At 47.1% G+C, this 115343-nt stretch carries 96 protein-coding genes and 1 pseudogene (1 of these 97 running past the window's edge); 49 read left to right on the forward strand and 48 right to left on the reverse strand.

The genetic code is table 11. The features are described 5' to 3' along the window. The first annotated feature begins 64 nt into the window (after positions 1-64). Complete coding sequence (locus V7Q13_RS04865; protein WP_333799555.1) at positions 65-334, forward strand: hypothetical protein; 270 nt, start codon at positions 65-67, stop codon at positions 332-334. A gap of 109 nt (positions 335-443) precedes the next feature. Then, on the forward strand, positions 444-1481 hold the full coding sequence (locus tag V7Q13_RS04870) for an AlbA family DNA-binding domain-containing protein (protein WP_333799556.1): 1038 nt from the start codon (positions 444-446) through the stop codon (positions 1479-1481). Between the two features lie 158 nt (positions 1482-1639). On the opposite strand, the gene V7Q13_RS04875 is transcribed toward V7Q13_RS04870, so the two are convergent. Further along, positions 1640-1855, reverse strand: a complete 216-nt coding sequence (locus V7Q13_RS04875; protein WP_333799557.1) for a hypothetical protein — start codon at positions 1853-1855, stop codon at positions 1640-1642. 119 nt (positions 1856-1974) lie between these two features. Here V7Q13_RS04875 and V7Q13_RS04880 point away from each other — a divergent pair, with 119 nt between their 5' ends. From V7Q13_RS04880 to V7Q13_RS04910, 7 genes are all read left to right on the forward strand, one after another. Then, positions 1975-2304: a cupin domain-containing protein gene (locus V7Q13_RS04880; RefSeq protein WP_333799558.1), complete on the forward strand. Its 330-nt coding sequence runs from the start codon at positions 1975-1977 to the stop codon at positions 2302-2304. Positions 2305-2590: 286 nt separating this feature from the next. After that, on the forward strand, positions 2591-2971 hold the full coding sequence (locus V7Q13_RS04885; RefSeq protein ID WP_333799559.1) for a GreA/GreB family elongation factor: 381 nt from the start codon (positions 2591-2593) through the stop codon (positions 2969-2971). Between the two features lie 224 nt (positions 2972-3195). Then, positions 3196-4164 (forward strand): hypothetical protein, encoded by a 969-nt coding sequence (locus tag V7Q13_RS04890; protein WP_333799560.1) that lies wholly within the window; start codon positions 3196-3198, stop codon positions 4162-4164. A 132-nt stretch (positions 4165-4296) separates the two neighbouring features. Beyond that, positions 4297-4716: a hypothetical protein gene (locus V7Q13_RS04895; protein WP_333799561.1), complete on the forward strand. Its 420-nt coding sequence runs from the start codon at positions 4297-4299 to the stop codon at positions 4714-4716. A 51-nt stretch (positions 4717-4767) separates the two neighbouring features. Continuing rightward, positions 4768-5601 (forward strand): hypothetical protein, encoded by an 834-nt coding sequence (locus tag V7Q13_RS04900; protein WP_333799562.1) that lies wholly within the window; start codon positions 4768-4770, stop codon positions 5599-5601. A gap of 276 nt (positions 5602-5877) precedes the next feature. Further along, positions 5878-6033 carry a hypothetical protein gene (locus tag V7Q13_RS04905; RefSeq protein WP_333799563.1) on the forward strand — a complete coding sequence of 52 codons (156 nt, stop codon included), beginning with the start codon at positions 5878-5880 and terminating at the stop codon, positions 6031-6033. Between the two features lie 66 nt (positions 6034-6099). Further along, on the forward strand, positions 6100-6717 hold the full coding sequence (locus V7Q13_RS04910) for a class I SAM-dependent methyltransferase (RefSeq protein WP_333799564.1): 618 nt from the start codon (positions 6100-6102) through the stop codon (positions 6715-6717). A gap of 73 nt (positions 6718-6790) precedes the next feature. Here V7Q13_RS04910 and V7Q13_RS04915 read toward each other — a convergent pair whose 3' ends face one another. Continuing rightward, positions 6791-7621 (reverse strand): universal stress protein, encoded by an 831-nt coding sequence (locus V7Q13_RS04915; RefSeq protein WP_333799565.1) that lies wholly within the window; start codon positions 7619-7621, stop codon positions 6791-6793. 189 nt (positions 7622-7810) lie between these two features. Here V7Q13_RS04915 and V7Q13_RS04920 point away from each other — a divergent pair, with 189 nt between their 5' ends. The 5 genes from V7Q13_RS04920 to V7Q13_RS04940 all read left to right on the forward strand — a co-directional run bounded on the left by V7Q13_RS04920 (position 7811) and on the right by V7Q13_RS04940 (position 12241). Beyond that, complete coding sequence (locus tag V7Q13_RS04920; RefSeq protein WP_333799566.1) at positions 7811-8809, forward strand: AAA family ATPase; 999 nt, start codon at positions 7811-7813, stop codon at positions 8807-8809. An 82-nt stretch (positions 8810-8891) separates the two neighbouring features. Next, the gene (locus tag V7Q13_RS04925) at positions 8892-9776 is read left to right on the forward strand and encodes a DUF58 domain-containing protein (RefSeq protein ID WP_333799567.1); all 885 of its coding nucleotides are present in this window, start codon (positions 8892-8894) and stop codon (positions 9774-9776) included. A gap of 67 nt (positions 9777-9843) precedes the next feature. Continuing rightward, entirely contained in the window at positions 9844-10629 is a 786-nt protein-coding gene (locus V7Q13_RS04930; RefSeq protein ID WP_333799568.1) for a hypothetical protein, read from the forward strand. After that, positions 10626-11630, forward strand: coding sequence for a vWA domain-containing protein (locus V7Q13_RS04935; RefSeq protein ID WP_333799569.1), 1005 nt, complete (start codon positions 10626-10628; stop codon positions 11628-11630). Before V7Q13_RS04930 ends, V7Q13_RS04935 begins: the two co-directional genes overlap by 4 nt. 56 nt (positions 11631-11686) lie before the next feature. Then, positions 11687-12241, forward strand: coding sequence for a GNAT family N-acetyltransferase (locus V7Q13_RS04940; RefSeq protein WP_333799570.1), 555 nt, complete (start codon positions 11687-11689; stop codon positions 12239-12241). A 96-nt stretch (positions 12242-12337) separates the two neighbouring features. Here V7Q13_RS04940 and V7Q13_RS04945 read toward each other — a convergent pair whose 3' ends face one another. Beyond that, a complete protein-coding gene (locus V7Q13_RS04945) occupies positions 12338-14653 on the reverse strand; it encodes a hypothetical protein (RefSeq protein WP_333799571.1) in 2316 nt (771 codons plus the stop codon). Positions 14654-14730: 77 nt separating this feature from the next. Here V7Q13_RS04945 and rsgA point away from each other — a divergent pair, with 77 nt between their 5' ends. Beyond that, entirely contained in the window at positions 14731-15747 is a 1017-nt protein-coding gene (gene rsgA, locus V7Q13_RS04950) for a ribosome small subunit-dependent GTPase A (RefSeq protein ID WP_333799572.1), read from the forward strand. A 17-nt stretch (positions 15748-15764) separates the two neighbouring features. On the opposite strand, the gene V7Q13_RS04955 is transcribed toward rsgA, so the two are convergent. Together V7Q13_RS04955 and V7Q13_RS04960 are read right to left on the reverse strand one after the other, a co-directional pair. Beyond that, positions 15765-15989, reverse strand: a complete 225-nt coding sequence (locus V7Q13_RS04955) for a helix-turn-helix domain-containing protein (RefSeq protein WP_333799573.1) — start codon at positions 15987-15989, stop codon at positions 15765-15767. A 3-nt stretch (positions 15990-15992) separates the two neighbouring features. After that, positions 15993-16541 (reverse strand): DUF2975 domain-containing protein, encoded by a 549-nt coding sequence (locus tag V7Q13_RS04960; RefSeq protein WP_333799574.1) that lies wholly within the window; start codon positions 16539-16541, stop codon positions 15993-15995. Positions 16542-16801: 260 nt separating this feature from the next. Between V7Q13_RS04960 and V7Q13_RS04965 the strand changes: the two genes are divergently transcribed. From V7Q13_RS04965 to V7Q13_RS05035, 15 genes are all read left to right on the forward strand, one after another. Further along, positions 16802-17569, forward strand: coding sequence for a ferredoxin--NADP reductase (locus V7Q13_RS04965; protein ID WP_333799575.1), 768 nt, complete (start codon positions 16802-16804; stop codon positions 17567-17569). 6 nt (positions 17570-17575) lie between these two features. Then, complete coding sequence (locus V7Q13_RS04970; protein WP_333799576.1) at positions 17576-17944, forward strand: hypothetical protein; 369 nt, start codon at positions 17576-17578, stop codon at positions 17942-17944. Positions 17945-18111: 167 nt separating this feature from the next. Continuing rightward, positions 18112-18462, forward strand: coding sequence for an NADH-quinone oxidoreductase subunit A (locus V7Q13_RS04975; RefSeq protein ID WP_333799577.1), 351 nt, complete (start codon positions 18112-18114; stop codon positions 18460-18462). Further along, the gene (locus V7Q13_RS04980) at positions 18443-19141 is read left to right on the forward strand and encodes an NADH-quinone oxidoreductase subunit B (RefSeq protein WP_333799578.1); all 699 of its coding nucleotides are present in this window, start codon (positions 18443-18445) and stop codon (positions 19139-19141) included. The genes V7Q13_RS04975 and V7Q13_RS04980 overlap by 20 nt, the downstream gene beginning before the upstream one ends. Positions 19142-19229: 88 nt before the next feature. After that, on the forward strand, positions 19230-19685 hold the full coding sequence (locus tag V7Q13_RS04985; RefSeq protein ID WP_333799579.1) for an NADH-quinone oxidoreductase subunit C: 456 nt from the start codon (positions 19230-19232) through the stop codon (positions 19683-19685). A gap of 10 nt (positions 19686-19695) precedes the next feature. Continuing rightward, on the forward strand, positions 19696-20823 hold the full coding sequence (locus V7Q13_RS04990; RefSeq protein ID WP_333799580.1) for an NADH-quinone oxidoreductase subunit D: 1128 nt from the start codon (positions 19696-19698) through the stop codon (positions 20821-20823). Between the two features lie 147 nt (positions 20824-20970). Further along, complete coding sequence (gene nuoH, locus V7Q13_RS04995; RefSeq protein WP_333799581.1) at positions 20971-22047, forward strand: NADH-quinone oxidoreductase subunit NuoH; 1077 nt, start codon at positions 20971-20973, stop codon at positions 22045-22047. Between the two features lie 102 nt (positions 22048-22149). Further along, positions 22150-22629, forward strand: coding sequence for a 4Fe-4S binding protein (locus tag V7Q13_RS05000; RefSeq protein ID WP_157479669.1), 480 nt, complete (start codon positions 22150-22152; stop codon positions 22627-22629). 27 nt (positions 22630-22656) lie between these two features. After that, positions 22657-23163, forward strand: coding sequence for an NADH-quinone oxidoreductase subunit J family protein (locus tag V7Q13_RS05005; RefSeq protein ID WP_333799582.1), 507 nt, complete (start codon positions 22657-22659; stop codon positions 23161-23163). A gap of 118 nt (positions 23164-23281) precedes the next feature. Beyond that, entirely contained in the window at positions 23282-23590 is a 309-nt protein-coding gene (gene nuoK, locus V7Q13_RS05010) for an NADH-quinone oxidoreductase subunit NuoK (RefSeq protein ID WP_333799583.1), read from the forward strand. Between the two features lie 18 nt (positions 23591-23608). Continuing rightward, positions 23609-25540: an NADH-quinone oxidoreductase subunit L gene (gene nuoL / locus V7Q13_RS05015; RefSeq protein ID WP_333799584.1), complete on the forward strand. Its 1932-nt coding sequence runs from the start codon at positions 23609-23611 to the stop codon at positions 25538-25540. Between the two features lie 12 nt (positions 25541-25552). Next, complete coding sequence (locus V7Q13_RS05020; RefSeq protein WP_333799585.1) at positions 25553-27043, forward strand: complex I subunit 4 family protein; 1491 nt, start codon at positions 25553-25555, stop codon at positions 27041-27043. A 50-nt stretch (positions 27044-27093) separates the two neighbouring features. Next, on the forward strand, positions 27094-28500 hold the full coding sequence (locus V7Q13_RS05025; RefSeq protein WP_333799586.1) for an NADH-quinone oxidoreductase subunit N: 1407 nt from the start codon (positions 27094-27096) through the stop codon (positions 28498-28500). 136 nt (positions 28501-28636) lie between these two features. Then, positions 28637-29035 carry a hypothetical protein gene (locus V7Q13_RS05030; RefSeq protein WP_157479674.1) on the forward strand — a complete coding sequence of 133 codons (399 nt, stop codon included), beginning with the start codon at positions 28637-28639 and terminating at the stop codon, positions 29033-29035. A gap of 41 nt (positions 29036-29076) precedes the next feature. Next, entirely contained in the window at positions 29077-29655 is a 579-nt protein-coding gene (locus tag V7Q13_RS05035; protein ID WP_333799587.1) for a Tll0287-like domain-containing protein, read from the forward strand. Here the strand turns inward: V7Q13_RS05035 and V7Q13_RS05040 are convergent. The 4 genes from V7Q13_RS05040 to V7Q13_RS05055 all read right to left on the reverse strand — a co-directional run bounded on the left by V7Q13_RS05040 (position 29652) and on the right by V7Q13_RS05055 (position 38577). Then, positions 29652-32147 (reverse strand): glycoside hydrolase family 95 protein, encoded by a 2496-nt coding sequence (locus V7Q13_RS05040; RefSeq protein ID WP_333799588.1) that lies wholly within the window; start codon positions 32145-32147, stop codon positions 29652-29654. The genes V7Q13_RS05035 and V7Q13_RS05040 overlap by 4 nt on opposite strands. A gap of 127 nt (positions 32148-32274) precedes the next feature. Next, positions 32275-33264: a dihydroorotate dehydrogenase-like protein gene (locus V7Q13_RS05045; RefSeq protein WP_333799589.1), complete on the reverse strand. Its 990-nt coding sequence runs from the start codon at positions 33262-33264 to the stop codon at positions 32275-32277. A 91-nt stretch (positions 33265-33355) separates the two neighbouring features. Then, a complete protein-coding gene (gene nifJ / locus V7Q13_RS05050) occupies positions 33356-36931 on the reverse strand; it encodes a pyruvate:ferredoxin (flavodoxin) oxidoreductase (RefSeq protein ID WP_333799590.1) in 3576 nt (1191 codons plus the stop codon). Between the two features lie 2 nt (positions 36932-36933). Further along, positions 36934-38577, reverse strand: coding sequence for an NAD(P)-binding protein (locus V7Q13_RS05055; RefSeq protein WP_333799591.1), 1644 nt, complete (start codon positions 38575-38577; stop codon positions 36934-36936). A 291-nt stretch (positions 38578-38868) separates the two neighbouring features. Between V7Q13_RS05055 and V7Q13_RS05060 the strand changes: the two genes are divergently transcribed. Further along, positions 38869-39963 carry a hypothetical protein gene (locus tag V7Q13_RS05060; protein WP_333799592.1) on the forward strand — a complete coding sequence of 365 codons (1095 nt, stop codon included), beginning with the start codon at positions 38869-38871 and terminating at the stop codon, positions 39961-39963. A 120-nt stretch (positions 39964-40083) separates the two neighbouring features. Here the strand turns inward: V7Q13_RS05060 and V7Q13_RS05065 are convergent, their stop codons facing one another. Then, positions 40084-41532, reverse strand: coding sequence for a glycine--tRNA ligase (locus tag V7Q13_RS05065; RefSeq protein WP_333799593.1), 1449 nt, complete (start codon positions 41530-41532; stop codon positions 40084-40086). Positions 41533-42160: 628 nt separating this feature from the next. Between V7Q13_RS05065 and V7Q13_RS05070 the strand changes: the two genes are divergently transcribed. Next, on the forward strand, positions 42161-42898 hold the full coding sequence (locus tag V7Q13_RS05070; protein ID WP_333799594.1) for a hypothetical protein: 738 nt from the start codon (positions 42161-42163) through the stop codon (positions 42896-42898). A gap of 182 nt (positions 42899-43080) precedes the next feature. Here V7Q13_RS05070 and V7Q13_RS05075 read toward each other — a convergent pair whose 3' ends face one another. From V7Q13_RS05075 to dtd, 3 genes are all read right to left on the reverse strand, one after another. Continuing rightward, entirely contained in the window at positions 43081-44211 is a 1131-nt protein-coding gene (locus V7Q13_RS05075) for an acyltransferase family protein (RefSeq protein WP_333799595.1), read from the reverse strand. Positions 44212-44246: 35 nt separating this feature from the next. Then, positions 44247-44573: a nucleotide pyrophosphohydrolase gene (locus tag V7Q13_RS05080; RefSeq protein ID WP_157479683.1), complete on the reverse strand. Its 327-nt coding sequence runs from the start codon at positions 44571-44573 to the stop codon at positions 44247-44249. A gap of 217 nt (positions 44574-44790) precedes the next feature. Beyond that, on the reverse strand, positions 44791-45243 hold the full coding sequence (gene dtd / locus V7Q13_RS05085; protein ID WP_333799596.1) for a D-aminoacyl-tRNA deacylase: 453 nt from the start codon (positions 45241-45243) through the stop codon (positions 44791-44793). Positions 45244-45311: 68 nt separating this feature from the next. Between dtd and yihA the strand changes: the two genes are divergently transcribed. Then, the gene (gene yihA / locus V7Q13_RS05090) at positions 45312-45941 is read left to right on the forward strand and encodes a ribosome biogenesis GTP-binding protein YihA/YsxC (RefSeq protein WP_333799597.1); all 630 of its coding nucleotides are present in this window, start codon (positions 45312-45314) and stop codon (positions 45939-45941) included. A gap of 146 nt (positions 45942-46087) precedes the next feature. Here the strand turns inward: yihA and V7Q13_RS05095 are convergent, their stop codons facing one another. The 6 genes and pseudogenes from V7Q13_RS05095 to V7Q13_RS05120 form a co-directional block, all read right to left on the reverse strand. Continuing rightward, complete coding sequence (locus V7Q13_RS05095; protein ID WP_157479685.1) at positions 46088-46561, reverse strand: ribonuclease H-like YkuK family protein; 474 nt, start codon at positions 46559-46561, stop codon at positions 46088-46090. A 103-nt stretch (positions 46562-46664) separates the two neighbouring features. Beyond that, entirely contained in the window at positions 46665-47033 is a 369-nt protein-coding gene (locus V7Q13_RS05100) for a CoA-binding protein (RefSeq protein ID WP_333799598.1), read from the reverse strand. Between the two features lie 30 nt (positions 47034-47063). After that, positions 47064-47801: pseudogene (locus V7Q13_RS05105) on the reverse strand (DCC1-like thiol-disulfide oxidoreductase family protein); the annotation flags it as partial. 66 nt (positions 47802-47867) lie between these two features. Continuing rightward, positions 47868-48239: a hypothetical protein gene (locus V7Q13_RS05110; RefSeq protein ID WP_333799599.1), complete on the reverse strand. Its 372-nt coding sequence runs from the start codon at positions 48237-48239 to the stop codon at positions 47868-47870. A gap of 80 nt (positions 48240-48319) precedes the next feature. Continuing rightward, positions 48320-48826 (reverse strand): GbsR/MarR family transcriptional regulator, encoded by a 507-nt coding sequence (locus tag V7Q13_RS05115; protein ID WP_333799600.1) that lies wholly within the window; start codon positions 48824-48826, stop codon positions 48320-48322. A gap of 190 nt (positions 48827-49016) precedes the next feature. Continuing rightward, positions 49017-54077, reverse strand: a complete 5061-nt coding sequence (locus V7Q13_RS05120; protein WP_333799601.1) for an SdrD B-like domain-containing protein — start codon at positions 54075-54077, stop codon at positions 49017-49019. 503 nt (positions 54078-54580) lie between these two features. Between V7Q13_RS05120 and V7Q13_RS05125 the strand changes: the two genes are divergently transcribed. The 3 genes from V7Q13_RS05125 to V7Q13_RS05135 all read left to right on the forward strand — a co-directional run bounded on the left by V7Q13_RS05125 (position 54581) and on the right by V7Q13_RS05135 (position 60006). Then, complete coding sequence (locus V7Q13_RS05125) at positions 54581-57235, forward strand: PQQ-dependent sugar dehydrogenase (protein ID WP_333799602.1); 2655 nt, start codon at positions 54581-54583, stop codon at positions 57233-57235. A 110-nt stretch (positions 57236-57345) separates the two neighbouring features. After that, positions 57346-58776 (forward strand): DUF1800 domain-containing protein, encoded by a 1431-nt coding sequence (locus V7Q13_RS05130; RefSeq protein WP_333799603.1) that lies wholly within the window; start codon positions 57346-57348, stop codon positions 58774-58776. A 27-nt stretch (positions 58777-58803) separates the two neighbouring features. Continuing rightward, a complete protein-coding gene (locus V7Q13_RS05135) occupies positions 58804-60006 on the forward strand; it encodes a DUF1501 domain-containing protein (protein WP_333799604.1) in 1203 nt (400 codons plus the stop codon). A gap of 343 nt (positions 60007-60349) precedes the next feature. On the opposite strand, the gene V7Q13_RS05140 is transcribed toward V7Q13_RS05135, so the two are convergent. From V7Q13_RS05140 to mscL, 3 genes are all read right to left on the reverse strand, one after another. Further along, positions 60350-61150, reverse strand: coding sequence for a segregation and condensation protein A (locus V7Q13_RS05140; protein WP_333799605.1), 801 nt, complete (start codon positions 61148-61150; stop codon positions 60350-60352). 122 nt (positions 61151-61272) lie between these two features. Beyond that, the gene (locus tag V7Q13_RS05145; protein ID WP_333799606.1) at positions 61273-62235 is read right to left on the reverse strand and encodes a DUF3078 domain-containing protein; all 963 of its coding nucleotides are present in this window, start codon (positions 62233-62235) and stop codon (positions 61273-61275) included. Between the two features lie 94 nt (positions 62236-62329). Next, positions 62330-62701, reverse strand: a complete 372-nt coding sequence (mscL, locus tag V7Q13_RS05150; protein ID WP_333799607.1) for a large conductance mechanosensitive channel protein MscL — start codon at positions 62699-62701, stop codon at positions 62330-62332. A gap of 114 nt (positions 62702-62815) precedes the next feature. Between mscL and V7Q13_RS05155 the strand changes: the two genes are divergently transcribed. After that, positions 62816-63766 (forward strand): DMT family transporter, encoded by a 951-nt coding sequence (locus V7Q13_RS05155; RefSeq protein ID WP_333799608.1) that lies wholly within the window; start codon positions 62816-62818, stop codon positions 63764-63766. 59 nt (positions 63767-63825) lie between these two features. On the opposite strand, the gene frr is transcribed toward V7Q13_RS05155, so the two are convergent. Both frr and V7Q13_RS05165 read right to left on the reverse strand, forming a co-directional pair. Then, complete coding sequence (frr, locus tag V7Q13_RS05160; RefSeq protein ID WP_333799609.1) at positions 63826-64389, reverse strand: ribosome recycling factor; 564 nt, start codon at positions 64387-64389, stop codon at positions 63826-63828. Positions 64390-64478: 89 nt separating this feature from the next. Further along, positions 64479-65594 (reverse strand): MraY family glycosyltransferase, encoded by a 1116-nt coding sequence (locus tag V7Q13_RS05165; RefSeq protein ID WP_333799610.1) that lies wholly within the window; start codon positions 65592-65594, stop codon positions 64479-64481. 229 nt (positions 65595-65823) lie between these two features. On the opposite strand from V7Q13_RS05165, the gene V7Q13_RS05170 reads away from it, so the two are divergent. Then, on the forward strand, positions 65824-66666 hold the full coding sequence (locus V7Q13_RS05170) for a transketolase (protein WP_333799611.1): 843 nt from the start codon (positions 65824-65826) through the stop codon (positions 66664-66666). Positions 66667-66769: 103 nt separating this feature from the next. Here the strand turns inward: V7Q13_RS05170 and V7Q13_RS05175 are convergent, their stop codons facing one another. From V7Q13_RS05175 to rbfA, 3 genes are read right to left on the reverse strand one after another with little or no spacing between them, the layout of a single operon-like run. After that, positions 66770-67228 (reverse strand): DUF1905 domain-containing protein, encoded by a 459-nt coding sequence (locus V7Q13_RS05175; RefSeq protein WP_333799612.1) that lies wholly within the window; start codon positions 67226-67228, stop codon positions 66770-66772. Next, on the reverse strand, positions 67228-68445 hold the full coding sequence (locus V7Q13_RS05180; RefSeq protein WP_333799613.1) for an FtsX-like permease family protein: 1218 nt from the start codon (positions 68443-68445) through the stop codon (positions 67228-67230). Before V7Q13_RS05180 ends, V7Q13_RS05175 begins: the two co-directional genes overlap by 1 nt. A 25-nt stretch (positions 68446-68470) precedes the next feature. After that, positions 68471-68863 carry a 30S ribosome-binding factor RbfA gene (gene rbfA / locus V7Q13_RS05185; protein WP_333799614.1) on the reverse strand — a complete coding sequence of 131 codons (393 nt, stop codon included), beginning with the start codon at positions 68861-68863 and terminating at the stop codon, positions 68471-68473. A 96-nt stretch (positions 68864-68959) separates the two neighbouring features. Here rbfA and V7Q13_RS05190 point away from each other — a divergent pair, with 96 nt between their 5' ends. Continuing rightward, entirely contained in the window at positions 68960-70783 is a 1824-nt protein-coding gene (locus V7Q13_RS05190) for an ABC transporter ATP-binding protein (protein ID WP_333799615.1), read from the forward strand. Positions 70784-70985: 202 nt separating this feature from the next. Here the strand turns inward: V7Q13_RS05190 and V7Q13_RS05195 are convergent, their stop codons facing one another. The 3 genes from V7Q13_RS05195 to V7Q13_RS05205 form a co-directional block, all read right to left on the reverse strand. Further along, positions 70986-71963: a TraR/DksA family transcriptional regulator gene (locus V7Q13_RS05195; RefSeq protein ID WP_333799616.1), complete on the reverse strand. Its 978-nt coding sequence runs from the start codon at positions 71961-71963 to the stop codon at positions 70986-70988. 2 nt (positions 71964-71965) lie between these two features. Next, positions 71966-75355 carry an isoleucine--tRNA ligase gene (ileS, locus tag V7Q13_RS05200; protein ID WP_333799617.1) on the reverse strand — a complete coding sequence of 1130 codons (3390 nt, stop codon included), beginning with the start codon at positions 75353-75355 and terminating at the stop codon, positions 71966-71968. 166 nt (positions 75356-75521) lie between these two features. Continuing rightward, a complete protein-coding gene (locus tag V7Q13_RS05205; protein WP_333799618.1) occupies positions 75522-75728 on the reverse strand; it encodes a hypothetical protein in 207 nt (68 codons plus the stop codon). Between the two features lie 239 nt (positions 75729-75967). On the opposite strand from V7Q13_RS05205, the gene V7Q13_RS05210 reads away from it, so the two are divergent. Further along, on the forward strand, positions 75968-76756 hold the full coding sequence (locus V7Q13_RS05210) for a hypothetical protein (protein WP_333799619.1): 789 nt from the start codon (positions 75968-75970) through the stop codon (positions 76754-76756). A gap of 124 nt (positions 76757-76880) precedes the next feature. On the opposite strand, the gene V7Q13_RS05215 is transcribed toward V7Q13_RS05210, so the two are convergent. From V7Q13_RS05215 to V7Q13_RS05235, 5 genes are all read right to left on the reverse strand, one after another. Then, positions 76881-78206 carry a thioredoxin-like domain-containing protein gene (locus V7Q13_RS05215; protein WP_333799620.1) on the reverse strand — a complete coding sequence of 442 codons (1326 nt, stop codon included), beginning with the start codon at positions 78204-78206 and terminating at the stop codon, positions 76881-76883. Between the two features lie 184 nt (positions 78207-78390). Next, a complete protein-coding gene (locus V7Q13_RS05220) occupies positions 78391-84024 on the reverse strand; it encodes a hypothetical protein (RefSeq protein ID WP_333799621.1) in 5634 nt (1877 codons plus the stop codon). Between the two features lie 9 nt (positions 84025-84033). Continuing rightward, positions 84034-84774, reverse strand: a complete 741-nt coding sequence (locus tag V7Q13_RS05225) for a hypothetical protein (protein ID WP_333799622.1) — start codon at positions 84772-84774, stop codon at positions 84034-84036. Between the two features lie 280 nt (positions 84775-85054). Further along, entirely contained in the window at positions 85055-87037 is a 1983-nt protein-coding gene (gyrB, locus tag V7Q13_RS05230; protein ID WP_333799623.1) for a DNA topoisomerase (ATP-hydrolyzing) subunit B, read from the reverse strand. Between the two features lie 229 nt (positions 87038-87266). After that, positions 87267-87473, reverse strand: coding sequence for a hypothetical protein (locus tag V7Q13_RS05235; RefSeq protein ID WP_333799624.1), 207 nt, complete (start codon positions 87471-87473; stop codon positions 87267-87269). A gap of 147 nt (positions 87474-87620) precedes the next feature. Between V7Q13_RS05235 and V7Q13_RS05240 the strand changes: the two genes are divergently transcribed. Together V7Q13_RS05240 and V7Q13_RS05245 are read left to right on the forward strand one after the other, a co-directional pair. Beyond that, the gene (locus tag V7Q13_RS05240; RefSeq protein ID WP_157479703.1) at positions 87621-88565 is read left to right on the forward strand and encodes a helix-turn-helix domain-containing protein; all 945 of its coding nucleotides are present in this window, start codon (positions 87621-87623) and stop codon (positions 88563-88565) included. 109 nt (positions 88566-88674) lie between these two features. Beyond that, positions 88675-90906 (forward strand): TonB-dependent receptor, encoded by a 2232-nt coding sequence (locus tag V7Q13_RS05245; protein ID WP_333799625.1) that lies wholly within the window; start codon positions 88675-88677, stop codon positions 90904-90906. 76 nt (positions 90907-90982) lie between these two features. Here the strand turns inward: V7Q13_RS05245 and hemL are convergent, their stop codons facing one another. From hemL to hemA, 7 genes are all read right to left on the reverse strand, one after another. Further along, positions 90983-92260: a glutamate-1-semialdehyde 2,1-aminomutase gene (gene hemL, locus V7Q13_RS05250; protein WP_333799626.1), complete on the reverse strand. Its 1278-nt coding sequence runs from the start codon at positions 92258-92260 to the stop codon at positions 90983-90985. 86 nt (positions 92261-92346) lie between these two features. Next, positions 92347-93321 carry a porphobilinogen synthase gene (hemB, locus tag V7Q13_RS05255; protein WP_333799627.1) on the reverse strand — a complete coding sequence of 325 codons (975 nt, stop codon included), beginning with the start codon at positions 93319-93321 and terminating at the stop codon, positions 92347-92349. Between the two features lie 81 nt (positions 93322-93402). Then, positions 93403-94368 carry an oxygen-dependent coproporphyrinogen oxidase gene (hemF, locus tag V7Q13_RS05260; protein ID WP_333799628.1) on the reverse strand — a complete coding sequence of 322 codons (966 nt, stop codon included), beginning with the start codon at positions 94366-94368 and terminating at the stop codon, positions 93403-93405. 227 nt (positions 94369-94595) lie between these two features. Beyond that, positions 94596-95621: a uroporphyrinogen decarboxylase gene (hemE, locus tag V7Q13_RS05265; protein WP_333799629.1), complete on the reverse strand. Its 1026-nt coding sequence runs from the start codon at positions 95619-95621 to the stop codon at positions 94596-94598. Between the two features lie 17 nt (positions 95622-95638). Continuing rightward, on the reverse strand, positions 95639-96358 hold the full coding sequence (locus tag V7Q13_RS05270; RefSeq protein ID WP_333799630.1) for a uroporphyrinogen-III synthase: 720 nt from the start codon (positions 96356-96358) through the stop codon (positions 95639-95641). Continuing rightward, positions 96355-97260 carry a hydroxymethylbilane synthase gene (gene hemC, locus V7Q13_RS05275; protein ID WP_333799631.1) on the reverse strand — a complete coding sequence of 302 codons (906 nt, stop codon included), beginning with the start codon at positions 97258-97260 and terminating at the stop codon, positions 96355-96357. The genes V7Q13_RS05270 and hemC overlap by 4 nt, the downstream gene beginning before the upstream one ends. Then, on the reverse strand, positions 97257-98483 hold the full coding sequence (hemA, locus tag V7Q13_RS05280; RefSeq protein WP_333799632.1) for a glutamyl-tRNA reductase: 1227 nt from the start codon (positions 98481-98483) through the stop codon (positions 97257-97259). Before hemA ends, hemC begins: the two co-directional genes overlap by 4 nt. A gap of 223 nt (positions 98484-98706) precedes the next feature. On the opposite strand from hemA, the gene hemH reads away from it, so the two are divergent. Together hemH and V7Q13_RS05290 are read left to right on the forward strand one after the other, a co-directional pair. Then, entirely contained in the window at positions 98707-99729 is a 1023-nt protein-coding gene (gene hemH / locus V7Q13_RS05285; protein ID WP_333799633.1) for a ferrochelatase, read from the forward strand. Between the two features lie 188 nt (positions 99730-99917). Then, positions 99918-100445, forward strand: coding sequence for a CopD family protein (locus V7Q13_RS05290; RefSeq protein WP_333799634.1), 528 nt, complete (start codon positions 99918-99920; stop codon positions 100443-100445). Between the two features lie 29 nt (positions 100446-100474). Here V7Q13_RS05290 and hemN read toward each other — a convergent pair whose 3' ends face one another. Then, complete coding sequence (gene hemN, locus V7Q13_RS05295) at positions 100475-101848, reverse strand: oxygen-independent coproporphyrinogen III oxidase (protein WP_333799635.1); 1374 nt, start codon at positions 101846-101848, stop codon at positions 100475-100477. A 220-nt stretch (positions 101849-102068) separates the two neighbouring features. On the opposite strand from hemN, the gene V7Q13_RS05300 reads away from it, so the two are divergent. Next, on the forward strand, positions 102069-104483 hold the full coding sequence (locus tag V7Q13_RS05300) for a TonB-dependent receptor (RefSeq protein WP_333799636.1): 2415 nt from the start codon (positions 102069-102071) through the stop codon (positions 104481-104483). Positions 104484-104566: 83 nt separating this feature from the next. Then, positions 104567-105700, forward strand: a complete 1134-nt coding sequence (locus tag V7Q13_RS05305) for a PepSY-associated TM helix domain-containing protein (protein ID WP_333799637.1) — start codon at positions 104567-104569, stop codon at positions 105698-105700. A gap of 94 nt (positions 105701-105794) precedes the next feature. On the opposite strand, the gene V7Q13_RS05310 is transcribed toward V7Q13_RS05305, so the two are convergent. Both V7Q13_RS05310 and V7Q13_RS05315 read right to left on the reverse strand, forming a co-directional pair. Then, on the reverse strand, positions 105795-106688 hold the full coding sequence (locus V7Q13_RS05310) for an ABC transporter permease (RefSeq protein WP_333799638.1): 894 nt from the start codon (positions 106686-106688) through the stop codon (positions 105795-105797). A gap of 87 nt (positions 106689-106775) precedes the next feature. Beyond that, entirely contained in the window at positions 106776-107681 is a 906-nt protein-coding gene (locus tag V7Q13_RS05315) for an ABC transporter ATP-binding protein (RefSeq protein WP_333799639.1), read from the reverse strand. Between the two features lie 100 nt (positions 107682-107781). On the opposite strand from V7Q13_RS05315, the gene V7Q13_RS05320 reads away from it, so the two are divergent. Together V7Q13_RS05320 and V7Q13_RS05325 are read left to right on the forward strand one after the other, a co-directional pair. Next, a complete protein-coding gene (locus V7Q13_RS05320) occupies positions 107782-109146 on the forward strand; it encodes a DUF7452 domain-containing protein (protein ID WP_333799640.1) in 1365 nt (454 codons plus the stop codon). A 189-nt stretch (positions 109147-109335) separates the two neighbouring features. Next, complete coding sequence (locus tag V7Q13_RS05325; protein ID WP_333799641.1) at positions 109336-111573, forward strand: FUSC family protein; 2238 nt, start codon at positions 109336-109338, stop codon at positions 111571-111573. 150 nt (positions 111574-111723) lie between these two features. On the opposite strand, the gene V7Q13_RS05330 is transcribed toward V7Q13_RS05325, so the two are convergent. Both V7Q13_RS05330 and V7Q13_RS05335 read right to left on the reverse strand, forming a co-directional pair. Beyond that, positions 111724-111918, reverse strand: a complete 195-nt coding sequence (locus V7Q13_RS05330; protein WP_333799642.1) for a hypothetical protein — start codon at positions 111916-111918, stop codon at positions 111724-111726. A 201-nt stretch (positions 111919-112119) separates the two neighbouring features. Beyond that, a complete protein-coding gene (locus V7Q13_RS05335; protein WP_333799643.1) occupies positions 112120-112983 on the reverse strand; it encodes an SPFH domain-containing protein in 864 nt (287 codons plus the stop codon). Positions 112984-113184: 201 nt separating this feature from the next. Here V7Q13_RS05335 and V7Q13_RS05340 point away from each other — a divergent pair, with 201 nt between their 5' ends. Then, a complete protein-coding gene (locus tag V7Q13_RS05340) occupies positions 113185-113658 on the forward strand; it encodes an OsmC family protein (RefSeq protein ID WP_333799644.1) in 474 nt (157 codons plus the stop codon). Between the two features lie 80 nt (positions 113659-113738). Here the strand turns inward: V7Q13_RS05340 and V7Q13_RS05345 are convergent, their stop codons facing one another. Beyond that, positions 113739-115343 carry the 3' portion of a 2-oxoacid:acceptor oxidoreductase subunit alpha gene (locus tag V7Q13_RS05345; RefSeq protein ID WP_333799645.1) on the reverse strand. 249 nt of this gene lie beyond the right edge of the window, so only the last 1605 of its 1854 coding nucleotides appear in the window; its start codon lies beyond the right edge, outside the window; the stop codon is at positions 113739-113741.

Below are 115343 nucleotides of genomic sequence, written 5' to 3' on the forward strand. Positions count from 1 at the left end.
CAGTGATTGTGAGATTACCTTTTACATTTACTATTAGAGTTGTACTTTGTATAAAATTCTATCCATGCTTTTACTCACCCTTTCTGTTTGGAACACTCTTGGCATTATCGCAGTTATTGCATTAGTTATTTCCTTCTTTAAAGCGAAAAATGCTGTTTGGGGAACAGCAACACTTGGCTTAGTTGTTGCACTTATTATTGGAATAATTGGCTGGCTCAAAAACTCCAAGTTCAACTGGGAAGGATTCAAGCAAGTGATGATTATTGCAATACTAGTTGGTGTAATTTTTGAACTGTTGAGTATGGTTTCAAAACGAAAAAAAAGTATTGATTAATGGTCAGAAGGACAGCCGCTTTCGAGAATGTGAATTCAGATTGAGAAGAATTAATGAATCCAGTCTGTATATGAAATTTTGAGTTTAGAAAATGAACAGCAATTAACCAATGAATTATTCACTTTCATATTTTGGCAAGTCCATTGACGAAGTTTCTGTTGAGGATATAATAAGCTTCTTTAATGAGCCGAGAGAAGAATCGACTAAAATTGAGTTTAAATCTTTTTCCAATACTTATGGCAATTTCAATCAAAATCTAGACGGGATAATTAGAGGTATTTGTGCCATGCTAAACTCCGAAGGTGGCATCATAATTTGGGGCGCCCCAGAAGGACACATTGAGCCCAAACGAAAGGAGAAGGTATTTCAAGGAAAATTAGCTGCTGTAACTGAATACAAGTCGAAAGATTGGCTGATAAGTAAAATCTCGGATTCCATCACTCCTCTACCAACTGGAATAAAAGTTTCTATATTGAAACATGACAACTTGTTTGTTTATGTCTTCGAAATACAGCAGAGCACATATCCCCCTCATCAATTTAAGCATACCTATTTTGCAAGATTAGATGGCCAATCTAAGCCTGCTCCACATTACCTTATAAATGCTCTATTTAAAAAGGTAACATTCCCGCAAATTGAAGGGTATCTCAAAATAGATAATATTCAATATGATCATTCGATTTTCATTTTAGAGGTCGGTATTGTATTGTTTAACTTTACGCCTCTACAAAACGAAGAAACAGTTGTTTTCAAACTATTGTGTTCTCAAGGAGTATTCGAAGCATCTCAGGATTTAAATATTTTAAATAGATATACTGAAGATGGGCACCAATATGTATCTGATGATGACATAAAGATATTGCATTATGGAGAGCCTTATTATCATTCTGAAAGAATTATACTCAATAAAAAGGACTTGATTGAGAAATACAACAATGAGGTTGATTTACTTCTTTCTTTTGGAGGAAAGAATTCGCCGATAAAAACATCAGACTATACACTTGATTTCAATCGAATAAAAATTGGTCATCAAAATAACCCAAATGAAATAATTTCTCGTAAGGATGAAAATGTAATGCTTGTAGATAGGCAATTAGCATTAGGAACCACAAGAGAATCTGCTATAAAAGCTATACTAGGACGTTAGGACTATAACTCCGCTTTGGTTCGTCGCTCACGAACCATTGAAACAATCCTCCGCTCTTCGCCATTTGCAATGGCGAAACCGTACTCATCAAAAAAACACACGCTGCCCGGTAACCGCATTACCAAACAGCGTGTGTTGTAAAAGTGCATGTTGAGTAACTACAAAGTCGCCAACACTTCCAGGGCTTTCTTTCTGTAATCTTCTGTAGATGGATACGTACCGTTGGTCGTCTTATACGTCTTCAGGTAGTTGTTCATTTTAATGTAGAAGTTCTGATGCGTAAAGTAGAGCGGCATTTTGGTACCGCTTTCATTGATGAGTGACATCTGCTTCGATACGCCGTTTTCATACTCGTTGTTGTACAGCTGCATCATCTGGCCTATTTCATGTTGGTTTCCTTTTGGCACAATGCTGCATTCCATCTTCTTTTATGATTGAAAGCACAATACAGCCACGCAGCGGTTGGTAATTTTATCGTTGAAAAACACTCAATATGAAATCAACCACTGACAATACCGCTCAGCCATTTATAGCTGCTCAACACATTGACTATGCCAGCGGAGCTGTGGTAAGTAAAACGATACTGAAAAATGCAGCCGGCAACATTTCATTATTTGCCTTTGATGCCGGCGAAGGCCTGGCAGAACACAGCTCACCCCATGCCGCATTAGTGCAGCTACTGGATGGTGAAGCCGAAATTACCATCGGAACAACGGCATACACATTGCAAAGCGGCCAATGCCTGCTGATGCCCGCCAACATTCCACATTCGCTAAAAGCTACACAAGCTTTTAAAATGATGCTGACCATGATAAAAGGATGACATTGCTGTGACAATCTTTTTGTACCATTAAGGTTTGGCCGAAAAGTATGCTTCGCTTCGTCATGCTTTAGTCATTATTTGCTGCCACCTATTTATGGCAGCTATTGCTCCCATCCTTTAACAACACCTGCACTAAAGATATTACTATATTTGTCATCCATGAATTTGCGCCTCCGATATATCCTCGTCTTTCTCGTGTAATTACCTGCCGGCCAATCGTTGTCGAGCCGTTGGGTAAGGCGCTTCCTGCTACTATTTTTTTACAGACACATAAACCATTGCTATCATGAAAACTGATACAAATCCAGTTATTCTTTGCGAAGAAGATTACAACAAACTGTCGCACATCCTCAACCTGCAAACGGTAGCTGCAGATGAAATGACCCTTGCCTACGAAGTAAGCCGGGCCATTGTAGTAAAAAACAATGCATTTCCGAACAACACTATCCGTATTGGCTCACACATAACCGTATTGGATATGGACACCAGCAAGGAAAAAGACTTTCAGATTGTAATGCCTGGCGAAGCGGATGTGAAAGCACAAAAAATATCGGTATTGTCGCCCATGGCCGCAGCCATCATCGGGTTTAGAGCCGGTGAAGAGGTAACCTGGAAAATGCCATCCGGACTAAAAAAACTGAAGATAGTTGCTGTAGAAAACCACTGATACATGTTGAGCTACCGCTACCTGCATAGCCGTGATAACGCACTTGTTATCACGGCTATTTTTTTTCCACTTCTGCTACGCCAGCACATAGGGCAAATTGTTCCTTGTACAAATCTCGTGTATATTGTATTTTACTTGCAGCCCTCTGGTACAAGCCCACATTTCCCGTTGCTGCAAAAATAATTTCCAATTTCAACTATTCTCCTCACTCAAAACTCTTGCGTATGAAACTGCTTTTCACCAGCTCACTTCTTCTGTGTATCTACGCCGCATTGTCGCAAAATGTAGGTATAGGCACCAGCACCCCTACCCGTTTGTTATCTGTAAATGGCACCATTCTGGTAGATGCCGGCAATATGAATACCGGTGCCGGCGATAGTGCCAGCTTAAGGTTTGGCACCAATGGTATGGCAGCTATTTCCAGCAATAAAGGAGTAGCAGGTGTAAATACAAACGGCTTAGATTTTTGGACCAACAATAACCGAAGAATGATTATTAATACCAGCGGTTTTGTAGGTATCAACAACACAGCACCCAGCTACCGGCTCGATGTGGGCGGCGCCATTCATGCTACCAGTAGTATATATACAGATGCCAGTGCAATTATATCTGGCGGTGCGTCCATTGCAGGTATAACTACAATTGGGGGCAACACTTATTTGAACAGCTCTGCTTTTGTAGCCGACTACATGGGCATTGGCACCAACTTTAGCAGTACCTACAGATTGAATGTAAATGGCAATGCTCTCATAGGCACCAACCTTGGTGTAAACGGCAGCATACGGGTAGATGGTGCTGCCAACCTCAACAGTACACTTACGGTAGATGGCAAACTAACCAGTGAAGGAAGGGCCATTATGCTCAGCAACTCTGGCACCACATTGCGGTCAGGTTTTTCTAGTGGCGCATTTACCGTTTCACTAAATGCAGGCCAAGTTGCAGACGTTGCTTTTATTGTGCCCACTTTTGCAGGCAACAACAACAATGTGCGGATAATGGTAGCGCAACTGGTGCCCGGTACAGGTGCGAGTAATTGGGGAGCCGTAGTATTTACACCACACAGCATTGACCCTTCAGATGCTGGTTATAGCAATCAAAGCACTGTGAGAATACGCATGCAAAACGCTAGCAGCGCCTTAGCTAATCTTGGCACCAATGCGGTGCTGCATTTATTTACAGTTGTAACGCACTAATAAGTATAGCTGCGCTTCACTTTTTTCATCCAGGTTTCATACAAATTTTACCCCAACAAAAACCCATATTTCAAACAGCAGTAATCACCGTTCGTTATCTTAGACTCATTGGTTGAATAAATGAAAGCATCTATGAAAAAAGTTGACGCTTTACCCTTTTTTGCAGCTGCATTTGTAACCGTTGTTTTTGTACTTTTTGGCCACTGCCCGGCTACAGCACAAAGCAGCAAGCAACCTTCAACAGCAGTGATGAAAGATTTGGAATTTCAGATGGCACTCTCCATTCGGTATTGCCGCCCCGACGATTTGAAATCATTGGTTGAAGAAAAAAAGTATCCGGTCAACAGACGTTTCGAATCAGGATTTGCGCCTTTGCATGCACTCATCTGGAGCACAGCCAATGCCCCTAAAGAAGACTCTGCCAAACACCGGGAAATGATAGATTTTCTGATACAGAAAAAAGCGTCAGTAAGCATGAAAGTGCCACCATTTAAAGCGTGGACCAAACTGCTTGCCCCACACGACAATGATGGCATACGGGCTGCAACATAAGACAGCCTCAATTCTTTGCAACTGGCTATGCTCTGCGGTAATATTCAGGTAGTGAAAATTATGCTCCGGCACGACCCCAATATTTCTGTGACAGACAGCAAAGGCAACACCCTGTTACACCTGGCTGCCATGTACGACTACAATGCAACATTCGATGACACCTACGTATTAAAAGTTACAGACCTGCTCATGATGGATAGAAACATTTTGAACAAAGCGGGACAAAATCCACTGTTGTACTATGTAAGCAAACCACAATGGGTAACTACCGCCAAACTTGTAATTGATCACATGATAAAAGCAGGCGCCAACCCGGCACTAAAAGATGCATCAGGCAAAAACTTTTATGACTATGGTAAAACCGTAAACCCCTGGATAGATTCGTGGCTGCAACAAAAAGCAGAAGCCGCCAGAATCAACAAAATCATCGCTACGTTTTTGAATACTCCACCTATCGATTTTGAGAAACAAACAAGGGAAAACCTTGCCCGATATGAAGCATGGAAAAAAAGTGGAGGCGGGTGCGGCAACACAACGCTACAATTTTCCTACAGCCTTCGCTTCAACTACTTTTTATCAAGCCCGTACAGTCTGCCATCTAAAGGTCAGAAATGCAGTGCCAATGAAGAACCCATTGAAGTGGTAGTAACGCCTGAAAGGGTGAGCATCAGTACACTGACACCTTATTACGGATCATTCACCGTATGCGAAAGCGGCTACAGGATAGTAAATGGTGAAGAGTATGAATTTTATGGTTTTAAAACAGGCGCCAACAACAGTACCTACACAGGCTTTGGCCGAAAAAAAGGGAACACTGCAAATGCCATCATCTTTACGCAACAAGGCTCTATCATGCTTGGCACTTCGCCCTTTCAATACCAATAGACCGGCACAGATTTAGTCATCATTCGGGTATTCAGAAAAATGATCAAGGCTTGAATATACAGATTGGTAAACGCTGTCAAAAAACCAGTCGCTGTATCATACTTGATTTTTTCAGACAAAAAATTAACTGCCGTATCATTATTTCAATCAAACTATTTTTTTGCTGCTTTTGTTATAAATAAAATCAGTAAAATGAAGCCTCATCAATGGGCCATTCTTGTAGCCACACTCTATCTGATTGTGTATACAATTTTAGTTCAACAATCGGCGGACCTCTTGTTATTATCCGCTCTGTTTGCAGGATCTTCTATCATCATTATTTGGGTAGCGATAGCTACATTAAAAGCGCCTTACCACGGACCTGAATTAACACCCGATGAAGAGTACGGCTATGGCGACCGAAAGAAAGAAAACAGGAGATTGCTCTGGTAGCCAACCCTATGTAACCGGGTAACTTTTGTCACACCCTTCACTACCATGGAGCAGCAATTTTGTACTATGAAAAATCTGCTGCAACAACATTGGGAAACGGTGTACCAAACCAAAACGTCGCAACAAGTAAGTTGGACGGAAGAAGTACCGGCACAATCGCTGGCGCTGATTGCCGAACTGAACCTGCCGAAGGATGCTGCCATTGCCGACATTGGCGGCGGTGATAGCAAACTGGTAGACCATTTGCTGGCGCAGGGCTACACCAACATTACCGTGGTAGATATTGCTGCCGCAGCCCTTGAGAGGGCCAAAGTTCGGCTGGGCGACGCTGCCGCAACGGTGCAATGGGTGGTAAGTGATGTGCTGGCTTTTGAACCAACACAATCTTTCGCCCTCTGGCACGACCGGGCAGCTTTTCATTTTCTCACCAACCCGGCCGATGTACAACGCTACTTGCAACTATTGGAAAAAAATGTAGCAGGCAATGTGATTATTGCAGCATTCAGCACCGAAGGCCCCAGCAAATGCAGCGGCCTGCCTGTACAGCAATACAGCGAAGGCAGCATGTGCTCACTGATGGAAGGACGGTTTCATAAATTGAAATGCGATACGGTGACACACATTACACCAGCTGCAGCAAGGCAGGAGTTTGTGTACTGTGGGTTCAGTAAAAATCAAGCATAACATTTTGATGTAACGATCAACAAAAGCGGGCCCGGCACTACCGGACCCGCTTCTTATTTTCAGTCGACATTTTTTAATTGATGGCTTTGATACACAGCAAAGGAATATGGGTATGAAAAGCCAGCCTTGTAGTGTGGCTGCGGCGGAAAATGGATTCGAGCCAGCCATGTTTTTTCGGAATCATCAGCATCATATCAATGTTGTGCTCCGCAATAAAGGCATCCATGGCATTGGTAAAATCTTCGCCTTCCACCAATACAAATTCAGGTTGTATTTTTTCAAATAGTTCGCCTACAATTACATTGTTGTGGTACAGATCGGGGTCAAACGCCTGTGGATTAGGATCATTGTGTACCACCACCAATTTGGCTTTTAAAACAGCCAGAATTTTCTTGATAGCTTCGGCTGGTGTGGTTTTCATTACGTCTTTGTAATCGCAGGCCCAGCCAATTTTTTCAATGGGTTTATAGCTGGCATCTGGCGGTACTATCAGCACCGGCACAGCCACATGATGAATAATGTGGGTGGTATTGCTACCAATAAGCACCTGCTCCAGTTTGCCGCCACCGGTAATGCCCATCACAATCAAATCGGCCACTACTTCTTCGGCCACTTCACTGATGCGTTCCTGCAAAAAACCAAAATCAGAAATGGTTTCAATGGCTACTTCATTGCCACTGGCCTTGAGCAAGGTAGCTTTCAGTTGTTGCAAATTTTCTTCACTGGCTTTTTGCAACTCTTCGGTTTGCAAAATGGCCCAGCTCATTTCTGTAGCCAATGGCATGCTGTACGCATTGTACAACACCAACTTGTTGGCACCCAGTTCTTTGGCCAAGCCAAGGGCATACAGGGCGCTGTTTTGTGCGGTGGCAGAAAAATCGGTGGGAACTAAAATGGTACGCATACAATCGTGTTTAATGTGGGTAATCGTTATGGCTGTCAATCCTTTATCCGGCATGAAAATACTTCATTCTGCCCAGCCTGTGCATGATACAAGTCAAGTCATACGTTAATTCTACAGGCAGCTTTGCACGGCATGGCATTTGCATAGTTGCAGCACGTATTTTCACCGCCTCAATTTTTTTCTACCATCATGCGTACCGCCGAAGATATTCGCCAGCTACAGGAAGCAATTGCCCAGCATCACCCCGTTACCGAAAACATTCGTCAGCAGCTGCACCGCATCATTGTGGGACAACCCGCTATGATTGACCGGCTGCTGATTGGTTTGTATTGCAATGGCCACGTGCTGCTTGAAGGTGTGCCCGGCCTGGCCAAAACACTTACCATTAAAAGCCTGGCCAAAACGCTGAACATGGCTTTCAGCCGCATACAGTTTACCCCCGACCTGCTACCCGCCGACGTAGTGGGCACCATGATTTACAACCAGCAAAAAGGTGAATTTGTCGTTCGCAAAGGGCCCATTTTTGCCAACTTTATTTTGGCCGATGAAATCAACCGTGCTCCGGCCAAAGTGCAAAGTGCCCTGCTGGAAGCCATGCAGGAAAAACAGGTGACCATTGGCGATACAACATACCAGCTACCTCAGCCTTTTTTGGTGTTGGCTACGCAAAACCCCTTGGAGCAGGAAGGAACTTATCCGCTGCCCGAAGCACAGCAAGACCGCTTCATGCTGAAGGTAAAAGTGGACTACCCCACCCGGGAAGAAGAGCTGCAAATAGTGCGGGAAAACATTGCCGGTATCGACAACATAACCCTGCAGCCCGTAGCCAGTGCACAAGATATTCTTCGTGCCAGAGAGCTCTGCCGCCAGGTGTATATGGATGAAAAAATTGAACACTACCTGCTGGACTTAGTGATGGCCACCCGCTACCCTGCCGATGCCGATTTGCCCGAGTTGAAACCACTGCTCAGCTATGGTGCCTCACCCCGTGCCAGCATTAGTATGGCGCAGGCCAGCCGTGCTGTAGCTATGCTCAGCAAGCGGGCATACGTTATCCCCGATGATATAAAACAAATTGCCGTGGATGTGCTTCGCCACCGCATTGGCCTCACCTACGAAGCTGCGGCCGAAGAAGTAACTGCTGATGATATCATCGGTAAAATTTTGGGCAAGGTGAAAGCGCCGTAACATCTGAGCAAGATTGAATACTTACATGTATTTATGAAAGTATAGATTATAAAAAAGGTTCTCGCTACAACATTCATTTCTCTTGTCCGATTTAAAAGCCATACTCAAACAAATACAGCGGCTGGAGATTCGCTCCAGGCGCTTGTCGAACCATGTGTTTGCGGGTGAATACCACTCCGCCTTCAAAGGGCGTGGCATGACGTTTAAAGAAGTGCGGGAATATTTTCCCGGCGATGACATCCGCTTCATCGACTGGAATGTGAGTGCCCGTTTCGGCCATCCGTTTAGCAAGTTGTTCGAAGAAGAACGTTCGCTGACACTGATGCTGCTGCTCGACATGAGTGCCAGCACCAGCACTGGCACCCGCCAAAAAACCAAACGCACCCTCATGACGGAAATGGCGGCTGCACTGGCTTTTGCCGCTTTGGGCAACAACGATAAAGTGGGTGCCATCTTATTTACCAACGAAGTAGAACTGCTCATTCCGCCGGGCAAAGGCAAGGGGCATGTGCTGTACATGCTGCGCAAAATATTAGCCCATGAACCCAAGGGCAACAGCACCAATATAGAACCAGCACTCAAACTGCTGCAGCAAACCATGAAGCAAACGACCATCAGCTTTGTGCTGAGTGATTTTGCAGCGCCCAATTGCAGCAAAGCCATGAAAGCAACCGCAGTACGGCACGATTGCATCGCCATCCATTTGTTTGACCAGCTCGATTTTCAACTACCCGCCAATACGTTACTTCCTTTAATAGATCCGGAAACGCAGCAAGTGAGCTGGGTAGATACCCACGACACAAAAGCATTGGCACAATGGCAGCAGCAATTTGTGGGCTATACGCAACGGTTAAAAGATGCCATTACCGCTGCCGGCTGGGATTATCTCCGTTTTCGCACCGACCATGATTTTGTACCTACCCTGCAGCAGTTTTTTCTCAACCGCATCAAACGAGTAAATCATTGATATGTACAAAACGCTACTCGTCTGCTTTGCTTTGCTCACTGGCACTATTTCGTTCGCACAAATACACATGCGTTCCCCACAGGCAATGGCCTATACCGGTCAGCCGGTACCGTTGCGCATCAGCCAAAAAGGTACACTGGCCGATAGCCTGCCCGTGCCCGATAGCATTGGCCGCCTGGAAGTATTACGTTTTGAAAAAGCCGTCCAACAAGGCGATTCAGTAATACAAGATGTATTGCTCATTGGCTATGATAGCGGCAGCTATGCATTGCCCCAAATAGCTGGCAAAATTGAATCGTTGCCCGACAGCATTTTGCTATTGCCGATGCCGCAAGATTCGCTGGCAAAATATGGCGATGTAAAAACCTATTTTGCCGGAAAAGCCAGCACCAATTATTGGCCCTACTTGTGGGCAGCATTGGGTGCTTTAGCCAGTATCGCATTGCTGTGGTGGCTGCTACGCCGCAAACGCAACAAAGCATTGCAAATAGACAATCCTATCACGGGGCCCAAACACTGGCAGGAACAAATGCAAAAGCTGCAACAAAACTGGCAAGCCGGAAAACTATCCGCTCCCGTGGCGGCTACACAATGCATGCAATTGGTGCGGGCCATGTTGCAGCTCAAAGGCATTCCAACAGCAGCACTTACGGGTGAAGAATTGTTGCCGCTGGCCAAATCTATTTTGCCTGCACAACAGCAAACAGCGTTACAAGAAGCGGTGGGTGTTTGCTACGGTATGCAGTTTGCCCGCATGCATCCGGCACAAGAAATATTTAGCCAACAACTGCAACAGGTAGCAGCTGTAGCGGCGCATACTTTTCAATCTACCCATCCTGAAGCGAAGTCATGATAAGAGACTATCTCAACGATATTGTATTTGACTGGCCTTTGTTGCTGGCACTGCTGATATTGGTGCCTGTATGGGTGTGGTGGAGTATTCGCCAACGCAAAAAAAACACAGCCGGTATTGCAGCCACCACTGGCAACCGTGGTTGGATGCAGCAAAGCTGGCGGTTGCGCCTCATGCATTTTCCCATGTGGTTGCGTGGCATAGCAGTTGCTTGTTTGATTGTAGCATTGGCCAAACCTGCGCATTACCAAACCATTGAAATGAACAATGGCGAAGGCATCGACATCATGCTCTGTATGGATGTGAGTGGTAGTATGCTGGCCCGTGATTTTACGCCAGACCGGCTGCGGGCTTCTATGGAAGTGGCCCGCAACTTTGTGCAGGGCCGCAAAGGCGACCGCATTGGGCTGGTTATTTTTTCGGGCCAAAGCCTGGCACTGTGCCCACTCACCAGCGACCTGCAAGCAGTGTTGCACCAGATTAACGCTATTGAATACGGGCAACTGGCAGACGGCACTTCTATCGGCACCGGATTGGCCAGCAGTGTAGACCGCTTGCGCCAAAGTAAATCGCCGGGCAAAGTGGTGATACTGCTGACTGATGGCGAAGACACCGGTGGTTTTTTTGACCCCGCAACCGCCAAGCAACTCGCCATGACCTATGGCATAAAAGTGTACACCATTGGTGTGGGCAGCAAGGGCCTGGCCCCCATGCCCTACCAAACACCTACAGGCACTCAAGTGCGGGAAGAAAAAGTAAACATTGATGAAGCCTTGCTCACAGACATTGCGCAATCCACAGGTGGGCAATATTTCAGGGCTACCAATACCAAAAGACTCGACAGCATTTATGCCTCCATCAATCAACTGGAAAAAAACCGGGTGGAATCAACCATTTTTACCAAGCGAACCGAACGGTTTTTACCCTGGCTGGCTGCTGCCATTGCATTACTGATATTGGAAATGTTGCTCACAGTGGCATTCTTTAAAAAATTACCTTAGGATTTTATTGACCCTCCGTTTTACCGGGTAACTAAGGCAGCCAAAACACTTACAGCATGCGCTATTTTCAATGGAATGAATTCCCCGTTATACAACTAGAACAAGCTACACTGCGAGGTATGCTGCCAACAGATGCCGAGGCGTTGTTTGTATTGCGCAGCAATCCGCACATCATGCACTATGTGCCGCGGCCATTGGCTACCCATGTAGATGAAGCCACACAATTGATAGCCGCCATACAACAAGGCTTTCACGAAGGCAATAGTTTGACCTGGGGCATTGCCGAGCATACGAGCAACCGCATCATTGGCACGCTGGGCTTTTGGCGCATTGAGCCAGAAAATCACCGGGCAGAAATTGGCTATCTCTTACATACCGGTTATCACGGTAAAGGATTGATGAAAGCGGCGATAAAAGCAACTTGCGAGTTTGTGTTTGATGCATTGCCACTGCATTCCATAGAAGCCAAAATAGACAGCGCCAACATTGCTTCATGGAAAACCATAGAGCAGTGCGGCTTTCGGCGGGAAGCACATTTCAGAGAAAACTTTTTCCATAAAGGACAGTTTGTAGATACGTATGTGTACGGGCTGTTACGGAGTGATGTGTAAGCACTCACTTTTGATTTTTTTCTTGACGCCAAAACCACTTTCGCTACCTCGTTTCATGTGATACAAAACAAGACGGTGAAAAGGTGAAAAAACCACCTATTGTACCCTCACTTCACCACCTGTCTGCACCTCAATCTTATTGAAAGCACCGTTGAATTGAATTTGTTTACCGCTGCCAGTGCTACAGCCCAGCGTAAGGCGGCCACCACTTTTTACCTCAATAATACTGCTGTTGTTCAACTGCAAATTTCCGCATACACTAATGCCCGTTATAAAAATGGGGCTGAAGGGCTTGCTAATACTCACATCGCTATTGCAGGAGGGCAGGGTACCACCCGACCAGTTAGCAGCGTCACTCCAATTGTTGGTACCGGCATTTCCCGTCCATGTTTTTAGAAAATTGCCGGCAGTAAGTGCTGGCGCAAAATAGCCGAGTGTGTTGTAGTTGCCAGCTGTGGTTCTTACAATTTCGCCAATAGCACCCAACGGGCTTACAAAGCTGCCCAGCGTGTTGCCAACATTGTTATATGTACCAGCCAAAGTAGCCGACCTGCTGATACGTCGCTGTGCTTCTGAGCCAGCTGCAAATCCTTCTGCAGTGGAGGCCTGCACATCAACCGAATCTACACTGGTGAGGGTACCACTAACCAGCCGGGCATACCAGCGGTGTGTTTCGCCCAGGGCAGTGAGGCCAGCACCCAATGTACCTCCTGCGGCAGGCACACACTCTACTGCCACCCGTGCATTGATAGCCGTAATGCCCCGTAGGGAGAAGATGCGCCTGCTGCCGCCACTACCCACGGGAAACATCCTTTCGGCAATACTGGTGCCATTGATGGTAAATACCACGGCACCCTGTATATGGCCCTGATTGGCAATTGAGCTGCCTGTTGCACCACCATAAGTATTATTGGTACAAACAATGGCCTTCCCCGGAGCCACTTTTACAATACCAAATAAAAAAAGTGTATTGGCGTTGTTATCAGTTACAAACAATGAATCATTTACTTCTACTACCGAACGGGCAGAGCCTACCGTAAGTCGACTGATAGTTCGATTGGCAGGTAACTCATTGGCGGCACCCATTACATAGGTGGTATCATAACCGGCACCAGCTATTTGTACATAACGCAATTCCAAATTGTTATTTGGGTCGGCCGGAGGAAAAGCACTCAGGCGACCTGTTTGTATGCTGAAAATAATGGGTGGTGCCGAAGACGATGCAGCAGCATGATTGAGCATGATATTGTTGTTATGGGTAAAAGTGCCCCGCACCAAATTGATACGGCTGTACACGGAAATAGTCCCGGGTGAACCAGGAATGCTTACCCCCTGTGGATTATTGACCTCGATAGCAGCCAGTCTGCCATTGGTAAACTGACTGGGGCTGACGAAATTGAACGTTTGCGCAGCGGTACCAGCTGCATTGGCAAAATTGAGCGTAGCTGCCTGCAGATTGGCACTGGCGCCAGATTGTAGCGTAAAATTACCCTGTAGCACAATATTGGAGTTGGGTGCCGATAATGTAGCTCCGTTATTTACCAGCAAAGAACCACTCAATTCAATACCGGTTGAAGCGTTGAGGGTAGCATTTTGCGCCAATGTGAGCTGGCCGGCAAGTGCACCAGACCCCGATAAGGTAACAGTTGTACCCTGTGCAATCGTCACTTGGTCAGCCGGGCCAGGTATGTAGCCGCCGCTCCAGTTGGCCGGATCGGCCCACTTCCCAGTAGAATTTACATTGGTTACGCTGGCACCACCAGCTCGGGCCGTTAAAGCCACGCTGTCTATTTGCATACCAAACGGATTGGATGTAGCCACACTGGCGGGTATGGAACTGGTAAACGCCAGGCGAATGGTTTGTCCGGCCAACGATGGGCTCAGTTGCACCACCACCCGCTGCCAATTTTGCATGACGCTGGAAATGGCGACGGCAGCAGTAGTAACACCAGAGGGCAAGGCACCGGCAGTAAATGTGCCGGCGGTAAAGCTACTGGCCAGATAAACCCGCAGCGGCGGGTTAGCCGATGGATTGGCCACAGCGTAGTTACTGCGGTACTTAAAAGCCAACACGATATTACCCGCATTTACGGGCAGCGTTACATCTCGGAAAAAATGGCTGATACTGGCTGTGCCGGCAGCCACGTTTAACGCCACTGCGGGGTTTGCATTTTGATAATTACTGGTCATGAAAGCAGCACGGGTACCGGTAGCATCGGCTACTCCTGTATGGGCAGCCCAGCCATGCACCTGGCCTGAATTGATAGCCGTCCAACCATTGGCAGCCAGGCCCCCAGGTGCTTCAAAGCCTCCTTCGGCCAAAGGGTTGATAAGTGTTGTTAGCTGCCCATGTGCGGCCGTGTGGCCAGCCAGCAACCAACCTATGCAAAGAGTAGTGACAAGTAAACGCATTTGAGTCTGTGTTTTACATTGGAGCAATTTAGCCTTCAAACTGCGAAGGCATTATGCCCAATTTACCAATAAGGCCAATGACTGTACCAACTGCGTACCGGGCTTCAAGAAACCCGGAACTCAAAGCCTTGGTTGGTTATTTCTCCCGTACTTTGCCCGTGCACATGAAAGCCACCGTATACCGCAGTACCGGCAGCTGGTACGATGTAAAAGATGAAGCAGGCCAGCTTTGGAAGGCCCGCATCAAAGGCGTGTTTAAAATAGAAGGGCTGAGCAGCACCAACCCTATTGCGGTGGGCGATGTGGTAAGCATGGAAATAGAAAATGAAGACAACCATATTGCTACCATTGCTGGCATTCACGACCGGCACAATTACATCAGCCGACAAAGCCCCAGCCACCGCCGCCAGCACCATATAGTAGCCAGCAATCTCGATCAGGTATTGCTGGTAGCCACCATTAAAGACCCACGTACGTCCAATGGTTTTATGGACCGTTTTTTGGTGGCCGCCGAAGCCTATCATGTACCAGCCATTTTGCTCATCAACAAGCAAGATGCCTGGAAGGAAAAAGACAAAGCGAAGTTTGAAGAATGGGAAGATATCTATAGCCAGATTGGCTACCAGATAATGGCCGTGAGTGTGCAGCAAGGTACGGGCATGGATGGGCTGCATGCACTCTTAAAAAATAAAACTACGCTGGTGAGTGGCCACAGTGGTGTGGGCAAAAGCAGCTTGCTCAATGCCCTCATTCCCGGCTTTACCCTGCGCACCAAAGAAGTGAGTGGCTGGAGCGGCAAGGGCATGCACACCACTACGTTTGCCGAAATGTTTGACCTGCCCGATGGCGGCCGTATTATTGATACGCCTGGCATTCGGGAGTTTGGTATTGTAGACATTGAGCGGGAAGAACTGAGTCATTATTTTCCGGAAATGCGGGCCGTGTTGCAGGAGTGTCAGTTTAATAATTGCCTGCATGTAAATGAGCCTGGCTGTGCGGTAAAACAAGCCGTGAGTGATGGCAGTATTTCGCCCGACAGGTTTGCTTCTTACCTGAGCATATTCGATACCATTAAAGAAAATGAATGGGAGTAAGCATGCTCCAACAATCATCAATCTTCCGGTTCTTCGGGGCCGTGTTGATATTCCAAAATGTCGCCGGGCTGGCAGTGGAGCACCCGGCAAATGGCCGCCAACGTTGAAAACCGAATGGCTTTGGCTTTGCCGGTTTTTAAAATGGATAGGTTCGACAGTGTAAGGTCTACTTTTTCAGACAGCTCATTCAACGACATTTTTCGCTTGGCCATCATCACATCTAAGTTTACTATTATGGGCATGGCTTATACGGTTAAGTCGTTTTCAAGTTGCATGTCAATTCCTTTTTTCATAATGCGGGCCACTACAAGCAGAATAACCCCCATAAACAACCACACATCGGCACCGGCTATGTGCAGCTGCTGCAAGCTCAGCACCGGCACACCCTGGCTTTCGATATTGGCCTGCACTTTGCTGCCCCATGAGCAAAAGAACCCAATGCCCAATGCGAGGTAAGCAATTAACGCAATGGAACGGCCAGCATGCGCCTGAAATGGTCTGTCGAGGTTCCAGTTTTTATTGTGCAAAATGGTGAGTATGATGTAAAACATGATGGCCTTAAGCACCGATGCAATAGCGATGGTGGCCGTAAGTGTAACATACATTCCCTGATGATGGCGGTACACGGCTGATAAATCGAGCCCCGACCAATAGGTATAACCCAGCGGTGGTTCGTAAAAAATGGTAATAATGGTGTTGACAATGAAGCCGGCGGCTTCAATACTTACGCCCACAAATATGAGCCACGAAATGGCCAACAGGACCATCTTCACATAATCGGTTTGTTTTTTCATGCGTTTCATTTTTATGCTGACGCAAAACTATAAATATTTATTGAATAACAATAAATATTTTCCTTTTACTGAAAAAATACTGCAAACCATGCACTAAGCTTGCCAGGTAACAAATTGGTTGGAACCAATGGCTGAAAAATTGGCGCTGCTGTAATTGAGTGTTGGGTTGCAGCAAACAGAAACAGGTTTGCCTGCCCGGTGCCAATTGCCCCATGTGGCAAACAGCCTTATCTTTCGGCACGAAACATTCATTTTTTCTTATGGCATTGCTCGAATGGCAAACAGGCGTCATCACCCGCATTATTGATGAAACCCACAATACGAAACGCTATTTTTTTGAATTGCCGGAGCAAACAGACTTTGTGTTTGAACCGGGGCAGTTTGTAACCCTCGATTTGCCCATACACGAACAAAAAAACAAACGGTGGCGCAGCTACAGCATTGCCTCGGCACCCAATGGCAGCAATACGTTTGAGCTCATCATTGTGCTGAACCATGCCGGCGCTGGCACTACCTGGTTGTGGCAACATGCAGAAGTGGGCACCAGCCTGCCACTGCGTGGGCCGCAGGGTAAGTTTACCATGCCTGCCGACCTTTCCGAAGATTTGTACCTGATATGCACCGGCACAGGCATTGCTCCTTTTAGAAGCATGGTGCAATACATACATCAGCACCAAAAAGCCCATCAAAATATTTACCTGTTGTTCGGCTGCCGCAAGTTCAACGATACACTGTATGGTACCGAGCTGCGCCAATTGCAGGATGACATGCCCGGCTTTACATTTATACCTACCTACAGCCGCGAACTGCCCGACAATGCTTTGCTGCAACGTACCGGCTATGTGCACCAGGTGTATGAAGAGCTGATAAAACAACGCACCATATTACACCAGCAAAATGGCGGCACAGGACTTAGCCCGGCCAAGTTTATGCTGTGCGGTTGGAAGAGTATGATAGATGAAGCCCGCCAACGGTTGGCGGCCATTGGCTACGATAAAAAAGACATTCATTTTGAACTGTACGGATAAGCAACCATGAACGCCAACCAGCTGATAAAGTCTCTGCTATATGGCTTTGCGGCCCTGCTTACACTGGGCTTTGCATTGGTTTTGTTTGATGAGCACCTGCCCATGGCTACTGTGTTTTGCGTATTGGCTGTGTGCATGATGTTTGCAGCATGGCGACATCCGTTTTTTTGGAGGCATTTGCCATTGCGCACCAGTGTATTGCTGCTACTACATGCAGCTGTGCTGGCAGCAATAGCCTGGCAGTTGTACAAGCAAGGCTACCACAAAGCCACATTTGTGTACGAAGGCATCAGCATTTTTTATTTCAGCCTGGCAGCATTTATTTTTTTGCTGCGCAAAAAACGAACGGTCTTTTTTGCAGAAGAAGACAACTGATACCAACCGCCCATGTGGCGGTTTTTTTATGCGAATACTGAAGCAGGTAGTGCATTCGAAAAAAACATTTGGCTATCCCCCGTTCCTGATATAAATTTTCAGTGCAACTGATATTCGTCAGTATACTGCCGATTGCTACACAATTACATTCGCTAAAATCAATTTCCATGGGTGCCGGATCGTTAATTGCCCTTGCCATTGCTGCCATTGCCTTTGCATCCATTGCTCTAATGGTAGCCAAACTGGTAACAAAAGCCACCAAAAACAAACAGAAGGGCGAAGCCTACGAATGTGGTATCCCCAGCCAGGGGCCCAACCTGATTCAATTCAATGTAGGCTACTATTTGTTTGCGTTGGTCTTCCTCATTTTTGATGTAGAGTTGGTGTTTTTATACCCTTGGGCAGTAGTGGTAAAAAGTGTAGGATGGATAGCCCTTGTGGAAATCGTCGTTTTCTTTTTCATCTTGTTTTTAGGATTGCTGTACGCCCACAAAAAAGGTGCCTTGCAGTGGAAATAACGATGCGCCCAAAGATGTTGATGGCAACCCTTGCTACTACATCATCATTTGTAAAAAAGGAACTATGAGTGAAGTGCCCAACAACGAAAACATTGCTGCCAACGCCGACACCGGCGCCCAGCCTGAGGCCCGCAAAAGCATTGCCGAACTGGCGGGCCCCATTCCTTTTCCTGGTACGGTACACGAAACACCCGGTGGCGGCATTTTGGTAAGTGCCATGGACGATGTCATCAACTGGGCACGTAGCAACAGTTTGTGGCCACTCACATTTGGCACCAGCTGCTGCGCTATTGAAATGATGAGTGCTTACAGCGCCAAATACGACTGGAGCAGGTTTGGCTTCGAAGTAGCCCGTGCCTCTCCACGCCAAGCCGATGTAATTATCATTGCAGGAACAATCGTAAACAAAATGGCGCCTGTACTCAAACGCCTCTACGACCAAATGGCCGACCCTAAATATGTGGTGGCTATGGGCGCCTGCGCCACCAGCGGCGGTCCGTTTTTTTACAATACCTATAGTGTAGTAAAAGGTGCAGATCATGTCATTCCCGTAGACGTGTACGTAGCAGGCTGCCCGCCACGCCCCGAAGCACTCATTCATGCCCTCATGACCTTGCAGGTGAAGATTAAAGCCGGCATGACCAGAGAACAAATTCGGGATGAAATGAAAACGACGTGACGGGAATGATGAATTAGGAATGATGAATTAAGAGTAGCAGCTCTCGAAAATCAAACATCAGATATCAGCGATCAAAATATACCAACGCATGACACGTGAAGATTTGCAACAAGAGTTAACCGGTCGCTTCCCCGACTTTACGTTTGAAGAAGGCGGCCAGTTTTTAACCATGCATGTGCCCGCTGCACAGTGGAGCAACATTGCCTACTTTTTGCGGGATGCACCGGAAATGCAATTCGATTTTTTGTTTTGCCTCACTTGCGTTGATTGGCTCAAGCACCTCACCATGGTGTATCACCTGCGCAGCTACACGCACAAGCATGAGCTGGTGGTAAAGTGCCAACTCGACCGCGAACAACCGGAAATTGCCTCTGCGGCCTACATCTGGCGTACCGCAGAATTTCACGAAAGAGAAGTGTTTGAATTGTTTGGCGTCAACTTTTTGCAACACCCCGATTTGCGCAAACTCATTTTGCCCGACGATTGGGTGGGCTACCCGCTACGCAAAGACTACGACGACCCCATAAACATGATTAAACTGTAAGCCACGCATTATGTACAGAGAAACGGATATCATACAAACGATTCCCGGCACCGATGAAATGGTGATTAATGTGGGGCCACAGCACCCCAGCACTCACGGGGTATTGCACCTGGTGCTTACCATCAATGGTGAAATTGTAAAGAAAGTAGAACCTCATATTGGCTACATCCACCGCAGCATCGAAAAGATGTGTGAAAGCCTTACCTATCGGCAGTTTATTTACAGCACCAGCCGCATGGATTACCTGGCGGCACATACTAATAATCATGCTTGTGCCATGTGTGTAGAGCAAGGCATGGGCATAGAAGTACCCCTGCGGGCACAATACATACGGGTGCTCATGGATGAACTCACCCGCATTGCATCGCACTGCCTGTGGTGGGGCAGCATTGCCATGGACTGCGGCGCTGTTACGCCATTTTTTCTCGCCTTCCGCGAAAGAGAAATGATTAACAGCATTATGGAAGAAACCTGTGGTGCCCGCCTTACCATGAACTACAATGTGCCCGGTGGCGTGATGGCAGATATCCATCCTACATTTCAGCAAAGTGTGAAAGATTTTGTGCGGCACTTCCGCAGCAAGATTGATGAATATGATGAATTGGTAACCGGCAATATCATTTTCCAAAGCCGGCTGAAAGGTGTGGGCAAACTGAGTAAAGAAGATGCCATTTCCTACGGTTGTACCGGCCCTACTGCCCGTGCCAGCGGCGTAAGTTGCGATGTAAGAAAACATTTCCCTTACGAAATCTACAACCAAATAGATTTTACAGAAATAACGCATACTGCTGGCGATAGTTATGCCCGCTATCTGATGCGACTGGCAGAAATGCGGGAGTCGATGAGCATTATTGAACAACTGATTGACAATATTCCGGAAGGGGACTATCTGGCAAAAACAAAAGCGGTGCTGAAACTGCCTAAAGGCGAATTCTACAGCCGTGTAGAAACGCCCCGCGGAGAACTTGGCGTATACATTGTGAGTGAAGGTGGCACCACACCTTACCGCATCAAGTTCCGTTCGCCGGGCTTCAGCAATCTGAGTGCGTTAGACCACATGACCCGTGGCCACAAAATAGGCGACCTCGTAGCCATTATGGGTACGCTTGATTTGGTGATACCGGATATAGACAGATGATAGTTGTTGGATGTTGGATGTCTGATGTACGATGTACGATGTCTGATATTGAATGAGAGGCGATAGATAAATGATATTGGAGTGTAGCAAATAATTCGAATATCCTTTTTCCCCCATCGGGGGTTAGGGGGCCAATAAAACTGACTCATGTTTAGTTTAGAAAACATAACACAAATAGTACACACCTGGCTGTACGAAAACATGCACCCCACTCTGGCATTGATGGTGGAGTTTGCCTTTATTGGTGTACTGGTGATTGCGCTGTTTGCCTTTTTGGGGCTGGTGCTTGTAATGATGGAACGCAAAGTAAGTTCCTGGATGCAGCTGCGCCTTGGGCCCAATCGAATTGGTCCTTGGGGTTGGTTTCAAACCGTGGCCGATACCGTAAAGCTGATTGTAAAAGAAGGTATGACGCCGAATAACGTGGACAAATTGCTGTTCAATATGGCGCCCATTCTTGTCATCATTGTATCGATGGTAATAATGGCTCCCATCATGTTTGCCAAAGGCTTTCAAATTTGGGACATAAACATTGGTGTGTTGTTTGTGTCTGCTGTTTCATCGTTATCCATCATTGGTATTTTAATGGCCGGCTGGGCCAGCAACAACAAATACTCTTTGCTGGGAGCCATGCGTAGCGGGGCTCAAATTGTGAGCTACGAATTATCGGCAGGCTTATCTATGCTCACCATTGTAGTACTTACCGGCAGTTTAAAAATGTCGGATATTATTCAGGCACAAGAAACAGGCTGGTGGTTATTTAAAGGCCATATTCCCGCCATCATTGCTTTCGTCATTTTCATTATTGCTGCTACTGCCGAAACCAACCGTGCTCCATTCGATTTGGCCGAAGCAGAAAGCGAACTCACCGCAGGTTTTCATACAGAATACTCCGGCATGAAGTTCGCCTTGTTTTTTCTGGCCGAATACGTGAACATATTTGTGGTGTGTGCCATTGGTGCCACGCTTTTTCTGGGCGGATGGATGCCATTTCATGTAGGCAACTGGGAACAGTTTAACAATATCATGGATTACATCCCCACTCCCATCTGGTTTTTTGGCAAAACCTTCTTCCTCATTTTCGTCATCATGTGGTTCCGGTGGACCTTCCCCCGTTTGCGCATTGATCAGTTGTTGAACCTCGAATGGAAATACCTGCTGCCCATCAGCATCTTCAATATTTTATTGGTAACGGTGATTGCATTGGCAGGATGGCATTTTTAGAATAGATGATAGTTGGTAGATGTTGGATGATAGTAATGGCAATCAAAGTAATTAGTAAACTGTAAGTCGATTGCTCAAAACCGAAAACGACAAACAAGCATTATGAACCTCAAACAATACTTCGCGGATATTTTCAACGGTGTGAAGTCGCTGGCTACGGGCATGAAAGTGACCGGTGGTTATTTTCTGCGGCACCACAAAGAAAAAATCACTGAGCAATACCCCGACAACAGAGATACGCTTGTACTGGCCGAACGTTTTCGCGGTGAAGTGGTGATGCTGCACGACGAGAACAACGAGCATGCCTGCACCGGTTGTACTGCCTGCGAGTTGGCCTGCCCCAATGGAACCATCAAAGTCATCACCAAGTTTGACATGACACCCGAAGGCAAAAAGAAAAAAGCGGTAGACACTTTCATCTATCACCTGGAGCTCTGCACCATGTGCAACCTCTGTGTAGAAGCTTGCCCCACAGGTGCCATTAGCATGGCCAACACATTTGAGCATAGTGTATTCGACAGAAGTACACTCACGAAACAATTGAACAAACCCGGCTCCAAAATCAGGGCAGGTGTAGAATAATTATTGCCGATCAAAGCCACCAACATCATGGATATTTCAACCATCATCTTTTACCTGATTGCGGCCTTCATACTGGGCATGGCCCTGCTGGCCGTTACGGCAAAACAAATTTTCCGCTCCGCCATCTGGCTGCTGTTTACCCTTATTGGCATTGCCTCTTTGTACTTCTGGATGGAAGTAGAATTTATAGCGGCTGTGCAAATAGTAGTGTATGTAGGCGGCATTGTGGTGCTCATCATCTTCAGCATTTTCCTTACCCAGCAATCTGCTGCCGATATGCCATCACCGAAACTTGGAAGAAAAATAGCCGCAGCTGTAGCATCCTTGCTGGGCCTTGCACTGTGTGGCTTGCTGGTGTACGAATACGGCTTCAGCAAAACAGAAGCGACGTTCGACAACGAAGTGAGCCGCATTGGTACTGCCATGCTCAACACCGGTTCTGATGGCTATGCTCTACCGTTTGAAGCAGTGAGCATTTTGCTATTGGCCGCCATGGTGGGTGCTATTGTAATTGCCATGAAGGAGAGTGAGTGAGTTGACGAGTTGATTGGTTAATTAGTGAAAAAGAAAACAACAAAGAATACAACAACAATATCAAACGCAGCAGCTTTCAGCTTTCAGCCTTTAGCCTTCTGCTTTTAAATAAATAACCATGGTACCTGTTTCACATATTTTACTACTCAGTACGGCCTTGTTTTTTATAGGCATGTACGGCTTGTTTACCCGACGCAACATGATTGCCCTGCTCATGAGTATCGAACTCATGCTCAACAGCATCAATATCAACTTCGTGGCATTCAACAAATATGTGTGGCCCGGCCAGTTGGATGGTATCTTCTTTACCATCTTCATCATCACCATTGCCGCTGCCGAAGCAGCCATTGCCATCGCCATTGTCATCAACCTGTATCGTAGCCACCTGAGCATTGATGTAAACGACGCAGCTGAATTAAAACATTAACCCCAACAGCCATAACACATGAATTACGCATTACTTTCTGCCCTGCTGTTGCTGCTGCCACTGGCCAGCTTTGTGGTACTGGGCATTTGGGGACGCAGCATTTTCCGCAAAGCCTCCGGTATTATTGGCACTGCCGTACTGGGCACCATTGCTGCATTGTCGGTGTACATTGCCTGCCAGTATTTTTTGGTAGATGGACAGCTCAACGGCACGTATCAACCCATCATTGCCTTGCAAACAGAGTGGCTCAAATTTGGCTACAAAGAACTGAGCATTGATATCGGCATCTTGCTCGATCCTATTTCAGTAATGATGCTCGTAGTGATAACTGTGGTATCACTTATGGTGCACATCTTCAGCCTTGGCTACATGAAAGATGAAGAACGCTACAGCACCTACTTCGCTTTCCTGTCGCTGTTTACGTTCAGCATGTTGGGTCTGGTGATATCGGTTAACATCTTTCAGATTTATATGTTTTGGGAACTGGTGGGCGTGTCTTCTTACCTGCTTATTGGTTTCTTCTTTACCAAACCCAGTGCGGTGGCGGCCAGTAAAAAAGCATTCATCGTTACCCGCTTTGCCGATCTCGGTTTTCTCATCGGCATTCTCATCCTCGGTATTCAAACCGGCACATTGGATTTTAGCACCATCATCGATCGGTTGAGCAATCCACAAAGCGAAGCATTCATCAGCATGACCAGTGCTGGCTTCTTGGGCTTGTCTACACTTACATGGGCATTGATACTGGTGTTTATGGGTGGTGCTGGTAAGTCGGCCATGTTCCCCTTGCACATATGGTTGCCCGATGCCATGGAAGGCCCTACACCTGTTTCGGCATTGATACATGCCGCCACCATGGTGGTAGCCGGTGTATACCTCGTAGCCCGTTTGTTCCCCGTGTTTCACCTCGACGAAATAGCCATGAGTGTGGTGGCCTGGGTAGGTGCAACATCAGCCTTGTTTGCGGCTATCATTGCTACAACGCAAACCGATATCAAACGGGTGCTGGCGTACAGTACCATGTCCCAGATTGGTTACATGATGTTTTCATTAGGTGTATCAGGTTATGGTGGCGAAGCAGGCCTTGGCTTCACGGCTTCCATGTTCCACTTGTTTACACATGCCTTCTTCAAATCATTGTTGTTCCTTGGTGCCGGTGCTGTGATACACTACGTACACAGCAACGACATGACTGACATGGGCGGTTTGCGTAAACACATGCCCGTTACACATGCTACATTTCTGCTGGCTTGCCTGGCCATTGCGGGTGTGCCGCCGCTGAGTGGTTTCTTCAGCAAAGAAGAAATATTGCTGGCTGCTTACGAAGGCAACAAAGCCATCTACTTTATTGCCTTGTTTACCGCAGGCCTTACTGCCTTCTACATGTTCCGTTTGTACTTCATGATTTTCTGGCAAAAAGAAAAGCACTACGATCCTCATCATGGCGAAGGTCCGATGAGTATGAAACTGCCGCTGATTGTATTGTCACTGCTGACGATTGTAACCGGCTTCATTCCTTTTGCGCAATACGTAAGCAGCAATGGCAAAGGGTTTGACACGCACCTGCACCTGATGTTTTCCATTGCACCGGTAGCCATGGTGATTATTGGCATTGGCGTTGCGTATGTGCTGTATCAAAAAGCCAACGACAAACCAACCAATTTAGCGAATGCCATGGGTGGTTTGTACAAAGCCGCTTACCGCAAGTTTTACATCGATGAACTATACCTGTTCATTACCCATAAAATCATTTTCCGCTTCATTGGCAAGCCTGCCGCATGGACCGATAAAAACATTGTAGACGGTACTGTAAACACTGTGGCCAGTGCTACCGATGATGTATCGTTTATGATTAAAGGATGGCAAAGCGGTAAAGTGCAGCAATACGCTATGTACTTCTTTGCCGGCGCCTTGTTGTTGGCTTTCATTTTTATTTACCTGTGGCATTAAAATATTGATGGTATGAATCTTAACTGGCTTATTGTACTACCTGTTGTATCGGCACTGGCCATACTGCCCTTCAGCCAACTGAAGCAGGTGCGCAGCATTGCTGCTATTGGCGCTACACTGCAGTTGTTGTTATCGTGTGTACTGCTCTATGTGTTTATGCAAGATCCTGCATCAGGCATGAGTGGTTCACTGGCGTTTGAAAGCAGCTACGCTTGGTACAAACCACTGCACATTTACCACAGCGTAGGTGTCGATGGTATTTCCATTGCCATGATTATGCTTACCGCCATCGTAGTGCTGGCAGGTGTACTCATTAGCTGGAATATGGAAAAGATGAGCCGTGAGTTTTTCTTCCTGCTCATGCTGCTGAGTGCCGGTGCTTACGGTTACTTTATTTCTACCGATGTATTTACCATGTTCTTCTTTTTAGAACTGGCGGTGGTGCCCAAGTTTTTGCTCATCGGCATTTGGGGCAGTGGCAAAAAAGAATACAGTGCTACCAAACTGGTGCTCATGCTCATGGGTGCATCGGCATTGGTGTTTATTGGTTTGTCGGGTTTGTATTTCAACAATGCGAGTGGCAACCTCAGCTTCAACATGAGTGAGCTGGCCGCCAACCCGCTGAGTGTAGAACAACAGAAATTCTTCTTTCCTTTTGCCTTCATTGGCTTCGGTGTATTCACGGCGTTGTTTCCGTTTCATACCTGGGTGCCCGATGGTCACAGCAGCGCCCCCACCGCAGCCAGTATGTTTTTGGCAGGCATCAGCATGAAGCTCGGCGGCTACGGTATCCTACGTGTTGCCACCACCATCATGCCCGAAGCAGCACATTATTATTCTCCTTACATCATCGTGTTGTCGGCCATCGCCATTTTGTATGGCTCCTTCGCTACCATGATGCAAACCGATTTGAAATACATCAACGCTTACTCATCCGTAAGTCATACAGGCTTCGTGTTGTTTGGCATTGGCATGCTTACCAAAACGGCCATTGCAGGTGCAGTTATTCAAATGGTATCGCATGGTTTGATGACGGCGCTTTTCTTCGCCGTTATTGGCATGGTGTACGAAAGAACCCACACCCGCATGGTAGATAAAATGGGCGGCTTGCTCAAAACCATTCCGTTTATCTCAACTGTATTTATGATCGCCGGTCTCACTTCTTTGGGCCTGCCGGGCTTCAGTGGATTTGTGGCCGAAATGATGGTGTTTATTGGTAGTTGGGAAAATGGCGGCACCCTGCACAGAGTAGCTACGATTGCTGCAACTGCCTCCATCGTTGTTACAGCCGTGTACATTTTGCGGGCCATTGGCAAAGTCATAATGGGGCCTGTAGAACATGAAGCTTATTTCGAGTTTAAAGATGCCCGTTGGAATGAAAAAACAGCAGCTATCATACTCGTAGCAGCCATACTGGTTATTGGTATCACGCCCTTCCTCATCAATCACCTCATCACACCCGGTACCGAAGCCATCATGAACAAACTCGTTGCCAACCCATAACTCACTTCACTCAATGACAATTGACTTTTTGACTCATTCACCTTTTATATATGGTACAAGATTTTTTCCTATTGATGCGTTCTGAGCTGATGCTCATCCTCATCATTTTTGGGTTGCTCTTTTTGAAACTGGGCAATGCCCGTTTGAAAAATGAAACAGTGATGAACATGGTGAATGTGGTATTAATTGCCACACTGGCCATGGGCTTTTTGGTGAAGGATACCGGCATGATCTTCGGCAACATGTTTCATACCACCGATTTAATCCGGCTGGAAAAAAACATCCTGACACTCGGCACCCTCATCATCTCATTGCAGAGTTATCAGTGGTTGAAGGCGCACAAACATGCCATGGAATTTTACCTGTTGCTCATCAGCACTTTGCTGGGCATGTTCTTCATGCTGTCGAGTGCCAACCTGCTCATGTTTTACCTCGGTCTAGAACTCAGTACCATTCCACTGGCTGCCATGGTCAACTTCGATTTGCACAAAAAACAATCAAGTGAAGCTGCTTTTAAAATGATTGTGTCATCAGCATTTTCTTCTGCACTATTGCTGATGGGTATTTCATGGATGTACGGCATAGTAGGTAGTGTCAGCTATTCTGCTATTGCAGCCGCCATCTCCGGCAGCCCGTTGGAAATACTCGCTTTTGTAATGATACTCGCAGGTTTTGGTTTTAAAATTTCTGCGGTACCCTTTCACCTGTGGACGGCCGATGTGTACGAAGGTGCTCCCATCCCAGTTACGTCTTACCTGAGTGTAATTTCTAAAGGCGCTATTTTGTTTGTGTTCATCACCGTGCTGTACAGCGTATTCCGCAGCATGGGCGATACCTGGTATTACATGCTCTACATCTTGTCTGTGGCTACCATGCTCATCGGCAACCTGTTTGCCATGCGTCAGCAAAACATGAAACGCTTCCTTGCTTTTTCTTCTATTGCACAGGTTGGTTTTATACTGCTAGGCATCAGCGGACAAAGCGTTGCCAGCAGTACATCGTTGATCTTTTTTGTACTCATTTATATCTTCAGCAATCTGGCTGCGTTTGGTGTGGTATCGCTGGTAAGCAGCGCCTACGGCAAAGAGAAAGTGGATGATTACAAAGGCTTCTACCAAACCAATCCCTTGCTGGCATGGACACTGGCCATTGCGTTGTTTTCACTGGCGGGTATTCCACCCACTGCTGGTTTCTTTGGTAAATTCTTTTTGATACTGGCCGGTGCGGCCAAAGGCAACTGGTTGCTCATTACCATTGCTGCGCTGAACATGATTATCTCTTTGTACTACTACCTGCGGGTGGTAAAAGCCATGTTTATGGATCACAATGCTGCGCCGTTGGAAAAAATTAATACACCATTGTCACCCAAAATTGCTTTAATCATTTGCATCGTTGGCATTTTAATAACGGGCTTGTACAGTGGCGCCTACGAGTACATTTATTCACTCGTTTCGTAAAGTATTTTGAGTTTGTCGTTTATGGTTTGTCGTTCTTTATGCAAGCTGATTCATCAACATCGACCGGATACTTTCAGCAAATGAGCCCTCACCTGAAGAACGAAAAACCACAAACAAAAAATAAATAACAGATCTTATGGCTATCAATAAAAATCATCCATTTGAAGACCTGAACGGTGTGAAATGCGCCGTGGTGGAAACCAATGTGTCGCAAGACAGAGTCGACTTTTTGAAGCCATTGCTGGAGCACAACGGTTATGAAGTAGTAATAGCAGCTGCAGCGCCCCCCAAAGCAGCCAAACCTGCGGCAGCACCTGCTGAAGGCGAGGCGGCTCCGGCAGTGGAAGCACCGCCTGCGCCCAGCTTGTTTACCATTGGCGTAACCGATGTAAAATTCAACGCCGTGAATGCGGTGTTTGGTCGCTTGTTAAAAACACCAACTGGCCAGATTGTAACACAAGCCTATTGGCTGCAAAAAGAAACCGTGAGTGACCCTGAAACACCGTACTACGAAAAGCGGACATTGTTTCAATAAGCGTCATTCTTTCACTTCTTCACCTATTGACTCATTGACCTATGAAAAAGTGGGCCATCATCGCATTGTTGTTTGCAGCCATAGGCTACCAAAGTTGCATTGAAGAAACACCCATAGCAACGCAGCAGCTGTACTTGCAACGTGGCGATAGCATTGCTACTGCTACGTTTGATACGCTTCGCAAATCGTTGCTACAAGCCATGGAAACCAAAGGCATTGCAGGGGCCGTTCGGTTTTGTAACGTGCAGGCATTACCCATCACCTCATCGCTGGCCAAAGATGGTATTACGATTCAAAGAGTGGCGGAACGATTTCGCAATCCAGCTAATGCATTAGACAGTGTAGACAGCAAGCAATGGCAAATATTTGCGCAGCTAAAAGCCAGAGGCGATAGCCTGACCAACGTAGTTCAGGAAACGGAAACTGCGTTTGTTTTTTACAAACCCATCATCATGAATCCGCTCTGCGGTAATTGTCATGGCAATAAAGCCATGGGCATGCAACCCGAAGTGTTGGCCGTTATCGACTCACTGTATCCAAAAGATAAAGCCCTTGGATTTGTGAAAGGTGATATCCGCGGACTTTGGAAAATTACCTTCCCAAAACCTTTTACCGATTAAGGCTTTACTGTTAGCAAGTAATATTTACCAGCTTGTGTGTTGAAACGCATCACATAACCAATGGCTGTTTTTTCTGCCGCTACTGCCATACCATTTACCAATAGTGGTGCAGCACTACGTACCAAACATACACCACCGTTGCGGGATAGTATGCCTGCTCTTTGCAAGGCATTGTTTTGCCAGGTAAGCGACACTACAAAATTGCCCCGGCCTACCAGGCCACTTACATGCCCGCTATGCCATGCAGTGGGCAATGCCGGCAGCAAATGCAATTCGTTGTGCTGGCTTTGCAGCAGCATTTCTGTTACGCCAGCCGTGCCGGCAAAATTGCCATCAATTTGAAAAGGCGGATGCGCATCAAACAGGTTGGGATAAGCGCCACCACCACGGCTGTTGGGATCTCCTTCCCGCACCAATCGCATGAGGTTGCGGTAGAGTTTATAAGCATGATCGCCATCCAACAGTCGTGCCCAAAAGTTTACTTTCCAGGCCAGGCTCCAGCCGGTTCCATCATCACCCCGCATCAGCAAGGTTTGCTTGGCAGCTGCTGCTAATGCCGGCGTTTGCAAGGGCGATATCAAAGTAGCTGGATGCAACGCATACAAATGCGACACATGCCGGTGATGAGGCTCTACATCTTCTACATCATTGTACCACTCCTGCAATTGTCCTTTGCTGCCAATTTGAAATGGATGCAATAATGCTTTTGCTTGTTGTACAGAATCAATAAATGCTTTGTCTGATTGCAACACTTGTTGCGCTGCAATCAGGTTGTCAAACAAATCTTTGATGATGGACATATCCATGGTAGAGGCAATGGTCATGCCGGTGTGCTTGCTGCCATCGTAGTAATAATCATTTTCCGGCGAAGTAGATGGTGCTGTTACCAATCGGCCATTGGCATCGGGTATCAACCATTGCATTGTAAACTGTGCAGCACCTTTCATCAACGGATAGGCGGTGTCTTTCAAGAACTTTTTGTTGCCTGTAAACTGATAATGCTCCCACGCATGGCGGCTGAGCCAGTTGGCACCCATTGCCCAGTTAGCCCATTTAGGATCGCCTTTGCCGGTATCACCTACCGGGTTGCTCAGCGCCCAAATATCTGAGTTGTGATTGACCACCCAACCGCTGTTGATGTTGTAAAAGTTCTTCGCCGTAACTGCACCTGTAACCGCCAGCTTGTTTAAAAATCCTAATAACGGTTGGTGCATTTCAGCAAGATTTGTAGCCTCTGCCGGCCAGTAGTTCATTTGCACATTGATGTTCGTGGTATAGTTGGAACTCCACGGTGCCCGCAGCTCTTTGTTCCAAATGCCTTGCAGATTCGCCGGCACATTGGGCGTTTGCGAACTACTGATGAGCAGGTAACGGCCGTACTGAAAATAGAGCACTTCCAATCCGGGGTCATTGGCACCTTTGGTGTAGGTTTCCAATCGCTGATCTGTAGGCACAGCAGCCATGGCATCTTGCTCTTCATTCAACCACATAGTCACCCGGTTGAAATAATGTTGAAATGCCTCGCTGTGTTTGCTGCGCAGTTGAAAGTAAGGCAACGCTTTTGTTACGTTCAGGTATTGCTGCATCAAAATCAACTCATCTTTTCCCTCACTATCAGGGCATTTATCAAAGCCATTAAAACTGGTGGCTGCTGAAATGTGCAACGTTAGTGTGGTGGCATTGCTTATTTGCAGGCCGCTGGTATCTATCTGCAGGCTACCATCTTGCAAGGCTACCTGTATACCTATGGCAAAACGCATGCCCCTGCAACCATTGGTATCATTCTGAATCACAGGTTCTTTGTTGTCGCGGAAATAATTCGGATCAACATGTGCGGGTGCCTTGCCTTTGATGAGCAGCATTTGCTGAGCGGCCATTGCTACCGGCTGTATCCGCATCAGGCTAGATGCACGAATGCGCAGATTCAATTGCCCCTGTTTGCTGGCCGTGATGCGTACAATCAAATTTCGATGCGCTACAGAAGCAAATACTTCTCGTTTGTACTGCACTCCATTGGCAGTGAAAGAAGTAATGGCCATGGCATCAGCCAACTTCAATGTGCGTTGATAATCGGTTACTGTTGCATGGCCCAAGTCTTGCTCAATGTGTACATCGCCCATGGGCATGTAGCTTTCCGAATACAGGCCTTGCATCTTTTTTACCAAGCGGTTGGCCTCTTCATATTTACCCGCAAACAATGCTTCTCTTACTTTGGGTAAGTACGAAGCCGAAGCCGGATTGGGATTGGGATTGATGGGACCACCACTCCATAACGTAGCTTCATTCAGCTGCAGCAATTCATGTTCGATGCCCCCAAACACCATGGCACCCAACTGACCGTTGCCTACAGGCAATGCTTCTGTCCATTTTTGGGCTGGCTTATCGTATAGCAATTGTAAAGATGATTGTGCAAGGGCCGGAGTAAACACAGCGCTTTGCAGCAATAGCACAAATAGCCAACCTATAGTACTGGTAACGGTATTTTTTTGCATGGCATCCAATCTTAAGTCGGCTAAAAATAAAAGAAGAACCATCAGGAACCGTCATACCCTGCATTCTTTAAAAAATAAAAAAACGGACGACTGAATCAGCCGTCCGTTGATATAGTTGCGATATTGCTTATCGCTTGCTTTCCAAAATTTTGATGTAGTTGGCTCGTTCGTAAGCAGTGGGGTCAGAAATGTTTTGCTGACTCATGGCACCTTTGAATGCCTGAATACTTTCAAAACCTTTTGCCTTCATCCAGTTGCGAATGCCATGGTTCATCACCGTGATGTAATCAATACCGTTGCGGTACAAAGTAGAAGCCGTCATAGCAACATCGGCACCGGCCAGCAAATATTTAATCACTTCAATCTCGCTGTTGACACCACTGGTAGCCGCCAGTGATACCGGCACACGACCATGCAATATAGCCAGCCACAACAGCGGCAAACGAATTTCGCTGGCTTCGCTGTATTGCAGGTTGGGCAATACTTTCAGCTGTTGGATATCGAAATCGGGTTGGTAAAAACGGTTGAATAATACCAAACCATTGGCACCTTCTTCGTACAAGCGTCGAGCCATATTGCCGATAGCACTGAAGTATGGGCTGAGCTTAACTGCAATAGGAATGCGTACCGATTTGCGAATCGCTTTTACAATGTCGATATAACGCCGCTCAACATCTTCTCCGGTGGAATGAATATCAGCCGGAATGAAAAAGATGTTTACTTCCAATGCGTCTGCTCCAGCTTCTTCAATCAGCTTGGCATATTCAATCCAACCTTCATTGGTAATACCGTTGAGGCTGCCAATGATAGGCAAAGATGTTCTTGCTTTTGCCTGGCGAATTTTTTCTAAATACTCATAAGGGCCTACATGGTAATCATCCATGCTTGGAAAAAAATCTGACGCTTCTGCAAAAAGATTATTGGTGCTTTGTGAAATAGCATCATAACGAGCTGCATCTTGTCGTATCTGTTCTTCAAACAAAGAAAACATCACAACAGCACCGGCACCAGCATCTTCCATACGCAGTACATTGCTGATATCTTCGCTCAGCGTACAGGCCGAAACCACCACCGGCGATTCCAGTTTAATGCCCAGATAATTTGTAGAGAGATTCATATTCGTTGTAACCGGTGCACTACAGCTTAGCTGCCTGTAATGCACCAGATATTTTAAAAGGGTGAAAGAACGAAATTCATACTATTTGTATTTATGCAATGGGCATAAAGTCGCTGGCCGATTTAGTGGCCATTTCTTCATAGTTTTTCCAACGAAGGTTTACAAACTCCTGTGCCAAATTCATCAATCGTTCAGCTTGCTCCGGATTAGAGTTCACCAACACTTTGTACCGTAGCTCATTATAAGCATAATCTTTCATGCCCATTGTAGGTCGTTGCGAATCGAGCACAAACGGATTTAGTTTTTTGCGACGCAACATGGGGTTGTAGCGCAGCAGTGGCCAGTATCCACTATGTACCGCTTTGGTTTGCTGATTGAGGCCATCTTTCAAATCGTAGCCGTGTGCAATACAGTGGCTGTATGCCAAAATGAGTGATGGTCCATCGTATGCCGCTGCTTCCCGCATGGCCAGCAATGCTTGCTGCGGGTTGGCACCAAATGCAACACGGGCCACATACACATTGCCATAACTAATGGCTTGCATGGCGAGGTCTTTTTTACCTACCTGCTTACCGGCTGCAGCAAACTTGGCAGTAGCCGCTGTGGGTGTACTCTTACTACTTTGTCCACCGGTGTTGCTGTACACTTCTGTATCCAGCACAATTACGTTTACGTTACGCCCACTGGCCAGTACGTGGTCGAGGCCGCCGTAGCCAATATCATAGGCCCATCCATCACCACCTACCAACCACACACTGCGTTTCACCAGTTGGTCGGCTACACTCAGCAGTTGGCGAGACAATGAATCTTCTTTGGTACGCAAAATGCTTTTCAGTTCTTTCACTCTTGCCCGCTGTGCCACCACTTCGCTTTCCATTTCTTGCGGTGCATCTATAATACTGTTGGCCAAATCTTCACCAACAGTCGGTGCCAGTTCACGGAGCATGGTTTCCGCCATTTCAAACTGCTTATCAGCAGTAATACGCATACCCAAACCAAATTCAGCGTTGTCTTCAAACAAAGAGTTGCTCCATGCGGGGCCTTGTCCGTCTTTGTTTTTTGCCCATGGTGTAGTAGGCAGGTTGCCACCATAAATAGAAGAACAACCTGTAGCATTGGCTACCAGCAAGCGATCGCCAAACAATTGGGTGAGCAGCTTGAGGTAAGGTGTTTCTCCACAACCCGCACAGGCACCACTAAACTCAAACAAGGGTTCGAGGAACTGTGCACCATGCACGGTAGAAAAATTAATGCGGGAACGGTCATTCCAGGGAATGTTTTCGAAATATTCGATGCTGGCCTTTTCTGTTTCCAGAATCGGAGCTTTGTCGGCCATGTTGATGGCTTTCTTGCTGCGATCATTCGGATCACTGGCAGGGCAAGCATCTACGCATAATGTGCAACCCGTACAATCTTCAAGATAAACTTCCAGGGTGTACTTGGTTTCAGGAAAACCACGTGCATTGATTGGTGCAGACTTGAAACCTTCGGGTGCTTTCGCCAAATATTCTTCGTGGTAAAATTTGGCCCGGATAACACTGTGCGGACAAACGAATGAACAGTTACCGCATTGTATACAAAGATCGGGTTCCCAAATGGGCACCAAATCGCTGATGTTGCGCTTTTCATACTGCGTGGTAGCACTGGGCCATGTACCGTCGATGCTGATAGCACTCACCGGTAATTCATCACCATGACCGGCCAGCATTGGCCCAATCACACTTTTCACAAACTCAGGTGCGTTACTACTTACACTTTGCAGGCTGGCTGTGGCAGCAGTAGCAGTGGCAGGAATGGTTACCTGATGCAAGTGATCCAGCGTAGCATCTACCGCCTGAAAGTTTTTCTCTACAATAGCCCGGCCTTTTTTGCTGTATGTTTTTTCAATTGCATGCTTAATTTCTGCAATGGCTTCTTCTTTTGGCAGTACTTCGGCCAGTGCAAAAAAGCAGGTTTGCATAATGGTGTTGATGCGGGTACCCATCCCGTTTTCACGGGCTACGGTAGTGGCATCAATCACGTACACTTTTATCTGCTTATCAATAATGGTTTGCTGCACATTGCCGGGCAAGTTATTCCAAACTTCATCCTTACTAAACGGACTATTGATCAGGAAAATAGCACCCGGCTTAGCGAATGACAGCATCTCTACTTTTTCAGTAAAGTTGAACTGGTGACAAGCAATGAAATCGGCCTGTGATACGAGGTAAGGTGCTTTAATCGGATTTTTTCCGAAGCGTAAATGCGATACTGTTCTGGCACCCGATTTTTTAGAGTCGTACACAAAATAACCCTGACCATACATCGGTGTGTTTTCACCAATGATTTTGATGCTGTTTTTGTTGGCACCTACTGTACCATCAGCACCAAGGCCAAAGAACAAGGCCTGACGCCAGCCGCTTTCATCGAGTGTGTAAGATGGATCGTAGCTGAGGCTGGTATGCGACACGTCATCATTGATACCAATGGTGAAATGATTTTTAGGTTTCACTTTTTTCAGCTCATCAAATACGGCTTTCACCATGGCGGGTGTCCACTCTTTACTACTCAAACCATAGCGACCACCAATGAGGCGGGGCAGTTGAGCCAGCATGCCTTGTTGGAATGCCTGCACCAAAGAAGCCAACACATCCTGAAACAGCGGTTCGCCACTGGCACCGGGTTCTTTGGTACGGTCAAGTACAGCAATACTTTGCACTGTAACGGGCAATGCCTTGATGAAGTAATCCATATCGAACGGACGATACAGGCGAATGAGCAATACACCCGTTTTTTCGCCGGTGGCATTGAGGGCAGCTGCTGTTTCGGCAGCGGTTTCGCCACCACTACCCATGATGATCATCACCCGGTCTGCATCGGCTGCACCATAGTATTCATACAGTTCGTATTTACGGCCAGTATGCTGTGCAAACTCCTGCATTACTCCATGCACAATACCCGGAGTTGCTGTATAGAAATTATTGACAGTTTCGCGGCCCTGGAAGTACACATCAGGGTTTTGTGCAGTACCACGAATGAAGGGATTGTCTGGATTGAGAGCCCGACTGCGATGCGCAAACAACAAATCATCGGGTATCATACTACGCATTACATCTTCAGGAATCAATTCAATTTTACTCACTTCGTGAGATGTACGGAAGCCATCAAAAAAGTGAATGAACGGAATGCGGGACCGCATGGTTGCTGCTTGTGCAATCAATGCCATGTCGTGTGCTTCTTGTACCGATGCACTGCTGAGCATGGCGAAGCCGGTGGTACGAGCCGCCATTACATCCTGATGATCGCCAAAGATGGACAAGCCTTGTGCAGCCAGCGAACGGGCGGCAACGTGAAATACTGCAGGCGTTAATTCACCAGCAATTTTATACATGTTTGGCAGCATGAGCATAAGGCCCTGCGATGCCGTAAATGTGGTAGTGAGAGAGCCGGTTTGCAATGCACCATGCACAGTTCCTGCTGCGCCACCTTCACTTTGCATTTCCATTACATCGGGCACATGGCCCCAAATATTTTTGGTGCCTTTGGCAGCCCATTCATCGGCCAGTTCGGCCATGGTGCTGCTGGGAGTGATGGGGTAAATGGCACAAACTTCGTTGACCCTGTAAGCCACATACGCAGCGGCTTCGTTCCCATCAATTGTTGCGATTAATTTTTCGTTACTGGCCATTGCTATTTTGTGTTTACAGGTTCAGGAATCATTTCGATGGCATGGCATGGGCATTGCTCGTAGCAAATACCACAACCGGTGCAGGCATCGTAATTAAACTGGTAGCGATTGCCTTTGCCCAGTTTTATAATGGCTTCTTCGGGGCAGGCACCAAAGCATCCGTCACATTCAAAACAGTTGCCACAACTAAGGCAACGCTTGGCTTCGTACAACGCTTCGGCTGTGCTGATGCCAGCTACCACTTCGTCGAAAGAACGGACAGCTATATGTGGTGCCAGTTTCTCTTGTTCTTTTTGTGGGGCATCTGTTTTCATCCACATGTGCAGGCGCTTATAGCCTGCTGTGAGTGGCTTGGCGGGCTTTTGGAAAGTTTCACCACGCAGATAGGCATCCATGTATTTGGCTGCTTTTTTACCATTGCCAATGGCAATGGTGGCACTGCGCTGTTCGCCGGGCAACATATCGCCTCCGGCAAATACACCTGCATAACCTGCCATGCGTTCTCCATTGATAACGATACCGCCATCAGGCTTGCACTGCACTCCTTCGAGTGATGAGTACAAGCTGCTGTCTACTTCCTGGCCCATGGCCAAAATGATGGCATCAGCTTCCAGCACCAATTCTTCACCGGTTGCAACGGGCTTGCCTTTCTGCATTTCCATTACTTCCACGGTTATCTGATTGCCTTCAATGGATTTGATATTGCGAAGGAAGTCTATTGCTACACCTTCGGCAATGGCGTCGTCGGCTTCAAAGTCGTAGGCGGGCATCAACTTGCGGTCGCCGGGATATAAAATAACTGGTACCAAACCCAGTCGGCGAGCCACCCTTGAGAGATACATAGCCATTTTGCTACCGCCATAAATCACCACTTTGCTACCGGGCTCCGGCACATCGTTGGCTTTGAACATGCGCAGAAAATCGATGGCCTGAATTACAGGAATGGATGGCTTACCGGTGTAGCCAATGGCTTTGCCCAAATGCGCACCAATGGAAAGGTATACGGCATCAAAACCACCAGCTGTTTTTTCAGCTTCCAGATCGGTTACTTTATGATTGAGGTGGAGCTTTACGCCCATATCTAATATGCGTTGTATTTCGGCATGCAATATTTCGCGGGGAAGGCGGTATTCGGGAATACCCATTTCCATTAAACCACCCGCTGCGCTGCTGGCTTCAAACACTTCTACCTGGTGGCCAAGGCGTACCAAATGGTAGGCAGCTGTAAGGCCACTGGGGCCGGCACCAACAACCATTACTTTTTTTCCACTGGCTAAAGGTGTTGCAAATTTCACCGGCCATTTGTGTGCCATTGCTTCGTCGGCTATGTAGCGTTCAACCGCATGTATGTTAATGGTTTCATCTACATGGTTGCGGTTACAGCCGGTTTCGCAGGGCTTTACGCAAATGCGGCCCATAATACCGGGGAATGGATTGTCTTCCAGAATTTTTTGGAAAGCTGTTTCAAAATCGCCAGCCTGGGCAAAGCTGAGCCAGGCTTGAATGTTTTCGCCAGCTGGGCAAGCGCTGTTGCAGGGTGGCATAAAATCCATATACACCGGGCGTTGGCTGCGCAGGTGACCGGTACCGGATGCATGCTGCAGCAGGTCTACGGGTTTGGTAATGTCGTTGTAGGAAATGGCCATAGCTAACACTCTTTTTTCAGGACACACAATGTCCCCTGATGGAAGATCCAAGTTAGAAACCAGCGCTTGGGCGAATGCTGATATAAGTCAGTCGGCAATATGAATTAAATAAGGCTGCCCAACCGGAAATCAATTTGAAGCAATGCGAAAAATGGCCTGCGGCAAGGCTTTTACCGTACGGCATCGATTGCGAAAGACTGGACAAAGGACTGCATTTGGTAAAAGCGCTGAAAACTGTACTTTCCCATTTCAATTCAACATTTTCGTTCACACAACACTTTTTATCGCCGTATGAAACGTCTGCCTTCACACTTTCTCGTTTGCTTTTTTCAATGTCTGGTTCTTGTTACTGCTGCGCAAAATGTGGGCATAGGCACCAGTAGCCCTGTAGCCAAGTTGCATGTTCAGTCTGCCGGATTCGAGAGCCTTCGCCTGCAGGGGCCGAGTGCTGCCGCCACTTTTTACGACAACGGCTCGTTGCGTGGATACATTCAAGCATGGACAGATGGCATTACCATGAGTGGTGCTGCAGGCCAAAGCCTGAGATTGTACAGCAATGGTGGCAGCAATGAACGAATCAGTATTTTATCAAACGGCAATGTGGGCATCAATAACAGCAACCCGCTGGCCAATGTACACATTCACAGCACCACAGTAGAAGCATTGCGCATCAGTGGTTTTAACCCTGCTCAAACTTTTTACAACGGCAACAATTATGTTGGTTATCTGCAAGCGTATCAAAACATCATGTCGGTGGCGGCGGATGGCAGCAACCGTGTGGGATTGTTTACGGTGCAAACAGAACGCCTGACCGTTTTACCCAATGGTAATGTTGGCATCAACAATGTGGTTCCCGATCAGAAACTGGATGTAGCCGGTAATGTGAAATTTAGTGGCACCCTCATGCCCAATGGCAACAGCGGTCAAAACTATCAGGTACTCACCAGCAGCGGCAGCGGCGTACCAGAGTGGCATGTGCCCGGCTATAGCCATGCCAACAGGATGCAGAACGTAAACATGGCAGGCTCACAATATTTAACCGTAAACGGCACTTATGAAATTCTACCTACTCTGTCGCCGGCATATGTTAGCACTACCGAAACCAGTATGCTACACTATCAGGCAAAGTATATTGTTACAGACATCAACAACACTTTTGGCGCTGACACAGAATTTGAATTGCAATTGTTTTTTCGGGTGGGGGCCACAGTGGCTTACAGCCACAAGCAGGCATTTGTAACCAAAAACGGACGACAAACAGATGTGAGCATCTCCGGCTTTTTTCCGGTTACAGCAGGTATTAGTTATGCAGTAGAAGTGTACTTTGTAAAATATGCCGGCGATGAAATGACAGTGGTAAGTGGTGGCGTAAAAACCTATCATTAACCACCATCACTTTACATACAAAACGGCCACCGCAATTTGCAGTGGCCGTTCATTTTATTTAAGGAGTGCTTTTTTCTTTCTCTAATTAACCAATCAACTAATCACCCAATCCACAACTCCCTACTTCGTAATCGCCGCCAGCACTTTCGCTTTCACTTCGTTCATGTGGATGCGTTCCTGCGTCATGGTATCGCGGTAGCGAATGGTTACGGTGCCGTCTTCCTTGGTTTGGTGGTCGATGGTAACACAGAACGGCGTACCCACGGCATCCATCCGGCGGTAGCGTTTGCCAATGGTATCCTTCTCTTCGTAGAAACAGTTGAATGCCGGGCGACATTCATTCATGAGTTCACGGGCAAGATCGGGCAGACCGTCTTTTTTGGTGAGCGGCAACACGGCCAGCTTGGTAGGCGCCAGGTTAGCAGGAATTTTCAATACCACACGGCTGTCTTCGCTGCCATCTTCCTTGGTCCATTTTTCTTCAGCATAGGCATTGGCCAAAGTAGCCAGCACCAGGCGGTCGAGGCCTACGGATGTTTCAATCACATACGGCACATAGTTCTGGTTGATTTCGGTATCGAAGTATTGCTGCTTCTTTTTGCTGAACTCCTGGTGGCGGCCCAAATCGTAATCGGTACGGCTGTGAATGCCTTCCAGCTCTTTGAAGCCGAACGGAAATTCAAATTCAATGTCCACTGCAGCGTCGGCGTAGTGGGCCAGCTTCACGTGGTCGTGGTATTGCAGGCGGTTAGTAGGGAAGCCCATGATTTCCTTATGCCACTTGAGACGTTCGGTTTTCCAGTGTTCGTACCATTCTTTCTGGCTGCCGGGGCGAATGAAAAACTGCATTTCCATTTGCTCAAACTCCCGCATTCTAAAAATGAACTGACGGGCAACAATTTCGTTGCGGAAAGCCTTACCGGTTTGGGCAATGCCAAACGGAATTTTCATGCGGCCGGTTTTTTGCACGTTCAGGAAGTTCACGAAGATGCCCTGAGCCGTTTCGGGACGCAGGTAAATGGTGCTGGCTTCGTCGGTTACGCTGCCCAGCTCCGTGCTGAACATGAGATTGAACTGACGCACATCGGTCCAGTTGCAGGTGCCACTTACGGAGCACTTCATGTTGTTGTCGATGATGAGCTGTTTTACGCCAGCCAAATCATCGGCCGCCAGCAGTTGATCCATTTGCGCAATCAAGGCATCCGCCTTTTGCGTTTCGCCTTCGGCTTTCAGCTTTTCTGCATGGGCTTCTATCAGGTGGTCTACGCGGTAGCGTTTGTTGCTGTCTTTGTTGTCGATCATGGGATCGCTGAAGCTATCCACGTGGCCGCTGGCCTTCCAGGTGGTAGGATGCATAAAGATGGCTGCGTCGATACCCACAATGTTATCGTTGAGCTGGGTCATGGTTTTCCACCAGGCGTCGCGGATGTTCTTTTTGAGCTGGGCACCGTTTTGGCCATAGTCGTACACAGCGCTGAGGCCGTCATATATTTCGCTGCTCTGAAAAATGTATCCGTATTCTTTGGCGTGGCCAATGAGGTTTTGAAATGTGTTTGCTTCGTATGCCATGAGAAGAATTTGAAAATGTGCGAATGAGCCAATTGGGAAATGTACCAATGCTGCAGTAGCAAGGCGAACATGACCCGTTTTTTTGGCGGGAGGCAAAGATAAGGGTTGCGGGTAAGCGCCCCCAGCCCCCGGTGGGGAAATGGAATGGGACGTGGATGATGGGATACACGGATATATGGGACGCGGATGTTGCGGATGGGTCGGATTTTCACGGATCTTTTTTGGGTGCATTCTCTCGCAGGCCTCCTGGCCTGTGAGAAGCCGTTACTAATGTTTGAATAATGAATGGGGTGCGGATATATGATACGCGGATTTTTGCGGATGGAACGGATGTTCACAGATTTATTGGTGATGATTTGATAGGCTGCCAAAGCCCTGAAAGGGCGATACTTTTGTAGCCACGGGCGTAGCCCGTGGAATATGCATACAACAAGTAGAGCCCTGAAAGGGCGGTGATAATTTTATGGCCACAAATTCACGGATTTCTTGGACGCGGATTCTGAGGATGAAACGGATTTTGCGGATTCTATTTCGATCTTCGAATAGAAATCGTAATCCAAAAAACGAGTTCTGATACATCAAAATATATCTGTAATCTTTTCCTATACAATACTTACAAAAAAATAAGATGATTCGCCAAGCAATTATCACAAGTTCTACTTGGAAATTTCTACTTCATGGAGTAATCAACATTCAAGATTATAGGAACCATGTAACAAAAAACAGCGATTTAAAAGCGTTGAATGCAACGATTTTAATGCAAACGGCTTCAGCAATTGAAGGAGCAATTACAAGCACTTTGATACAACATATTCATAATAGCAAACCTTATAAAACTGCAAATCGAACAAACGACTTTGATACAAGAAGAATTCTCGATGACTTGATAGAACAATTATTCAAATCTCAATGGAAAGACCTTGAATCAAAAGCAAATCTCATAGCCGAAATCGAATTGAAAACGATTGGCAAAAAATCTTGGGAGGATATCCAGCACTTGTTTAAACTAAGAAACTTACTTGCTCATGGCGGAAGTGTCATTTATAAACTTGATTTAATCTCTAATGAGAATTCTGAATTTGGAACTTATGTTGAAAAAAGAAAAACCACATTTAATAAAAGCGACCTCTTCCAATATCTAAAAAAGAAAAATCTCATTCATGACATAAGCAATGAACGAGATTTCCTATTAGAGTCACAATTCTTAACATCTGCAATTACAAATCACTTTTCCAATCAAGGATTACGATTTCTACAAAGCTTTCTGCTTGCTTATAGCAATGTCCGCCACCCAACTGGTATATTAAAAAATGACATTGAATCTACAATTCAGAAGATCCAATCTTTCTTGGATTCTTCTAAATAATATGTTCATTCAATTCTTGCACTACTGCCGAAGGGCTGCGCTGGCTGGAAGGTGAGGCCGCAGGCCGAAGCCCGCAACGCAGTGCAGGGCCGAACGCAGTGAGCCTGTAAGACGGCGGACTGCAGCCGGGCGATGTACTGCTGCTGACAGCCCCACATTTGTATTGCATCAATAAAAGGTCGTTACACCCGCACATACCACTTGCGTTTGTCCATCACATAGCCGGTGAGCCAGCAAACCATCATGACAGCAAGGGCAAAGAGCAAGGAACCTACCGGCCCGCCAATGAAGCCGAAGAAGGTTTGGTACACCCACTGATACATGGGCTGTCCATCGGCAGTATGGAAGAACCACAAGAGGATGGCGATTACTTCGCTGAGCAGGTAAATGAACAATGGATTTTTGCCAAACACTTCGAAGAAGTAGGCCCAACGGTTGCGGCCGGCAAAATCGAGCACATACATCACCACGGATAAAATGAGTAAATCGAGGCCAACGGTATGCAGCACAAAAGAACTGGTCCACAGTTTTTTGTTGATGGGAAAAGCAAGATCCCATGCATAGGCTGCGGCCAGCAACACAGCGCCAGCCATGAGCAGTTTGGCCAGCATTTCATAACTGCGGCCTTGTTGCTGTATGTACCGGCCGGCAGCAAAACCGGCCACCACATTTACAATAGCAGGCAGTGTGCTCAGCAAACCTTCGGGGTCGAAGGCAATGCTATCGCCATGGTACATATGGGCTTCGCCAATGAGCCACTTATCGAGCACTGCCGTTGCATTGCCTTCGAGGCTCAATGCATCGGCCCCGGCAGGCGCCAACCAATAGGCCAAACCCCAATACAACAGCAACATACCTGCACTAAGCCAATACATGGTTTTGGGCTTGAGGTAATATACCATGAGTGCTGCAGCACCATAGCAAAGCGCAATGCGCTGCAATACACCAAATACCCGTGTTTCAGCAAAAGGAAAAGCAACATAAGCTCCATTCTGATACTTTACAAATGGAAACCAATACATGAGATAGCCCAGCAGAAAAATAATGAATGTTCGCTTGGCTATTTTGAGCAGCACCTGCGACTGCGGCATGTTGCTCCACTTGAGCATTACAAAACTCATAGCATTGCCTACTGCGAAAAGAAAACTGGGAAACACTAAATCGGTGGGCGTAAAGCCGTGCCAGTTAGCATGCTGCAAGGGCGAAAAAGAAACACTGCCATCGCCGGGCGTGTTTACAATAATCATGAGGCAAACGGTGAGCCCACGAAATACATCGAGGGCTTTGAAACGAGTGGCAGCATGAGCAGTCATATAGCTTTTTTCTGCCCTGAATGTACGGTAAAACTTTACTGCAATTTTTCGTTTTGCTGATGGCGGTTGGCGTCGCGGATATTTTTCTTTTCGAAGTTTTTTTGCAGGGCCGTGGTGAGGTCTACACCGGTTTGGTTGGCAAGGCATATGAGCACCCATAATACATCGGCCATTTCATCGGCCAGTTCTTTGCCTTTGTCGCTTTCTTTAAACGACTGCTCACCGTAGGTTCGCACCATGAGGCGGCTGAGTTCGCCCACTTCTTCCATGAGTATGCCGAGGTTGGTGAGCTCATTAAAATAGCGGACACCCACGGTTTTGATCCACTGGTCTACTTGCTGCTGTGCTTGTTCGATAGTCATGATAGTTGATGGTTGGTGGTTGGCGGGGGTAGATTGGAGACTTCGGACTTTCGGACTTTCGTTTTACGATTCTTTTATCCTCTCCCGACCTCTCCAAAGGAGAGGTGCTGTAGAGTAAGGTAGTTGATATTGGGGATTGGACTTCGTTTGCCCGTCTTTCCTTATTTCGGACTTTCAGTCTTTCAGTCTTTCAGTCTTCCCGACTTTCGGTCTTTCCTCACTCTTTGTTTTTTGAATCAATGACAATCGTCAGCGGGCCGTCGTTGAGGAGCTGCACTTTCATATCGGCACCAAAGATGCCGGTGGCCACGGGCTTGCCCAATTCGGTGCTGAGTTGCGCTATCATTTTTTCGTACATGGGCTTGGCAAAATCGGGCTTGCTGGCCCGGATGTACGAAGGCCGGTTGCCCTTTTTGGTAGCTGCATGCAGGGTGAACTGGCTGATGAGCAAGATGCCGCCTTCCACGTCTTTTACCGACAGGTTGGGTACTTTGTCAGCATCATCAAAAATGCGGAGGTTTACTATTTTATTACACAGCCATTGCATGTCTTCTGTGCTGTCGGCATCTTCTATACCTACCAACACCAGCAGGCCCAATCCTATTTGTCCGGTTACGTTTTCCTCCACCGTTACGCTGGCTTCGGTTACCCGTTGTATTACTACTCTCATAGGTGGCAAATTAATCAGGAAAAGGGTTGCCAGAGCCATCCGATTCAGAATGGCTATTTTTGCCAGCTATGGAAATCATCAATGCCAGCTACCTGATTAGCAGACCCGAAGTAGCCCAATGCCCTGCGGGAGATAAGCCGGAGTTCGCTTTTATTGGCCGCAGCAACGTGGGCAAAAGTTCTTTGCTAAACATGCTTACCGGCCAACAACGGCTGGCCAAAACATCGGCTGCTCCCGGCAAAACACAAATGATTAACCACTTTGTGGTAAAGAGCCGCAACAGTGCAACTGCAAAATCGGTAGCGGAATGGTATATGGTAGATTTGCCCGGCTATGGCTATGCTAAAGTGAGCCAGAAAAACCGCAAGAGCTGGGGCAAAATGATTGAAGATTATCTGCGCAAAAGAGAAAACCTGCTCACCACTTTTGTACTCATTGATAGCAGGCACGAACCACAAACCATCGACCTTGAATTTGTGAACCAGATGGGTGAATGGCAGTTGCCCTTTGCCATTGTGTTTACCAAAGCCGACAAAATGAAACCAGGCGGGTTGCAACGCAACGTAGATTTATTTGCTGCTGCCCTGCGGGAAAATTGGGAAGCATTACCGCCTTTTTTCATCAGTAGCAGCACCGACAAAAGTGGCAAGCAAGAAATACTCAATTATGTGCAGGGCATTTTGAAATCAGTATCGTAAAGCATCAAAATTGTTTGCAACAATGCACAATCTTTAAATAGCGCATTGTTGCGCCAGCCTTCTCCATAAGGATTGCTGTAATATTTAAACAAACATCAAAGACTATTATAAACACGGGACTGTAATTGATACAGTCCCGTGTTTATTTAATTCACCACTTTGTTGGCACAGCTGCTGCTGGCAAAGGCTTCTGGCTTGGCTTTAAAGGCAAAGCCCATGCCGAGTATGTAGCCCATGGCTTCCCGCAGTGCCTCGTTGCTTTTAAAACTGGGGTTGGTGTTGATGTCCGCATGCACTTCCATATCTACCTCATATTGGGTAAACAAGTCGCAAAGCTCATAAGCAATTTCAATGCTCTTGGCTACTTCTACCAACATGCGTTCTTTGATGCTGAATTTTTGTGTGGTTCGTTCATTGTGAATGAACATAAATCCGCCACTACGTTCCCGCAGAAATACAATGACCGTTGCAAATTCTGTATCGATGCCTTTTACCTGACTATCGGTACCAATGCACACCTTGAGTTTGTTGCCAATGGCGTGTTCTCTTTTGATGGCGTCTTCCACTGCCTGCTTAATGGGAAGGCTAATGGTTTCGCCATTGAATTTTCTCCAACGCATACTTGAAGGGGTTTTTTAAAGTTACTGTTGAACAGCCTTTGCCCGCATCAATGTTTGTCATGCTTTTATGAACAATTTGCTATGCATTGAGTGAATAACCTGATTAAAACTGCCCGGTACTCAGCATAACGAGGGTGCAGGCTTCCATGGTTTGTATGCCTTGCTGTTGCAGCATTTCCTCCAGTTCGTCGTTTTCTGTACCGGGGTTAAAAATCACCCGCTTGGGATGCAGGCTGAGGATGTAATCATAATACGCCAGCTGGCGCTGTGGATTGATGTACATCGTAATGGTATCAACCTGCTCCAGCGCCGGATGGTCGGTAATGATATCGAGCCCTGCTACCCTGCCTTTTTTTATACCAATGGGCACAACTTCGTGGCCATGCGCCACCAATCGGTTGGCTGCAATATAACTATACCTGTTGCTGTTGTCTGAAGCGCCTATGATCACCGTTTTTTTGCTCTCACTCATGGGTTAAAAATACTATAGATGCACCATTGGCTATTTATTTTTATACATGCTGATTTGCAGTTGTACATATTGCCAGCGCTGTTTGCTTTGCAGCCAAAGCAATTGCAAAAAGTAAAAGGTGCCTACTATTGCTGTTAACCATGGCTTTTGCAAATACTGCTGCACATTACCCAGCAACCAACCACCTACTGAAGTCAACAACAACCACACGGTTATTTGACCGAATATTTCCATCCACAACTGCTGCAGCTTTTGTGACAAGAAAAAAACGATGCTCAATATAGCAGATACGGCCAGCATCCACCAGCCTGCATGCAGGGCAAACGGGATGTCAAAACCTGTAACAATTCCAGATATAAAAACCGAACTCATGAGCAGCTGCATCAACACAACAAAAGCTATGCGGTACCGCAAATGAAATGCAGGTGCACAAGTCATGTGGCTGCAAGAAGGCAAGGTACCTGTAATTACTTTTCTATTGTAAGAAATGAAGCTGTACAAGGTTTTGATGAACGGCTGAAAAGCTCTCCAGGAAGCTATTTTAGCAAGGGTTGGATGCTTTTTACCAATGATCGCAATGATTGCATCTGTACCATAACGCACAGACTGTTGTGCAATATTGACCAACGGAATTTCATTGGTCATTTTTTGGCGGTGAAGGCCCGGTAATTGTTGCAGGTTAGCCTGCTGCATGGGTACTACTTCTGCGGGTTGTAAATAGCCATGTTTTTTGAAGTATCCGGTATACCATACACAAAGCGGACAGTCGGCATCGTAGAGTCACTGATATTGTATTGCTGACATGGTAAAATATTTGTAAGGTGAACAGATATGTTAGTGAGTGGGGATGAGCTGGCGGCGATAGTTGTGCATGTATTCTATTCGGGTGATGATGGTGTACCAAACTGCGAGTACTGGTGAAACATACATGAGTAACATGAGGCCAAACCATACCAGCACAGGTAAAATGATACCTGCCAGAAAAATGATGATGATGGCAAGTAAAACCCACTGATAATATTGCCGCTGTTTTGACAGGATGAAAGACGACCGGTTGGGCAAATGCAACAGCACACTCAGCAGTTGCCAGCCACCCATCAGCAGATAGGCCGAATAGAAATAATCGATTTTCCAAAGCATGAGCACAGCTATGATGGCATAGAGCAACAGCTGTCCGTAGTAGTCAATTTTGTGCAGCATTTTCATGATTGAATTATTTATATTTTCAGAAATTATTGAAACTTATAATTCTATAAAAAGGAGGTTTCCCTCCTTGCCTTTCTTGTTTACTTCACCAGCTTGAGTAAGGTGCTCACCAGCCAGCTTTCCTCTGCTTTTAGCATGGCTTCCATAGCTTGGTCTGTTTGCCGGCCAAATTTGCGAATGCCTTCCATGGTTTGTTGAAATGCCTGTATGTCGGCTTCAGTACCACCTTCGTTTACCTGCTGCAGGCTTTCAATAAACTTGAGCATGGGCTCCAGTTCCCGCTTTTTCCGTTCCCGTACAATAATGCGGGCCACTTTCCAAATATCTTTTTCTGCCTGAAAATATTCCTTGCGTTCGCCATGCACCACTACCCTGTCTACCAACCCCCAATTAATGAGCTCCCTGATGTTCATATTGGCATTTCCCCGGCTCACACTCAGTTGTTGCATAATGTCTTCGGTGCTTTGCGGCTGCGTACTCACCAATAGGTATGCATGAATTTGAGCCATAGTTCGGTTAATTCCCCAGTTGCTGCCGAAGCTTCCCCAGGCGGCTACAAATTGATTTTTGGCATCTGCTAATTGCATGACATAAAACTACAGCAATCATTCTAAACTTTCAATTATTTCTGAAAGAAAAAAATTTAATAATGGTGCAGCACTCAGGAATTGTGGCTGGTCATATATGGGTCAATCAACACTAACTGCAACAATATGGCTGCCCGCATGGGCAGCCATTTGTAATTTGGGGGGTAAGCGTGACGGCGATGAGGAATCATCAATCGAACATGACATTGAAGGCACTGCTTCCTGTTTTTCCTGATGTGTCGGCGATCACCAACCGATATACACCGGCAGGCCAATGCTTCCGGGTAATTGCATGTGTAGCGCCCCCCTGGCTGCCGTCAACCGTTTGGCTGTACACCGTTTGTCCGGCAGTGTTCATCAGGTGTACCTGATAGAGTCCTTTTTGTGGCAAGGTTATATACAGTTGCTTATGCACGGGGTTGGGGTACACCGTTGTAGCTACTGCTATATTGCTACTCACCACTGCTATGTTAGAAGTAAGCGACTTGTCATCTTTATCCATTACCCGTATTCTGTAATACAAGCTGCCGGCAGGTACATTCCGGTCGATGAAATAGTACTGGTGGCCATTGTTGCTATTACCCACAGCTGGCATTTCTGCAATACGGGTAAAGGTTTGCCCGTTCGTACTTCTTTCTATCACACAAGTTTGTGTGTTGGCTTCCCATATTGTTTTCCAGGTAAGGTTTACATGCTCTTGTTGTTTGCTGGCACTAAGTGTCAAACCTTTTACAGGCAGTGCACCCGGAGGCCTGATTAAGCCAGCATCAATATTGTAAATACCGGAAGCGTATGGCAGCGTAAAGTTGCTGATGGTTACACCGCTGGCATCCACTTTGCTGTCGTTACTTCCATTGCCCTGATTGGCTACGGTAAAGTTGGCTATGGCATTGGCAAAAATGGCTCTTAGTGGTACATCAATTGGTACAGTAAAGAATTGGAAGAAGCCATTGCCTTTTGTAACTGCTTCACCTATTACCTGTCCTGTGTTTAGATTAATGAGTTGCACGGTAATGCCTGCTACGCCCGGCTCATTAGCATCTTGTATGCCATCCTGATCGTAGTCGTCCCACACATAATCTCCCACACGACCAATGAATGATGCACGAAGGCCAGCATCCACATCAATATTATTTACACCAGATACAACTGTAAATACATTGGTGCGACCAGTGGTTCGGCTTACATCGCTACCATTAGCAGCGGGAGCAGCCTCTTGCAATGTAAACTCCATTATGGTTGGATAGGTACTATAACCCATGGTATAATTACCGGCCGGTACATTGAAGAAATAATATTTACCAGCAGCATCAGTAACAGTTGAACCCAGCGGTGTTCCCATATCGCTATATAATGTAACGGTTACGCCTGCCAAGCCTGGTTCGCCGGCATCTTGTATACCATCGCCATTCAAATCGTTCCATACATAGTCGCCTATATAGCTAGCCAGAGGAATAACACCCAAATCGGCGGTATAATTGGTACGAGCTACAGATGTAATTGGTAAACCAGCCGTAACACGGCCATTTACACCATTCACGTCACTATCAATAAGATCATTGCCACCCTGGTCAATGGGTGAAAGCATAAAGCCCGCAGGCAAGTTGCTGAATCTTGGAAAGTATGTACCATCGGCCAAACCATAAAAACGATAGTAGCCGCTCCTGTTGGTGGTTGTTTGTACTCTTTTGCCACCAATGGTCACCAGATTACCGCCTACATCCAGCAGGTCCACGGTTACACCGGGTATACCTCTTTGTTCTCCTGCCTCTTGCATACCATTCAGGTTCAGGTCCAGCCATACACGGTCACCAATTATTCTGTTGCTGCTGGCAGTAAGCAATAAACCAAGTGCAATGTCAATTTTTTGTTCGCCTTCAGCCAGGCCAAAATCACTGGTTACAGAAGTGCTTCCTACCAATGGCAAGCCATCACTATCGTACTTATCATCGGCGCCGGCATTCAGCGTAGTAAGTGTATACCAAGAGGTATTGATATTACTAAACTCTACACGGTATTTGTGAGAAGACGGCAAATTGGTAAATGAATATTCACCCAAAGCATTGGTTATGGTTGTGTACAATACATCATCGGCATCATTTAAAATACCGTTAGCACCCGCCTCACGTAGGGTGACAGTAACATCGGATACGCCGGTTTCATTTTCATCCTGAACACCATCGGCATCCAAATCTATCCAAACCAGATTGCCGACGGAACCTGTACCTGGGTTTTTGCCTTGGCGAATAGCTGCATCAAAACTCAGGTTGGTAACGCCACCAGCCAGTGCAAACAAGTTAGTTAAACCCGTAAGTGCATCTACATCGCTGTCGATATTATCATTACCACCCCGATCTTGCAGGCTAAACAAATAACCATCTGGCAAATTGCTAAAGCCCAATACATAATTTGCTGGAGCCACATTTACAAAACGGTAATACCCCAATGAGTCGGTAGTAGTGGTGCTAACCACGGCACCAAGGGCATTGTACAATGTAACTGTAATAGCTGGCATGTAAGGCTCATTCGCATCTTGTATGCCATCGGCATCTAAATCGTTCCAAACCACATCACCAATAGATGACCAATTGGCAGGAGGATTGGTAAGGCGCAAGCCAATGTCTACATGGTACACATTTAAATCCCACACCAAAAAACCAATAAGTGGAGAGCACAAAGTAGCGGGTTGAATGTCGTTGTCTGCATAATCATTGCTTCCCTGATCGGCTGCTACCACAGCATATCCGGCAGGCAGCGTCAACTTCACGAAGTAATAAGTAATGTCCAGATCATTGAATTGGTACACCCCAAAACCATCAGTAATGGTAGTAGCGATGTAGATATCGTCGGCGGTGTTGGGCAATCCATCAGCTCCGGGTTTGTACAGAGAAAGCTCAACACTGGGTATGCCCGGTTCGCCAGCGTCCTGAATACCGTTATTGTTGATATCGTTCCATACACGGTCGCCAATGCTGTAGCGGGTAGCATCGGTAATAAACAAGCCAATGTCTACATTAGAAATGGTTTGACCCGTAGTGAGGGTTATCAAATCTGTACGACCAGCGTATAATCCTGTTGTATTTATGTCATTATCTGCCGCATCATTCCCACCTTGATTTATCAGCGTAACTATAGTGCCTGGAGGGGTAGTAACACCAATACGATATTGTCCTGGATTCACCCTGTCGAAACGGTAAAAACCCCTTGCGTCTGAAATAGTAGAGGCCACCAGCACATCGCTACTATTGAAAAGAGAAATAACTACACCAGATACGCCTGCTTCACCAGCATCCTGAATACCATCGCCGTCATTATCCATCCACACAAAATCGCCGATGGAAGCATACTGAGTAGGAGTATTAAAAATGAGGCCGCAGTCAATATCCCGCTGGCTGGTACCAGGCGTAAGTGTAAAGTTGGCCGTGCGACCGTTTACAGGATTTGGGTCGCTATCATTTGCTTGTGTAGCACCACTACCAACCCTTGCAGTAAAGCTGTAGTTTGGTGGTGCAATAAATGAAACAGAATAGTTATCGGTATTGTAAGGCACGTTGAATTTATAGTTACCAAAAGCGTCTGAAACGGTTGTTTTTATTGGGTTTCCTGAAGCATCGTTGAGGGTAACGGTAATGTTAGCCATACCAGGTTCGTCGGCATCCTGCAGGCCATTTTTATTCAGGTCGTTCCATACTTTATCGCCTATATAAGTTATCTCATACAACTCCACATCATCAATCAAAAAGTCGTTACCAAAACCTCCTTGTTGGAGGTTGTAAATACCCACGTTTGAATTGCTGTTATTTACCGGAGCAGTAAAGCGAATTTTAAATTGTTCCCAACCCATTTGGGTAAGGTAGGTAGAAGAGGAATAAGAAGCAGGTTCTACTACATATCCCAACTCAGCGTAATCATAAATAATACCATTTACTACCAGGCCCAACCTTGGCACAATAGGTTGGTAAGTTGGTTCGCCATCGGCAGTACCATTGTTTTTATTTTTAGGCATAAATGGCTGTAAGTTTTTTGCCCAAAAAGAAAACTGATAAGTACGGCCTTGTATCAGGTTAAGGCCTTGTAAAAACAATACTTTGTCGGTTCTGTAGTGGGCATTTACCACCATCATAAATCCATTGGTAGTGCCATCGGCTTGAGTTACAGATCCTGTATGATCTTTGGATTTTTGCAAACAGGCAAAAATATGGTTGCCCTGTCGGGGATATTGCAAATTGCGCAGCCTACCATTAAAAGCCACAACACCACCGTTATCTGCATTATCGGTAGAGCGGGCAATGGCATATCTGGAGTCTTGTGGCTGACCACTACCAATTGCAACCGCTGTATAATCTGTAACACCTGGTGTACCTGCCAAACTAGGCATGGTTGCCGCAGCAGTACCAAAGTTGCCATTGGTAATGATACTGGTACCAGTTGGCGCAAAATCTATCAGTTCATCGGTAGTAAAACATGGTACCCCAACAGGGCTTGGTACTTTAATGTTCAACTCACGATAACAAGTGGTACCAGCCACCCTTATCTTAACCGGATAATTGCCAGGATACAGATTATTAATTGTAAACTGCCCGGAAGCTGGTATTACACCTGTGCTGGTGTAAGTACCACCAACTAAGGTGGCATATTCATAAGTTGTACCTGGTGTAAGGCCGGTGATAACGACGCGGCCCACAGAACTAATGCAACTTGTGGCAGCTTCAGCTGTGGCGGTAATATTAGGCAGGTTTCCGGTGCTTGGCATGATGATAACGCCAATGACGGCACAACGTTGCTGGTCACCGATTGAATTATAATTCCCAATCGCCCAATCGTCTGCGGCACCTGCTGCTACGTTGTTCGTAGTCAAAATATCATCATACGGGTCTCTTGATAAACTAAAGGTGTAAGTACCGGGAGCCAGACCGGTAAAAGTGTAGGTATAACTGTTGGCGCTTGTAAGATTATTTGACGAACCTGCTATTAAAGTACCCCCGAACGTTAAACCACCGTGCCGGGCTATTTGCCGAACAGTTGTTGATTTAGTACCCCCGTTCCATACGATGCGTACAGAGCCTGTACCGGCGCAGGTAGTAGGCGCAGTAACAGTAAACGAAGGCATATAATCGCCCACGTTATAGTTGCCGATGTAATAGACCTGATTAATTGGTTTATTGACATCGCCGCCAATTAGTTGTGCACCGCTCATCAACGGTGTGGTACAACCCAAAATAATTAATATCCTATAGACCCATTTTATCATACATGTTCCAGCTAGTATGATGAAAAATCAGGTGGACTAAGGTGGTGAAACCTTAATGAACCCATGAATGTCCAAGGAATGTCAGGTATTGAACAAAAGCGCAGGGCTTTTAAGTTCAGGGTATAGGTGAATCAGCTTAAGAAGGAAGGGATTTGATCCGAATAGCAGCATGGGAGTACCCATTTGAAGGGTAAAGGTACACCGTTTTCCACAGAAAGCGCAGCATCTGCATAAAATTTTCGTCAAATGCACAATTATTAAATCATTGATTATCAATATCTTGCAAATAACTGCCAATTATTTTTTTACGATTTTGATGAATGTCAAATGTCTAAACAATAATTTTAACGCTTAGATAAGATACCCATCAGAGCGTATGTGAGCCAATAAGCCAAACGCACCCCACCCAGGAGCTTTGAAAACCAGCATACGTTTCGCAGCAAAACCCTGAGCGTCCTTAAACTGCCCTGGAAATTCATTTTTTTACTAACCCCCTTGCTTCTATGCAAAAGACTTTTACGCTTGTGCGTATGTTATGCCTGTTGCTCCTCATTCACTCCAGCACTCAGGCTCAGGTTGTAGGTGGCCGTCATGGCGAAGTGTTTAAATCCACCAATCTTCAAACCAATTTTTTTGACCCTTGGGATGTGGCTTACGGCCCCGATGGATTTTTGTGGGTAACCGAAGCCCGTGGCTACCGGGTGAGAAGAATTGATCCATCGACAGGTGCTGCTACCACTGCCTTAGATATCCAACACAATACCACAAACAATGCTGCTACTTCGGGCCTTACCAATGCTGTTTTTGATGCCCATAAAAGAACTTTCACAGGCAGCGAAAGCAACTTTCAGTGGCCGCAGGGCGGCATGATGGGCATGGCTTTTCATCCCGACTTTAGCGGTTCAAGCCCCTATGTCTTTTTGGCTTACGTACGCTCCTATACGGGCAGAAATACCACAACAACTGTGTCGGGCACTTACCCAGATGGTCAGGGCCAATATTTTAGAACATTTCTTACCCGCTGGACCTGGAACTCTACACTAGGTAAATTAACCAACCCGATTATTTTGTGCGATACGCTGCCCGGTAGCAACGACCACAACTCTGGCCGCATGACCATTGCACCGGTAGGTGGCACCAACTATCTTTTTTATTCCGTGGGCGATATGGGTGCCGGTCAGTTTAGCAATCAAAGCCGCATCATCCGTGCTCAAGATCCTGCCTCGTATCAGGGCAAAATATTGCGCTTTAATATAACTGAAGATGCAGATGCAGACCAAGGCGCTGTAGATTACAATAAGTGGATACCAAACGACAACCCTTACAGTACAAACAGTGCCGTTTGGTCGATTGGCATTCGCAACAACCAAGGCTTTTCTTATGCCAATATTGGTGGAGTGGGCCGTTTATACGGAAGCAGCCATGGCCCGTTCAGCGATGATGAAATAAACGTGATTGAAGGTGGTAAAAACTACGGCCACCCCTTGGTCATAGGTATGAATGATGGCAATTACAACGGTTTGAAAGCAGGCGCAACGGGTGGTTCTTTGCCTACTATTCCGGCAAGCAATGGTGAGCAAAACAATGCTACCGCTATCGGGGCCAATTACCGCAATCCGATTTATGCTTTTTACGATGCATCTCTTGCTACAGTAACATCTATCTACAACAACCAAACTAATAATGGTGCCTGGCCAAGCGAAGCACCATCGGGTATGGAAATATATACCGGCAGCGTTATTCCAGGCTGGAAAAACAGCCTCCTGCTCTCATCTCTCAAATGGGGTAGAATATTGCGATTGAAATTGAATGCTGATGGCTCGGCAATGACAACAGTAGATGGTGTTCGTGACACTGTTACATTATTTGGCAGTCAAAACCGATTCAGAGATGTCACTTACGCTCCGGATGGAAAATCCCTTTTTGTAATAATGGACCAGTCGGCCACCACCTCCGGCCCAAGTGCCCTTAACCCAATTGTACCGGGCTGCCCGGGATGTGTGCAGAAATACGAATTCATAGGCTACAATAACAACGCCGGAAAAAGCACCATTCCTTCCCACATTCCCATTGCCCCAGGTACCGATAATACCTGCGTAACAGTGAACTCCGTTGTAATTAATGCGGACAACACCAACCTGTGGGTACCCATTACCGATGCTGATGGCAACATTGTAGCGGAGATTCGTGCTAATGGAAATAATGTGGGTACCGTTTCTACTGTTCTTTACAAAAGCGGCACGCAAAGAGAAGATGGCTCAAAGCGTTTGTACCTCAATCGCAACATGACTATTTCTGTTTCCGGAGCCGGCCCTTTCACCACCAATGGTGGTGTTGGTGTGCGTATTTATCTCACCAAGGCCGAATTTGAAGCACTTCGCGATGGTACCAATAGTTCAGGTTTTGCCAGTGGTATTGAAACAACAGCAGACTTGGGCATATTTAAAACAAATGGTAGTGGCTGTGTTACCGGCATGATTGGCAACGCTGCTCAGGTGGCTGGTGCTTCAATAGAAGCGTTTGGCTCCAATGGGTATGTAATGACCGCTACTATCAACAGCTTTAGTGCATTTTATGTGGCCAACAACAGCTCATTGGTACTACCAATTAAGCTCAAAGACTTTACAGCTAACTGGCTCGGTAGCAGTGCATCTCTAAGCTGGGCAACTTCATCGGAGTCTGGCGCAGATGGTTTCGATATTGAAAGAAGTACAGATGGCCGCTATTTTACCAGTATTGGTTTTATAAAAGCAAAAGGTAACAGCAGCACAACAAACACTTACCGGTATAACGATGCAACCATTGGTGGACTTGTTGGTACCACTTTTTACTACAGGCTTAAGTTGAAAGATGCCGACGGAAAGTACGTGTACTCTTCTGTAGCAACACTTACTCGTTCTGCAGCAGCCTTTGTTGTAAAAGTTTACCCCAACCCGGTAAAGAGCCAGGCAACCCTCAGCATTTTTGCCGACAAAGAAGATAAGGTGCAATGGCAACTTACCGATGCCAGCGGCCGTGTTGTAAGAAGCCAGAATGCTGCTATCGCAAAAGGTCAAAACAACATCTTGATTGATATGAACGGGCTTCCTGCCGGTACTTATCAAATGCAGGCAAAAGGTCAGTATTTCATTCAAACATTGAAGCTGCAAAAGCAATAAGCTCTTCCAACAATTCAGTATAGTAAAGGCTACCTTCGGGTAGCCTTTTTTGTGCAATCGTTAAACCTTTTCACAACATTGCCGTCTCAACGCCATAAGCATTTCGCTGTATGAATCTTGCGCAACATTTTTTCTGGCGGGCCGGCTTTGGCCCCACTGCAGCCACCTTACTCTCGAATGGCAAATGGAAGGCCGAATCTCATTTTGATAAATACTGGAAGCAATCACAGCAACCACTCCGGCCCATAACTGTACCGCAACCATCTTTGGAATCGCTACCTGCGATGATAGCTGGCAACAACAATGGCCAAGCTGCACTGCAAAAAGAGCAACGTGAAAAACTACAGCAGCAAAGCAGAGAAGCCATTAAGCAGTTGAACCTCCACTGGCTGGATGAAATGGTAAACAGCGAAGCACAACTGCGGGAAAAAATAGCCCTGTTTTGGCATGGACATTTTGCCTGCCGCAACCTCAATAGCTTACATCAGCAGCAATTGCTGCACGTAATACGTGAAGGTGCTTTAGGCAACTTTGCCACACTGCTTACCAACGTGAGCAAATCTGCCGCCATGCTGGCCTTCCTCAACAATCAGCAAAACAGAAAACTGCAGCCCAACGAAAACTTTGCCCGTGAGGTAATGGAGCTCTTTACCCTTGGCCGTGGGCACTACACAGAGCAAGATGTAAAAGAGGCAGCCAGAGCTTTTACCGGCTGGGGTTTCAATCCAAATGGCGAATTTGTATTTAGAAAAAACCAACATGATGTTGGCAGCAAAACCATCTTTGGAATGAGCGGCAATTTTAATGGCGATGACGTATTGGCGATGCTGCTTAAACAACCGCAAACAGCTCGTTTCATTACCGCCAAACTGTATCGCTTTTTGGTAAATGAAGAGGTGAATGAGGAACACGTCAGCTGGCTGTCGAAAAGATTTTATGATAGTGGTTATGAAATGAAACAACTACTCGGCGACATTTTTACAGCCAACTGGTTTTATGATATCGTCAATCAAGGAAAAATCGTAAAAAGCCCTGTGGTTTTGTGGGTGGGTATGCGCCGCATGCTACCCATGCAGTTAGAAAATCCCGACATACAATTGTTGTTGCAAAGAGCACTCGGGCAAATACTGCTCTACCCGCCATCGGTAGCAGGCTGGCCCGGCGGCACTAATTGGATAGACAGCAGTTCGCTGCTGCTACGTATGCGGCTGCCGCAGTTGGTAGCCCTTGCTGAGCCGTTTGAACTTAGCACCCCCGCCGATGACGATATGCAAATGGGTAAGATGCAAAATACACTCGGCAAAAAAGCCATCAACCGTTTTAAACTCAAAGGTGATATTGAATGGGAACCATTAATAGAAGCCTTGCATAAATACAAAAAGAGTGACATTGTACAACAGCTTTGTGAGCACTTATTACAAAGCCCGCATCAACTCTCTTCCATCATTGAAGCACAGGTAGCACCGGGCTTGCCTGTCAACAGTTTTATTAAACAAACAACGCTGTTGGCTATGGCCACTCCCGCCTACCAGTTGTGTTAATTTTTTTGACCCCTATCCAAATCCGTTATGTTCATTAAACGTCGCCGATTTATAGCACAATCATCACTGGCCGCTGCGGGTACTTTATTTGTGCCCAAATTTTTGCAGGCAGCTGCCGGCCCTTTGTACAAAGGCACTGCCGAGCCCGAACGTATCCTTATTGTTATTCAACTTAGTGGTGGCAATGACGGCCTCAATACTGTCATTCCCATCAGCAACGATATTTACTACCAATCAAGACCGGGCATTGGTATTGCTGCTTCTAAAGCAGCCGTTATTCACACCGATGCTGCTTTGCACCCTGCACTCACGGCTTTTCAAAAAATGTACGATCAGGGCGAACTCGCTATCCTCAACAATGTGGGCTATCCTAACCCTGACAGAAGCCATTTCAGAAGCATGGATATCTGGCACAGTGCCAGTAATAGCCAAGATTATTGGAATACCGGATGGCTGGGCCGCTACCTCGACCATGCCTGCCATGGCTGCGACAAACCCACCCAGGTGCTGGAAATAAATGATGTGCTCAGTCTTGCGTTAAAAGGCGAACAACACAAAGGCATTGCCACGCAAGATCCTGCTCAATTATTTGCTACCAGCAGTGCACCATACTTTAAGCAACTGGCCAAGCACGACCATCCTCATGAACCGCTGGCTGATTATTTGTATAAAACGCTGGCCGACACCATCAACAGTGCCGAAAGTATTTTTACCGCAGCCAAAGCTGGTCGTACTAATAGTGCTTACCCAAACACAGCGTTGGCAAAACATTTGAAAACAGTAGCCTCACTCATTGCAGGAGGCATGAATACCAGCGTGTATTATCTGAGCCTCGGCAGTTTTGATACACATGTAAACCAACCGGCACAGCAACAACGCCTGCTTGCAGAACTCAATGGCGCAGTGGAAGCATTTGTAGCCGACATGAAAAAACAGAACCGGTTTAAAGATGTGCTGCTCATGACCTTTAGCGAATTTGGCCGCAGGGTAGCACAAAATGCCAGCGCCGGCACCGACCACGGAGCTGCCAACAATATGTTTTTCGTAAGCGGAAGCCTGCAGGAAAAAGGTTTACTCAACAGCATGCCCAAACTACAGCAACTGGTGAATGGCGATATCCCTTTCGACATCGATTTCAGGCAGGTACTGGCTACTGTTTTGCAACAATGGCTGAAAACCGATCCTACACCAATTTTGAAGCAAAGCTTTCAACCGTTATCATTTGTATAGAGATCAGCACCTTGCCATCATTTAAACCTGCATTTTTATTATCAAATTGTTTTCAACACGATTTAAGAAATAAAGCTTTGTTGCTATGGTTTCAAAATTTTTACTTTGCAACACTCAAACTACACTTATGAAAGAGAACCTCAAACGTTATCTTAACCCAAGTAACTTACTCGCATTTTTTCTTTGGGCATTTGTAATGGCACTCGTTATTTACTGGAACAACTCCCACCATTTTTAATGAAACCGAACTTTTAAGTTGTATAAACAAAAAGGCCACTCATTTTACTGAGTGGCCTTTTTAATGTAGACTATGTTTCTGGTGCCAATGCACACCAATTTTTCGCTAGTTCAACACAGGATTTACCTCCATGGGCCATGATGCGGTCGCATCTTCGGGTCGCTCCTCATTCCATTCAATAATGAAGTTATTGCGTCCTTCGCCTACCATTATTTGAAAATATTGCTGCTGTACCAGCTCCAGCATGCCTAAAAAAAGAAAAATGGCATGCACACGGTCCTGGCAGGTTTCAAATATTTTTTCGAAGCCCATGGAACGTTCTCTTTTCACCTTATGCAGCATGTATTCGCGGCTTTCTTCCATGGTATAGTTATACTTAAATACCACGTGCTGAGGCTTGTTGTTCCGCTCGTTTACCCGCTTCATCACCTTCTCAAAGGTCTTCATCAGTTTAAAGAGCGTTATGCTTTGTATTTCGGTGCCTTCGCCGGCATCTTCTCCTATGCTATTCAGCTCTTGCTGTATGTTGCCCCGCTTTACCATCAGCATCCGAATGGCTTCTAGTTCGGCCATTTTCAGTGATGCTTCCTTAAAGCGTTTGTACTCCAAAATTTTATCGACCAGTTCTTGGCGAGGATCAATTTCATTGCCTTGGGCGTCGAGTTCTTTGCGGGGCAGCAGCATTTTGGCTTTAATCCGCATTAGTGTGCTCACAAACAGGATAAACTCACTGCTGAGTTCAATGTTCAGCTTTTCCTGATTGTGTACATAGCTCAAAAAATCTTTGATGATGCGGGTAATCGGAATATTGTAAATGTCCAGTTCATCTCTCTCAATGAAAAACAGCAGGAGATCGAACGGGCCCTCGAACTGGGGCAATTTTATTTGATAAGAAATAGCGGCCATATAATACAATAACGGATTGCCTGCTACATGCAGTACTTACTCCCGGTATTTTCAAAAATACGGGCACAAAAAAGGCCTGTACCCAGTAGTTGTACAGGCCTTTTACACATGTGGAAAAGAGGTTAAAACTTTCCGGAAACGCCCACCCCAAAAGTGCCCAAAAACTGCATCGTAGGGCTGGTGCGGCCTTCAGGTATAAGGTCGTCGTCGTAGGCCAGGTTGAGCAGGTAACTCATGGTGAGCCATTTGTTTACCTTAAACCCGAAAGAGTTGGTCCAAAACATATCGATGTTTTGCGGATTGTGTTTGTAATTGGAATACAGGTCGAGCCGCGATGTGTAGGTTACATTTTTCACAAGCTCTTTGTTGAAGTTGGCCGATAAAAATGCACCGAATTGAGCATCTACTTTTTTCACCGGATCTACGCCGTACAGGGCTGCCAGTGGCCGCTGCCCGGGAGGTGGCGGTGTAGTGCTGTAGCTGTACGGATCGTTGGAGACTACAATCCATTTGCCGGCAAAAGGAGAAAAGAACAAACTGAAATGTTTGTTGGGTTTCCAGTCGAGACCGGGCGTAAGCAAAATATTGGCCGGAGCAAAAAAGCCCGACACCCTGCGGCGTGGTGTTAAGGCATAATCATAACCGTTGGTAAACTGCGACCGGAGGTTGAAAATGGCGGCCAGCGACAAGGTTTTCTTCTCGTTGAGTGAATGGCCGAATTTGGTATACCAATCGAAAAAATCAGCGGTTTTGCGCAGGCCTTGTGTTTGGTTGTTTTGGTAGGCATAGCTGGCTTTAAGCGTGTTATCCAGGGTGCTTTTGCCCCAGGCCCGATTGGCGTACAGGTCTACGTTCAGGCCCACGTTGAGGGCAAACTTTTCATTTACACCTACCCAGTACGAGCTGTTTTGTTGCGCCAGCGCCAGGGTAAATGTACCGCCACTTTTCCAGCGGCCTTTTTTAGATGTATCTGCTACCATTGTTTTGGCAGTCATTGCTTCATCAATTGCCTTACGGGTTTGCTGTGCAAAAGATTGGCTGAGGAGCAGGCAAGCAACAGCTACTAAGCCTGATTTGATTGTCATGGGTATTCTATTTTGCTATAAAAACCAAAATGGTTGCACTGGCAAAAGTGCAACCATTTTGTTGATGTAGAAAATGAACCGAAAAAGATGCCGGCTATTTTTTCAACGCATCGCGTATTTCTGCAAGCAATTGTTCAGTAGGCGTAGGCCCGGCTGGTGGTGGTGCCGGTTCTTCTTTTTTCATTTTATTAATGGCTTTTACTACCAAAAAAAGCACCAAGGCTATCACTGCAAATGAGATAATGGCCGACAGAAAATTACCATACTTCACGGCACCCATTTTTAGGTCCTGAATGTTTTCCAGGTTGGCGGCTTTGAGTGCTGGTGCCAGCAGCAGCGGTGTAATCACATCGTCGATAAACGACTTAACAATAGACCCGAATGCGCCGCCAATAATTACGCCGATTGCAAGGTCTACTACATTGCCTTTTACGGCAAACTCTTTAAATTCTTTTAGGAAGCCCATAAATAAAATTTGTTGGTTAGGATTAAAAAAAATTTTCAATTATAAACAAAAAACAGCAGAAAGCCGTTGCCTTAAGCATTGCATCTTTACACCTTCATCAGGTCATTTATTTTCATGAAGGCTGCACCAACAACCAAACGGGTATCTTCCTTTTCTTTCACTAGCAAAATGGTCAACTGGCTCATTTTTGTGGTGCTTTGCCTCATTTGGGGTAGCTCATTTGTGCTCATGAAGCTGGGCTTATATGGCCTCGACGGGCAGCCGGTGCTGAGTGCCTATCAGGTGGCGGCTATCAGAATGCTGAGTGCAGGACTGGTGTTGTTGCCGCTGGCTAAGCCAGCATTGGCACGGGTAGCAACGCCATCGGTGCGGTGGTATGTATTGCTATCTGGTTTGCTGGGCAGCTTTTTTCCTGCTTTTCTTTTTTGCATAGCCGAAACGGCTATCGATAGTTCTCTTGCAGGAGCCATCAATGCCATGACGCCGCTGTTTGTATTGCTGGTGGCCACTGTAGTGTACAACAACCGCATTCCTGCCATGAAATGGCTGGGCATTATCATTGGTTTTGCGGGCTGTTTGTTATTGTTGTTTCGGCAGCATGGCACGTCGGGTGGCAATAATGCTTTTGCCATGTTTGCCGTACTGGCCACTATGTTTTATGGTTTTAATGTAAACATGGTGAAGCACAAACTGCTCCATATTTCTTCGGTAGATATTGCCACGCTGGCATTTGTATTTCTTACCATTCCTTCATTGGCCGTGCTGATTGGTACGGGCTATTTTTCACTGCCCCTGCTTTCGGCACCAATACTGCTGGCCACAGCCGCTGCTGCGGTATTGGGTGTTTTTGGTACAGCACTGGCATCCATTCTTTTTTATATGTTGGTCAAAAGGGCGGGCATTGTTTTTCCATCACTGGTTACTTACGGTATTCCGTTTGTGGCCATTGGCTGGGGCATTTACTATGGCGAAAAAATAGTGTGGATGCAATTGCTGGCCCTGCTCATCATTCTTACCGGCGTTTACCTGGCCAATCTTCAATTTCCCCTTCGGAAAAAGGCATAAAAAATGTGCTCCTGGTTTATTACCAACAGCACATTGTTTAGTCAGCTTTGCCGACTTAATTAAACGTGCATGATTTCTTTTTCTTTGGCTGCCAGGTGCTTTTCAACCAAGGCAATAAACCGGTCGGTCATTTCCTGAATGTCGGCTTCGGTGTCTTTGGCAGCATCTTCGCTCAGGCCATCTTTTTGTGCCTTCTTTACTTTTTCAATAGCATCGCGGCGAATATTGCGCACTGCTACCTTGGCATGTTCGCCTTCGTTGTTCGATCTTTTCACCAATTCTTTCCGGCGTTCTTCCGTCATAGGTGGCAAAAATATGCGGATGATACTGCCATCGTTTTGCGGAGTAATACCAATATTGGCTTGCAAAATAGACCGCTCAATAGGCTGCAGCATATTTTTTTCCCAGGGCTGAATGGTTAGCGTACGGGCATCTACCACAGAAATATTGGCCACCTGAGATATAAGCGTGGGGTTGCCGTAATAATCCACATGAATGCCATCGAGCATTTGGGGGGTTGCTTTACCAGCTCTTACCTTGGCCAATTCTGATTCGAGGTGGCTGATGGACTTACGCATCAGCTCTTCTGTATCCTTCATCAGGAGTTCTACTTCAACCGACATACTGTATGCAATTTTAGGGCTGGCAAACCTAAAGAAAACGATGGTTCAACGAACAGATACTTGCCTGCAAAGCAAAAAATGGGGAAGAATTAATTGGCGGCCTTTTTAGCTTTTACCGGAATAACAGGGGCTGAATGTATACGGGGGCTTTTATCGGCCAGCATGCGGCGGCGGTACATTTTATAACTCCACAGTGCTCCGCCAATCATAAAAAATCCTACAGCAATAATAGATACCAGCACAATGCTATTACCCAGGGATTGAAGCATCCAACCCAAGCCTGCAAATAGTAGTGCCGCTACTGCAAGTGCCATGGTAACCTGCGTATGCGACCAGCCAAAGCGTAGCAAAATGTGGTGCACATGATTTCTATCGGGGGTAAAAGGAGAAATACCCCGAACAATTCTGTACGAAAAAACCCGCAACGTATCGAACAAAGGCACAAACATGATAGCAAAGCCCACCGCCCCGGCAGACTCTACCACCAACACTGGTGCACTACCTGCCGTGTGAATAAAATGAATAACCATGGCGCCATTTACCAATCCCAATAAAAGAGAGCCTGTATCGCCCATAAAAATGCGGGCCGGCGCATAATTGAAAATTAAAAAAGCCAAGGTGGCGCCAATGAGGGCAGTGGCCATGCAGGCATATGCATAATCGCCATTAATGGCAAAAAAGGCAGCAAACAAGCCGGAGGAAATCAGCGATAAAGTGCCGGCCAGTCCGTCTACACCATCTATCAGGTTGTAGGCGTTAATAATTACCACCAAAGTAAAAACAGTGAGCACTTCGGCCACTAATGGCTGTAGCTCATGAATGCCAAATACACCACCAAGGTTGGTAATAATCAGCCCCCCTTTAAACACCAGTAAAGAGGCTGCCAGTACCTGCCCCAAAAACTTTTTAAAAGGTACCAGATTTAGCAAATCGTCTTTCAGCCCAATGAAAAAGATGACCAGGGTGGCGGCCAGAAAATACTGAAATACAAACTGGCTGCCGGCAAATGAAACCGTGATGAGAAAAGCCATAATAAAGCCGGCATAAATAGCCAGCCCGCCTAAAGATGGAATGGGTTTATGATGATGCTTACGATCGTCTGGAAAATCGAATAACCCTTTCTCTATGGTGATGTTAATAATGGCCGGTAGTGCGTAGAAGCTAATGCCAAATGCCAGTGCCAGGCTCATAAGCATTTCAATCATACTCAAAAATTTTCGCGGAGTGTGCAGGTTGTTTTAGGAAACTACGCTTGCTGCTGCAACCGTATTTTAACAAAGTAAGTGTAGCAGGTTGGGTTTTCCATCTTTCGGGGCGTGTATTTATACAAAATCCCGTGTTCGGGTGATATTTTGAAACATCTGTGGCCAGTTTGAAAAATCTGTTCCCTCATTTGCCCAAAACTTTAGCTTTGCCCGCAAATTCAATTTCAGCATGACAGCTACATTGCCTCAAATAGCCAGCCAAATAAGAAGAGATATTGTACGAATGGTGCATGCCGTACAAAGCGGCCACCCTGGCGGCTCCCTTGGTTGTACCGATTATTTTACTGCGCTGTTCTTCAAAGTGCTGCGCCATCAGCCCCAGCCTTTTGATATGGATGGCAATAACCAGGATCTTTTCTTTTTGAGCAATGGCCATATATCTCCGGTGTATTATTCCGCACTGGCCCGCAGCGGATATTTTGATGTAGCCGAACTGGCAACATTCCGCAAGCTCAACACCCGCCTTCAAGGGCACCCCACTACCCACGAACATTTGCCCGGCATCCGCATTGCCAGCGGCTCACTGGGACAGGGAATGAGTGTGGCTATTGGTGCTGCATTGGCAAAAAAGCTAAAACACGACAATCACCTTGTATACAGCTTGCATGGCGATGGCGAATTGCAGGAAGGCCAGGTGTGGGAAGCCATCATGTTTGCGGCGCATCATAAAGTAGACAACCTCATTTCAACCATTGACTGGAACGGACAACAGATTGATGGCCCTACCGATAAAGTAATGAGACTGGGTAACCTCGAAACAAAGTTTGCTGAGTTTGGCTGGGATGTACTGGTAGTAGAAAACGGCAACGATATGGACCAAATGCTGGCAGGCCTGGAGCAGGCTAAAGCCCGTACCGGCAACGGAAAGCCCGTATGCATACTCATGAAAACCGCCATGGGCAAAGGCGTTGATTTTATGGAAGGCAGCCACGAATGGCATGGCATTGCACCGAGTGACGCACAACTGGAAGCGGCACTGGCCCAACTGCCCGAAACACTCGGCGACTACTAATGTTATTACGTCTGTAAAAGAAGATACAGCGGCTTGCTACTTAACAGTGCAAGCCGTTTCTTTTTGTGAAGAAATGCAGAAAAAAAATTGAAAGATGATGCCCTCACTTAGCCAGCAGCTTCAGATAATGTTCCAGTTTTTTGAGTTGAAGCGAATCTGTTTTTTGGGCAAGAATGTTTTCGACTATAGCAGATTGCTCTTGCTTCGGCATTGCTGAAAATGCGGTATATACAGCTTCATTTCTAAAGATATCCAACACATCGCTTGCCGTCATTTTTTCAATGGAAGCCATCAGATACAATGTCACTTGTACCAATTCTCCGCCGCTCTTTTTTATGGCTTTCCGAATGTCGGCGTTTATGGACAGCAGCTTGTCTTGCCCGCTGATGGTGAACAGATTTTTTGCTTCAATTGGTACACCATCAATTGTGCCGGAAACCTTGAGCGAACCCCAACGGCCCACCAAATGCCTGGTGCCGGGTATTTGCAAATGATACGTCCACGCACCTTTGCCAGGTACATACTTTAATTCAAGCCATTGGTCTTTAATGAGGTATTCCATCAGCGTAGCGATTGCTGTATGCGTAGTGCCCTGCGAGACGGAGCAAAACCTGCAATGATGGCAATGGTAAAAATGATCACTCCAACCAACAAGAAATCCGTAGCCCGCATTTCCACCGGATAATAATCGATAATAAAGCTTTGGCCACCCAGTTTTACCCAATGAAACTGCTGCTGGCCAATGCAAATAAGCACTCCCAACAATCCACCAATGAAGCCGCCAACTCCTGCCAGCAATGCACCCAATTTTAAAAAGATACCCGCCACCGATGTGCCAGTTGCTCCCATGGCTTGTAGCACAGCTATGTCTTTTTCTTTTTCCAGCACCATCATGGTAAGGCTGCTGATAATGTTGAAAGCAGCTATCAGCAAAATGAGAAATGCCACGGCCATAATGATAAGTTTCTCAATTTTCATGGCGGCAAACAAAGCCTGATTTTGCTGGTACCTTGTTTGCACAGTAAATGATTTCCCTAAGTGTTCTTGCAGTTGATCAGTAAGGTGTTCAACATCGGTACCGGGTGTAGCGGCTATTTCAAGTGCCGTTACTTCGTTGGGTGGCAAGTCGAGCATATATCGCATAAATGCAGCATTCGTGAAGGCGTACTGATTATCGAATTCTTGCTGAATAGAAAATGTACCTGCTGTAAATGCATTGGCAGTATGTAAAGCAGTAAGCGGGTCCGCATCCAGCGTTGCTCGCCGGTTGGGCAGGTATATAGTTACAGGGGCAATATTCTGACCGGCTATTACCTGCAGCCCGTTTTCTACCCCACTGCCCATTACCAAAGCAGGTGTTTCTTCATTGCCCAGCGCAAACTGCCCACGAAGCAAATGCCTTGGTACACCGCTTACATTGGCATAGCCAGGCTCCACGCCTTTCAGCCATACAATAGATTTGTCTTCGCCCTGCATCAGCATGGCCCGTTCTTGTATCACAGGTTCTACAGCAGCCACACCTTTGGTACCGGTTATTTGCTGCAGCATAGCCGGCGAAGTAGTCAGCCATTTGCCGTTGGTGGCAGTAATTTTTATATCGGTATAAAAATCGGCGTACAGGTTTTGTACAAGTTGCTCAAACCCGTTGAACACACTCAGCACTACTACCAGTGCGGCCGTAACCACTGCCACCGCCACCATGCTGATATAGCTTATCAGGTTGATGGCATTGGTCGTTTTTTTGCTTTTAAAATACCGCCAGGCAAAAAGTGTAGTCAATGGCTACCAGATTGTGCTGATGTAATTAAGATGCAGAAGAATCATCGGTGCCGGCCGGAGGTGTTGGCGGTTGTTGAATTTCGCCAAACAGTTTTTCCATTTTAAATACGTAGTCCAGCGTGTCGTCGATAAAATACTGGAGCTCGGGCATGCGGCGCAATTGTTTGCCCACTCTTCCGGCCAGTTCCCGCTTTATTTCCCAGTTACGGTCTTTTATTTTTTGCAACATGGAGGCCTGGTCTTCTATCTGAAAAAAGCTGAGGTAAATCCGTGCTTCCAGCAGGTCGGGCGTCACTTTTACAGCGGCAATTGATATCATGCCGTTGTGAATGACGTTCAATCCCAGTCTTCTGAATATATCGCTGAGTTCCTCATTGAGTAATGCGGCTACCTGCTTCTGACGTTTAGTTTCTTCCATATCCTTTGCTCAATTATAACAAGAGTGAAGGCAGTGCTACAAGTACTGCCGCTGTAAAAGTAGTTACTTTTACAGCCTTTACTTTTATTCGTTTACATGAACAAATATGCAAGGGTCTTTTCGCTGCTAAAGCCGCACCGCAGTAAAATGCTGGCTTACGTGGTTTTTATATTGCTGAGCACCGTTTTTTCCATTGCGTCTATTGGCATGCTCATGCCGTTTTTGCAACTCATTTTTGAAGGCAAATCTGCCACATTGGAAACAGCAGCCGCTGGTAGCAAACTGGATGTTTCGCAGCTGGTGAGCAACTGGATGAATGAATATGCCGCCACACACAGCCATTTCGATTTGCTGCTGCTCATTTGCATCCTCATGCTCAGTGCCATCTTACTGAAAAATGTTTTTCTATACCTCGCCATCTATATCCTCAATCCGCTTAAAAACCTGGTGGTATCTACGCTTCGGGCACAGCTGTACGAAAAAATTCTGGAGCTGCCCATTGGGTATTTTACCGAACAGCGCAAGGGCGATCTGATGAGCCGCATGTCGAACGATGTGGGCGAAGTAGAAAACAGCGTAGTTGGTACACTGGAAGGTTGGTTTCGTGACCCCATCATGATTATTGCCCACCTGGCAGTACTGCTGATACTCAGCCCGCAGCTCACATTATTCTTGTTTATCATGCTGCCCACAGTTGGTTTTGTTATTGGCCGCATTAGCCGCAGTTTAAAAAAACAAAGCCAGGCAGCAGCCATCAAGCAGGGCGAATCGGTAGCCATACTCGACGAAACATTAACCGGTCTTAGGGTGATAAAAGCATTTACTGCCGAAAACCTGCTGCGGATGCGCTTTTTTCAGGTAAATGATGATTTGCTGCACACCAAAAACAAGATGGGTTTTCGGCGAGACCTGGCATCGCCGGTAAGTGAAACGCTGGGCATTTTTGTGTTTTGCTGCATTTTGCTGTACGGTGGTATGCTGGTACTCAGCGATACCAACCACACCGGCCTCACTGGTGGCGAGTTCATTACCTACCTCGGTTTATTTTATGGCTTGATTAATCCTGCCAAGGCACTCAGCACTTCTTTTTACAATATGCAAAAAGGCTCGGCAGCGATACAGCGTATAGAAGAAGTATTGAAAGCACCGCTGGTGATTAACGACGCACCCGATGCCAAGCCATTACTACAATTCGAAAACGCCATCGAATTCAGAAACGTATCGTTCTGCTATGAAGACGTGACCATTTTGCAAGACATTAACCTGCGCATTACCAAAGGCAGCACGGTAGCACTGGTGGGCAGTAGCGGTGCTGGTAAAAGTACCCTGGCCGATTTGGTACCCCGCTTTCATGATGTAACAAGTGGCGAACTGCTGATTGACGGCAAAAACATCCGGGAATATCAACTGGAAACAGTTCGCCGGCAAATGGGCATTGTTACGCAGGAACCTATTTTATTTAATGATACCATTGCCGCCAACATCAGCCTTGGCGACCCCAACGCCAGCACCGAAGCCATAGAAGCAGCAGCCACAGTGGCCAATGCCCACCGCTTTATTTCGGCAAAAGAAGATGGCTACAACAGCAACATCGGCGACCGCGGCAGCAAGCTCAGCGGCGGCGAACGCCAGCGGCTTACCATTGCCCGGGCCGTGCTTAAAAATCCTCCCATTCTCATTTTGGATGAAGCCACATCCTCGCTGGATACGGAAAGTGAAAAACTGGTGCAGGATGCTATCAACCATTTAATGAAAGACCGCACTACCATTGTCATTGCGCATCGCCTCAGTACCATTCGGCATGCCGATGAAATAGTAGTGTTGCAAAAAGGCCGCATTGTAGAGCGGGGCACTCACGACAGCCTGATGGCTCACAATGGTTACTACCGCAAGTTGGTAGATATGCAGGAAGTGAAGTAAGTTGATAGTCTGGAGTCCGGAGACTGGAAGTCAGAAACATTAAAAGTAAGGGCTTCAAGTCTTCTGAGGACTTTCTTGTTTTCACTTTTAGTCAGTAGCATTCTTATAGTGCTGTTTCCTCCTCCGGGGGCAAGGGGGCTAACAAAAAAATCGACCCGCATTACTGCAGGTCGGTTTTTTTATCTCTGATAATCAGAAAATATTAGCGTTTGCCCAGTTTGGCTTCCATGCTCAAAGTGGCATGGGGCACGGCACGAAGGCGGGCTTTTTCAATAAGCTTTCCGGTAACGCGGCAAATACCGTAGGTTTTGCTTTCAATCCGGATCATGGCTTTTTCCAGGTGATCGATGAACTGAATCTGGCGGCTGGCCATCTGGCTCAATTGCTCCCGTTCCATGCTCAGGCTACCGTCTTCCATGGTCATGTAGCGGTTGTCATCGTTGTCGCCGCCCATTTCGTCCTTACGGGTAATGAGGCCTTGCAGGTAATTGAGCTCTTTGCGGGCTGCTTCCAGCTTACGCAAAATGAGTTCTTTAAATTCTGCTAATTCAGAGTCGCTGTAACGCATAGTGGGTGTTGAAATAACGGACTCTTCCTTGGGTGTATCCAGAACGGATACGGTAAAGTCGGGGTCGTAGGCCACTTTACCTTTTGCGGTAATGGGTGGCATTTTTACAATCTTTTTTTCTTCCACCACCGGCCGCTTTTTTTGCGGGGGATGGGGGGTATTCGAACGGGCGGGCACCTCATCCCGCTTAGGGAGCGGCTCTGGTTTTCTTGCAGCTGGTTTTTTTACTGCTTTTTTAGCTACAGGCTTCGCTGGTGTGGCAGCTTTTGCAGGAGCAGGTGCTGCTTTTGCAGGTACAGCCTTTGCAGGGGCAGCCTTTGCAGGGGCAGCGGCTTTAGCAGGCACGGCCTTGGCCGGTGCTGCGGCTTTGGCAGGAGCTGGCTTGGCGGCAGGTGCGGGTTTGGCTGCTTTAGGGGCAGCTTTTGCTGGGGCGGCAGCTTTTGCCGGAGCAGGTTTTACTGCCGGGGCCGGGGCTGCTTTTTTTGCAGCGGGCTTGGCGGCAGGTGCAACTGCTTTTTTTGCGGGGGCAGCCTTTGCTGGGGCAGCTTTTTTTGCCGGAGCAGCTTTTTTGGCCGGGGCCGCTGCTTTGGTTGCTTTGTTGTTGGTAGCCATCGTTATAACTCCTTTTTTGAAACTTTCAGGGTCAATTGAAAATCATTCACTTCCACTAAAACGCCGTCGGTTAGTGCGGGCACATAACTCAGCGAATCTGCCAAAATTTCGGCGCAAATATAGGATTTGAACTTATCGAAAGAATCCACAATATTTTCAGGTCCAGCGTATTGCACGTCAATCCGGTCGGTCAGTTCAAAGTTGCTCTCCTTGCGAATGTTCTGAATCCGGTTCACCAACTCCCTCGCATCTCCCTCTTGTTTCAGTTCATCGGTCAGGGTAATATCCAGTGCCACGGTGAGGCTACCCTTGCTGGCCACGCTCCAACCTGGAATGTCATCGGCACTAATATCCACCTCATTTACCAATATGGAAATGGCCTGCCCGTTGATGTCTAATTCAACAGCACCCGTTCTTTCCAAATCGGCAATTTGCTGCTGGCTAAATGCGGTGAGTGCAGCGCCAACGGCCTTCATATTGGGCCCCAGTTTTTTACCCAGCAGGGCAAAATTGGGCTTGATTTTTTTGTTGATGAAGCCTTCTGTTTCGGTGAGGTAATCTACTTCTTTCACATTTACCTCAGCTTTCAGCAGGTCTTCCACTTTTTCCAGCTGCGCCTTCATATCTGGGTTCAGCACAGGTATCAGCACTTTTTGCAGCGGCTGACGCACTTTCAGGTTCACCTTTTTGCGAATGCTCAGTACCAGGCTGGTGGCATCCTGTGCCAGTTGCATGCGTTCTTCCAACGCTGCATCAATGGCCGATTCGGTGGCTTTGGGGAAAGCCGCATGGTGAATGCTTTCGGCAGTAAAACGCCCCGTCACCGCATTGAGCTGACGGAAAACTGCATCGCTGAAGAATGGCGAGATGGGAGCCATCAGGCGAACCAGCGTTTCCAAACATTCGTACAAAGTTTGGTAAGCGCTGATTTTGTCGGTGCTGTAATCGCCTTTCCAGAAACGGCGGCGGCAGAGGCGTACGTACCAGTTACTCAGGTGTTCATCCAAAAACTGCTCCATCAAACGGCCGGCCTGGGTAGGCTCGTAGTCGTCCATGGCTTCGTTTACTTTTTTCACCAGCGTATTGAGGCTGCTCAAAATCCAACGGTCAATTTCGGGACGATCTGCCACGGGTATGTAAGCTTCTTTAAAAGCAAAACCATCCACATTGGCATAGAGCACAAAAAACTGGTAGGTATTGTACAAGGTGCCAAAAAACTTACGCTGCACTTCCTGAATACCGGCCAGGTCAAACTTCAGGTTGTCCCATGGGCTGGCATTGGTTACGAGGTACCAGCGGGTAGCATCGGCGCCGTAGGTTTCAATGGTTTTGAACGGATCCACCACGTTGCCGAGGCGCTTGCTCATTTTGTTGCCGTTCTTGTCGAGCACCAAACCATTGGAAACGACAGTTTTGTATGCACGACCATCTACCTGATTGGTGAGCAAGCCGGCGGCTTTCAGTTCGGCCTCAATGTCTTCTTTTACCAAACTTCCAATGGCATGAAGGGTGTAAAACCAGCCACGGGTTTGATCTACGCCTTCGGCAATAAAGCTGGCGGGATAGTTTTTGGCGAAGATTTCTTTGTTTTCAAACGGGAAATGCCATTGGGCATAAGGCATGGCGCCACTATCGAACCATACGTCGATGAGGTCGGCCACCCGCTTCATGGGTTTGCCCGAGGGGCTTTTCAAAATGATATCGTCTACCTGCGGCTTGTGCAAATCTGTAATGTCCTGAATGGGACTATCAGGATGCAGGTTGGCTTTAAGATCGGCCACACTGCCAATGCACAGCTCTTCGCTGCCATCTTCGGTACGCCAAATGGGCAGCGGTGTACCCCAGTAGCGGCTGCGGCTCAGGTTCCAGTCCACCATGTTTTCCAGCCAGTTGCCAAAGCGGCCGGTACCGGTACTTTCGGGCTTCCAGCGGATGGTTTTGTTCAGCTCCACCATGCGGTCTTTCAGCGCTGTGGTGCGGATGAACCACGCATCCAGCGGATAGTACAAAATGGGCTTATCTGTACGCCAGCAATGGGGGTAGTTGTGTTCGTATTTCTCTACTTTGAAGGCCCGGTTTTCGAGCTTCAGTTTTACGGAGATGTCTACGTTTACATCTACATAATCTTTTTCGTCTTTGTAGTTTTTTACATAGCGGCCGCTAAACTCACCGAGGCCATCTACAAACTTGCCTTCGCGGTCTACCATGGTGAGGATGCCGATGTTGTGTTTTTTGCCCACCTTGTAGTCATCGGCACCAAAAGCAGGTGCAGTGTGCACAATACCGGTACCGTCTTCGGTGGTTACAAAGTCGCCCACCAACACTTTAAACGGATCGGCATCGGGGGTAATCTTCTTGATTTCTTCGAGGCTGTTGGCTTCGTAGGGTAAGAGCTGCTCGTAGTGGCAACCTTCGAGCTGGCTGCCTTTGAAGCTGCTTACCACGGCCCAGGGGGCACCTTCTTTTACCTGCTCGCCGGCAGCAATTTTGGCTTCGTAAGCTGCAAAATCGCCGTTTTCATTTTCTGCCTTCAGGTATTTGGAGACCAAAGCTTTGGCCAACACCACATTTACCGGCAGGTGGGTGTATGGGTTGAAGGTTTTTACCAGTACATAGTCAATATTGGGGCCTACAGTCAAACCGAGATTACTGGGCAATGTCCATGGCGTGGTCGTCCAGGCCATAAAAAACACTTCGGCACCATGAACGGCATCGTGTAAAAAGTGGCTCTTGTCATTTTGCACCGCCCGGAACATCACCGTGGCGCTGGTATCTTTTACATCTTTATACGTACCCGGCTGGTTGAGCTCATGGCTGCTGAGGCCGGTGCCGGCAGCAGGACTGTATGGCTGAATGCTCACACTTTGGTAGAGCAAACCGCGGTCGTACATTTTTTTGAGCAGCCACCACAGGCTTTCGATGTATTCATTTTTAAAAGTGATGTAGGGATCGTTGAGGTCTACCCAATAACCCATTTTGCGGGTAATGTCGTCCCACTTGTCTTTGAAGCGGAGCACCGCCTCGCGGCATTTCTGGTTGTATTCGGCTACGGTAATTTTTTTACCGATGTCTTCTTTGGTAATGCCCAGTTCTTTTTCTACCCCCAGCTCTACGGGCAGGCCATGGGTATCCCAGCCGCCCTTGCGGTGTACCTGGTAGCCCTGCATGGTTTTGTAGCGGCACACCAAATCTTTAATGGTGCGGCTGATAACGTGGTGAATGCCGGGCATGCCGTTGGCACTGGGTGGGCCTTCGTAAAACACAAATGGTTCGGCGCCTTCGCGGAGCTGCACACTTTTTTCAAAGGCTTGTTCGGCAGCCCATTTGGCTAAAATTTCCTGTTCTATGGCGGGCAGGTTCAACCCTGCAAACTCTTGATAACGTACAGACATGGTACAAATTGGCTAAAATGGCTGCAAAGGTAAGGATACCCCACAAGGGAGCCTTGCTGAAATATGGGGTTTCTGCATGGCAATGCTGATAAAAAAAGAAAGGCTGCTCGTATTGAACAGCCTTTCTTTTCAAATGGCTAAGCAACGCTGAGGTCTTCAGCTACCATTAGAAACCCTTGGTAGCAACGCCGTCTTTAATGGCTTGCAATGCTTTGGCTTCTCCGAGCAATGCCGTCATTTTATTGCCTTTACCATCATGGCCCTGCGCCATATAACCACCTTTGGCAGTCTTAGTAATTACGGCATCCTGCATGGGTACGTTTTTTTCTTTTGTCTTCAGGCAGTAGGCCGTCAGCATTTTTGATTTGTCCATAGTGACCGATTTTTTAAGTAGAATAATGACTAAAGGAAACGGTTTTGCCCCAACATTCAAAAGCCAGGCGCTTAATTGGTTGATAAAATGTGGGATACTGCGCTGTGGCACAACCGGTTAGCCTCCCAACAGTTTGCCAAAATTGCGTCATCGGGGGGGGCAAAATAACCATTGAATGGGCGCATATTTTGTGCAATACCCCACTCTGAATTACCTTCCGCCTTTCTTGAACTTGCCAGATGAACCCTTCTACAACAACCGCCTCTATTAAAGCCGTACTTCCTGAAGACAGCCAGCGAGTGGCTGTTTTTATCCGTCAGCATTCTGGCGGATTGCAACAGAGTAGTGCCGTTTTTATAATGCACCACTGCTCCAGTATCTGGATGGCTGTGCAACCGGATACTCAACAAATTATGGGCATTATTATTTCATGGCTTTCCCCCAACCTTCATAATGCTGCCACAGTAGAGTGTATTGTGTTGCACCCCGAAGCGCACCGCAAAACAGTTGCGTCTGCCCTGTTGGACACGGCTGTGAACTACTGGCAAAATGCCTGCATGAAACAGCTGACGGCACCAGCATACCCCCACAACCACTGGCTGGCAGAGATATTTATTCAGGCTGGTTTCAGCAATCGTTTGTCTACCGCTATTCCTACCATATCTAAACAGTTGCAGCCATTGAAAATATGCCTGCACAACAAACGGATGCGCCCCCGCATCAACAGTGCCAACGGGCAGGTGGATGAGTCTACTTTGTTTCAGTATTATCAGGATGGAGATTACGTGTGGGGCACGTATAGTGGCGGTAGTGTAGAACGGGGCGTACTGATAGGTAAAATGAATGCAAAGCGCAACATTTTATTTCACTATTTGCAAATAGAAAAAGACGGCACCCTTGGTCAGGGTTTCTCAAAATCATCTACAGAATACCTGAACAATGGCCGGCTTGCGCTGTACGAAGACTGGGAATGGACAGGCAACCGCAGCGGTAGTGGCACGGCTATTATAGAAGAAGTAGAAGAATGAATCATCAATAGGATAAAAACAAAAAACGCTGACTTATAAGGTCAGCGTTTTTCTATATGGTTTTTGCCTATAGCTTTTTGGTTGATACCCGACTCTCTGCCGCCAGCAAGTCAAAGGATGTCCTTTACTTGTTGCCTTTAACTAAAACCCAATCTACCCAGGCATCCATTTGAGCTACTGAATTTGGCTTAAGCAATATTTCCTGGTTTTCATTTAGCAGATACATGGTAGGCGTACTGTACACATGGTAGTCTTTCGCAGCCTTTGTTTCCCACTTTTGAAAATCGGACGTTCGCAAAAAAGGCAAACTGCCGGCGAACAGCATGAAGCTGTTGGCATTTTCATCCAACGAAACCAATACCACTTCTACCCCTTGCTGTTTCCAGCCTGGATATTTATCAGCAACCTGTGGCATCATTTCTGTGCAGTGCGGGCACCAACCTGCAGCAAATAATACCAGTTTATACTTTGATTTCAAAGCCGAAAGGCGGTTGGTCGCTTCGCTGCCTGTTGGGTAAAGGGTATTGGCACCAAAGTAGATATCAGGTGCTATATTTCCCCTTTTCATTCTTCGATAGGCCTCCAACTTGTTGGTCAGGTTGCCTCCCAACTCACAGCCATTATCACTCAATAATGACAATGCCAAGTATTCGGCAGCAGCAAACAAGCTGCGATCCTCGAGGTAATCAAACAAATGATCAGTGACGATTGAAAGAATGGATGGATGGCTCTTCAATTTGCTTACCAGCAAATCGGTAGACTGCCTAATCGAAGCATTCACCGAATCGAGGGGACCGGCACTGTTTTCAATCAGCCAAACATGTTTTTCAATAGCATCACGCATAATGCCACTAGTAAGCCACTTGGGGTCAGCAAAATCGATGGCCCGAAAGGCAGCGATGGCAGCAGGTATTTCGTTGGTACGATATTGGGCAAGTGTCTGTACACTACTTACTAAGCCCCGGTAGGGAAGGTACCATCGGATATAGCTTTCGGCAGGCAATGTGGCGAGGAAACTGCTGTCTTCTTTGTTGATTCTTGCCATTTCCTGCATAATGGCCGCTTTTGGCGCAGCATGCCGGCGAAAAAGCGGATCGGATTGGTAAAGATTTTGCAGATAGTACCAAGCACTTAGCGCTTGCTCTCGCCGTGGATGCTCGGTGGCGTATTGCTCAAACCACTGGTTCTGTAAGCCCTTCGTGATGCGGATGGTTGTCTTGTCGGCAAGGGAAGATCCCTGCAACTTTACGCCCCCCGGTTCCAGCACCAACACATGGCTTTGTTGAGGACCAGCAGTAAGAATAGCCATGCCTGTATAACCGGCAGGATACCTCAGCACAAAACTACCATTGGGTAAAATTTTGGTGCTATCCAACACTGATGCCTGCAACCCATTAAAGCCTGTCAGTGTAATGGATTGGTTGGCAAGGTCAGCAAGCCGTCCTTCCAACGTCGCATTTTGTTGAGCCCAAACAGAATTGAAGTGTTGCAAGACACAGAAAAAAAATACCATGGCTCCTGCTAATCTCCGCTGCTGAGTTTTCAGTATCTCCATTTGCTTAATAAAAAGAAGGTAATGAGCAATTGATTGTGACCGCTGCCTAAAGGATACTCCAAATCACTTCCGTACATATCTAGTCCTTGATACACCTTACAGCGAAGCCGTATCCTCGAGGCTGTTCAGATACCAGTCCTTTCGGTGTGCTTGAATTAAAGTAAACGGCCGTTGAAAATCCACTTGTTTGTGTAGAAACTGTACTTGTCCAATAAAATGCATGCGTGCCCTCGAATAGATCAAACCTGTTTTGATCAAACGATCGGTAACCTGCGTGGGGCAGAAAAAGTGAGTTGAAATAAGAGAAGCTCTGATTAGTTGCCGTGATTTCACTTGTCCACTCGGCCAAGGTAGGTACTCTATAGCCAATGGGACAAGGGTTGTTAATGCCATTCTCACCTTGCCATAAATTCCCGTTCTGCGGATTGCGCCAGTCTGATTTTAAATTGGGGTCTGGCAAAATAAAATCACCATGTCCGGGCTGGTCAAGGCTGCTTAATGCTCCCGATCGCACTGCTGATTTTCGGCACTGATGTCCATCTGCACCACGCCCCCATTGATACAAATCTCCCCAGCCTGATGCATCTTCTTGAGATACAGCACGACGGGTTGCACCCAGGTTCCGATCCATCCAAATCCGCCCTGTACCAGCACTGGTAATTGGCTGCAATTCTGCTTTGCCCCCGCTACAATGCACAGTTCCTTGCCTGTAGCTTGCCTTTGCCACAACAGCAAAGGTGACTGTACAACTCTGTCCGCCGATATTTAATGCGAAGTTTGCAGTGCCAGCATTTGCAGGTATACCTGTAACAATGAAACTTAGTGTGTCGAGTCCTCTAGCAAAGTTGCCAGCAGCAAGCGTGGCCGTTAAACCCGTAATACCAGTAGATGGCACAGATAATGCAGAATAGCTACCACCATTACCGCCATCATAAATAATTCGCAATAAAACACTATCAGCCAGCTCTCCCTCAGTAAAAATGTCGCTAAAATCAGGAGAGGCACAATACAGGACACTTATTACACCGTTTCTCAACGCTACACTCCGCTGTAGTATACAGGTTTGTCCACCAATATTGATAGCAAAACTGGCAATCCCTGCCGCAGAAGGTGTACCAGTTATGTTCAACGTCAATGTCCCGTCGCCCAGTTGAAACTGGCCAGCCGATAAGGTGGCGGTAAGCCCGGTAACACCTGAAGAAGGAATTGACTGTGCCGCATACATGCCGCCATCGCCACCGGTGTAGCGCACTGTGGAGGAAACACCGGTTGCTACCAATCCACTCACCAAAACTCCCGTGGTATCCGTGGCTGCACATGACAGCGAAAGAATGGAGCCTACTTGAGGTGCCACAAACATGGAAAAGGAACACGAAAGGCCGCCTACTACAACAGAAAAGCTGGCTGTACCTGCCGACGAAGGCGTACCAGTAATTTGAAAGCTCAGCGTACCGGCACCGTTTGCCAACACACCGGGAGTCAAAACAGCACTTAGCCCCGTTACACCCGTAGACGCAACTGTTTGGCTTGCTATACGCCCCCCGTTGCCACCCAGGTAGCTGATGGAAACTGCAACTCCGCTGCTTTGTACTCCGCTTACCAGAGTACCGGTAGATACAGCAGTTGCACAAAGCAATTCGGAAAGCAGGCCAGGCGGCAAATCAACCGTTCTACTAAGTACACAACTTTGACCACCGATAGAAATGGCAAAACTGGCAACGCCAGCACTACCCGGAGTACCTGTAATGCTAAATGTCAATGTACCACTACCATCGGCCAATACGCCTGCTTGTAAGCTGGCAGTGAGGCCGGTTACACCAGTAGATGCAACCGATTGGCCACTGTAAGTACCCGCATTGGCACCATTGTAGCTGATGGTTGAAGTAGCTGTGGCGGCAACACCTTTTTGAAGTAAACCTGTACTATCTACAGCCACACAATTCAGGCCTGTCAAAGTGCCGGGAGGAGGTGCAACTGTTCGAATCACGATACAATTGCGGCCGCCAATATTTACGGTGAATATTACCGTTCCTGCAGTTGCAGGTGTTCCGCTGATGGAAAATTGTAGGGTGCCGCTGCCAACATTAAATGTGCCGGCGCCAATTGAAGCAGTTAGGCCCAACACGCCAGTCGATTCTATCGACTGAGCAGCAAAAGTGCCACCGTTTCCACCTGTATACGGAATGCTGAATCCTGCTCCAACAGCAGCAGTTCCCCTTACCAGACTGCCGTTATGGGTTGTGCCAGCCGAGTCCAACCCCGCTACAGAGCCGGGCCCCAGGATGACAGATATGTATCTGGAGCATTGCAGCCCGCCAATGTTAATAGCGAATGTAGCATTCCCTAAAGTCGAGGCTCTACCGGAGATTTGGTAAGTCAGCGTTCCATTACCGTTCGCAAAGTTGCCCGGCACGAGGGTGGCGGTCAGCCCTGTTACACCAGTAGACTGTACTACCTGCCCCATGTGGGCAGAGCCGTTTCCTCCGGTGTACGGTATTGAAAAGGTAACACCAACCGCAATGCTATCTTTATATAGCGTTCCGACCGTGGTACCCGAATTACAATTGATTGAACCGATTGGATTAACTACGGCTCCGCCAATGTCCTTGATACATCGAACGGAGTTGCCGTTGGCCCTCACACCTCCAACAACGGATGCAATTAGGGGTTGTATCCTGAGTGTAAATGATTGGCCAGTTCCGCTTACGGTAGAAGACCAATAGGCACTTTCATATTCATTCAATGTTCCCAAAGTGCCATAGCGGGATCCGCTCATAATCAACCGTAGCGGTGATGTAGAGGAACCTCCCGCATCCTGACTTACCCAGCTTGCTAATTCGTCCGACCATTCTGCAGCAGTTGGTAAACGATAGCCTGATGGACAAGGATTATTCACACCATTAAGACCCTGCCAAAGATTTGGATTGGAGGGATTACGCCAGTCGAGATTATTTGTTATAAACTTTCCATTACCGGGTATATCGGCAGTACTAAGCGTGGATGTGATGTTGGACTCACGGCATTGGTGGCCATCGGCCGCTCTTCCCCATTGATACAAATCTCCAACAGCATTCGATTGATAATGTCCATTTACTGCTTTTTCAGATGCACCCAAATTTCTATCCATCCAGGTGCGACCTGTGCGAGGATTGGTAACATCGACTACAGGCGTGCCGCCCGGCAAGCAATGCACTGTACCAGACGCATACACCGGGGTTGGTGCTACCGACACAGAGACGGTACAAGTACTGCCGCCAATAGCCAGTGCAAAATGAGCTGTACCCTCCGATGCTGCTGTACCTGAAATATAGTAAGGAAGAACCCCGGTACCAACTGATAAACTATCCGGGAAAAGGGTTGCTGTAAGGCCGGTTACACCAGTAGATGTCGCCGTTTGCCCGGCATGTGCACCCCCGTTGCCCCCAGTATAGCTAACTGTAAAGCTGACGCCACTGGCAGCCACTCCGCTGGACAGAACGCCTCTATTGACAACTGCGTCGCAATTAAGCGCTTCCACCTTTGCAGTTGCAAAAACCTTACGGGAAAGAATACAGCTTTGGCCACCCAGGTTTATTACAAAATGGGCTATGCCAGCAGATGAAGGAGTACCAGAAATTTGAATCGAAATGGTGCCACCACCTTCATTGATGTTTCCTTGAGTCAATGTAGCTGTTAATCCTGCCACTCCTGTAGACGGCACTGATTGGGCTATTACGATACCGCCGTTTCCGCCGCTATAATTGATAATGCTTGCCGCATTTACAGCTGTCGTGCCATCTACCAATACGCCAGCATGGGTAGCGCCAGCGCAGTTCAAAGAACTGACAACGGCAAGAGGAGGATTAACATTGCGGTTAAAAGTGCAGGTTTTCCCTCCTACACTGATGGCAAAACTAGCTACACCGGCCGAGGTTGGTGTTCCAGAGATTACAAAACTGAGCGAACTGTCGCCTGAGGCCAGCCGCCAAGCCGAAAGGGTAGCAGTCAATCCGGTAACGCCTGTAGAAGCAACTGCCTGCGTTTCATACGTGCCGCCATTGCCCCTTGTGTAGCGAATGATGGTCAGTGTAGAGTCGGCGGCAGCCGTACCGCTGTACAGCCCTCCCAAATGCTCGGCCCCTGCACAATCAAGACCACCTGCAATTACAGCAGGATTGCCAGCTACAATGTACTGTAAAGTGCAGCTTTGTCCTCCGATGCTGAGACTGAAACTTGCTGTTCCTCTTCCCAAAGGGGTACCCGAAATACGATACACCAGTGCCCCATTGCCATTAGTGAAGGAACCGGGGCTAACAGTGGCAGTAAGGCCTGTGACACCGGTGGACGCGACAGCTTGCCCATTGTGCACACCGCCATTACCACCTGTATAAGTGAAAGCCTGGAATACATCACCCGCAGGTTGAAAAGCAGTGAGCCTACCTGTGATAGCACTCCCTGGGCATACCAGTGAGCTAATCGAGCCTGCAGGTTGGGCTCCGTTATCTTTAATGCAGCGTACAGATGCACCGCTGCTGCGAATACCTCCGCTAGCACCTACACCGTATCCGTTGGTTGTGCTTACCCAATAGGAGAAAACCCCGCTTTGGATAGTTGCAAAGGTTGCCGTTTTGAAGCCCGCAGCAGGTAGCTTTAAAGGTGAAGAAAATGCGCCGGTGGTATCATTAGCACTCCAACTTTGTACTTCGGCATCCCATTCGTTTTGGGTTGGCAGCCTGAAACCAGATGGGCATGGATTATTGATACCATCGACGCCCTGCCAAAGGTTATCGTTTTGAGGCACCCGCCAGTCCAAAGTGGCATTCCAGCCTGGCAAGAATTGCATACCAGTATTAATACCAATAAAAGAACTGTGCCCCGGAGTATCACTTGTGCTCCATTCAAACCTTGTAGTAGTGTTGGCACGGCATTGGTGTCCATCTGATAAACGGCCCCACTGATAGAGGTCCCCAAACGATGTAGCATCGGTAGCCCATCGGGCCACATTGCTGGCCCCCAGGTTTCTGTCCATCCAAGTTCTGCCGGTTACCGGGTTGGTCACTTCTACTATGGCGGCTCCACCCGGTAGGCAATGCACGGTACCCGCTGGGTACTCGGCCTTTTTTGTTACGGTTCGGCTAAAGGTGGTGCTACGCCCACCAATGTTGAAGGCAAATTGGGCGATGCCCGTACTCAATGGTGTGCCGGTTATTTGAAAAGTGAGAGTGCCGTTGCCTTGGGCGAAGCTGCCAGCTGCCAATTGTGCGATAAGCCCCTGCACCCCACTAGATGCAACATTCATAGCATGATAAGTACCGCCATTTCCGCCGGTATAGCTTATCACAGTGCTTATGCCAATTACCTCGGTTTCGGCGTACAAATTGCCCTGGTGTTGGGCCGGTTGCTCGTTCAAACCGGCAATGCGGCCAATGAGCGTTCCCTGCTTTTCCATCCAACCCAGGGCCGTGTATGAATTAAGCGTTTTGGTACTGGTATTAAATATGACCAACCCGATAGCCGGATTTGCAATCGAGTCTCGCTGGCCGCTACTCAGTCTGGGCAACAAAAATCCTCTACCGGAATTGCTCAAATCGAGAATAGCAGACGGATGAGGATTGGAACCAATACCTATTTGAGAAAAACCTGAAGCATTGAACAGCAGGCCTACAATGCACAATAAAGCGAAGACCTTGTAATGCCTAAACGCAGCGATAGCGGGAAATTTTGCCTTTTTCACAAGCATTATTTAGAACCGAGGAGTCGACCCGCTACTGGTTGTTGAAAAAACTGTTTTCAGCCTAGGTACCGCTGCAGCCAGCGGCAAAGCTGGTGCAGGTGTTTGAGCAGCCACCTGCCTTGTAATGGTACAAACCTTACCGCCGATACTAAAAGTGAAAGCTGCCTCACCAGCTGAAACAGGCGTGCCGCTGATGGCAAATACCAATTCGCCAGCGCCTTTTGCAAAGCTGCCAGCCGCTAAGGTAGCGGTAAGCCCTGCCACTCCAGTTGAGTTGACTGTAACGCCGTTGTGCGAACCTCCATTGGCGTTGGTATAGCGCAGCACTGTGCTTACGCCTGTCGCAGCCACTCCTGCTTGCAGACTACCAGTTTGCACCGTATCTGTACAGCTAATGGCGGCTATAGTACCTACCGGCACACCACAAAACTCAAACCATGCAGTATCGATGTAGATGTTCAGACAACCAGAGTTGGTATTAAATATCGTAAGGCCTGTCACCGGCGCTACAATGGAATCTCTTTGCACATCGGTCATACGAGGTGGCAAAAAACCCTTATTTGTAGTCTTCAACTCTAGTATAGAACTAGCATTGGGCGTATTAGTGCCGATACCCATTTGACCAACGGCTGTACTGCAAAGTACCAGCCCCATAATACATAGCAAGTTTTTCATGCGATACTTGAGGTTGCCTTTCCGATAGTTATAACCAATGGCGTGTGAAGGATGTTCTTCAGCGGCATGAGGCATGACAACAGAAACGGCATTTACAAATATGAAATTAGGGCTTTCGCAAGAATACCCTGCTGTTTCTTTACAAAAAACAAAGCGTTTATAAAGAAACAACTTGCCGCCAGTGTGTCAGTAATGCTTTTTACACTTCACGAGAGGATGACTCGCTAATATATCAGCCATGCCAACCACCATTAATATAATGCCCGCATACCAGCCTAAAACGGAGGATTAACGCCGTCTGCCTGCTACGAATTGGAAAGGACTCATAAAGCCTTGACTATCGGACATACCCAAGTTACACATCAATCTTAGCATACTTTGCGTGGCTTTCGATGAATTCGCGGCGGGGAGCCACTTCATCGCCCATGAGCATACTAAATACCCGGTCGGCCTCTGCTGCGCTTTCGATGGTTACTTTTTTCAGTGTTCTGTGGGCTGGGTTCATGGTGGTATCCCGCAGCTGGTCGGCATTCATTTCACCCAAGCCCTTGTAGCGCTGGATGTTGATGCCTGATTCGCTGCCACCACCAATTTTTTCTACCAATGCCTTGCGTTGTTCTTCATTCCAAGCATATTCCTGCACCTTGCCTTTTTTCACCAGGTACAAAGGCGGCTGGGCAATGTATACGTACCCATTTTCTACCATTTCTTTCATGTAGCGGAAAATGAATGTGAGAATCAACGTAGCGATGTGACTTCCGTCTACATCGGCATCGGTCATAATGATGAGCTTGTGATAGCGGAGCTTCGATAAATCAAGTGCTTTGGGATCTTCCGGGGTACCAATTTTTACGCCAAGGGCGGTAAACATGTTGCGGATTTCCTCGTTGTCGTAAATCTTGTGCTCCATGGCTTTTTCCACGTTCAGGATTTTACCACGCAGTGGCAAAATGGCCTGGAAGCTACGGTCGCGGCCCTGCTTGGCAGTACCACCGGCCGAGTCACCTTCCACCAGGTAGAGCTCACATTTGGTGGGGTCTTTTTCGGAGCAGTCGGCCAGTTTGCCGGGCAGTCCGCCGCCACTCATGCCGCTTTTGCGCTGTACCATTTCACGGGCTTTGCGGGCAGCAGCACGGGCTTGTGCAGCCAATATTACTTTCTGAATAATAGTTTTGGCTTCTCTGGGGTTTTCTTCCAAAAAGTTTTGCAATGCGGCACTCAGCGTGGTTTGCACGGTACCGGCTACATCGCTGTTGCCCAGCTTGGTCTTGGTTTGGCCTTCAAACTGTGGTTCGGGCACTTTTACACTAATTACAGCACTGAGGCCTTCACGGAAGTCATCACCTTCAATTTCCACCTTGGCTTTTTCAAACAAGCCTTCTTTATCGCCGTAGTTTTTAAACACACGGGTGATGGCCTGCCGGAAACCAGTCACGTGGGTACCGCCTTCAATGGTGTTGATGTTGTTTACATAGCTGAAAATGTGTTCGCTGTAGCTGCTGTTGTAGTTCATGGCTACTTCTACCCACACATTGGTGCTTTCGTCGCGGCCTTCGCAAAAAATGGCCTGTGGAATAAGGTTGTTGCGGTTGGCAGTGCGGTCGAGCATTTCTACAAACTCCACAATACCGCCTTCGCTGTAAAACTCGCAGGTGTAAGGGACTTGTGTTTCCTCCACTATTTCCCGCAAATCGGTAAGGAGAATGCGAATGCCTTTGTTGAGGTAGCTCAGCTCCCGCAGGCGGCTTTCCAAAATGTCTTTGTTGTACACCGAAGCAGTAAAAATGGACAGGTCGGGCCAAAACTGCACCCTGGTGCCGGTTATGTCGGTTTCTCCAATTTCCCGCACAGCGTATTTGGGAATACCTGTGCTGTACTCCTGCTCAAATATTTTGCCTTCCCGCTTTACGGTTACGTGCAGTTTGGTACTAAGGGCGTTTACGCAACTCACACCCACACCGTGCAAACCGCCCGATACCTTGTAGGTGTTTTTATCAAACTTACCACCGGCATGCAGCACGGTCATTACTACTTCCAACGCACTGCGTTTTTCTTTGCTGTGCATGGCGGTAGGTATACCCCGGCCATCATCCTGAACGCTGATGCTGTTGTCTTCGTGAATGGTAACCTGAATGTTTTTACAATAGCCGGCCAAGGCTTCGTCGATCGAGTTGTCGACTACTTCGTACACCAGGTGGTGCAGGCCTTTTACACCCACATCGCCAATGTACATGGCAGGGCGCTTTCGCACCGCTTCCAAACCTTCTAATACCTGAATGCTATCGGCACCGTAGTTACCCTGATTTTCTGGTAACAAATCTTGATTTTCTGTACTCATAAAGGGAGACTTTTACCTTCCGTTTTTTGGGGCGGAATGGTTGCTTTGGCAGGTATTTTTTATTGGCTGAAACATTGTGTAAGCAACAGCCGCAAAAACACCCGGCCCGGAGGCGGGCAAATGTAACGAAACGGCGGCAGGCAGCCAATGCAGACAGGGGCCAGATACCCCTAACTTTTCCCCAAAATCGGGGTTATTTGAGAAGGATAAACTCAACCACGAGTTACGCCTAAAAAATGTCAGAAAAATCTTTCTTATCCAACCCTGTGTGCCGCCATAACATTTGCACAAACAAGAGCAACAAAATAAGGTGATACAATACCTTTTCGGTTTTGCTGAGCGACCGCTTGGCCGCTTTGCCACTGAGCAGCAAGTATAGCATGCCAAGTATAGCAAGTGCCGAAAAAATGGTCATTATCCAATTATAAATGCTCATAATAGTATCAATATTTGGCTGAACGCTAAAAGTAAACAAAACACTGTCTTCAACCCTTCGGCATGTAAACTGTTAAGCCTTTGTAAGAATCCTGTCAGGAATGGCAGATGTTTGTACATACAATCATTTTTGAATTAATTTCGCCTTATGCAGGAATCATTGTCCATTTTGGCCGAGGCGGTACAACGCGACCTCATGGTCGATCAGTTGCGGCTGGTAGCCCGTCAGGAAAAAAGCATCCCCAACTCGGTGGAGTACGACATGCGCAGGTTTATGCGCATGCCCGGCTGGCAGGTAGATGATATTGGCATGATGGAATATACCTACGTAAGCCAGGGCAGCCCCCAAAATGCATTGGAACTTAAATTTTGCGTATCGGGCAAAGCCTACTGCGATAGCGATGAATGCGAACCCGGGACTACCTGTTCCAAAACCGGTTTGGAAAACTGTAGCGAAGAAGTAGAAACCGTAGACATTTATTCTTTCCGGTTTACCAGTACTTACCTGCACCAGTTTGCCAGCACCAAAGCAGCCGTAAGCGAAGCCGAACGCTACCTGAGTTTTGAGCACGACCAAACCATTTCGCACATCATTCCGCTGTGCAACAAGAACCGCATGATTTTGGCAAGCCTCTTTAACCACAAATACAGCGGAGCTCTCGAGAATATTTACCTTAACAGCCAGATTCAGTTTTTGCTAGTGTACAGCATGGACTGCCTGTTTGGCGAAGGCGACCGCGACAAAGTGTACCAGTGTAAGTTTTTGGAAGATGAACGTGGCCGCAATGCTATTGCTCAGGCAAGAGAAATTTTGCTGCAGCACATTGGCGACCCCATCACCATTAAAGAACTGGCCCGCAAAGTGGCGACCAACGAATGCTACCTGAAGAAGGGTTTCAAAGAAATGTTTGGCACCACCATCTTCGACTTTTACCAAAGCCAGCGCATGGAACATGCCAAATACCTGCTGTACGACAAAGGCCTGAGTGTAACAGATGTAAGTGCTTTGCTGGGCTACTCCTCTATCTCGCATTTTAGTACAGCGTTTAAAAAGCACACGGGTATTAAGCCTTGCGACTTACTCGTTCGTTAATTTTTTGCTGACTTCTACGACTATTCAACTCCCGGAATCTTGGATTCCGGGAGTTTTTATTTGCCTGTATGTCGTTCTTTTTTATTTTTATCAAAACATATATTTAGTCTTGTCTAAAAATATATACCATACAGCACTCCTCGCCTGCCTCATAACCACACTTGGCAAGGCACAAACAACGCTGCACATTGCAGATGCCCAAAACCAGCAACCGTTGGCGGGTGCTACGGCCAGCCACGGTAGCACCAGAGTGGTAGCCAACAATGGTGGTTACATTCCATTGCCAGCAGGCACCCATGCCTGGCTGATTACAGCAGTTGGCTATCAATCTCAAAAGGTTACAGCTCCATCAGCTAAAGACACCATTCCTGTATACCTGCTGGCAACCAGCAACGCCCTGCAGGATGTGGTAGTGAGTGGTACGCTCAAACCCATGCGCCGGTTGGATAGTCCCATTCCCGTAGAAAGTTTTTCGCAAAGCTTTTTGAAGCAAAATCCTACACCCTCTTTGTTTGAAGCCATGACCATGGTCAATGGCATTCAGCCACAGCTCACCTGTAATGTGTGCAACACCGGCGATATCCGCATCAACGGTATGGAAGGCCCCTATACCATGGTGCTGATAGATGGCATGCCCATTGTGAGCAGTTTGAGCACCGTGTATGGTTTGAGTGGTATTCCCAACAGCATCATCAAACGAATAGAAGTGGTAAAAGGCCCGGCCAGTACGCTGTATGGAAGCGAAGCGGTTGGCGGACTCATCAACATCATTACCAAAGACCCACTCAGCAGCAGCCGCTTGGCGGTTGACATAAATGCCAGCACGTTGGGTGAATACAGTGTTGACCTATCAACCAAAATCACAAGCAAAAAAGCAACCGGATTACTGGCAGCGAATGGCTTTTTCTTCAATCGCCAGCACGATATCAACCGAGATAATTTCACCGATGTAACCCTGCAAAACAGGTTCTCTCTTTTTACCAAATGGGATATTGACAGACGACAGGATTTACCGGCCAGCATTGCTATTCGCCTGCTGACGGAAAGACGCTGGGGTGGTGAGCTGCAATGGCAACGCAAGTTTTTGGGCGGCGATAGTGTGTATGGTGAAAGCATTGACACCAGAAGAGTTGAACTCATTGGAAACTATGGCATCCACAAGGACTTAGTGCTGGAATACAGCTACAATTTTCATTTCCAAAACAGCTACTATGGCACTACCTGGTACAAAGGGCAACAGCACACGGCTTTTACCCAACTCCGTTGGAGCAAAACCATGGGCAATCATCAATTATTGGCTGGCATACCGCTCAGGTATTTGTGGTACGACGACAACACGCCTGCCACAGCCAAGCTAAATGCCAATGCCCCCAGCAAACAACTCATGACGGCCCTTTACTTGCAAGACGAATGGACTGCAAGAAAAAATGTCACTTTGCTCACTGGCATTCGGATTGAACATTCCAATATACAAGGTGCTGTGGTAGCGCCGAGGTTGGCTGTAAAATGGCAGCCTGCAGCGCATCATACCATTCGACTGAGTGCAGGTAACGGATTCAGAGTGGTGAATCTGTTTACTGAAGATCATGCGGCTCTCAGCGGCTTTCGAGAAATCGTGATTCAAAACGATTTGAAACCAGAGCAAAGCTGGAATGCCAACCTAAACTATAGTGGAGATGTACATACAGCAGCAGGCATTTTTGGTTGGGATGCGTCGTTGTTTTACACCTGGTTTACCAATAAAATCATACCTGATTACGATACTGATCCACAGAAAATTATTTACGACAATTTGGATGGCTATGCAGTAAGCAAAGGCGTAAGCACCCAATTCAGCTGGACCATGACCAACGGCTTACGAACTATGGCTGGTGCAACTTATATGGATGTTTATGCTGTTGAAAATGACGTGAAAACACTGCAGCAATATGCCCCTCGCTGGAGTGGCAATTATTCACTGAATTTTCTCATCCGCAAAGCAGGCATAACAATCGACCTGACTGGTAAATGGACAGGCTCTATGCGGTTGCCGGTGGTGCCCAATGATTTTCGGCCAGCCATGAGCCCGTCGTACAATTTGCTGAATGCACAACTCACTAAAAAATGGCCTGGAGGAATTGAAACTTACCTGGCAGTAAAAAACATGTTCAACTTTATTCCAGCTAATCCCATTTTACATCCCGACGATCCGTTTGACCAGCGTGGTGGGTTGTACTGGAATGCAAATGGTACACCCAATTCCGTTACGAACCCTAATGCTTACAGTTTCGACCCGAGTTATAACTACGCACCCATGCAAGGCACCAAATGGCTGCTGGGTTTTCGTTGGAACATGCAGTAAATAACGCTTGCACATTGCTGAAAAGAAAAAGCCCCAGCTATTGCTGAAGCCCTTCTTTAGCTGTAATCATCACGACTCACGATACAAAAGCCTTGGTGGCTTGTATAGTTTTATCAAGGTCTTCGTAGCTCAGCGCATTGTTGAGAAACCAGCTCTCGTAAGCGCTGGGGGGCAGGTAAATACCGCTGCGGAGCATATGATGAAAATATGTTTTATACTGTTCGATGTTACAAGCTGCCGCTGTAGAAAAATCCACAACAGCATGTTTGCCGAAATGAACACTAATCATACTGCCCAATCGGTTGATGGTATATTCAACATTGGAAGCACTCAACACCTCATCCAAACCCTTGTGCAAATAAGCTGTCTTCTCTTCTAACTGCGTAAAGATTTCAGGCTTTGCTTTCAGCTCATTGAGCAACGTAAATCCGGCAATCATGGCCACAGGATTACCGCTCAAAGTACCGGCCTGATACACATTGCCCAGCGGTGCGATGCATTCCATAATGGCTCTTTTACCACCAAAGGCACCCACCGGCATGCCTGCGCCAATCACTTTGCCATAGGTAACGAGGTCTGCATTGATGCCCAGCTTTTCCTGTGCACCACCCGGTGCCAGGCGGAAACCTGTCATTACTTCATCAAAAATGAATACAATGCCTTCTGCATCGCACAAACTGCGGATGCCTTCGAGGAAACCCGGCTGTGGTAATATGCAACCCATGTTGCCTGCCACCGGTTCTACAATGATGGCAGCCACTTCACCTTTGTTGGCTTCCACCAACTGCTGTACCGCGGTCAAATCGTTGTAGGCACAGGTCAATGTATCGGCACTTACACCAGCAGTTACACCCGGTACGGTTTGTATATTAAACGTAGCAACACCACTACCTGCTTTTACTAAAAAGCTATCAGCATGGCCATGGTAGCAACCTTCAAACTTGATGATTTTATTGCGGCCGGTATAGCCACGAGCCAGTCGAATGGCACTCATACAAGCTTCGGTACCGCTGCTTACCATGCGAATCAAATCGACATTGGGCACCATGCTTTTGATAAGCTCTGCCATTTCAATTTCCAGTTCGGTGGGTGCACCATACGAAGTAGAATCGTATACCTTTTCCCGAATAGCTTCCACAATGGGCTCATAGGCATGCCCCAAAATCATAGGCCCCCAAGATGCGATGTAATCAATGTATTGCTGACCATCTTCATCGTAGAGATAAGCACCTTTGGCTTTTTTAATAAAGAGCGGCGTACCACCCACTTGCTTAAAAGCCCGTACGGGAGAATTAACGCCACCGGGTATGGATTGCTGTGCTCTTTCGAATAGTTGTTGACTTCTTGAATACATGGTATAATTCTTTAAACCACGGAGGTAAAGGAGGTATACACAGAGCACACTGTGTTACTCTGTGTTGGCCTCTGATTCCTCAGTGGTTAGTTTATTAATCTTACTGCGTCTTTTGCAAAGTAGGTCGCTATCAAATCGGCGCCGGCTCTTTTGATGGACGTGAGTACTTCCAGAATGGCTCTGTCTTCATTGATCCAGCCCATTTTTGCGGCGGCTTTTATCATAGCATACTCACCACTGATGTTGTAAGCACTCACGGGTACATCGCTGATGTTTTTTACTTCACGGATGATGTCGAGATAACTCAGTGCAGGTTTTACCATTACAATATCAGCACCTTCTTCTATATCCATCATTACTTCTTTCACTGCCTCGGTACGATTGGCATAATCCATCTGATACGTCTTCTTATCACCAAAGCCGGGGGCACTATCCAATGCATCGCGGAAGGGTCCGTAAAAGCATGAAGCATACTTGGCACTGTACGCCATGATGCCTGTTGTGGTAAAATTATTTTCTTCCAACGCCAGCCGAATGGCTTCAATGCGACCATCCATCATGTCGCTGGGCGCCACCATATCGGCACCTGCCTGCGCATGGCTCACACTCATTTGCGCCAGCACTGCCACTGTAGCATCGTTTACTATTTCACCATTCTCAACAATGCCGTCGTGACCAAATGAACTAAAGGGATCAAGAGCTACGTCAGTCATCACATACATATCCGGACAAGCATCTTTCACCGTACGAATACTACGCTGCATCAATCCATTTGGGTTAATGGCTTCAGTACCTTTGTTGTCTTTCAGCTCATCGGCACACTTGATAAACAGCAACACACTTTTCAAGCCCATACTCCACAACTCTTTCACTTCTTTCGCCAGGTTATCGAGGCTTAGGCGATAGTAGTTGGGCATAGAAGCAATTTCTTCTTTTACACCCGTGCCTTCCACTACAAACAACGGCACTATGAAATCATTAGGCGTTAGCATGGTTTCGGCCACCATGCTGCGAATGGCTGGCGACTGGCGAAGAATGCGGTTGCGTCTGGTAAGTATCATAACAGAGAATTAGTCAATGAGTGAATAGGTCAATAAGTGAATGTATAACTCAAATCAACAGCTGTAGGAGTACTTGGATGATTAGCAGGTATTGGATTGTTGTGCCCAATCGTTGCGTTCTTCATCCGACAGGTAATTAATCCAATCAATGGGCTGTAGACAAGCTTGCAACAAAGCGTCTTCTGCACTACCCTCAACAGGTTGATAATTGTATTCGAAACGAACAGTCGGCGGCAGACTCATGAGAATGCTTTCTGTACGGCCATTGGTTTTTAAGCCAAACAACGTACCTCGGTCGTGCACCAAATTGAACTCTACATAGCGGCCACGACGAATTTCCTGCCAATACTTTTGCTCTGGCGTAAATGCAAGTGCTTTATGCTTGGATACAATAGGCAAATACGCATCCAGAAATGCATAACCGCATTTATGGGCCAATGTTAGCCAGGTGTCGACATTATAGCCGTCTGTAGCTCTTTTGTGGTCATAAAAAATACCGCCAATGCCACGCCGTTCATTACCCCGGTGGGTATTTACAAAGTAGTTGTCGCAGGTAGTTTTAAACTCCGGATAAAAAGCTTTGTCTACCGCATCGCAAGCCTGCTTGAAAGTTTGGTGAAAATGACGGCAGCATTGCGCATCGATATAGTAAGGGGTTAAATCGGTTCCGCCACCAAACCAGCGGTCAATTACTTCACCTGCTGCATTGTACAATTCAAACATGCGGTAGTTGAAGTGTATAGTAGGCACCAACGGATTGAACGGATGAATGACGGAAGAAATACCTGCAGCAAACCAACGATTACCATTGATGTTGAGTTGCCGCTGCATCACCGGCGTCACTTTACCAAATACCACAGAAGTATTGACCCCGCCTTTCTCAAACACATTGCCATGAGCTATCACACGGGTTTTACCACCACCGCCTTCGGGGCGCTGCCACTCATCTTCTACAAAACGGGCTTTGCCGTCTTCCTGCTCCAATGCGAAGCAAAGATCATCTTGCAACTGATGAATGAATGCGATGAATTGTTCTTTTACGTCCATGTATTGATGAATACTTTTTTACCACTGAGGTGTGTGAGGTGAGCACAGAGGAGCACAGTGTGTGTTTGCTTATAGTTTTATTTTTTTCGCATAGAGGAAAGGAGGACACAGAGGGAATTGCCTTCGGCAATCATTGATGTTTTGCTTTTCAAGCCCCCTAGCCCCCTGAAGGGGGAATGGGTAATTCAACCTTTCCTTTTTACCTATTCCCTAATTAACCAATTAACTTATTCTTCGTATTCCTTCACTGCATCCACAAATGCCTTGGCATGATCCACCGGCACATCGGGCGTAATACCGTGACCGAGGTTGGCAATGTAATGCTGTGTGCCAAAAGCATCAATCATTTGCTTCACCCGCTGTTTGATTTGCGGTATGGGTGCCAGCAAATAGGCCGGATCAAAATTGCCTTGTAATGTAATGCTGTTGTTGGTGAGTGACCGTGCAGTAGCTGCATCGATACACCAATCGATACCGATGCCCGACGCACCACTGGCCGCCAATGCAGGCAATGCATACCAGCTGCCCTTGGGGAACAAAATAACAGGCGCATGCGGCTGTAAAGCCTGTGCAATCTGCACCAGATAAGGTTGTGCAAAGGCTTCAAAATCTTGCTTGCTGAGCGAACCGCTCCAGCTATCAAATACTTGTACCACATCGGCGCCTGCTGCCACTTGTGCTTTCAGATAAGCGGTGGTAATGTCTGTGATTTTTTGCAGCAATGCATGGGCCAGCTGTGGTTGCGTAAAGCAAAACTTCTTGGCTTTCTCCCATGTTTTGCTGCCCTTTCCTTCTACCATGTAGCACAAAATGGTAAATGGTGCACCGGCAAAACCTATGAGCGGCACACGACCATTGAGTTGTTGCTTGGTGAGTGTCAGCGCCTGCATCACATAGCCTAAACTTTCTTCTACATTTTCGGTAATGAGTGCATCAATATCTGCTTGTGATTTGATGGTGTTGGGCAATGAAGGACCCTTGCCTTCTTCCATCAATACTTCTACACCCATGGCCTGAGGTATCACCAAAATATCGGAGAAAATAATGGCGGCATCTGTACCTACAATATCAATGGGCTGTAACGTGATTTCAGCTGCCAACTCCGGCGTTTGTACACGGGTAAAGAAATCATACTTCGCTTTCAAAGCGAGGTACTCGGGCAAATAACGGCCCGCCTGACGCATCATCCACACAGGTGGGCGTTTGAGTTTTTCTCCTTTCAATGCCCGCAACAACAAATCGTTTTGTAACATGCTTTTGTTTTATCGCTTTATTCAACCGGTTTTTGCGAAGCCGCATACCAGTTGAGAAATGTTTCAATCATCGCTTCCTTACCAGCAACATTAGCAACCACAATGTTGCTGTATCCAGCATCTTGTAACGCATTCGCAGTGGTGCTGCCAATGGCAAACAACGCTGTTGTGTGCGGCACCGAGTTCACCGAAAAAAAACTGCGTACAGCACTCGGGCTGAAAAACAACACCGCATCATAGGGTTGGTTTACTGCAACGGGTATTTCATGTGTGTGGTACACCACCAGCTCTTGCAAGGGCACTTCATGCACCTGCAAATAATCGGGCAGCTCCGGCCGGCGGATATTGCCACAGAAAAACACCGCTCCATCCTTGGGATGCAAGGACACAACGGCCTTCGCTAAATCCAATCCATAACTGGCAGTTGCTACTACATTACTCTTGGTGAAATGCTCCTGCGCCAACTGCAGCGTAGTTTGTCCGATGCAGGCAATCTGCCATTCAGGCTGACGACCTTGCAACATGGCGGCCACTGCTTCTACCGCATTCATGCTGGTAAAAATGATGAGCGGTTGCTGCGTAGCCAACTCCAGTACCTGTTGAGTGAGTGTTGCGTCTTGTACCGCAGTTGTGCGTATGAATTCCACCACATCTACCCCTACACCGGCCTGCTGCAATGCTGCAATACTGGCAGCATCGAGTGGGCGGGTACAGAGTAAAGAAAATAGCTGGCTCATTTGTTGAATTTTTCAATGAAAGCACCGCCGCCATTGGCCAGCAGTTTTTCTGCAGCAATGTGTCCGGCATCTTCCAGTTCATCCAAACCAAACGTGCAGCTTACTTCCAGTAGGTCGCTGCCATCGGGCATGCACACATTGCCGGTAAAACTCACGTGGCTGTAGTTATGCTGCGCAAAAGCACTAATGGGAGTGGCACAACCGCCCATCAGCCCCCGTAAAAAATCTCTTTCAATTTTGGTACACACCGCGGTAAACTCATCGTTGATGAGAGCACAGGCATCCATTGTATGCGCATCCTCTTCGCGGCAAACTACCATTACAGCACCTTGTGCAGGAGCTGGCAGCATCCAGTCGAGTACCAAATGATGCTGAGGCAACAAGCCAATGCGATCCAATCCGGCACGGGCAAAAATGGCGCCGCTCCAATCACTTTCCGCTAGCTTGTCGAGGCGTGTTTGCATATTGCCCCGCATGTTGTGAAAAGATGTATGGCGATACTTATACAACCATTGGGCTTTGCGGCGTATGCTACTGGTGCCAATGGTCATGGGTTGCTGTGCATCTGTAAAAAAGGAGGGAGATTCTTTGTACACCAATACATCTTCCGTGAAACCACGGGGCAGCACTGCAGCCTGCACAATGCCCTGCGGCAATTGTGTGGGCACATCTTTCATACTGTGCACAGCGATGTCAATGCGTTTGTTGAGTAGCGCCGCATCCAGCGTACGGGTAAACACACCTTGCACACCCATTTCATACAAGGGTGTTACAAGGTCAATGTCGCCTTCGCTTTTTACCAATACCAATTCTGATGCATGGCCTTGTTGCAACAACGCAGCCTGCACCTGCTCGGCCTGCCACAAGGCAAGCTTGCTTTCGCGGGTTCCTATTTTTATCATGATGCTTCTACGCTGAGGGCCGGATGATTGAGAAACTGTTCGTAAGCAGCTATCACATGACAGCCCTTTTCCGATTTGTGTTTCAAATTTACCATCAGGTTGTTTACGGTTTGTTTTACCAATGCATCCACTTCGGGACTACCGTTGGTAGCAGTAGCGGCAAATTCGCAGCTGTTTTGCTTGGCCCAACCAGCCAGGTGTTGTTTCACCAGCTTAATAGCCGGTGTATGCTTGTAGGTATGCAGCCATTCATAAAACTCCTGTTCAAATTCGGCAATGATGGCTTCGGCCTTGGGCACTTCCATGTGGCGGCGGGCAATGGTTTGCTCTAGTATGGCAGAAATTTCGTCCACGTTCGCCATTTCTATACCATCAATGTTGGCCACGTCTTTGTGTACATTGGCAGGCACACTCAGGTCTACAATAAACCGTTGTTTGCCTGGCACAAAATGCTGCGGCAATACAATGGGCTCAGGTGCTGCCGTACTGGTAATGATCACATCAAATGAATTGAGCGACGCAGCCAGCTCATCGTAAGGCAAATAACCAGCTTGCAGTTGTGCGGCCAGTTCTTCCGATTTTTCGTTGGTGCGGTTGCAAATGTGCAATTGCAATTGTGGCAAATAATGGAGCAGGTTTTTGCACACATTGGTACCGAATTTTCCTGTACCAATTACCAGGGCTTTCATGGGCCATGGGTTTACTTTTTGCTGCAACCATTCGATGGCTGCAAAGCTTACGGACACCGTACCACTGCTTAACAATGTGGTGGCCCGTATTTTTTTGGACGCCTGAAAAACGAAGTTCAAAGTGCGGTCCATAATGGGCCCAATCAAATCGGCGGCTCTTGCCATAGCTATGGCCTGCTTGAGCTGGCCTTGTATTTCGTAATCGCCAATAATTTGAGAATCGAGACCCGCCGCCACCCGAAACAGGTGGTGCATGGCGTCTTTGCCTTGCTTAAAAAAACCGTGGTGTATAAACTCTCCCACTGTGCCCTTGGTAAAGCGGGTGAGCAAAGCGGCCAACTCATGCGGATGGTTGGCATAACCATAAATTTCGGTGCGGTTGCAGGTGCTTACAATAAACACACTTTTGAAGCCCGCCGTTTTTGCCACAGCAAGTATCTGGCGGTTCATGTCCGCATCTACCGCAAACATTCCTCTCACCTCCGTATCTGCCTGGCGATACCCAATGGCCGCCACGCAGAATCGATCCCGCATATGTTCTTCATTCAGCTTCATGGACGTTGCAAAGGTATTTGGCACGTGGTACGGCCGTGCGTTGGTTCTGTCACTTCATTGTCATATTACTGTGTCACATCATTGTCATTTTCAATGTGTAAACCAAACAACAGCAGGGAACCGTACATTTTGCTGTTGTTTTGCAGCCCCAACAAAATACGTGGTGACCTGTTGGTTGGATCAAACAATGTCAAAATCTGTCATGATGCATAAGAAAGGAATTGTACTGATGAACCTCGGTTCGCCCGACTCAACTGCCGTAAAAGATGTACGCCGTTACCTCAACGAATTTTTGATGGACGAACGGGTGATTGATATTCCCAAACTCTTGCGGTTCTTATTGGTGAGAGGCATTATTTCTCCTTTCCGTGCACCCAAATCGGCCAAGGCTTACAAAAGCATTTGGTGGGAAGAAGGCTCGCCACTCATTGTACTCACACAACAATTGCAAGCAGCATTGCAACACGCAGTAACAGCTCCGGTAACCATTGCGATGCGCTATGGCAATCCGCATCCGAAAAAAGCTTACGATGAATTGCTGGCCAAAGTGCCCGAATTGGAAGAAGTGATTGTAGTGCCGCTGTATCCGCATTATGCCATGAGCAGCTATGAAACAGCGGTGGAATATGCCAAAGAAATTCATGCCAAAGAAAACTATAAGTTCAAACTCACCATACTGCCACCGTATTACAAGCATGAGTCGTATCTCGATGCCTTGGCCAGCAGCATTCAACCTTATTTAAATGCGGAATACGATCATATTTTGTTCAGCTATCATGGCGTGCCTGAACGACATATCCGCAAGGGTGACACCACAGGTTGTCATTGCCTCAAAGTGGACAATTGTTGTGAAGTAGATTCGCCGGCACATGCACAATGCTACCGCCACCAGTGTGTTACCACCACGCATTTAGTGGCGGGCATGCTGGGTATTCCAAAAGACAAGTACAGCTTCAGTTTTCAAAGCCGTTTGGGGCAAGATGAATGGCTGAAACCCTACACCGCCAAGCGTTTGGAAGAAATGCCCAAAGAAGGCATCAAAAAATTGTTGGTAGCATGCCCGGCTTTCGTGAGTGACTGTTTGGAAACACTGGAAGAAATAGCCGAAGAAGGCAAAGAAGAATTTATACATGCCGGTGGCGAAAGCTTCACCATGATTCCTTGTTTGAATGTGCATCCGAAATGGGTGGAAGCCATTGTAGACATGGTTGAAGAAGCAGTGTAGTATTTTCTGTTTGTGGTTTTTCGTTTTGGGTTTGCGGTTATCTACTTGTGGTTTTGTTTTCAGTCCAAAAGCCACCTAATGAGGCTTAGTTTGTGTTTACATTTTTAGTCTACAAACATTGGAACTTGTGAACCCGTGAACTCGTAAACTTGTAAACATTTCAACTTACCAACCAACATCAACACCCCATGTACTTCTACGTCAAAGCCATCCATATCATTTTCGTCGTCACCTGGTTTGCGGGGTTGTTTTACCTGCCGAGGCTGTTGGTGTATCTGGCAGAAGCACAGCAAAAAAATGAGCCTGAAAAAAACATTCTTACGGCGCAGCTGCTGCTCATGACCAAGCGACTGTGGTATGGCATTACCTGGCCATCCGCCATCCTCACCCTCATTTTTGGTGGCTGGATGTGGTACCTGTATCCCGCTACTCCTTCATGGCTCGTCATAAAGCTGATACTCGTGGTATTGCTGTATGCGTATCATGGTTCGCTGCAAGCCATTGTGAGCAAGCATGCTAAAGGTTTGTTTCCTTATACGGGGCAGCAAATGCGCATTTGGAATGAAGTACCCACGTTGCTGCTGGTATCAGTAGTAATGCTGGTGGTGGTAAAAGAAAACATGAGCCTCGTATGGGGCCTCGTGGGTCTGCTGGCACTGATTGTTTTGCTGATGAGTGCCATCAAAATTTACAAAAACATCCGGCAGAAAAAATGACCAGCATTGTCTGCCGTGAGCAACCAATGCTACACCGCCTGACTAAACCGTTTAGCTGGTGCATCGGCCTGCTGGCGCAGCAAGTGCACATCAAAACAACGGGCAATGTTGCGGATGAAATTTCTGCCCGTAGCTGTGATCGTAATACCATTGGGTTGCCATTCAATTAAATCATCGGCCAGCAATGCTTGTAGAGCAGGTTTACAATGTTGCTCCAGCACATCATCGAAAGCTTCCTCAAATTCCACTTTGCCTCTGCAGCATACATCAAGAATGTATTTCCTGAACAATACATCTTCTTCACTTAATTCATACCCTTTAAAAATAGGCAGTTCGCCTTTTTCAATGCTGGCATAATAATCGCCCAGTTGTTTGTGATTTTGTGCAAAAGCGTGGCCTGCATCGCTGATGCTACTAACGCCCAAGCCAATGAGCAGACGGGTTTGCTGCGTGGTGTAGCCCATGAAATTGCGGTGCAAGCTGCCGTCTTGCCAGGCCTTGTACAACGGATCGTGGGGCAAGGCGTAGTGATCCATGCCAATGTCGGCATAGCCTGCTGCGGTCAGCATGTCGCGGCCTGCTAAATACAAGGCCATTTTTTCATCTGCTGAAGGCAGGTCTTGCTCGTCATACAAACGCTGGCCCCGGCTGGTCCATGGTACGTGTGCATAACTGTAAAATGCAATACGGTCGGGTCGCAGCGCAATTACTTCCTCAACAGTATGTTGCAAACCTGCCAAATGTTGTTTGGGTAGGCCATACACCAAATCGAAATTGACAGAAGTAAAACCAATGCGTCTGGCTTCGGTGGTTGCCCGTACCACATTTTCCAATGGCTGTATGCGGTTGATGATGCGCTGCACGGTTTCATCCAGATCTTGCACCCCATAGCTGATGCGCCGAAAACCGAGTGCATACAACATGGCGAGATGTTCAGCAGTGGTATTGTTCGGATGTCCTTCAATGCTCAGTTCTGCATCGGTATGCAGGGTAGCGCCTTGCAGCAAAAACTGCATGAGGCGTTGTAAATTTTCCGGCGAAAAAAAAGTAGGTGTACCACCACCCAAATGCAATTCCCGAATTACCGGTGCATCATCCAATTGTTGCTGATACAGTCGCCATTCTTTTTCCAACGCTTGCAGGTACACATCTTCAACGCTGTGGTTGGTGGTAATTTTTTTGTTGCAACCGCAGTAGGTACACAAGCTTTCGCAAAAAGGCAAGTGAATGTAGAGGCTGATGCCTTCACGGTGATTGCTGGCAGCAAAGGTTTCGCGGCAGCGTTGCATCCACGCAGCAGCGGTAAAAGGTTCGTACCAATACGGTACAGTAGGATAACTGGTATAGCGGGGCACCGGCTGATTGTAGCGGGCCACCAATGCAGCAAAACCGTGAGACTTCATATTGCAAAAAGACAACAGAATGCTGCTACAGAAACTGACTGGCATCATAATGAACAACACACTTCGTCACAATATTGTCAAAACTGAAAGTTGAAAATTGTTGGATTGCTCATTTCTGATTCCGTAATCCGTTTTTCCCGATTGCTACAAAAGCGGCCAGGAAAGCGTTGCTTTTTTGCATCCCGAATTTATCCAACCAACATCACAACAAGCAATCAACATGAAACTGTTTCGTACCCTTCTATTGATTTTTTTAAATTTTCTTCTCTGTTGCATTTCATTGATAGCATCAGGCACACCAGGTGCTATCAAAGGCAAAGTGCTCAGTAAAGACGGACAACCGGTACACAATGTAAATGTGTTTATTAAAGAACTAAAAACAGGCATTACCACACAGCCAGATGGCACTTTTATTTTACCAGCATTGCCCAATGGGCATTACACCTTAGTGGTTTCGCACACTGGCTTGCATACACAGCAAAAAACTATTGAAGCCACCGAAAATACGGCCGTATTAGTAGAATTTGTACTGGCCGAAACCAATAGCGAATTACAGGAAGTGGTGTTTACCCACCACCGCAGCCTCAATGAAAAAGTGGCTGCTATTGGCAAAGGAAACATCAAGCCCATGGATATGCCGCAAGCAAGTGTAACCATTGGAAGAGAAGTACTGGAACGTCAGCAGGTACTTCGCCTGAGCGATGCCATTATGAACGCCAGTGGCATTTATGTAATGAGCACTACTGGCGGCACTCAAGAAGAAATAGCCGGGCGTGGCTATGCCTACGGTAGCAGCAACACATTTAAAAACGGAGCCCGCTACAACAATGGGGCCATGCCAGAGATGAGTGCATTGGAAAAAGTAGAAATTTTGAAAGGCAGTGCGGCAATTTTGTATGGTAACGTAGCTGCAGGCGGTGTGCTCAATCTGGTTACCAAAAAACCGCAGTTTGAAAAAGGAGGGGAAATAGGTTTTCGTGCAGGCAGTTATGCTTTCTACAAACCTTCATTTGAACTGTATGGCGCTATCAACAATAGTCAATCTGTTGCGTTTCGCATCAATACTACTTATGAAAAGGGCAATAGCTTTCGGGACGATGTAAGCAGCGAACGCTTTTACATCAATCCATCACTACTGATAAAAGCAGGCAAAAAAACAACGGTACTGTTAGAAGGCGATTACCTCACAGATAAACGTACATTGGATTATGGCACAGGAGCTATTAACTACAGCATTGCCAATATTCCACGTAACCGGTTTTTAGGCGCCAGTTGGAGCAACAGTAATATTCAGCAACAAACCCTTACTTTAACCACTACACACCAATTAGGAAAAGGCTGGGAATTGCGCAATATCAGCTCCTATCAAGGATACAGCAACGAAGTATTTGGTACCACCAGACCCAACGCCGGCAATTTTGTACAGGCCAATGGTAACTGGGTTCGTGGTTTGGTTCGTACTCAAAACGAAGAAGATTATTACCTGACACAGTTTGACATAACCGGCAAACTCACAACGGGAAAAATAGAACACCAGTTACTGTTTGGCGCCGATGCTGACAAATACGAAGTAGATGCTACTGCATTTACCTATGCCAACCCGGTTTTGCAAAATCGAAATATCTATGATACCATCAATATTTTCGACCTCAGCAAATTCAAGCAACGCAGTGACATTCCCATCACCACAGCTACAACCCTCACCCATACACCTACACAACGCATTGGTGTTTATGCACAAGACCTCATCAGCCTATCAAAGCATTTTAAACTGCTAGCTGGCATCCGGTACAGCTATATGGAAAACGGTGGTGGCTATATCGACTCTCTTACCAAAAACAAACGCACCCCTACTGCACTAAGTTCAAACTTTGCGTTTTCTCCAAGAGCAGGACTGGTATATCAACCCAATAAGCAATTGAGTGTATTTGCCAGCTATAGCAATTCATTTACACTCAATACCGGCACGGATATTTACCTGAAAGCCCTCGATCCTTCATACATCAATCAATATGAAGCGGGTGTAAAAACGGAGCTGTTCAACAAGCTGCTGGCGGCAAATATTACCGTATACCTCATTCAAAACAGCAACCTGGCCCAAACGGCATTGACAGATGCCAATGGCAATGCCAACAACAACAGCAACATCAAAGAACTGGCCGGCGAAGTCATCAGCAAAGGGGTGGAACTGGATGTGGCTAGCAAGCCGGTTCACGGCTTTAGCATTACTGCTGCATATAGCTACAACGATACCCGCTATGGCAACAGCAATACCTACATCAAAGGCAGTAAGCTGCGTTACAGTCCGCAGCACACGGCCAATACGGGCATTTACTATGCCATCAACAATGGAAAACTGCGTGGCCTGAATGCAGGAATAGTAGTGTATTATGTGGGCGAACGGGTGGCAGGCCGCAGCACCCGCACCAATGTAGCCAATGACAGCTATAAGTTGATGCCCGTTGATCCCTATACACAAGTTGATATACATGCTGGCTATACATGGCAAAAATTGAACCTGCGGGCCAAGCTGAGCAACCTCACCAATGTGCTCAGCTACAACGTGCACGATGATAACAGTGTAAATCCTATTGCACCAAGAATACTGTCGGTTGGATTGCAATACCGGCTGTAACCAACGGGCGTCAGTCAATAAATCGTCATAAAACCATTACTTCGTAGCCATTCATTTCAATCCACTATTTCTATCCAATCCACATGAAAGTTTTCTTCCGCCGCATTCACCTGTATTTAAGTTTTGCCACCGGCCTGGTGGTGATGGTTGTATGCTTCACCGGTGCTGTGCTGGTGTTTGAAGAAGAGCTGCAACATGCTTTTCACAAAGACCGCTACTATGTGCCCGTGCAAGGCAAAGCCATGACCACTGATGCCATTATTGCCAGCTTTGAACAACAGCATGCAGGCAGCAAAGTACAGCAGGTAAAATGGTATGCCGGTGCCGACCGAAGCGTAGAAATCAGTTTTGTACAAAAGAAAAAAGAAGAGAAAAAAAGCGGCGGTGCTAAACCTGCAGCCGGCAATAATGAAGCCCGCAAAACAGCGTTTGTCAATCCGTACACCGGACAGCTGATTGAACTGTACAATTACCGCGACACGTTTTTCTATACCATGATGGCGCTGCACCGCTGGCTGCTGGGCGAAGATATTGGCAAAATGATTGTGGGTGTTTGTACCATCCTCTTTCTCGTTATTCTCATTACAGGCCTTATACTTTGGTGGCCTAAAACGCGGTTGCTCATTAAGCAACGGTTGTCTGTAAAATGGACGGCCGGTTTCAAACGCCTCAACCACGACTTCCATATTGTGTTTGGTTTTTACAGCCTTATCTTTTTGTTTGTGTTTGGCTTCACTGGTTTGGCCTGGTCGTTTGAGTGGTTCAACAAAGGCATTTACACCTTAACCAACAGCAGCATGGAACGCCCCAAGCCACCCAAGAGCGACAGCACTGCACAACAACCACGTATTGCTGCAGAGCAGGCTTTGCAAACAGGCATGGCACAATTGAAAGATGCCGCTTACTACACCCTTGCATTGCCCAAAGATTCAACCGATGTGTTTACACTTACAGCACTCACTGCCGATGCACCGCACAATACTGCCAGCGATCAGTTGTTTATCGATCAATACAAAGGGCAGGTGATTAAAACCAATTTGTACAAAGACCGCAACCTTGGCCAGCGGGTACGCAGCACATTCAAACCTGTACATACAGGCGCCATCTTTGGCTGGCCGGGCAAAATCATTTCGGTCATTGTGTGTTTGTTTGGGGTAAGCTTCCCCATTACTGGTACCATTATGTGGTGGAACCGCACCCGCAAAAAACGGGCATAAATCAGCAGTCGTTACACATTCTCATTTTTGCTACAAATACAAAGGCCTGACAGTATTCAAATACCGTCAGGCCTTTTTCCAATTGCAAAAGCTATCAACTCAAAATATCTTTCTTTTTAAAGGCATATAGCGCCACGCCAAAAAACAAAACGATATGGCCAACAAGTACACCCATGGCCTGCATGAGTGCATTGATGCTGTACACCGAACCACGAATAGCTGCGCCGTTTTCATCCACCGCCATGTTGAACATGCCCTTCCATGAAGTCATGTAACTGGTGAAGAGAAACGGATTCACTTTGGTAAACAATGGCAAATCCATGGTGCTGATAATGGTGCATACCAAAATGATGCTCATGGTGGTAACAATAGGGCCGATGCTGTTTTCGGCAAACACACTCAGCATGAATGACAAGGCTGCCACTGTAGCCAAAGCCGCATACGCAAAACCAAATGCAACAATGTATCGCCAGAACACATCATCGCCCTCGGCATCTACATAAAACTGAATGATGGCATAGCTTTTATTCACCAGCAAATCGCTGGTGCCAAACATGGCCATGCTTAAAAACAATGCAAGAATGGCCATCCAGAACAGCAACACGAATGTGTAGATTAACCCTGCGGAAAACTTGGCCAGCATTACTTCTGAGCGACTGATGGGCTTGGTGAGCAACAGTCGCAAGGTGCCGAGGTTGGCTTCGCCGGCTACCATATCGCCGGTTACGAGTGCTACCAATAGCGGCACTTGTATGAGCAGCGTATTCAGCACCAAAAAGCACACGAAATAGCCATTGAGCACATTGCCATCTTGTATGGCAAACATGTCGTCCATGCCACTAAACATGAGCTTGAGCCAGGTTTGCCCGTCGGCTTTCAGGGCCAGTTGTATCAACCCTACAATAACTGCGATGGCTACAAAACCAATGTAGGTGCGGGGCTTGCGAAAAATTTTATAGAGCTCTATTTGTATCAGCGTAAATACCACGATCGTTGTTTTTCGTTTGTTGTTTTTTGTTTGTCGTTCGCTTCCTTGTCAACTCGTCAACATATAAACTTGTCAACCTGCAACTTGTCACTTCCCCGTCAGCGTCAAAAACAAACTCTCCAGCGAATGACGTTTGCTCAGGTTGTCGATGGCAATATCCATGGCTACCAGGTCTTTGGCCAATGCCGGCACATCATCGGCATGCAGGGTAAAGAGCAATCCATCAGCTTCAGGTTTCATGCGGCTGGCCCAGGTGCTACGACCAATTTTTTCCGCCGCATCCGCATCATTGGTTTGCAGTTCTACCAAGGTATTGGCGGGGTCAAACAGTTCGCTGGTGCTGCCTTCTATTACTTTCCGGCCCTTGTCAATAATGATCATCCTCGTTGCTACCTGTTCAATTTCGTTGAGGAGGTGGCTGCTCACAATCACTGTTTTCTGATGCTCTTTGCGCAGGTTGATGATCATGTGGCGCATTTCGGCAATGCCCTGTGGGTCGAGGCCGTTGGTAGGTTCATCTAAAATAATCAGCTGCGGGTCGTGCACCATGGCAATGGCAATGCCCAGACGTTGCTTCATGCCCTGGCTAAAAGTTTTCACCTTGCTTTGGGCACGGGCTGCCAGTCCTACTTTGTCCAGTTGGTCCATCAGCAATTGGCGGGTGGGTTTTAACCCACTCAGCCGGGCCATCATTTCCAGATTGTCGTAAGCACTCAGATACTTGTACAAATCGGGGCGTTCAATAATAGCCCCAATTTGGCGCAGCACGTCTTTTTTGTGCTCCGGCATGCGGTAGCCAAACATGTTTATTTCGCCGCCGCTGGGTTGTATCAGCCCCATCAGCATGCGGATGCTGGTGCTTTTGCCCGCTCCGTTTTGCCCCAAAAAACCATAGATATCGCCCTGCTGCACAGTAAACGACAAGCCATTGACGGCATGTACATCTTTAAACTGCTTCGACAGGTTATTGACCGAGATTAGTGTATTACTCATGATTCACATCCAAAATCCCCAAAGAATCGTTCAATCGGGGATAGACATTTTGCTTAAATAATTCTACATTACAACATTACTATCTACAAAGTTTATACTCATGACAAATTCACACAAAAGCTACCTGGTAGCACTCTCCTGGCTCTTTTTTCCTGCCATGGGCATGGCTCAAAATGTTGGCATTGGCACAAATGCGCCTTCAGAAAAACTACATGTGTACCAGACTACGGGAAACAGCACTGTTGCCGTACAATCCATTCAGAATTCCAGTTTTTCATCTTTGCAACTTGTCACAGGCAGCAGCACATCTGACCTTTTACGCTATGGTAGCAATTCAGGCTCTACTATTGCTGGCATCAATGCCAACAACGCCACCAGACTTTGGTCGGGCGATGGCAGAATGATTATTGGTACAGGTTCTGCCAACAACCTGCACTTTGTAACTGCTGCTACCGAACGTATGGTCATAAACGGCACGGGCCAGGTAGGCATAGGCGTTACCAACCCGATAGGTGTATTGGAAGTAGATGCCGGCATATTGTCTGAAACATCCGTAAGGCTGAAAAGCAGCAGCGATATTGGTATACGCCAATGGTTTATGATGGGCAACGATCTAACTGCTGCGTTGGTTATTGCCCGTTTTGGCACCAGTATTGGCGGCAATCTTTTTGGACTGCCCGTCAGCAACCTCTCGGCCATGTATACAAACGATGCCGGAGTAAATGCCCTGGCCTTGGGTAATAAAAATAACATTCCGCTGGTGTTTGGCACCAGCAATCTGGAGCGGGCACGTATACAAGGCAATGGCACGATGGGCATTGCCACTGCCACCCCCAATACAAACGCACAGCTGCATGTAAAGCGCCCTGGCACTTCAGATATTGCTCCGGTGTATGAAATTGGCGCTATTTATGGCGAGAATGGCAATACACTGGAAGGCAGCGGTGTATATGGTGTTACCCGCACTGCCAGATCTGGCAATCCCATGTGGGCGGGAGTTACCGGTATCAACTATGGAGCAGGCACCGATAGATATGGCGTAATTGGCTATACCGGCGGAACCAGCGCAGGCGGCACCTACGCAGCCGGCGTGGGTGGCTTCGGCGATTATGGGGTGTATGCCTTTGGCTACACAGCAGCCATACTCGCCGAGCATGGCAGTGGCGGCACAGCAGTAGAACTCAAAAACGGTTTTCTGAAGGTAACAGGAGACAACAAAACTGCATTTAAACACACCACGGCTGTTGGCAACATCAGTGGCAACTTCAGCTATCTCACTTATGCCATACCATCTGCCACCGATATCGTTATTGTTACCCACAACTTCTCACCCACTGCCACTTACCTCAACAAAGCGGTAGGTGTGTTTTGGGAAGCCGGCAACAGCCGCTGGTGCATTTACAACGAAGACCTTTCTAACATGCCAACCAATATCACGTTCAATGTATTAGTGATAAAGCAATAATAAGGGGCTGTCAACCATAGTGCAGTTCTCAGCTACGGTCCGGGCTATTACAGGCTCCGCTCCCGATAGCTATCGGGAGCTGTGGCCTCGACTTAGTCGAGGCTTCCCTTTCATATCCCGCAGCCCATCAGCAGTAGTACTTCTATCATCATTCACACATCTGCCGCATTTCATTCACCTTTGCCGCAGATGACACTGTTCAATCTTCCCACACAATGGCAGCAGTACCGCCGTTTCATGCATTCGTTTTATTTCTACGAAGGCATGCGGCTTACTGTGGGCATTATGCTACCCGTGTTGCTGGGCATTTACTTCCGGCACAATAGCTGGGGCATTGCAGCCGCCATTGGCGCATTGGCAGCAGGCATCACCGATTTTCCCGGGCCCATTCATCACCGCATCAATGGTATTGTAGCAGTATCACTTTCGGTGGTGGGCATTACCCTCATCACCGGTCAGCTCATGCATCACCCGTGGGCATTGGGTTTGTTTATTGCAGTAGCTGGTTTTGCATTTGCCATCATCACTGTGTATGGCAACAGAGCCGCTCAAATTGGTACCGCCAGTCTGGTCATTCTTACATTGCTGGTAGATGAAACCCGGGTGGTGCATTCGTACAACGAGCTGGCATTGGTGACGCTTGCCGGTGCCCTTATGTATTTACTGCTCAGTCTTTTGCTCTACCGCTTACGGCCCTACAAACTGGTACAGCAAGTGCTGGGCCAGTGCATGCAGCAAACAGCCGTATACCTGGAGTTGAAAGCTCGTTTCTACCTGCCCCAGCCCAATTACGATGCACTCTATCAGGAACTCACCGAAGCTCAGGTACACATCAATGCAGCGCAGCAAAATGTGCGGGAGATTATGTTTAAAACCCGCAGCATTATTAAAGAAAGTACACATACCAGTAAAGTGTTGCTGCTGGCCTTTCTGGATCTGGTGGATCTGTTTGATAGTGTGATGGCTTCGCAGCCCAACTACCGTTTGATGCAAACGCATTTGCAAACACATCCATTGTTGCCCCGCATGCATGCCTTGCTGCAGCGCATGGCCACGGAGCTCAACCAAACCGGGCAGGCTTTTGCCGAAGGCAATGCTTATCCGCCGGTGCCCGATACCGCCACTGCTATTCAAGAGCTCAATCAGTTGTTTGAAGCATCCCGCCACGAGATACTCGATGCCGATTTAATTGAAGCATTCATTACCCTGCGACATGCATTGGATGCCTTGGAAGATGTGTATCACAAGCTGGCATTGCTGCAGCAATACAGCACCTACCATAAGGGCATAGACCTGAGTAGAAAAGTAGAATACCAGCGGTTTATTGTACCCAGTTATTTCAGTGGACGGCAGGTACTCAACAACCTGAGCTGGCGAAGCAATATTTTCCGGTATTCCATTCGCATGATGACGGCCATGCTGGCCGGTTACTGGCTGGCGCAAATGTTGCCCATTGGCCATGCCTATTGGGTGGTGCTCACCATTGTGGTGATTTTAAAACCCGCTTACGCCATCACCCGCCAGCGAAACATCGACCGCTTGCTGGGTACATTTATTGGCGTGGCCATTGGCGCCGGCATTTTGTACAGCACCACTCACACGGGCATTTTGCTCGGCTGCATGTTGGTCTTCATGATTTTGTCGTTCAGCTTTTGGCGGCACAAATACTTCATCAGTGTATTAACGTTGACCGTATTTATTGTACTGGCCATGCAGTTGCTCAATCCCGGCAACTTCACATTGCTGCTCAAAGACCGGCTCATTGACACTGTGATTGGTTCTGCTATCGCATTTGTATTTACGCTGCTGATTCCGCCTGTATGGGAGAAGCTGCAGATAGGTGCTCTCACCCGCCAAACCATTCATGATAACAAACGTTGGTTCGATTACATCAGCACGGCATTTGATGGGAAACAACTGCACATTAGTGAGTACAAATTGCATCGCAAGCAACTGTATGTTTCGCTGGCTAATTTCAGCGATGCGTTTCAACGCATGACCAATGAGCCCAAAGCCATGCAGCAGCATGCTCCTTACTGGCAGCAGTTGCTGGTGAGCAATCACACACTGGCTTCGCACATGGCAGCACTCTACAATGAGCTGCATGAACTGCAGGAAAAAGAATGGCTCGATGATTTTTTGCCGATCACCCGTCAAATTAGTAACCGCCTGCAAACGGCTCTCAGCTACTTAGGCGAAGCAGACGGCGAACAACAGGAAGGAGCTGCCACCGGCATGGAAGAGGTGGCGATACGCCATGAGGTAAATCAGCTACTGGAGCAACGGCGTCAAGAGTTGGAACGGGGCGAAATGGAAACGCATACAAGAGGCAAATTAGTAGCCCTCAAAAGCATACTCGATCAGCTGGACATGATGCTGCAACTGAGCGGCGATATCCGCAGGGTGTGTAGAAAAATAAGCAGATAGATAGGACGCGGATGTATGGGACGCTGATTGCCTCGGACAAAAGGGGATTTTCACGGATTTTTATTATTGATACAACTGCCTTGCCAATTGCAAACTGACGACTGCAAACTTTTTCACTTACACGTATTGGTGTACATAAGAACCACTTTTTTATTTCTCAGGTTTTTTTTCAGTAACAGGCGGCGAAGTATTTTTCATACGCCCTGCATCTTTCAACGCCTTATTGATCAAATATTCCAACTGCCCGTTAATGCTGCGAAACTCATCAGCCGCCCATTGTTCGAGCAGCTGATAAGTAGCAGCGTCTAAACGCAATACAAAATTCTTTTTCGATTCTTTTGCCATAATGCAACGCATTGTTCTTTTGAACCACAAAGGCGCAAATCCCAATTTGCTAATTAGCTAATTGGCAAATGTGTCTTTATACCGTTTACACATTCGTTAATGATTAAACTGGTTGTAATGCTCACTCCCTCTTTTCCCTTCTTGAATCAATTATACGGTTACCCTATTAACCAAACACCATTCAACTAATTAACCAATCACTTAGTACAGGCTTCCGGCATTTACCACGGGCTGAGCACTTCGTTCGCTACACAGTACCACCATCAGGTTGCTCACCATAGCAGCTTTGCGTTCTTCATCCAGTTGTACTATTTCCTTTTTGCTCAATTGCTCCAATGCCATTTCTACCATGCCCACAGCCCCTTCTACTATTTTGGCACGGGCCGCTACTATAGCCGTTGCTTGCTGGCGCTGTAGCATGGCTCCTGCAATTTCTGTAGAGTAGGCCAGGTGGCTCAGGCGGGCTTCTATTACCTGTATGCCGGCAATGGCTAAGCGTTCTGTTACTTCATGCTCCAGCATATCGTTCACCTCAGTAGAGCTGCTGCGCAACGTAATTTCTTCGGTATCGTGTTCAAAGTTGTCGTAGGCGTAGGCGCCAGCCAACTTACGTATGGCCGCTTCGCTTTGTGTTTCTACAAAACTTTGATAGTTGTCTACTTCAAAAGCAGCCTTGTAGGCATTTTCTACTTTCCATACCACTACGGCACCAATCATAATAGGGTTACCATGCTTGTCGTTTACTTTAATGGGCTTGGTATCGAGGTTATTGGCCCGCAGGCTGATTTTCTTTTTGGTGAAAAAAGGGTTTACCCAAAAGAAACCATTGCTGCTCACGGTACCCACATATTTACCAAACAGGGTCAGTACCCGGCTGCTGTTGGGCTCAATGGCAATAAAGCCGGATACGGCAACAGTGAATGCCAGCACCACTACAACACCAATGCCTATCAAGGCAGGGTTTTCATCGGCGCCCAGCACAAAACAAACGATAGCTGCAGCCAACAACAAGAGCGACACAAACAGCATAAACCAGCCAGAACGGGGTGTGATAATCTTTTCCATAATTGATATTATTTTGATATCACAAAGATATAAATGCCCGCTGTCCCGGATATCCTTTTCGGATGAATGGTAAAAAAGCTTACACGAATGAAAAGACCGCCCAAATGGACAAAAACCAACCAACATCATTCCTCAACGTAACCTTTGGCACCTTGCGGCAAGGATTGTTTTCTCACCTTTAGCTTTCTAAAAATCTGCCACATGGAACACGTTCATTATTACGATACCTGTATCCGCTGGGAAGCCGACCGCAAAGGCACCGCCCGATCTTCTGTACTCGACCAATCTATTGAAGTAGCTACACCGCCAGAGTTTGCCAAAGGCATGCCGGGCATCTGGAGCCCCGAGCATTTGTTTGTAGCGGCTGTCAACAGTTGCCTTATGACTACTTTTTTGGCCGTGGCCGAAAATTTCAAACTGGACTTTTCCCACTTTGAAAGCCATGCTAAGGGCAAGTTGGAAATAGTAGACAAAAAGTTTATGATGAGTGAAGTAGTGCTGCGCCCAATTGTACACGTAGCCAGCGAAGCTGATGTAGAAAAAGCCATGAAAGTGCTGCACAAAAGTGAAGCCGCCTGCCTCATCAGCAACTCCATCAAATCAACCATTGTATTTGAGCCGGAAGTACTGGTACAAACGGCACTCGAAAGCGAAGTGTCCGAACTGCAATCCTGATCATTTTTCTGATGGATGATGCCAATAAAAAGCCCGCTGTGTACAGCGGGCTTTGTTGAGTATGCTATTGAAAGATGCTATTACAAATACTTGCGGATTTCCTCTACCAGCTCGGTGCGGGTAATAGGATTGCCCTTGATTTTGTTGTAGCCCTTGGCATCCACCAAATATTGGTCGCGGATGATTTTGATGAGCTGACCGTTGTTGATTTCTGGAATCAGTACGGTGTCGTAGTTCTTCAAAATATCGCCCAGGTTTTTGGGGAAAGGACGCACATAACGCAAATGCGCATGGGCCACTGCATGACCTTCAGCCAGCAAATCGCTGACAGCTGTTTTGATAGCACCGTAAGTACTACCCCAACCCAGTACCAAAACCTTACCTTTTTCTACACCGCTATCCAGCTTTTGCAATGGCAAAAATTCCGCCAGCTTGTCTACTTTTTCCTGACGCAGTTTCACCATGAATTCATGGTTGTCTGCTTCATAGCTTACGTTGCCGGTAATGTGTTGTTTTTCCAAACCTCCAATGCGGTGCTCCAGGCCCGGCGTGCCAGGTACAGCCCAAGGACGAGCCAGCTTTTCATCGCGGCGGTATGGTTGGTATTTTTCTTCGCCTTCGGCGAGTTGTGTTTTAAATTTCACCTCAATGGCAGGCAGATCGTCGGCATTGGGAAACTTCCACGGCTCGGCGCCATTGGCAATGTAGCCGTCGCTCAGCAAAATAATGGGCGTCATATGCTGCACGGCAATGCGGCAGGCTTCCATGGCTACTTCAAAACAATCGGCCGGAGTGCTGGCGCTAATCACCGGCATCGGTGCTTCACCATTACGGCCGTAGTAAGCCTGCAGCAAGTCGCTCTGCTCGGTTTTGGTAGGCAAACCAGTGCTGGGGCCACCCCGCTGTATGTTCACAATCACCAAGGGAATTTCCATCATCATGGCCAGGCCCATGGCTTCTGTTTTGAGTGCCATGCCGGGGCCACTCGTTGTGGTAATGCCGAGGCTGCCTCCGTAAGAAGCGCCTATCGCTGTCGCAATCGCTGCAATTTCATCTTCGGCCTGAAAAGTGCGTACACCAAAGTTTTTGTACTTGCTCAGTTCATGCAAAATATCGCTGGCCGGTGTAATGGGGTAACTACCCAAAAACAGGGGTAAACCACTTTTTTCGGCAGCAGCAATTAAACCATAAGAGAGTGCCTGATTGCCCATAATGCTGCGGTACACACCAGGTTCCATTTTCGCCTTTTCCACTTTAAAACGGGTGGTAAAGGTTTCGGTGGTATCGCCATAGTTGTACCCTGCTTGCAACACTTTGATATTGCTGTTCAGGATTTCATCTTTCTTACCAAACTTTTCCTGCAAAAAGCTGACAGTACTATCCATACCACGGTCGAACATCCAGTAGAGGTAGCCGAGCACAAACATGTTTTTGGCACGGTCTTTCTCTTTGGTACCCATGGTAAAGTCTTTGGTGGCTTCACGGGTAAGTTTGGTGACATCAATTTTGGTGACTTCATATCCTTCGAGGCTGCCGTCTTCCAAAGGATTTACGCCTTCGGGATAGCCAGCCAGTCGCAGGTTTTTGGCATCAAACCCATCGGTATTGGCGATGATTTTGGCGCCTTTTTTTATTTGCTTGAGATTGGCTTTGAGGGCGGCTGCGTTCATGGCTACGAGTACATC

The sequence above is a fragment of the Phnomibacter sp. genome (genome assembly GCF_036803085.1).
Classification (GTDB): domain Bacteria; phylum Bacteroidota; class Bacteroidia; order Chitinophagales; family Chitinophagaceae; genus Phnomibacter.

Coding starts and splice junctions, on each gene's coding strand:
- V7Q13_RS04865 (WP_333799555.1), top strand. CDS start 65: ATGCTTTTACTCACCCTTTCTGTTTGGAACACTCTTGGCATTATCGCA.
- V7Q13_RS04870 (WP_333799556.1), top strand. CDS start 444: ATGAATTATTCACTTTCATATTTTGGCAAGTCCATTGACGAAGTTTCT.
- V7Q13_RS04875 (WP_333799557.1), bottom strand. CDS start 1,855: ATGATGCAGCTGTACAACAACGAGTATGAAAACGGCGTATCGAAGCAG.
- V7Q13_RS04880 (WP_333799558.1), top strand. CDS start 1,975: ATGAAATCAACCACTGACAATACCGCTCAGCCATTTATAGCTGCTCAA.
- V7Q13_RS04885 (WP_333799559.1), top strand. CDS start 2,591: ATGAAAACTGATACAAATCCAGTTATTCTTTGCGAAGAAGATTACAAC.
- V7Q13_RS04890 (WP_333799560.1), top strand. CDS start 3,196: ATGAAACTGCTTTTCACCAGCTCACTTCTTCTGTGTATCTACGCCGCA.
- V7Q13_RS04895 (WP_333799561.1), top strand. CDS start 4,297: ATGAAAAAAGTTGACGCTTTACCCTTTTTTGCAGCTGCATTTGTAACC.
- V7Q13_RS04910 (WP_333799564.1), top strand. CDS start 6,100: ATGAAAAATCTGCTGCAACAACATTGGGAAACGGTGTACCAAACCAAA.
- V7Q13_RS04915 (WP_333799565.1), bottom strand. CDS start 7,621: ATGCGTACCATTTTAGTTCCCACCGATTTTTCTGCCACCGCACAAAAC.
- V7Q13_RS04920 (WP_333799566.1), top strand. CDS start 7,811: ATGCGTACCGCCGAAGATATTCGCCAGCTACAGGAAGCAATTGCCCAG.
- V7Q13_RS04930 (WP_333799568.1), top strand. CDS start 9,844: ATGCGTTCCCCACAGGCAATGGCCTATACCGGTCAGCCGGTACCGTTG.
- V7Q13_RS04935 (WP_333799569.1), top strand. CDS start 10,626: ATGATAAGAGACTATCTCAACGATATTGTATTTGACTGGCCTTTGTTG.
- V7Q13_RS04940 (WP_333799570.1), top strand. CDS start 11,687: ATGCGCTATTTTCAATGGAATGAATTCCCCGTTATACAACTAGAACAA.
- V7Q13_RS04945 (WP_333799571.1), bottom strand. CDS start 14,653: ATGCGTTTACTTGTCACTACTCTTTGCATAGGTTGGTTGCTGGCTGGC.
- rsgA (WP_333799572.1), top strand. CDS start 14,731: ATGACTGTACCAACTGCGTACCGGGCTTCAAGAAACCCGGAACTCAAA.
- V7Q13_RS04955 (WP_333799573.1), bottom strand. CDS start 15,989: ATGCCCATAATAGTAAACTTAGATGTGATGATGGCCAAGCGAAAAATG.
- V7Q13_RS04960 (WP_333799574.1), bottom strand. CDS start 16,541: ATGAAAAAACAAACCGATTATGTGAAGATGGTCCTGTTGGCCATTTCG.
- V7Q13_RS04965 (WP_333799575.1), top strand. CDS start 16,802: ATGGCATTGCTCGAATGGCAAACAGGCGTCATCACCCGCATTATTGAT.
- V7Q13_RS04970 (WP_333799576.1), top strand. CDS start 17,576: ATGAACGCCAACCAGCTGATAAAGTCTCTGCTATATGGCTTTGCGGCC.
- V7Q13_RS04975 (WP_333799577.1), top strand. CDS start 18,112: ATGGGTGCCGGATCGTTAATTGCCCTTGCCATTGCTGCCATTGCCTTT.
- V7Q13_RS04985 (WP_333799579.1), top strand. CDS start 19,230: ATGACACGTGAAGATTTGCAACAAGAGTTAACCGGTCGCTTCCCCGAC.
- V7Q13_RS04990 (WP_333799580.1), top strand. CDS start 19,696: ATGTACAGAGAAACGGATATCATACAAACGATTCCCGGCACCGATGAA.
- nuoH (WP_333799581.1), top strand. CDS start 20,971: ATGTTTAGTTTAGAAAACATAACACAAATAGTACACACCTGGCTGTAC.
- V7Q13_RS05000 (WP_157479669.1), top strand. CDS start 22,150: ATGAACCTCAAACAATACTTCGCGGATATTTTCAACGGTGTGAAGTCG.
- V7Q13_RS05005 (WP_333799582.1), top strand. CDS start 22,657: ATGGATATTTCAACCATCATCTTTTACCTGATTGCGGCCTTCATACTG.
- nuoK (WP_333799583.1), top strand. CDS start 23,282: ATGGTACCTGTTTCACATATTTTACTACTCAGTACGGCCTTGTTTTTT.
- nuoL (WP_333799584.1), top strand. CDS start 23,609: ATGAATTACGCATTACTTTCTGCCCTGCTGTTGCTGCTGCCACTGGCC.
- V7Q13_RS05020 (WP_333799585.1), top strand. CDS start 25,553: ATGAATCTTAACTGGCTTATTGTACTACCTGTTGTATCGGCACTGGCC.
- V7Q13_RS05025 (WP_333799586.1), top strand. CDS start 27,094: ATGGTACAAGATTTTTTCCTATTGATGCGTTCTGAGCTGATGCTCATC.
- V7Q13_RS05030 (WP_157479674.1), top strand. CDS start 28,637: ATGGCTATCAATAAAAATCATCCATTTGAAGACCTGAACGGTGTGAAA.
- V7Q13_RS05035 (WP_333799587.1), top strand. CDS start 29,077: ATGAAAAAGTGGGCCATCATCGCATTGTTGTTTGCAGCCATAGGCTAC.
- V7Q13_RS05040 (WP_333799588.1), bottom strand. CDS start 32,147: ATGCAAAAAAATACCGTTACCAGTACTATAGGTTGGCTATTTGTGCTA.
- V7Q13_RS05045 (WP_333799589.1), bottom strand. CDS start 33,264: ATGAATCTCTCTACAAATTATCTGGGCATTAAACTGGAATCGCCGGTG.
- nifJ (WP_333799590.1), bottom strand. CDS start 36,931: ATGGCCAGTAACGAAAAATTAATCGCAACAATTGATGGGAACGAAGCC.
- V7Q13_RS05055 (WP_333799591.1), bottom strand. CDS start 38,577: ATGGCCATTTCCTACAACGACATTACCAAACCCGTAGACCTGCTGCAG.
- V7Q13_RS05060 (WP_333799592.1), top strand. CDS start 38,869: ATGAAACGTCTGCCTTCACACTTTCTCGTTTGCTTTTTTCAATGTCTG.
- V7Q13_RS05065 (WP_333799593.1), bottom strand. CDS start 41,532: ATGGCATACGAAGCAAACACATTTCAAAACCTCATTGGCCACGCCAAA.
- V7Q13_RS05070 (WP_333799594.1), top strand. CDS start 42,161: ATGATTCGCCAAGCAATTATCACAAGTTCTACTTGGAAATTTCTACTT.
- V7Q13_RS05075 (WP_333799595.1), bottom strand. CDS start 44,211: ATGACTGCTCATGCTGCCACTCGTTTCAAAGCCCTCGATGTATTTCGT.
- V7Q13_RS05080 (WP_157479683.1), bottom strand. CDS start 44,573: ATGACTATCGAACAAGCACAGCAGCAAGTAGACCAGTGGATCAAAACC.
- dtd (WP_333799596.1), bottom strand. CDS start 45,243: ATGAGAGTAGTAATACAACGGGTAACCGAAGCCAGCGTAACGGTGGAG.
- yihA (WP_333799597.1), top strand. CDS start 45,312: ATGGAAATCATCAATGCCAGCTACCTGATTAGCAGACCCGAAGTAGCC.
- V7Q13_RS05095 (WP_157479685.1), bottom strand. CDS start 46,561: ATGCGTTGGAGAAAATTCAATGGCGAAACCATTAGCCTTCCCATTAAG.
- V7Q13_RS05100 (WP_333799598.1), bottom strand. CDS start 47,033: ATGAGTGAGAGCAAAAAAACGGTGATCATAGGCGCTTCAGACAACAGC.
- V7Q13_RS05110 (WP_333799599.1), bottom strand. CDS start 48,239: ATGAAAATGCTGCACAAAATTGACTACTACGGACAGCTGTTGCTCTAT.
- V7Q13_RS05115 (WP_333799600.1), bottom strand. CDS start 48,826: ATGCAATTAGCAGATGCCAAAAATCAATTTGTAGCCGCCTGGGGAAGC.
- V7Q13_RS05120 (WP_333799601.1), bottom strand. CDS start 54,077: ATGATAAAATGGGTCTATAGGATATTAATTATTTTGGGTTGTACCACA.
- V7Q13_RS05125 (WP_333799602.1), top strand. CDS start 54,581: ATGCAAAAGACTTTTACGCTTGTGCGTATGTTATGCCTGTTGCTCCTC.
- V7Q13_RS05130 (WP_333799603.1), top strand. CDS start 57,346: ATGAATCTTGCGCAACATTTTTTCTGGCGGGCCGGCTTTGGCCCCACT.
- V7Q13_RS05135 (WP_333799604.1), top strand. CDS start 58,804: ATGTTCATTAAACGTCGCCGATTTATAGCACAATCATCACTGGCCGCT.
- V7Q13_RS05140 (WP_333799605.1), bottom strand. CDS start 61,150: ATGGCCGCTATTTCTTATCAAATAAAATTGCCCCAGTTCGAGGGCCCG.
- V7Q13_RS05145 (WP_333799606.1), bottom strand. CDS start 62,235: ATGACAATCAAATCAGGCTTAGTAGCTGTTGCTTGCCTGCTCCTCAGC.
- mscL (WP_333799607.1), bottom strand. CDS start 62,701: ATGGGCTTCCTAAAAGAATTTAAAGAGTTTGCCGTAAAAGGCAATGTA.
- V7Q13_RS05155 (WP_333799608.1), top strand. CDS start 62,816: ATGAAGGCTGCACCAACAACCAAACGGGTATCTTCCTTTTCTTTCACT.
- frr (WP_333799609.1), bottom strand. CDS start 64,389: ATGTCGGTTGAAGTAGAACTCCTGATGAAGGATACAGAAGAGCTGATG.
- V7Q13_RS05165 (WP_333799610.1), bottom strand. CDS start 65,594: ATGATTGAAATGCTTATGAGCCTGGCACTGGCATTTGGCATTAGCTTC.
- V7Q13_RS05170 (WP_333799611.1), top strand. CDS start 65,824: ATGACAGCTACATTGCCTCAAATAGCCAGCCAAATAAGAAGAGATATT.
- V7Q13_RS05175 (WP_333799612.1), bottom strand. CDS start 67,228: ATGGAATACCTCATTAAAGACCAATGGCTTGAATTAAAGTATGTACCT.
- rbfA (WP_333799614.1), bottom strand. CDS start 68,863: ATGGAAGAAACTAAACGTCAGAAGCAGGTAGCCGCATTACTCAATGAG.
- V7Q13_RS05190 (WP_333799615.1), top strand. CDS start 68,960: ATGAACAAATATGCAAGGGTCTTTTCGCTGCTAAAGCCGCACCGCAGT.
- V7Q13_RS05195 (WP_333799616.1), bottom strand. CDS start 71,963: ATGGCTACCAACAACAAAGCAACCAAAGCAGCGGCCCCGGCCAAAAAA.
- ileS (WP_333799617.1), bottom strand. CDS start 75,355: ATGTCTGTACGTTATCAAGAGTTTGCAGGGTTGAACCTGCCCGCCATA.
- V7Q13_RS05205 (WP_333799618.1), bottom strand. CDS start 75,728: ATGGACAAATCAAAAATGCTGACGGCCTACTGCCTGAAGACAAAAGAA.
- V7Q13_RS05210 (WP_333799619.1), top strand. CDS start 75,968: ATGAACCCTTCTACAACAACCGCCTCTATTAAAGCCGTACTTCCTGAA.
- V7Q13_RS05225 (WP_333799622.1), bottom strand. CDS start 84,774: ATGCCTCATGCCGCTGAAGAACATCCTTCACACGCCATTGGTTATAAC.
- gyrB (WP_333799623.1), bottom strand. CDS start 87,037: ATGAGTACAGAAAATCAAGATTTGTTACCAGAAAATCAGGGTAACTAC.
- V7Q13_RS05235 (WP_333799624.1), bottom strand. CDS start 87,473: ATGAGCATTTATAATTGGATAATGACCATTTTTTCGGCACTTGCTATA.
- V7Q13_RS05240 (WP_157479703.1), top strand. CDS start 87,621: ATGCAGGAATCATTGTCCATTTTGGCCGAGGCGGTACAACGCGACCTC.
- hemL (WP_333799626.1), bottom strand. CDS start 92,260: ATGTATTCAAGAAGTCAACAACTATTCGAAAGAGCACAGCAATCCATA.
- hemB (WP_333799627.1), bottom strand. CDS start 93,321: ATGATACTTACCAGACGCAACCGCATTCTTCGCCAGTCGCCAGCCATT.
- hemF (WP_333799628.1), bottom strand. CDS start 94,368: ATGGACGTAAAAGAACAATTCATCGCATTCATTCATCAGTTGCAAGAT.
- hemE (WP_333799629.1), bottom strand. CDS start 95,621: ATGTTACAAAACGATTTGTTGTTGCGGGCATTGAAAGGAGAAAAACTC.
- V7Q13_RS05270 (WP_333799630.1), bottom strand. CDS start 96,358: ATGAGCCAGCTATTTTCTTTACTCTGTACCCGCCCACTCGATGCTGCC.
- hemC (WP_333799631.1), bottom strand. CDS start 97,260: ATGATAAAAATAGGAACCCGCGAAAGCAAGCTTGCCTTGTGGCAGGCC.
- hemA (WP_333799632.1), bottom strand. CDS start 98,483: ATGCGGGATCGATTCTGCGTGGCGGCCATTGGGTATCGCCAGGCAGAT.
- hemH (WP_333799633.1), top strand. CDS start 98,707: ATGATGCATAAGAAAGGAATTGTACTGATGAACCTCGGTTCGCCCGAC.
- V7Q13_RS05290 (WP_333799634.1), top strand. CDS start 99,918: ATGTACTTCTACGTCAAAGCCATCCATATCATTTTCGTCGTCACCTGG.
- hemN (WP_333799635.1), bottom strand. CDS start 101,848: ATGAAGTCTCACGGTTTTGCTGCATTGGTGGCCCGCTACAATCAGCCG.
- V7Q13_RS05300 (WP_333799636.1), top strand. CDS start 102,069: ATGAAACTGTTTCGTACCCTTCTATTGATTTTTTTAAATTTTCTTCTC.
- V7Q13_RS05305 (WP_333799637.1), top strand. CDS start 104,567: ATGAAAGTTTTCTTCCGCCGCATTCACCTGTATTTAAGTTTTGCCACC.
- V7Q13_RS05315 (WP_333799639.1), bottom strand. CDS start 107,681: ATGAGTAATACACTAATCTCGGTCAATAACCTGTCGAAGCAGTTTAAA.
- V7Q13_RS05320 (WP_333799640.1), top strand. CDS start 107,782: ATGACAAATTCACACAAAAGCTACCTGGTAGCACTCTCCTGGCTCTTT.
- V7Q13_RS05325 (WP_333799641.1), top strand. CDS start 109,336: ATGACACTGTTCAATCTTCCCACACAATGGCAGCAGTACCGCCGTTTC.
- V7Q13_RS05330 (WP_333799642.1), bottom strand. CDS start 111,918: ATGGCAAAAGAATCGAAAAAGAATTTTGTATTGCGTTTAGACGCTGCT.
- V7Q13_RS05335 (WP_333799643.1), bottom strand. CDS start 112,983: ATGGAAAAGATTATCACACCCCGTTCTGGCTGGTTTATGCTGTTTGTG.
- V7Q13_RS05340 (WP_333799644.1), top strand. CDS start 113,185: ATGGAACACGTTCATTATTACGATACCTGTATCCGCTGGGAAGCCGAC.